The sequence below is a fragment of the Streptomyces sp. NPDC103540 genome, from assembly GCF_055584445.1.
Genome location: NZ_JBVJMA010000006.1, coordinates 286,610 through 401,952 on the forward strand (window position 1 = coordinate 286,610; position 115,343 = coordinate 401,952).

77 protein-coding genes and 1 pseudogene (2 of these 78 running past the window's edge) are annotated in these 115,343 nt (G+C 73.9%); 49 read left to right on the forward strand and 29 right to left on the reverse strand.

What is annotated here, in order from left to right:
* The 3 genes from ACZ6ZI_RS17030 to ACZ6ZI_RS17040 form a co-directional block, all read left to right on the forward strand.
* On the forward strand, nucleotides 1-2,066 hold the 3' portion of the coding sequence (locus tag ACZ6ZI_RS17030) for an alpha-mannosidase (protein WP_469521188.1). Its footprint begins 958 nt before the window's first position; the window shows 2,066 of its 3,024 coding nt (coding positions 959-3,024); its start codon lies beyond the left edge, outside the window; it ends in the stop codon at nucleotides 2,064-2,066.
* Between the two features lie 209 nt (nucleotides 2,067-2,275).
* Entirely contained in the window at nucleotides 2,276-4,306 is a 2,031-nt protein-coding gene (locus ACZ6ZI_RS17035; protein WP_469521191.1) for an oxidoreductase, read from the forward strand.
* A gap of 58 nt (nucleotides 4,307-4,364) precedes the next feature.
* Entirely contained in the window at nucleotides 4,365-4,778 is a 414-nt protein-coding gene (locus ACZ6ZI_RS17040) for a PaaI family thioesterase (RefSeq protein WP_363063404.1), read from the forward strand.
* A 4-nt stretch (nucleotides 4,779-4,782) separates the two neighbouring features.
* On the opposite strand, the gene ACZ6ZI_RS17045 is transcribed toward ACZ6ZI_RS17040, so the two are convergent.
* Nucleotides 4,783-5,709, reverse strand: a complete 927-nt coding sequence (locus ACZ6ZI_RS17045) for an SDR family oxidoreductase (protein WP_469521194.1) — start codon at nucleotides 5,707-5,709, stop codon at nucleotides 4,783-4,785.
* A 113-nt stretch (nucleotides 5,710-5,822) separates the two neighbouring features.
* Here ACZ6ZI_RS17045 and ACZ6ZI_RS17050 point away from each other — a divergent pair, with 113 nt between their 5' ends.
* The gene (locus ACZ6ZI_RS17050; protein WP_469521196.1) at nucleotides 5,823-6,569 is read left to right on the forward strand and encodes a TetR/AcrR family transcriptional regulator; all 747 of its coding nucleotides are present in this window, start codon (nucleotides 5,823-5,825) and stop codon (nucleotides 6,567-6,569) included.
* 71 nt (nucleotides 6,570-6,640) lie between these two features.
* On the opposite strand, the gene ACZ6ZI_RS17055 is transcribed toward ACZ6ZI_RS17050, so the two are convergent.
* The 5 genes from ACZ6ZI_RS17055 to ACZ6ZI_RS17075 all read right to left on the reverse strand — a co-directional run bounded on the left by ACZ6ZI_RS17055 (nucleotide 6,641) and on the right by ACZ6ZI_RS17075 (nucleotide 12,711).
* On the reverse strand, nucleotides 6,641-8,233 hold the full coding sequence (locus ACZ6ZI_RS17055; protein WP_469521198.1) for an alpha/beta hydrolase: 1,593 nt from the start codon (nucleotides 8,231-8,233) through the stop codon (nucleotides 6,641-6,643).
* Nucleotides 8,234-8,417: 184 nt separating this feature from the next.
* A complete protein-coding gene (locus ACZ6ZI_RS17060) occupies nucleotides 8,418-8,858 on the reverse strand; it encodes a hypothetical protein (RefSeq protein WP_469521201.1) in 441 nt (146 codons plus the stop codon).
* Between the two features lie 157 nt (nucleotides 8,859-9,015).
* On the reverse strand, nucleotides 9,016-10,080 hold the full coding sequence (locus tag ACZ6ZI_RS17065) for an SCO0930 family lipoprotein (RefSeq protein WP_469521203.1): 1,065 nt from the start codon (nucleotides 10,078-10,080) through the stop codon (nucleotides 9,016-9,018).
* Between the two features lie 142 nt (nucleotides 10,081-10,222).
* Nucleotides 10,223-11,671, reverse strand: a complete 1,449-nt coding sequence (locus ACZ6ZI_RS17070) for an NADH-ubiquinone oxidoreductase-F iron-sulfur binding region domain-containing protein (protein WP_469521204.1) — start codon at nucleotides 11,669-11,671, stop codon at nucleotides 10,223-10,225.
* The gene (locus ACZ6ZI_RS17075; RefSeq protein WP_469521208.1) at nucleotides 11,668-12,711 is read right to left on the reverse strand and encodes a hypothetical protein; all 1,044 of its coding nucleotides are present in this window, start codon (nucleotides 12,709-12,711) and stop codon (nucleotides 11,668-11,670) included. The genes ACZ6ZI_RS17070 and ACZ6ZI_RS17075 overlap by 4 nt, the downstream gene beginning before the upstream one ends.
* A 452-nt stretch (nucleotides 12,712-13,163) precedes the next feature.
* Here ACZ6ZI_RS17075 and ACZ6ZI_RS17080 point away from each other — a divergent pair, with 452 nt between their 5' ends.
* Nucleotides 13,164-14,441, forward strand: a complete 1,278-nt coding sequence (locus ACZ6ZI_RS17080) for a PucR family transcriptional regulator (protein ID WP_469521211.1) — start codon at nucleotides 13,164-13,166, stop codon at nucleotides 14,439-14,441.
* Nucleotides 14,442-14,522: 81 nt separating this feature from the next.
* Here the strand turns inward: ACZ6ZI_RS17080 and ACZ6ZI_RS17085 are convergent, their stop codons facing one another.
* The 4 genes from ACZ6ZI_RS17085 to ACZ6ZI_RS17100 form a co-directional block, all read right to left on the reverse strand.
* Complete coding sequence (locus ACZ6ZI_RS17085; protein WP_469521213.1) at nucleotides 14,523-15,914, reverse strand: DUF1996 domain-containing protein; 1,392 nt, start codon at nucleotides 15,912-15,914, stop codon at nucleotides 14,523-14,525.
* A 14-nt stretch (nucleotides 15,915-15,928) separates the two neighbouring features.
* Entirely contained in the window at nucleotides 15,929-16,678 is a 750-nt protein-coding gene (locus ACZ6ZI_RS17090) for a DUF4142 domain-containing protein (protein WP_469521216.1), read from the reverse strand.
* A gap of 280 nt (nucleotides 16,679-16,958) precedes the next feature.
* Nucleotides 16,959-18,368 (reverse strand): aldehyde dehydrogenase family protein, encoded by a 1,410-nt coding sequence (locus tag ACZ6ZI_RS17095; protein ID WP_469521217.1) that lies wholly within the window; start codon nucleotides 18,366-18,368, stop codon nucleotides 16,959-16,961.
* Nucleotides 18,365-18,595, reverse strand: coding sequence for an MbtH family protein (locus tag ACZ6ZI_RS17100; protein WP_469521220.1), 231 nt, complete (start codon nucleotides 18,593-18,595; stop codon nucleotides 18,365-18,367). The genes ACZ6ZI_RS17095 and ACZ6ZI_RS17100 overlap by 4 nt, the downstream gene beginning before the upstream one ends.
* A 100-nt stretch (nucleotides 18,596-18,695) precedes the next feature.
* Here ACZ6ZI_RS17100 and ACZ6ZI_RS17105 point away from each other — a divergent pair, with 100 nt between their 5' ends.
* The 23 genes from ACZ6ZI_RS17105 (at nucleotide 18,696) to ACZ6ZI_RS17215 (ending at nucleotide 60,367) form a co-directional block, all read left to right on the forward strand.
* Nucleotides 18,696-19,610, forward strand: a complete 915-nt coding sequence (locus tag ACZ6ZI_RS17105) for a polysaccharide deacetylase family protein (RefSeq protein ID WP_469521223.1) — start codon at nucleotides 18,696-18,698, stop codon at nucleotides 19,608-19,610.
* A gap of 257 nt (nucleotides 19,611-19,867) precedes the next feature.
* Nucleotides 19,868-20,173, forward strand: a complete 306-nt coding sequence (locus ACZ6ZI_RS17110) for a phosphopantetheine-binding protein (RefSeq protein ID WP_469521226.1) — start codon at nucleotides 19,868-19,870, stop codon at nucleotides 20,171-20,173.
* A gap of 42 nt (nucleotides 20,174-20,215) precedes the next feature.
* Nucleotides 20,216-21,130: a fatty acid desaturase family protein gene (locus tag ACZ6ZI_RS17115; RefSeq protein WP_469521229.1), complete on the forward strand. Its 915-nt coding sequence runs from the start codon at nucleotides 20,216-20,218 to the stop codon at nucleotides 21,128-21,130.
* A gap of 103 nt (nucleotides 21,131-21,233) precedes the next feature.
* Nucleotides 21,234-23,513, forward strand: a complete 2,280-nt coding sequence (locus tag ACZ6ZI_RS17120; protein WP_469521232.1) for a M20/M25/M40 family metallo-hydrolase — start codon at nucleotides 21,234-21,236, stop codon at nucleotides 23,511-23,513.
* A gap of 34 nt (nucleotides 23,514-23,547) precedes the next feature.
* The gene (asnB, locus tag ACZ6ZI_RS17125) at nucleotides 23,548-25,413 is read left to right on the forward strand and encodes an asparagine synthase (glutamine-hydrolyzing) (RefSeq protein ID WP_469521235.1); all 1,866 of its coding nucleotides are present in this window, start codon (nucleotides 23,548-23,550) and stop codon (nucleotides 25,411-25,413) included.
* A 47-nt stretch (nucleotides 25,414-25,460) separates the two neighbouring features.
* A complete protein-coding gene (locus tag ACZ6ZI_RS17130; RefSeq protein ID WP_469521238.1) occupies nucleotides 25,461-27,353 on the forward strand; it encodes a non-ribosomal peptide synthetase in 1,893 nt (630 codons plus the stop codon).
* A gap of 1 nt (nucleotide 27,354) precedes the next feature.
* Entirely contained in the window at nucleotides 27,355-29,901 is a 2,547-nt protein-coding gene (locus ACZ6ZI_RS17135) for a condensation domain-containing protein (RefSeq protein WP_469521241.1), read from the forward strand.
* On the forward strand, nucleotides 29,898-34,394 hold the full coding sequence (locus ACZ6ZI_RS17140) for a non-ribosomal peptide synthetase (protein WP_469521244.1): 4,497 nt from the start codon (nucleotides 29,898-29,900) through the stop codon (nucleotides 34,392-34,394). Before ACZ6ZI_RS17135 ends, ACZ6ZI_RS17140 begins: the two co-directional genes overlap by 4 nt.
* Entirely contained in the window at nucleotides 34,391-36,235 is a 1,845-nt protein-coding gene (locus ACZ6ZI_RS17145; RefSeq protein WP_469521246.1) for an ABC transporter ATP-binding protein, read from the forward strand. The genes ACZ6ZI_RS17140 and ACZ6ZI_RS17145 overlap by 4 nt, the downstream gene beginning before the upstream one ends.
* Nucleotides 36,232-38,106 (forward strand): ABC transporter ATP-binding protein, encoded by a 1,875-nt coding sequence (locus tag ACZ6ZI_RS17150; RefSeq protein ID WP_469521250.1) that lies wholly within the window; start codon nucleotides 36,232-36,234, stop codon nucleotides 38,104-38,106. The genes ACZ6ZI_RS17145 and ACZ6ZI_RS17150 overlap by 4 nt, the downstream gene beginning before the upstream one ends.
* Nucleotides 38,090-39,628: a class I adenylate-forming enzyme family protein gene (locus ACZ6ZI_RS17155; RefSeq protein WP_469521253.1), complete on the forward strand. Its 1,539-nt coding sequence runs from the start codon at nucleotides 38,090-38,092 to the stop codon at nucleotides 39,626-39,628. The genes ACZ6ZI_RS17150 and ACZ6ZI_RS17155 overlap by 17 nt, the downstream gene beginning before the upstream one ends.
* Entirely contained in the window at nucleotides 39,625-43,461 is a 3,837-nt protein-coding gene (locus ACZ6ZI_RS17160) for a condensation domain-containing protein (protein ID WP_469521256.1), read from the forward strand. The genes ACZ6ZI_RS17155 and ACZ6ZI_RS17160 overlap by 4 nt, the downstream gene beginning before the upstream one ends.
* Nucleotides 43,458-46,025 carry a lantibiotic dehydratase gene (locus ACZ6ZI_RS17165; RefSeq protein ID WP_469521259.1) on the forward strand — a complete coding sequence of 856 codons (2,568 nt, stop codon included), beginning with the start codon at nucleotides 43,458-43,460 and terminating at the stop codon, nucleotides 46,023-46,025. The genes ACZ6ZI_RS17160 and ACZ6ZI_RS17165 overlap by 4 nt, the downstream gene beginning before the upstream one ends.
* Nucleotides 46,025-49,534 carry an amino acid adenylation domain-containing protein gene (locus ACZ6ZI_RS17170; protein WP_469521262.1) on the forward strand — a complete coding sequence of 1,170 codons (3,510 nt, stop codon included), beginning with the start codon at nucleotides 46,025-46,027 and terminating at the stop codon, nucleotides 49,532-49,534. Before ACZ6ZI_RS17165 ends, ACZ6ZI_RS17170 begins: the two co-directional genes overlap by 1 nt.
* Nucleotides 49,535-49,569: 35 nt before the next feature.
* Nucleotides 49,570-51,069, forward strand: a complete 1,500-nt coding sequence (locus tag ACZ6ZI_RS17175; RefSeq protein ID WP_469521265.1) for an amino acid adenylation domain-containing protein — start codon at nucleotides 49,570-49,572, stop codon at nucleotides 51,067-51,069.
* Between the two features lie 138 nt (nucleotides 51,070-51,207).
* Complete coding sequence (locus tag ACZ6ZI_RS17180; protein WP_469521268.1) at nucleotides 51,208-52,299, forward strand: hypothetical protein; 1,092 nt, start codon at nucleotides 51,208-51,210, stop codon at nucleotides 52,297-52,299.
* A 46-nt stretch (nucleotides 52,300-52,345) separates the two neighbouring features.
* The gene (locus tag ACZ6ZI_RS17185; protein WP_469521270.1) at nucleotides 52,346-53,650 is read left to right on the forward strand and encodes a nucleotide sugar dehydrogenase; all 1,305 of its coding nucleotides are present in this window, start codon (nucleotides 52,346-52,348) and stop codon (nucleotides 53,648-53,650) included.
* On the forward strand, nucleotides 53,643-54,629 hold the full coding sequence (locus ACZ6ZI_RS17190) for an NAD-dependent epimerase/dehydratase family protein (RefSeq protein ID WP_469521273.1): 987 nt from the start codon (nucleotides 53,643-53,645) through the stop codon (nucleotides 54,627-54,629). The genes ACZ6ZI_RS17185 and ACZ6ZI_RS17190 overlap by 8 nt, the downstream gene beginning before the upstream one ends.
* Nucleotides 54,630-54,634: 5 nt before the next feature.
* Nucleotides 54,635-55,714 (forward strand): glycosyltransferase family 4 protein, encoded by a 1,080-nt coding sequence (locus ACZ6ZI_RS17195; RefSeq protein WP_469521648.1) that lies wholly within the window; start codon nucleotides 54,635-54,637, stop codon nucleotides 55,712-55,714.
* Nucleotides 55,711-56,466 (forward strand): nucleotidyltransferase family protein, encoded by a 756-nt coding sequence (locus ACZ6ZI_RS17200; protein WP_469521275.1) that lies wholly within the window; start codon nucleotides 55,711-55,713, stop codon nucleotides 56,464-56,466. Before ACZ6ZI_RS17195 ends, ACZ6ZI_RS17200 begins: the two co-directional genes overlap by 4 nt.
* Complete coding sequence (locus ACZ6ZI_RS17205; RefSeq protein ID WP_469521278.1) at nucleotides 56,463-57,611, forward strand: DegT/DnrJ/EryC1/StrS family aminotransferase; 1,149 nt, start codon at nucleotides 56,463-56,465, stop codon at nucleotides 57,609-57,611. The genes ACZ6ZI_RS17200 and ACZ6ZI_RS17205 overlap by 4 nt, the downstream gene beginning before the upstream one ends.
* A complete protein-coding gene (locus tag ACZ6ZI_RS17210; RefSeq protein ID WP_469521281.1) occupies nucleotides 57,608-59,476 on the forward strand; it encodes a beta-galactosidase trimerization domain-containing protein in 1,869 nt (622 codons plus the stop codon). The genes ACZ6ZI_RS17205 and ACZ6ZI_RS17210 overlap by 4 nt, the downstream gene beginning before the upstream one ends.
* Before the next feature lie 33 nt (nucleotides 59,477-59,509).
* Nucleotides 59,510-60,367 carry an amidohydrolase family protein gene (locus ACZ6ZI_RS17215; protein ID WP_469521283.1) on the forward strand — a complete coding sequence of 286 codons (858 nt, stop codon included), beginning with the start codon at nucleotides 59,510-59,512 and terminating at the stop codon, nucleotides 60,365-60,367.
* Nucleotides 60,368-60,381: 14 nt separating this feature from the next.
* Here the strand turns inward: ACZ6ZI_RS17215 and ACZ6ZI_RS17220 are convergent, their stop codons facing one another.
* Complete coding sequence (locus ACZ6ZI_RS17220; protein WP_469521286.1) at nucleotides 60,382-61,143, reverse strand: thioesterase II family protein; 762 nt, start codon at nucleotides 61,141-61,143, stop codon at nucleotides 60,382-60,384.
* Between the two features lie 133 nt (nucleotides 61,144-61,276).
* Here ACZ6ZI_RS17220 and ACZ6ZI_RS17225 point away from each other — a divergent pair, with 133 nt between their 5' ends.
* Nucleotides 61,277-62,581: an aminotransferase-like domain-containing protein gene (locus tag ACZ6ZI_RS17225; protein ID WP_469521289.1), complete on the forward strand. Its 1,305-nt coding sequence runs from the start codon at nucleotides 61,277-61,279 to the stop codon at nucleotides 62,579-62,581.
* A gap of 115 nt (nucleotides 62,582-62,696) precedes the next feature.
* On the opposite strand, the gene ACZ6ZI_RS17230 is transcribed toward ACZ6ZI_RS17225, so the two are convergent.
* Nucleotides 62,697-63,398, reverse strand: a complete 702-nt coding sequence (locus ACZ6ZI_RS17230; protein ID WP_469521293.1) for an aspartate/glutamate racemase family protein — start codon at nucleotides 63,396-63,398, stop codon at nucleotides 62,697-62,699.
* 218 nt (nucleotides 63,399-63,616) lie between these two features.
* Between ACZ6ZI_RS17230 and ACZ6ZI_RS17235 the strand changes: the two genes are divergently transcribed.
* From ACZ6ZI_RS17235 to ACZ6ZI_RS17260, 6 genes are read left to right on the forward strand one after another with little or no spacing between them, the layout of a single operon-like run.
* Nucleotides 63,617-64,933, forward strand: coding sequence for a condensation domain-containing protein (locus ACZ6ZI_RS17235; RefSeq protein WP_469521296.1), 1,317 nt, complete (start codon nucleotides 63,617-63,619; stop codon nucleotides 64,931-64,933).
* A 5-nt stretch (nucleotides 64,934-64,938) separates the two neighbouring features.
* Nucleotides 64,939-66,339 (forward strand): condensation domain-containing protein, encoded by a 1,401-nt coding sequence (locus ACZ6ZI_RS17240; RefSeq protein ID WP_469521299.1) that lies wholly within the window; start codon nucleotides 64,939-64,941, stop codon nucleotides 66,337-66,339.
* 4 nt (nucleotides 66,340-66,343) lie between these two features.
* Nucleotides 66,344-68,962, forward strand: coding sequence for a condensation domain-containing protein (locus tag ACZ6ZI_RS17245; protein ID WP_469521300.1), 2,619 nt, complete (start codon nucleotides 66,344-66,346; stop codon nucleotides 68,960-68,962).
* Nucleotides 68,959-71,796, forward strand: a complete 2,838-nt coding sequence (uvrA, locus tag ACZ6ZI_RS17250) for an excinuclease ABC subunit UvrA (RefSeq protein WP_469521303.1) — start codon at nucleotides 68,959-68,961, stop codon at nucleotides 71,794-71,796. The genes ACZ6ZI_RS17245 and uvrA overlap by 4 nt, the downstream gene beginning before the upstream one ends.
* Nucleotides 71,793-72,839 (forward strand): alcohol dehydrogenase family protein, encoded by a 1,047-nt coding sequence (locus ACZ6ZI_RS17255; protein ID WP_469521305.1) that lies wholly within the window; start codon nucleotides 71,793-71,795, stop codon nucleotides 72,837-72,839. Before uvrA ends, ACZ6ZI_RS17255 begins: the two co-directional genes overlap by 4 nt.
* A complete protein-coding gene (locus tag ACZ6ZI_RS17260) occupies nucleotides 72,836-76,183 on the forward strand; it encodes an amino acid adenylation domain-containing protein (protein WP_469521308.1) in 3,348 nt (1,115 codons plus the stop codon). Before ACZ6ZI_RS17255 ends, ACZ6ZI_RS17260 begins: the two co-directional genes overlap by 4 nt.
* A 33-nt stretch (nucleotides 76,184-76,216) precedes the next feature.
* Here the strand turns inward: ACZ6ZI_RS17260 and ACZ6ZI_RS17265 are convergent, their stop codons facing one another.
* Nucleotides 76,217-76,984 (reverse strand): DeoR/GlpR family DNA-binding transcription regulator, encoded by a 768-nt coding sequence (locus ACZ6ZI_RS17265; protein ID WP_469521311.1) that lies wholly within the window; start codon nucleotides 76,982-76,984, stop codon nucleotides 76,217-76,219.
* A 184-nt stretch (nucleotides 76,985-77,168) separates the two neighbouring features.
* On the opposite strand from ACZ6ZI_RS17265, the gene ACZ6ZI_RS17270 reads away from it, so the two are divergent.
* Nucleotides 77,169-78,470, forward strand: coding sequence for an MFS transporter (locus tag ACZ6ZI_RS17270; RefSeq protein WP_469521313.1), 1,302 nt, complete (start codon nucleotides 77,169-77,171; stop codon nucleotides 78,468-78,470).
* A gap of 11 nt (nucleotides 78,471-78,481) precedes the next feature.
* Entirely contained in the window at nucleotides 78,482-79,081 is a 600-nt protein-coding gene (locus ACZ6ZI_RS17275; RefSeq protein WP_469521315.1) for an HAD family hydrolase, read from the forward strand.
* A 45-nt stretch (nucleotides 79,082-79,126) separates the two neighbouring features.
* On the opposite strand, the gene ACZ6ZI_RS17280 is transcribed toward ACZ6ZI_RS17275, so the two are convergent.
* The 10 genes from ACZ6ZI_RS17280 to ACZ6ZI_RS17325 form a co-directional block, all read right to left on the reverse strand.
* Nucleotides 79,127-79,834: a 4'-phosphopantetheinyl transferase family protein gene (locus ACZ6ZI_RS17280; protein WP_469521317.1), complete on the reverse strand. Its 708-nt coding sequence runs from the start codon at nucleotides 79,832-79,834 to the stop codon at nucleotides 79,127-79,129.
* A gap of 48 nt (nucleotides 79,835-79,882) precedes the next feature.
* Nucleotides 79,883-81,289, reverse strand: coding sequence for a cytochrome P450 (locus tag ACZ6ZI_RS17285; RefSeq protein WP_469521319.1), 1,407 nt, complete (start codon nucleotides 81,287-81,289; stop codon nucleotides 79,883-79,885).
* Nucleotides 81,290-81,367: 78 nt separating this feature from the next.
* A complete protein-coding gene (locus ACZ6ZI_RS17290) occupies nucleotides 81,368-82,252 on the reverse strand; it encodes an SDR family NAD(P)-dependent oxidoreductase (RefSeq protein ID WP_469521322.1) in 885 nt (294 codons plus the stop codon).
* A gap of 83 nt (nucleotides 82,253-82,335) precedes the next feature.
* Nucleotides 82,336-82,773, reverse strand: coding sequence for an ester cyclase (locus ACZ6ZI_RS17295; protein WP_363059111.1), 438 nt, complete (start codon nucleotides 82,771-82,773; stop codon nucleotides 82,336-82,338).
* Nucleotides 82,774-82,868: 95 nt separating this feature from the next.
* Nucleotides 82,869-85,316 carry a KR domain-containing protein gene (locus tag ACZ6ZI_RS17300; protein ID WP_469521325.1) on the reverse strand — a complete coding sequence of 816 codons (2,448 nt, stop codon included), beginning with the start codon at nucleotides 85,314-85,316 and terminating at the stop codon, nucleotides 82,869-82,871.
* Entirely contained in the window at nucleotides 85,313-91,534 is a 6,222-nt protein-coding gene (locus ACZ6ZI_RS17305) for an SDR family oxidoreductase (protein WP_469521328.1), read from the reverse strand. Before ACZ6ZI_RS17305 ends, ACZ6ZI_RS17300 begins: the two co-directional genes overlap by 4 nt.
* On the reverse strand, nucleotides 91,531-93,456 hold the full coding sequence (locus tag ACZ6ZI_RS17310) for an acyltransferase domain-containing protein (RefSeq protein ID WP_469521330.1): 1,926 nt from the start codon (nucleotides 93,454-93,456) through the stop codon (nucleotides 91,531-91,533). Before ACZ6ZI_RS17310 ends, ACZ6ZI_RS17305 begins: the two co-directional genes overlap by 4 nt.
* A gap of 326 nt (nucleotides 93,457-93,782) precedes the next feature.
* Nucleotides 93,783-95,147, reverse strand: a complete 1,365-nt coding sequence (locus ACZ6ZI_RS17315; RefSeq protein ID WP_469521333.1) for an NAD(P)/FAD-dependent oxidoreductase — start codon at nucleotides 95,145-95,147, stop codon at nucleotides 93,783-93,785.
* 255 nt (nucleotides 95,148-95,402) lie between these two features.
* Complete coding sequence (locus ACZ6ZI_RS17320) at nucleotides 95,403-96,182, reverse strand: helix-turn-helix transcriptional regulator (RefSeq protein WP_469521336.1); 780 nt, start codon at nucleotides 96,180-96,182, stop codon at nucleotides 95,403-95,405.
* Nucleotides 96,183-96,930: 748 nt separating this feature from the next.
* Entirely contained in the window at nucleotides 96,931-97,212 is a 282-nt protein-coding gene (locus ACZ6ZI_RS17325; RefSeq protein WP_469521339.1) for a hypothetical protein, read from the reverse strand.
* 146 nt (nucleotides 97,213-97,358) lie between these two features.
* Between ACZ6ZI_RS17325 and panD the strand changes: the two genes are divergently transcribed.
* From panD to ACZ6ZI_RS17345, 4 genes are all read left to right on the forward strand, one after another.
* The gene (panD, locus tag ACZ6ZI_RS17330) at nucleotides 97,359-97,778 is read left to right on the forward strand and encodes an aspartate 1-decarboxylase (RefSeq protein WP_363059097.1); all 420 of its coding nucleotides are present in this window, start codon (nucleotides 97,359-97,361) and stop codon (nucleotides 97,776-97,778) included.
* 12 nt (nucleotides 97,779-97,790) lie between these two features.
* Nucleotides 97,791-98,132, forward strand: a complete 342-nt coding sequence (locus tag ACZ6ZI_RS17335) for a GNAT family N-acetyltransferase (protein ID WP_469521342.1) — start codon at nucleotides 97,791-97,793, stop codon at nucleotides 98,130-98,132.
* Nucleotides 98,129-98,797 (forward strand): arylsulfatase, encoded by a 669-nt coding sequence (locus ACZ6ZI_RS17340; RefSeq protein WP_469521344.1) that lies wholly within the window; start codon nucleotides 98,129-98,131, stop codon nucleotides 98,795-98,797. Before ACZ6ZI_RS17335 ends, ACZ6ZI_RS17340 begins: the two co-directional genes overlap by 4 nt.
* Nucleotides 98,798-98,902: 105 nt before the next feature.
* Nucleotides 98,903-99,106 carry a hypothetical protein gene (locus tag ACZ6ZI_RS17345; RefSeq protein ID WP_469521347.1) on the forward strand — a complete coding sequence of 68 codons (204 nt, stop codon included), beginning with the start codon at nucleotides 98,903-98,905 and terminating at the stop codon, nucleotides 99,104-99,106.
* 64 nt (nucleotides 99,107-99,170) lie between these two features.
* On the opposite strand, the gene gndA is transcribed toward ACZ6ZI_RS17345, so the two are convergent.
* A complete protein-coding gene (gndA, locus tag ACZ6ZI_RS17350) occupies nucleotides 99,171-100,616 on the reverse strand; it encodes an NADP-dependent phosphogluconate dehydrogenase (RefSeq protein WP_363059089.1) in 1,446 nt (481 codons plus the stop codon).
* A 184-nt stretch (nucleotides 100,617-100,800) separates the two neighbouring features.
* Here gndA and ACZ6ZI_RS17355 point away from each other — a divergent pair, with 184 nt between their 5' ends.
* Nucleotides 100,801-102,210 (forward strand): transglycosylase family protein, encoded by a 1,410-nt coding sequence (locus ACZ6ZI_RS17355; protein ID WP_469521350.1) that lies wholly within the window; start codon nucleotides 100,801-100,803, stop codon nucleotides 102,208-102,210.
* A gap of 111 nt (nucleotides 102,211-102,321) precedes the next feature.
* On the opposite strand, the pseudogene ACZ6ZI_RS17360 reads toward ACZ6ZI_RS17355, so the two are convergent.
* Nucleotides 102,322-103,143, reverse strand: a pseudogene (locus ACZ6ZI_RS17360) (DMT family transporter); the annotation flags it as partial.
* 337 nt (nucleotides 103,144-103,480) lie between these two features.
* On the opposite strand from ACZ6ZI_RS17360, the gene ACZ6ZI_RS17365 reads away from it, so the two are divergent.
* Nucleotides 103,481-104,968: an SDR family NAD(P)-dependent oxidoreductase gene (locus tag ACZ6ZI_RS17365; RefSeq protein WP_363059085.1), complete on the forward strand. Its 1,488-nt coding sequence runs from the start codon at nucleotides 103,481-103,483 to the stop codon at nucleotides 104,966-104,968.
* 167 nt (nucleotides 104,969-105,135) lie between these two features.
* Here the strand turns inward: ACZ6ZI_RS17365 and ACZ6ZI_RS17370 are convergent, their stop codons facing one another.
* A complete protein-coding gene (locus ACZ6ZI_RS17370) occupies nucleotides 105,136-105,474 on the reverse strand; it encodes a hypothetical protein (protein ID WP_469521651.1) in 339 nt (112 codons plus the stop codon).
* Between the two features lie 333 nt (nucleotides 105,475-105,807).
* Here ACZ6ZI_RS17370 and ACZ6ZI_RS17375 point away from each other — a divergent pair, with 333 nt between their 5' ends.
* Both ACZ6ZI_RS17375 and ACZ6ZI_RS17380 read left to right on the forward strand, forming a co-directional pair.
* On the forward strand, nucleotides 105,808-105,978 hold the full coding sequence (locus ACZ6ZI_RS17375; RefSeq protein ID WP_469521686.1) for a hypothetical protein: 171 nt from the start codon (nucleotides 105,808-105,810) through the stop codon (nucleotides 105,976-105,978).
* Nucleotides 105,979-106,202: 224 nt separating this feature from the next.
* Nucleotides 106,203-107,189: an NAD-dependent epimerase/dehydratase family protein gene (locus ACZ6ZI_RS17380; protein WP_469521353.1), complete on the forward strand. Its 987-nt coding sequence runs from the start codon at nucleotides 106,203-106,205 to the stop codon at nucleotides 107,187-107,189.
* Here ACZ6ZI_RS17380 and ACZ6ZI_RS17385 read toward each other — a convergent pair.
* From ACZ6ZI_RS17385 to ACZ6ZI_RS17395, 3 genes are all read right to left on the reverse strand, one after another.
* A complete protein-coding gene (locus tag ACZ6ZI_RS17385) occupies nucleotides 107,172-108,620 on the reverse strand; it encodes a lipase maturation factor family protein (RefSeq protein ID WP_469521357.1) in 1,449 nt (482 codons plus the stop codon). The two genes, ACZ6ZI_RS17380 and ACZ6ZI_RS17385, sit on opposite strands and share 18 nt — an antisense overlap.
* Before the next feature lie 11 nt (nucleotides 108,621-108,631).
* On the reverse strand, nucleotides 108,632-109,171 hold the full coding sequence (locus tag ACZ6ZI_RS17390; protein ID WP_469521359.1) for a DUF1990 family protein: 540 nt from the start codon (nucleotides 109,169-109,171) through the stop codon (nucleotides 108,632-108,634).
* Nucleotides 109,172-109,251: 80 nt separating this feature from the next.
* On the reverse strand, nucleotides 109,252-110,223 hold the full coding sequence (locus ACZ6ZI_RS17395; protein ID WP_469521362.1) for a YndJ family protein: 972 nt from the start codon (nucleotides 110,221-110,223) through the stop codon (nucleotides 109,252-109,254).
* Between the two features lie 182 nt (nucleotides 110,224-110,405).
* Here ACZ6ZI_RS17395 and ACZ6ZI_RS17400 point away from each other — a divergent pair, with 182 nt between their 5' ends.
* The 4 genes from ACZ6ZI_RS17400 to ACZ6ZI_RS17415 form a co-directional block, all read left to right on the forward strand.
* Nucleotides 110,406-112,085, forward strand: a complete 1,680-nt coding sequence (locus ACZ6ZI_RS17400) for a DUF6777 domain-containing protein (RefSeq protein ID WP_469521654.1) — start codon at nucleotides 110,406-110,408, stop codon at nucleotides 112,083-112,085.
* Nucleotides 112,086-112,092: 7 nt separating this feature from the next.
* On the forward strand, nucleotides 112,093-114,156 hold the full coding sequence (locus tag ACZ6ZI_RS17405) for a SpoIIE family protein phosphatase (protein ID WP_469521657.1): 2,064 nt from the start codon (nucleotides 112,093-112,095) through the stop codon (nucleotides 114,154-114,156).
* Between the two features lie 80 nt (nucleotides 114,157-114,236).
* Nucleotides 114,237-115,097 (forward strand): Fpg/Nei family DNA glycosylase, encoded by an 861-nt coding sequence (locus ACZ6ZI_RS17410; protein ID WP_469521367.1) that lies wholly within the window; start codon nucleotides 114,237-114,239, stop codon nucleotides 115,095-115,097.
* A gap of 57 nt (nucleotides 115,098-115,154) precedes the next feature.
* A protein-coding gene (locus ACZ6ZI_RS17415; protein ID WP_469521370.1) for a hypothetical protein crosses the window boundary here: on the forward strand, nucleotides 115,155-115,343 show its start. Its footprint extends 258 nt past the window's final position; only the first 189 of its 447 coding nucleotides appear in the window; its start codon is at nucleotides 115,155-115,157; the stop codon falls past the right edge of the window.

Genomic DNA, 115,343 nt, shown 5'->3' on the forward strand with positions numbered 1-115,343 from the left:
TCGCCGACGGACAGTTCGTCCCGGTGGGCGGCATGTGGGTGGAGTCCGACACCAACATGGTCGGCGGCGAGGCCATGGTCCGCCAGTTCCTCTACGGCAAGAAGTTCTTCCTCGACGAGTTCGGCATCGAGACGAGGAACGTCTGGCTCCCCGACTCCTTCGGCTACACCGCCGCGCTGCCGCAGATCGTGCGGCTCTCCGGCTCCCACTGGTTCCTGACCCAGAAGATCTGTTGGTCCCAGGTCAACGCCTTCCCCCACCACACCTTCTGGTGGGAGGGCATCGACGGCAGCCGGGTCTTCACGCACTTCCCGCCCGTTGATACCTACAACTCCGACCTCGGCGGCGCCCAGATGGCGCACGCCGCCCGCAACTACCGCGAGAAGGGGCGCGGTTCGCGTTCCCTGGTGCCCTTCGGCTGGGGCGACGGCGGCGGCGGCCCCACCCGCGAGCACCTCGCCCGCGCCCACCGGCAGCGGGACCTCGAAGGGGCGCCCCGGGTGGAGATCGAGCGGCCCGACGCCTTCTTCGAGAAGGCCCGCGCCGAATACGAGGACGCGCCCGTGTGGGCCGGGGAGCTCTACCTCGAACTGCACCGGGGCACCTACACCTCCCAGGCCAAGACCAAGCAGGGCAACCGGCGCGCCGAGTCCCTGCTGCGGGAGGCCGAGCTGTGGGCGACGACCGCCGCCGTACGGGCCCCCGGATACGCCTACCCGTACGAGGAACTGGAGCGCCTCTGGAAGACCGTCCTGCTCCACCAGTTCCACGACATCCTGCCCGGCTCCTCCATCGCCTGGGTGCACCGCGAGGCGCGCGACACCTACGCCCGCGTCCACGAGGAGCTGCGCGCGATCACCCAGGCCGCGCAGAGCGCCCTCGCCGGGCCGGGGGAGGAGCGGCTCGTCTTCAACTGTGCCCCGCACGCCCGGCGCGGCGTCCCGGCCGGGGGCGCCGGCCGTCCCGAGGGGGTCGGGGAGCCGGTGACCGTCGGGGAACGCGCGGGGGGCGGGCACGTGCTCGCCAACGGCCGGCTGCGGGTGGAGGTCGACGGGCGCGGGCTGCTCGTCTCGGCGTACGACCTGCGCGGGCGGCGCGAGGCGCTCGCCCCGGAGGCCGCCGCCAACCTGCTCCAGATCCACCCCGACCTGCCGAACATGTGGGACGCCTGGGACGTCGACGCCTTCTACCGCAACAAGGTCACCGACCTCGTCGACGTCGACGCGCTGGAGCTCACCGAGGACGGCCCCGAGTCCGCCACCGTCACCGTCCACCGCTCCTTCGGCTCCTCGACCGTACGCCAGAGCATCACCCTGCGCGCCAGCGCCGCGACCGTGGACATGGTCACGGAGGTGGACTGGCACGAGACCGAGAAGTTCCTGAAGGCGGCCTTCCCCCTGGACGTGAAGGCCGAACGGACCGCTTCCGAGACCCAGTTCGGCCACGTGTACCGGGCCACGCACACCAACACCTCCTGGGAGGCGGCCAAGTTCGAGATCTGTGCCCACCGCTGGATCCACGCCGAGGAACCCGGGTGGGGCGTGGCGCTCCTCAACGACTCCACCTACGGGCACGACGTGACCCGTACGGTGCGGCCCGACGGCGGCCAGACCACCACCGTACGGCTCTCCCTGCTGCGCGCCCCGCGCTACCCGGACCCGGAGACCGACCAGGGCCGCCACACCCTGCGCCACCGCCTCGCGCCCGGCGCGACGATCGGGGACGCGGTGCGCGAGGGGCACGGGCTGAACCTGCCCGAGCGGGAGGTGCGGGGAGCCGGGCCGGTGGCCCCGCTGGTGGCGGTGGACGACGACGCGGTGGTCGTCGAGGCCGTCAAGGCGGCCGAGGACCGCGGGGGCGACGTCGTCGTACGCCTCTACGAATCCCGGGGCGGGCGGGCCCGGGCCGTCCTCACCCCCGGCTTCGCGGTCACGGCGGCGGTGGAGAGCGACCTCCTGGAGCGCCCCCTGGAGGGCGGGGCCGTCGCGGAGCCCGCCGCCGACGGGACGGTGGCCCTGACGTTGCGCCCGTTCCAGATCGTCACGGTCCGCCTGCGCCGGCCCTGACCGACGGGCCGCGCCGGTCGGCCGCGCCCGGCGCCGGACGCGGCGGGCGCGCGGGCCGGCCGTGAACTGTGCCACAGCGGGCGCCGGCGGGGGCCCGTGACACCGGGGTCCGGGGGCGGAAGCCCCCGGACCTGGTTTTGCACCTAGTTGCAAAAACCCGGTCCGCTCGCTAGAACAGGTTCATCACCCCGTGCGAGGAGGCACCCCCGATGAACCAGAGTCCCCAGAGCCGGTACCCGCACCTGCTCAGCCCCCTGGACCTCGGTTTCACCACCCTGCCGAACCGCGTGATCATGGGCTCGATGCACACCGGCCTCGAAGAGCACGAGCGCGGCTTCGAGCGCCTCGCCGCGTTCTACGCCGAGCGGGCCCGCGGCGGAGCCGGCCTCATCGTCACCGGCGGCATCGCCCCCAACGACGCCGGCCGCCCCTTCGAGGGGGGCTCCCGCCTCACCACCGAGGACGAGGCCGCCGAGCACCGGGTGATCACCGAGGCGGTGCACGCCGAGGGCGGGAAGATCGCGATGCAGATCCTCCACTTCGGTCGCTACGCCTACCACAAGGACCTGGTCGCGCCGAGCGCACTCCAGGCCCCCATCAGCCCCTTCCCCCCGAACGAGCTCACCGACATCGAGGTGGAGCGCACGATCGAGGACTTCGTGCGCGCCGCCCGCCTCGCGAAGCTCGCGGGCTACGACGGCGTCGAGATCATGGGCTCCGAGGGCTACCTGATCAACGAGTTCATCGCCGCCGCCACCAACCGGCGCACCGACCGCTGGGGCGGGGCGTACGAGAACCGCGTGCGCTTCCCGCTCGAGATCGTCCGCCGCACCCGCGAGGCCGTGGGCCCCGACTTCATCTTGATCTACCGGCTCTCCATGCTGGACCTGGTGCCCGGCGGCTCCACCCTCGACGAGGTCGTGCGCCTGGCCAAGGAGATCGAGGCCGCCGGCGCGACCATCATCAACACCGGCATCGGCTGGCACGAGGCCCGCATCCCCACCATCGCCACCTCCGTCCCGCGCGGCGCCTACACCTGGGTCACCAAGCGCTTGATGGGCTCGGTCTCCGTCCCTCTCGTCACCAGCAACCGCATCAACACCCCCGAGATCGCCGAGGAGATCCTCGCCGACGGCCGCGCCGACCTGGTCTCGCTCGCCCGCCCCTTCCTCGCCGACCCCGAGTTCGTCTCCAAGGCCGCCGCGGGCCGTTCCGAGACCATCAACACCTGCATCGGCTGCAACCAGGCCTGCCTGGACCACACCTTCAGCGGCAAGATCACCAGCTGCCTGGTCAACCCCCGCGCCTGCCACGAGACCGAACTCGTCCTCTCCCCGACCCGGACCAGGAAGAACGTCGCCGTCGTCGGCGCCGGCCCGGCCGGTCTGGCCTGCGCGGTCTCCGCCGCGGAGCGCGGCCACTCCGTCACCCTCTTCGAGGCCTCCGGGCACATCGGCGGCCAGCTCGACGTGGCCCGCCGGATCCCGGGCAAGGAGGAGTTCGAGGAGACGATCCGCTACTTCGGCAACCAGCTCACCGCCCGGGAGGTCGACGTACGGCTGAACACCCGCGCCGACGTGGAGACCCTCCGGGACTACGACGAGGTCGTCGTCGCCACCGGCGTCACCCCCCGCACCCCCGACATCGAGGGCGTCGACCGGGAGAACGTCGTCAGCTACCTCGACGTCCTGCGCGACGGCGCCCCCGTGGGCGAGCGCGTCGCCGTCGTCGGCGCCGGCGGCATCGGCTTCGACGTCGCCGAGTTCCTCACCGACAGCGGCGAGGGCGCCTCCCAGGACCCGGACGTCTACTTCCGCCACTGGGGCGTGGACACCTCCTACGCGGGCCCCGGCGGCCTCGCCGCCCCCGAGCGCCCCGCCTCCCCCCGCCGGGTCCACCTGCTCCAGCGCAAGACCACCAAGGTCGGCGGCGGCCTCGGCACCACCACCGGATGGATCCACCGCGCGGAGCTCAAGCACCGCGGCGTGGTCTCCGTCGCGGGGGCCACGTACGAGCGCATCGACGACGAGGGCCTGCACATCACCGTCGACGGCGAGGCGCACCTCGTGCCCGCCGACACCGTCGTCCTGTGCACCGGCCAGGAACCGCGCCGGGACCTCTGGGAGGCGCTGCGCGCCGCGGGCGTCGAGGCGCACCTGATCGGCGGCGCCGACGTGGCCGCCGAACTCGACGCCAAGCGGGCCATCAAGCAGGGGACGGAGCTGGCCGCCGGCCTGTGAGCGGGCCCCGCGCGCACGGGAGTTGTGGCGGCCCGTCCCGGGCCGCCACAATCGGCGGGTGACGCTGACTCCCGCCGACGCGGACCGCATCCTCAAGGACAACTTCGCCCCCTGGGTACTCGCCCTGGGCCTCACCGTCGAGGAGACGGGCGAACGGCACGCCGTGCTGCGGCTGCCCTGGTCCGACACCCTCGCCCGGGACGGCGGGGGCCTCAGCGGCCAGGCCCTGATGGCCGCCGCCGACACCGCCACCGTCATCGCGATCTCCGCCGCGCGCGGCGCGTACGGACCGATGACCACCGTCCAGCAGTCGACGAGCTTCCAGCGGCCGGTGACCGGCACCGACGTGCTGGTCGACGTACGGGTCACCAAGCTGGGCCGCCGCATGGCCTTTGCGGACGTCACCCTGACCCCCGAGGGCGCCTCGGAACCGGCCGCGAAGGCCTCCACGGTCTACGCCCTGTTGGGGTGAAGGCCTACGGGGTGGCGACCCGCACTCCGGTCAGGTGCTCGGCCGCCGCCCACAGGCGGGCGTTGGCGGCCGGGTCCAGGGCGCCGCGCGCCAGGCGGGCCGTGGCCGTCGGGCCGATCAGGCCGAAGCGCCGGCCGGGGCCGTAGTAGCCGCCGGCCTCGGCGTCCGGGCTGGTGGCGGCGTAGAGCAACGGTTCGGTGCCCGGCCCGACCTCCTGCTTCGGGATGACGTCCACCATGCTCAGGGCGCGGTGCAGGCGCGAGGGGCGGCCCCGGCCCAGGCTGGCCCCCGCCGTCTGGAGGTTCGTCTTCGTGTACCCGGGGTGCGCGGCGGTGCTGCGCAGCGGCCAGTTCCGTTCGGCCGCGAGCCGGGCGAGGTGGCGGGCCATCATCAGGTCGGCCAGCTTCGACTGGGCGTAGGACAGCATCGGTTGGTAGCGGCGCCGCTCCCACTGGAGGTCGGCGAGGTCGAGGCGGCCGAAGTGGGCGGTGGCGCTGCTCATCGTGGTCACGCGCGGGGCGGGCGCGGCCAGCAGCGCGGGCAGCAGCCGCACGGTCAGGGCGAGCGGGCCGAGGAAGTTGCTGCCCATCTGGAGCTCGAAGCCGTCCGCCGTGGTCATCCGGGTGGGCGGCGCCATCACCCCGGCGTTGTTGACCAGCAGGTCGACCGGGGTGCCGGAGTCGGCGATCCCGTCCGCGAAGGCGGCCACCGACGCGAGGTCGGCCAGGTCGATCCGGCGGACCTCCAGCAGCGCGTGCGGATGGCGGGCCAGGATCTCCGCGCGGGCCGTCTCGCCCTTCTCGGGGGTGCGGACGGCCAGGATCACCCGGGCGCCGGACTCGGCGAGACGGCGCGCGGCCTCCTTGCCGGTGCCACTGTTGGCCCCGGTGACGACGGCGAGCTTCCCGGACTGGTCGGGGATGGCGTACATGGCGTGCTCCTCACGGAGACTCGTAAGAGACCGGCGGTCTCATGTCCTCTCCGCCGAAGCTAGCAGACCACCGGTCTGATAACAACAGACCGCAGGTCTGTACGCTGGGTGTCGTGACCACGCCCCCCGACTTCCAGCGCGCCCGCAGCGACGAGCAGCGAGCCGCTCGCCGCCGGGCGATCCTCGACACCGCCGCCGCGATGCTCGCCGAGATGCCGGTCGCGCAGCTCAGCCTCAACGAGCTCAGCCGCCGCGTGGGCCTCGCCAAATCGAACGTGCTGCGCTACTTCGAATCGCGCGAGGAGATCCTGCTGGAACTCCTCGCCGACGCCACCCGCGCGTTCGTCGACCACCTCGCCGACACCCTGCCCGCGGCCCTCGACGGGGACCCTTCCGACGAGGCCCTCGACGGGGAATCCGACGGGGCCCCGTCCGACGGGCGCGCCGACTCGCGCCCCGACCGGCTCGCCGCCCTCCTCGCGGAGGGCCTCGCCGCCCGCCCCGTGCTGTGCGACCTCCTCAGTGCCCAGGCCGCCGTCCTGGAACGCAACGTCTCCGCCCAGGTCGCCGCCCGCTACAAGAGGGCCGCCATCGACACCGCCGGCGACCTCGGTCGGATCGTCGCCCGCCGGCTGCCCGAACTGGGGGAGTACGACGCCTTCCGGTTCGTCGCGGGGGCCGTCATGGTCGCCGGCGCGGTCTGGACCCACGCCCACCCCTCCGCCGCGATGCTCGCCGCCTACGCCTCCGATCCCGAACTCGCCGTGCTGCGCGTCGACTTCACCGACACCCTGCGCCAGACGCTGGAGGTCCTGCTGTCCGGACTCCTGGCCCGCGCCGGCCGGGAACCGGGTGCGTGAGGACATGACACGACCCGGGTGGTGCCCGCGCGGGCACCACCCGGGTCGTCGTCCCCCGTGGCAGGCGTGGCTCAGAAGCGCCGCGGCGAGACCGGCAGCGGCAACGGGGTCGCGCCCGGCAGCACCTCGCTCCGCTCGGCCCCGCCCGGAGCCGTCCGGCATGCGACGTCCTCGGCGGGCAGCCGGCCCGTGCTCAGGTAGTCGTTGACGGGGGCGTTCGCGCAGGACCGCGGATCGGCCAGGTACACGCCGTGGCCCTCACCGCCCAGGACGGTCACCATCCGCGAGCCCTTCAGGGCCCGGTGCAGGCCCTGACCGCTGACCAGCGGGGTCTGCGAATCCCACTCGTTCTGCACGGTCAGGACGTTCGCCCGGGTCTTCATCGGCGTGGCCGCCTCCACCGGCCGCTGCCAGAACGCGCACGGCTTGATGTTCGAGGCCATGTCCCCGTACAGCGGGTACGCGGCCTTGTCGCGGACGGCGTCGCGCCGGTACCGCTCCGGATCGCGCGGCCAGGCGTCGGTGTCCCCGCAGAGCACCGACCAGAACACGGCGGTGCCGTTGTCGGGGGCCGGGCCCCCGGCCCGCACGGGCTGCGGCGCCGGCTGCCGCCCGAGGGCCGTCCTCAGGTCGGGCACCGCCCGCCCCTGCGGCTGCGGCCCGCCCTCGGCGGCGGCCTTCAGCGCGGCGATCACCGGAGCCGCCTGCTCCGGAGAGAAGAACAGGGGGCGCGCGGTGCGGATGTCGTCGCCCGTCAGCTTCTGCCCCTGGAACTCGATCGGCTCGCGGTCCGCCCGCGCCACCAGGCCCCAGAACGTCCCCGACACGGCCTGCGGGGTGGACCCGAGGCCGTACTCGGCGTCGCGCTCCGCCGTCCAGCGCGTCCACCGGGCGAAGGCCGGCTCGGCCTCCGTCGCCCACATCTGCAGAGCGCCGCGCCAGGCGCGCTGCGGGTCCACACCGCTGTCGAGGACGAAGCGGTCGGTGCGGGAGGGGAACATCTGCGCGTACACCGCGCCGAGGTAGGTCCCGTACGAGTAGCCGACGTAGGACAGTCGGCGCTCGCCCAGCGCCACCCGGATCGCGTCCATGTCGCGGGCGGTGTTGCGGGTGGTGATGTGGGGGAGGACCGCGCCCGCCTTCTGGCGGCACTTGTCGGCGACGGTGCGCGCCCAGGCGACGTCCGAGGCGTAGGTCTCGGGCCGGTAGGCGCGCTCGAAGTTCTCCTCGGCCTGGTTCAGCCCGCAGGTGATGGGGCTGCTGGCGCCCACGCCGCGCGGGTCGAAGCCGATCAGGTCGTAGCGTTCGCGGACCTCCTTCGGCATCGACTCGGCCATCATCAACGGCAGGTCCAGCCCCGAACCGCCCGGGCCGCCCGGGTTCAGCAGCATCACGCCGTGCCGTTTGGCGGGGTTCTCGCTCTTGATCCGCGATATGGCGATGTCGAGGGTCCGCCCGCCGGGGCGGCGGTAGTCCAGCGGCACCTTCACGGTGGCGCACTCGTACGAGGCCGGCTGGTCGGCGCTGCAACGGTGCCAGGAGGGCTTGGCCGGAGCGTACGGCGACGCCGGGTCGGCGGACGCCTGACCGGCCGTCAACAGGGGCAGTGCGGTGGCGAGGAGGCCGCCTGCGGCGAGCAGGGGTGCGAAGCGTCGTGTGCGCACGAGGAGCCGTTCCTTTCGGAGAGGGGCGGATCGCCCCCACCCTGGAGGAGAAGGGTGCGCGGGCGAATCATCCCTCAGGGCGGCCCGTGTGCGTCCTGCGGACGAGTCGGGATCCGGTCAGCCGGCCGACGCGCCGGGCATGCCGGTACGCGGCCCCGTACACCGCCCCGTGCGGCGGCGGCCGTCAGTGGCCGCCGTGCTCCGGGGCGGAGCCGTGCTCGGCGGTGGTCTCGACGCTGCCGCCCAGGCGCCCGCGCACGCCCGTCAGGGCCTGCTCCGAGGGGGCCGTGACGACCCAGCGGTTCCCGACCAGATAGGTGCCGCCGTAGGCCCGGGTCTCCTCCAGCCAGGCCCGCAGGCCCCGTTCGGCGGCGAACGTGGTCACGCGGAAGGCGCCGTCGGCCGTCTCGCAACCGCCCTGGCGCAACTCCTCGGCCTCGACGCTGACCCGTGCGGTGCAGCCGATGGCGCCCGCGATCTCCTCGACGGTGGCGGGCCGGGTGCGGGCCGCCGCGCCGTCGTGCCCGGCCGCCGCCGTACCGCAGCCGCCGCAGGACAGGGCGCCGCACAGGGCGGTGAGCACGAGGAGGACCCGGCGGGGCGTGCGGTGGCTGCGGTACGGCATGGCGACCTCATCGGCTGCTCGGAGACGGGTGGTGTGCGGGCGCGTGCGGGTGGAGGGGGGAGGGACGCGGCCGTGGTGCCCGGCGGGGAGGGGGGCCGGACACCACGGCGGCTCGCGGGTGGGGGGAGGGGGGAGGGGGAGGAGGGGACGAGGCGGCCTAGGAGGCCTTCGCCTTCCCGCCCCGGTCCGTGACGGCGAACCACAGGCCCTGCTTGCCGTGGCCGGTGGTGTCACCGGGGCGCTGGTCGCCGGTGAACGAATAGACCGGCCAGCAGTCGATCGTCAACTGCTCCGAACCGTCCGGCCGTTTCACCGTACCGATCAATTCGGCCGCAACCCCGGAAACCATCGCCTTGTCGACCGGGGAGGCCGGCTTCCAGGTGTCGAGGCAGGAATCGAGGCAGCCGATTCTCATCGGCCAGGCACTGTCCTTGTCGAAGCGGTAAAGCGTCCGGCCGGCGCCGTCCGCGACGATGGTGCCGAGCCGGGGATCCTTCCGGGTGGAAAGCCCCGCCGCGTTTCCGGAGTTCCCGGAGTTCCCGGAGTTCCCGATGTTTCCGTCGTATCCGCCGTTTCCGGTGTCTCCGTAGGCGCCGGTGTCCGGGGCCCCGGGGTCGGCGCCGCTGCCGGCGGAACCGGCGGGGGCCGCCGGCTTCCCGGCGGGCCCCAGCGCGTGCCAGGTGCCGCCGACGCCCTCACCGAGCGTGTCGCCCGCCTTGGTGTCCTTCGCGTAGCGGTAGACGGGCCAGCCCCCGAGCGTCAGCTGCTTCGAGCCGTCCGCCCGGGTGAGCGATCCCAACAGCCCCGCCTCGATGCCCGCACCCGCGGTGACCTCGTCCGCCGACACCACGGGCCAGGCCTTGACGCAGTCGCCCTCGCAGGCGGAAGCCGGGGGCTTGGGCGTGTCCTTGTCGAAGCGGTAGAGGGTGAACCCCTGACCGTCGGTGACCGTCGCGCCGAGGTTCGGGACGTCCCGCACCTTCAGCTCGCCGGCCGGCCCGGCGGCCCCGGCCCCGGCCCCACCGGCCGGCGAGGCCGCGGCGTCGTTTCCGTACGCCGCGTCCGCGCCGGAGCCGTACAGCGAACCGAGCTGCTTTCCGGATCCCGCGGGCCGGACCGCGTCCGATTTCTCCGCGGGTCCGTCGGAGAGACCGCATCCGGCCGTCAGAAGAAGTACCGCGACCGCCGAACCGGCGCATATCCCACGACGCAATTCCCGCACGATCTCTCCCTCGGGTCGGGTTCCACGAATTCCGCTGCTTCGTCCATTCATACGGGCCCCGGCGGACCTTCGGCCCGCATTCCCCGGAATTTGTCAGATCGCGACAGGAATGAACCAGGGACCGGCGCCCACCCGTACGCCGCTATTCCTGGATCCGCAGCGCGAGCGCCGGGCAACGCCGCACCGCCCGCAGCGCCTTGGGCCGCAGCCGCCCGGGGACCGGCATGGACGCCTGGGCCGGGAAACCGTCCGCGTCCAGACGCACCACGTCCGGCAGGACGTCCACGCACAGCCCGTGTCCCTTGCACAGCGTCCAGTCCACCACCAGCCGCTCCGGACTCTCGTCCCGCGGCAGCGGCAGCGCCCCGAGCACCCGCCGGCCGCAGCCGCTGCCCAGCGCGTGGTCGCGGAACTCGTCGGGGAACGCCGTCAGCGCCGAGGCCACGAAGTGCGAGGTGCCGTCGGGATGGCTGCACGCGCCCCGGCCCCGCACCGCCCGCATCCGGGCCTCCACCGCTTCGAGGGCCGGCCGGCCCCCTCCGCGCACGGCGTCCTCCAGTACGTCGGCCAGTCCGGGCAGCCCCCGTACGCAGGGACCGCACTGGCCCGCGGACTCCTTCGCCATCCACCGGGTCACCCGGGCCACCTCGCCGGCCGGGCAGGTGTCCTCCGGCAGCGGCAGCACCGCCCCGGCCCCGAGCACCGCGCCGAAGGCGGCCAGGGACTGCCGGGACACCTCCGCGGACAGCGCCGCCCCCGGATCGAGCCACCTGCCGTGGTAGCCGCCGACCAACACCCCCTGCCCGGGACGGGTCCCGCACAGCTCCAGGATGTACGCCAGCGCGGCGCCCGTCGGCGTCTCGACCACCGTGGACCCGGCCACCGTCAACATCACCGTGCCCGGCTCGGACGGCAGCCCGACCGAGCGGTAGCCCGCCGCTCCGAGCCGCGCGGCGACGGCGAGTTGGGCGTAGGTCTCGGTGTTCGACAACAGGGTGGGCACACCGCCCAGCCCCCGCTCGCTGGTGCGGACCTTCTGCCCGGACGGCAGGGCCGGGCCACCGTTGAGGCCGCCGACCAGCGCGGTCCCCTCCCCGGTCACGAACCGCTCCGGCAGGCGCACCACCCGCACCCGCCGGCCGCCCGGCCCGCGTTCGGCGACCGCCTCGCGCACCGACCGCTCCACGTCGGCCCGGGTCACGGCCACCACGACGTCCTCGGCCGCTATCGCCGACGCGGCCATCAGCGCCCCGTCGAGCACCAGGTGCGGGGCGTGCAGCAGCAGGGCGGTGTCCTTGAGGCAACTGGGTTCCCCCTCGCTGCCGTTGACGACCACCGCCGTCTGCCCGTCGCGTCCGCGCGCCGCCTGGGTGACGGCGCGCAGCTTGCGGGCGAAGGGGAAGCCCGCACCGCCGCGCCCCCGCAGGTCGATGTCGCCGGCCAGGGCGACCAGGTCGTCGGGGTGGTGGCGGGGGAGCGCGCCGTGGGCGGCCAGGTGCGCGGCGCGGTCGAGGCGGGGGGCCCGGTCGAGTCCGGCCAGCAGGCGCGGGGCGCCCACGCAGCCGAGGCCGGGGCGCGGGTCGTCGCTCACGCGGATCCCTCCCGGGCGGCGAACCGGTCGGCGGTACGCGGACCCGGTACGGCTCCGGGCCGCGGTCCGGCCAGGCCGCCGGGCCACGGTGCGGGCGCGGGGCGCGGGGGAGGCGTGGCCGTCACCTCCACCAGGGGGGCTTCGGCGACGGGGTACGGGGCCGGTCGGGGGCCGCGCGCGGCGGTGCCGCCGGCGGGGGAGGCGTAGGGGCCGTCCGGGGGGCCGACCGGACGGGAGGAGGCGCGGGGCGCCGGTCGCGGTGTCGGCCGGGCGGGCCTGCGGCCCGTACGGTCGATCCCGTCGTCGGCGGCGCCGAGCCGGCGTGAGCGGATCCGCAGGGCCAGCACGCCGGCCACCCCGACCAGGCAGAACGCGTACGCCGCCGTGACCCAGGCGTCGGCGGGGCGGCCCGCCTTGAGGCCGTGCACCAGGCAGGCGCCCCATGCCGGGTACGCGCCGATGTGCAGGGCCCGCCACCACAGGGAGCGACTCTTCGTCGCGAAGACACTACGCACCGCACCGGAGATCGCGACGGACACGAAGAGATATCCGGCCACTGTGCCGAGGCCGATGACGACCGGCCGGTCCGGGTCGGTGAAGGGCACCGCCGCGGCCGTCGCCGAGGTCTGGGCCTGCGCGACCTTCACCCCTATGTGCAGGGCGAGGAAGCCCAGGCCCGACACGGCCAGTCCGCGGTGCACGCCCTGGGCCAACAACCGGTGTCCCGACCCGAGTACGACGCGGTCGGTGGCCGCCAGTCCCCACAGGACCGTCCCGGTGAGCGAGACGAGCGCGAGCACGCCCGCCCCGTAGTCGAGGAACTCCCACACCCGGTCGAGCGCGCCCGCGCGGGCCGCCACGAGCAGGGAGACCAGGGCCGCGGCGGCGGCGCAGAGCACGCTCGGCCGCAGCCTGCCGGCGGAGGGCAACAGGGAGGGCCGCCGGACGGCCCGTTTCCCGGCGGCGGGCGCGGCGGCCGCGTGCCGGCTCCCTCGTCGGGCTCGGTGCGAGCGGGGCATGTACGACTGGGACAGGGGCATCCAGATCTCCTGTGCACCCGGGCTCCGAGCACTCCACCTGGCGCTCGGCACCCGGGGGTTGAGGTCGATGGTGGCCGGCAGCGCTTGGATTCCCGCGCCGGCCGAGGGGCTCGGGGCCGGAGTGCAGCAGCATCGTGGAGGCACACGGCATCTCCACGGGATTTATCGAAACGTGATAATTTCTCGCGCGCCGTCTCCGGGCCGTCGGACAACGCCGGAAGATGCCCTTCCAGTGGGGGTTGTGACAGGCCACCGCGCCGCTCGCCGGCTACGCGCCGGTGACGGCAAAAACGAGGCAAAACCGCGGGACCGAAAGTGGCCGAATCCCTCCAGAAGAGGGTGAGGTGACTGCAACTCTCTTGGCACACAAGGTTGTTGGCGAGGCAGGCAACCTCGGTGGGCCCGTCGTGCTTTCGGCGGACAGGCCTCACCCCGGCAAGAACGAGGCAACGATGTGTGAACTTCTGAACCGCATCTGGTCCCGCCCCCGAGGCGAGTGGACCCGCGTCCTGCGCAGGGAACTCCCGGGACTGGCGGCCGAGATAGTGGAGGAGCTTCTGCATGGAATTCCCGGATTTTCCACACTTATCGATGACAACGATGCCACCGGCGACGAGCTCCTCAGACAGAGGGTGGAGGAGGCGCTGCTCACCGTGCTCGGCTATCGCGAGGAAGAGGTCCGGCACGACGGCCGGCAGGAGGGCGGGGACGAAGAGTCCCACGAGGGCGTGAGGGAGGAGCGGGCCTCGGCCCACACGGGTCCCCCCGGCGGCGCGCCCCCGACCGCCGCCACCCCCGCGCACCTCCCCGTGGCCGCATCCGTCCCCCCGCAGGTCCCCCCGCACCTCCCCGCCCCCGCGCAGGTGCCCGTCGCCGCGCACGTGCCCGCGCCCGCCCCCGCGGACCGGGCGCACACCCCCGCCCCGGGCCCCGGCGACCGGGCCCGGCTCGACCTCTTCCGGGCCCTGACCGACGACCGGGCCGCGTCCGAGACCTCCCTCACGGACCTCGCCGAGGCGGCCGGTTGGCCCCTGCCCGACCACGTACGGGCCGTCGCCCTGCTCACCCCCGGCGAGACGCAGCAACTGGCCGCGGTCCTCGACGACGCCCTGCCCGGCATGTTCGGCGGACGTCCCTGCCTGCTCCTGCCGAGCGCCGACCCCGACGACCGCGCCGCCCTGGAGGTCCCGCTGCGCGGTCGCTTCGCCACCGTCGGCCACGCCGTCCCGCTGCGGGACGCCGCCTCCTCGCTGCGCTGGGCGCTGCGCCTGCTGGCCCTGACCCCCTCCCGGGGAAGCCAGGACGCGCGGGCCGTCTTCGTCGACGACCACCTCTCCACCCTGCTGCTGCTCCAGGACGAGCCCCTCGCCCACGCGCTGGCGGCCCGCTGGCTGCGCCCGCTCGCCGACCTGACCCCCCGCCAGAGCGAACGCCTGGAGGTGACCCTGCTCGCCTGGCTGGAGGGCGGCGGCGCTCCGGAGGCCGCGAAGGCCCTGAGCGTGCACCCCCAGACCGTCCGCTACCGGATGCGGCAGCTGGAGAAGCTGTTCGGCCCCAACCTGCGCGACCCGCGCACCCGCTTCGAACTGGAGATGGCCCTGCGCACCCGGCGGTTGATGGCCCAGGTGCGGCGCCGGCACCCGCGCGTCGGCCGCCGGGCCGGCCGGGTCGTCACCGCCGACTTCACCGCTCCCCTGATCGGCCGCATGGCCCGCGTCAACGGACTCTGATCCCCCCTCCACGCCCGCGGCCCGGCCCCGTCCTCGTGACGGGGCCGGGCCGCGGCGCCGTGGTGGCCGGCGCCGAGCGGGTCAGCGGCAGGTGCGACCGGAGTTGATGCAGTCCACCGCACGGGCCATCAGGCCGTCCGACATCACGTTGATGAAGTCGCCGTGGTCGGTGACCGGCTTGTGCAGTTGCTCGGGGAAGCTGTCCACGGCGATCCGCGCGCCGGGCGCGACCCCGTAGGTGATCTTCTGCACGAGCGCCGGTACGGCCGTGAAGCCCCTCTTGCAGCGGCCGTTGCCGTCCGGGAAGGCCATGTGCGTACGGTGGTTGGCGCTGTCGGTGTTGCGCCCGTCCCAGCAGCTCTGGAAGGTGAAGGTGCGCACCACGTCGCTGCCCTTCGGGCAGATCGGGTACTTGTCCTTGAGCTGGCGGTCCTCGAATCCGGTGCAGCTCCAGGAGGCGTTGGCGTTGGCCGTGCCGTTCGCGAAGGCCTTGGCGTCGCCGGTGATCACGCGCAGGAAGCGGGGCATGGCCTTGACCTGTCCCACGGGGCTGCCCTTGAAGGTGGTCGTCACCTGCTTCGGGCGCAGGATGGTGCCGACGTTGGCGTCCAGTCCGCCGCCGGGAGCGCGCGCGTCCCGCTCGTTCTTGCCGTCGCGCAGGCGCAGCACCGGCCAGTAGTAGGTGGACTGGTCGCCGTTGCGGCAGGTGGTGCCGGAGGCCGCGAGGCTGTCGTTGGTGGAGAAGGCGTCGGTGGACTTGTTGCCCACGTAGTCGTGCATGTGGTGCGCGCCGTTCGAGACGCCGGGCGCGACGATCACGTTGTCGGGGTTGAAGTGGCCGTTCTCGTTGCGGCCGCATTCGGAGCTGAAGGTGCCGGAGGTGGCGCCGCGCTGCGGGGACGGCGTACGGACGTTCGGTCGGACCTTGGTGATGTCCACGAAGTCGCTCCGCGCGGGCCCGCCCTTCCCGCCGAAGCCGCGGGCCGATGCCGCCGCGGCCCCCGACCCCTGCTCCTCGGGGCTCTCCTCGGACGGGGCCTCCTTCATCTCGCACCCGCTCAGCGCGTCCAGTCCCTCGGAGCGCCCGCCGGAGCGGCCTATCGCCTCGGACACCCGCCCGATCGTCGCGCCGCGCTGCTGCCGCAATTCGCCCAGCAGCGCGTCGCGCCGCTTCTCCCCGCCGGCGAGCCGCCGGTAGGCGTCGGCGATCTGTACGTCGAGCTGGGCGAGGTTCTCGTCGACCTCGGCCCGGGCGCCGCCCGGCACGTCGGTCAGGCGGTCGCCGACGTCGGGGCAGTCGATGGTGGTCGTCACCCGCCCGGTACGCGAGCCGTCCTGCCCGGCGGAGGCGTTGCCGGCGATGACGGCGACCGCGCCGCCGCCGAGCGCCAGCGCCGAGACCACGGCCAGCAGCGCGCGGGGGATGCGGGGGCGGCGTTCGGGGCCCTGTCGCCTCTGGTCCTGTTGACTCATCGGATCACGTCACTTCACTTCGTCGGTCGGACGCGGGAGGGAGCCGAGGCCCCCTGCCGGTCGGGGGCGGGGGCGGGGGCGGAGTCGGAGAGCGCGTCGAAATCGACGAGTCCGCTCTCCTCCAGCACGGAGATGTGGTCCAGGACCGTGGCGTTGGCCGAGGTCGCGAGGGCCCGCACCATCGAGTTGCGCGTCTGCCCGCGGACCTGCGCCACGAGGGCGAAGACCTTGCCGTGGGCGCGGCGCAGCAACTGGATGAACAACCGCTCGTACTCGATGCCCGGGGCCGCCCGGTCCATCTGCCCCAACCAGTCCTGCTGTTGGGGGGAGGGCTGGTCCGGGAGGTCCATGCCGAGGGCCTGGCCCACCTGGAGCACCTGCCGGTCCAGTTCGGTGTGGCCGTCGACCAGGTGGTCCCCGGCCGTACGGACCGAGGCGCGCGTACCGCGCTGCTGCGCCTGTCGCCCCGCGGGCAGTTCCCACAGTCCGGCGAGGCGCACCTTGCGCACGAAGTCCCGGTCGATGGCGGTCAGCGGCCCGTACGCCGTGCTCATGGTCCCGGCGCCGTCGTCGTCCGCGGCGGCGAGGGCGCCGGCCGGGGCCGCGCTCGCGCTCGTGGCGGACGCGCGTTCTCCGAAGCCGTTCACGGGGATCAGCAGCGCGACGAGTGTGACGGCGAGCGCGGCGATGACGAGACCGCTTCCGATCGTGTATCTGGTCGCCACCGAGATGCCGCCGCCGGATCGTCGCCGGAATGCCAGCACAGTGCCTCCTTGCTCCTGGGGCCGGGAGCTGCGGGACCGCGCGCGTCTTCGCGCCGGGCGGTCGCCCGCACTCCTGAGGTGCCACGGGACGCTAGTGCCCGTTGTGGCACCGCCAGGGAAGGACCATCACCATCGGACAAACATCCGGGCCGACTCCCGGGATCCTGCTATGGTGCCGCGTCGGCGGCCGGGCGGAATCCGCCCGACCGCCGAGGCGATCACGGGTGCCGACGGCCCCGCCGTCGGCGTGCCGCGCGGTGCCCCGCCCGGGGAGGCCGGGTCAGCCCCGGGGACCGCGGACGTTCAGGACCTTCGGGCGGGTGTAGGCGAGCAGGCCCAGGTAGCCGTACTCCACGCCGACCCCGGAGCTCTTCGCCCCGCCGAAGGGGACGTCGTGGCGCAGGTCGCCGTGGGTGTTGATCCAGACCGTGCCGCAGTCGAGGCGCCCGGCGAGGGCGCGCGCCGACGCCTCGTCACCCCACAGGGAGGCGCCGAGGCCGAACTCGGTGGCGTTGGCGCGTGCGAGGGCCTCCTCGACTTCGGTGTACCCGATCACCGGGATCACCGGACCGAACTGTTCCTCCACCTCCAGGGCGGTGCCGGCCGGCAGGTCGGTGACCACGGTGGGCGGGTAGAAGTGCCCGGGGCCCTCGGGCACCTCACCGCCGGTGAGGACGGTGGCGCCCGCCGCCGCGGCCGCCTCGACCAGGGCGGCCACCCGGTCGCGCTGGGGCCGGCTGATCAACGGCCCGAAGTGGGTGGCGGGGTCGGCTCCGTCGCCCACCACCGCCTGTTCGGCGAGTTCCGCCAGCCGCTGCGCCAGGCGCGCGCGCAGCCCTTCCGGTACGTAGATCCGTTTGACCGCGGCGCAGAACTGGCCGCAGTTGGCGAGCGCGGCGCCGAACAGGGCGGGTGCGATGGCGTCCACGTCGGCCCCCGGCAGCACGATCGCCGGGTCGTTCCCGCCGAGTTCGAGGACGACGGGGGTGAAGCGGCCGGCGGCGTGCCGGGCTATCGCGCGTCCGGTCTCGATCGAGCCGGTGAAGGAGACGAGGTCGACACCGGGATGGGTGGTGAGCGCCTCCCCGAGGTCGCCGGCTCCCGAGATCACGTTGAGCACGCCCGGGGGCAGGCACTCCCGGAGGAGCTCGCCGACGCGGAGCGTGGACAGCGGGGTCAGGGGCGAGGGCTTCAGGACGACCGTGTTGCCCGCCAGCAGGGCGGGGGCGACCTTGCACATGGCCAGGATGATCGGGAAGTTGGACGGGGCGATGGCGGCGACCACCCCGTAGGGCTCCCGGGACAGCGTGATGTCCGAGGACGCGTCCCGTACGAGCTCCTCGGTGGTCAGCGACAGCTTCGCGGTATGGCCGAACCACCCCGCGGACAGCTCGACTTCGGCGAGGGCGTCGCGCAGCGGCTTGCCCTGCTCGGTGCTGAGCAGCCGGGCGATCCCGTCCGCCTCCGAGGCGAGCCGGCCGCCGCACTCCACCAGGTGGGCCCGGCGCTCGTCCTGTGTCAGCGCGGCCCAGGCCGGCCCGGCCGCGACGGCCGCGGCGACGGCCTCGTCGAGCCGGTCCGGGCCGCAGTCGGGCGCGTGGGCGAACACGGTGCCGGTGGCCGGGTTCTCCACCGGCAGGAGGTCGGGGGCGTCCACGCCCGCCCCGGCCACGGTCATGCTGATCGTCACGACGAGGACTCCGCCGCCGACTCGCGCTCCATGTGCAGGCGCAGGCTGAGCGGGCGCATGTCCGTCCAGACCGTGTCCACCCAGGCCAGGCACTCCTCCTTGGAGCCCTCCGTGCCGGACTCGCGCCAGCCGGCGGGCACCCGCGCGCCGAGCGGCCAGATCGAGTACTGCTCTTCCTGATTCACGACGACCCGATAGGCCGGTGCGTTCTGATTCTGCTCGCTCATTGCGCTTCTCCCCTTGCCGCGCCGGCCGGCTATAGTGCGCCGGACCGCGGCTTTCAAAACGACAGCTGCGATGGTCAACCGAACTTCGGAGGTACGGTACATGAGTGAAGTGGTGCAGGGCGATGGTGTGTCGGACGCGGAAATCAACGCTTCCCGGGTGCCCGTGGTCGACTGGCCGGAGCGGGCGGAGTCGGGAAACTGGCTGGGTGACGACAAGGCCGTCGTCGTCATTAGTGTCGATGTAGACGCGGAATCTCCGGTTCTGGCCCGGGGCGAGCACTACATCAACCACCTCACGACCATGTCGCACCAGGCATACGGGCCGCGCGTCGGCGTCCCGAGGATTCTGGACCTGTTGGAGCGGATGGACGTTCCCTCGACATTCTTCATACCCGGTGTGACCGCGGAGCGCTGGCCGTCCGTCGTGGAGTCGGTACGCGACCGGGGCCAGGAAATTGGCCTGCACGGATTCACCCACCGCCACCCCGTCCACCTCTCCGAGGGAGAACAGCGGGAGGAGCTGGAGGCCTCCCTCAAGACCTTTGCGCGATTCGGTGTGACCCCGCGCGGATACCGGGCCCCCAACTGGGAGATGACCCGCTACACCCTGGATCTGCTGCCCGAGTACGGGCTGTCGTACGACTCTTCCCTGATGGACGACGACCGGCCGTACGTGGTCCTCGCCGGGGCCGCCCGGAAGCCGATCGCGGAGCTGCCCGTCCACTGGCTGCTGGACGACTGGGAGCAGTACGCCTTCCTTCCCGAGCCCAACATAGGCCAGCTGATCGAGGCCCCCAGCAAGGTGGTTGACCTCTGGACGTCCGAGCTCGACGCCATGCGGGAGCACGGTTCGCTCTGCGTCCTGACGGTCCATCCGTTCCTCACGGGACGCCCCTCGCGGCTGCGCGGCCTGGAGAGTTTCATCCGCTTCGCCCAGGAACGAGGGGATGTCCGCTTCGCGACGGCGGGTGAGGTCGCGGACCTCGTCGTCAAGCCGGATTCCCTCATTCCATAAACCGGATCCCCTCGTTCCAAAAACAAGTACAAACCGGTATGTCCGGATCCCCCGGTGCTTATCGTCCGACTGTCCCGCACTCGTTCGAAGCGATGGCCCGACAAGTCTTGTCTCGAAGATCCACGGTGTGTTTCTATACGGCAACGAGCGGCACCGGGGGCGCGGCCACTCCACAACAGGGGGGTCTGCCGCCTTCTGGGCGCATTCATACAGCTGCACCAAAGGATTCGTGGGTGCAGGTTCTTGAGGGGGTCCTCATGAGCTTCGACCATGCGTTTGACCAGACGCATCTGGAAGAAGTAACCGAAAAAGTCGTCGGTATCTGGGCTGATGTCCTCGAAATCGACCGGACGACAATCGACCCGCAGGAGAGTGACTTCTTCGCGCTGGGTGGATATTCACTCCTCGTTCTCCAGTCGATATCTCGACTGCTGACCGAACAAGGGATAGGGGAGGAGCAGGGGCAGGAACTCGAAGGCCTTCTTCTGAATGAACTCTTCGAAAAGCCCACTGCTGCCGCCCAGGCGGAATGCCTGCTGCGGAACACAGCCGTACAGGCGTAGCGAACATTGGCCAGCCAGGTTGATGACGCTGCGTCGAAGATATTGTGGCAACGGGCCCGTACGACGTCGAAGGACCAATTCGACTTCATCGTAAAACTGGCCGTCGCCCTCGTCCTGATCGTGGTGGGCGTCCTGCTCGCCCTTTCGCCGTACTGGTCGACCCGGATCGCAGGCGTCGTCCTGCTCGGCGCCATGTACACCCACACCGTGGAGTTGCAGCACCAGTGCCTGCACCACTCCGCGTTCCTCGACCCCCGGTGGCACCGGATCGTCGGAATCCCCCTGGGGATACCGCTGTTCGTCGGCTACAGCCACTACCGCATCCGTCACCTCCAGCATCACAAGTACCTGGGCACGCCCCAGGATTCGGAGTTCTTCGGATTCGACACCCGGCAACCCATCACCTGGGGAGCCCTGTTGCGCGAGCTGTTCAACTTCGGCCGCATCCTCGTGGTGCTGGGCGACATGGCGCGCAGCGTGCGCGGCAGCTGGACGTACGACCTGGGGGAGATCCCGGATCGCCGCCGCCGTGAGGTCGTGAACGAGTACCGGATCATGGCCCTGTGCCTGCTCGGTGCCGTGGCCGCCGCCTGCGCGGGCTTCGGTGAGCAGGTGCTGATGCTCTGGGTGCTGCCGCTGCTGGTGGCGGTACCGCTCCACTTCCTCGTGGAGCTCCCCGAGCACATCCTGTGCGACAACTCCAGTACCGACGTGCTGCGCAACACCCGCACCATCACGGGCAGTCGCTTCAGTACCTGGTACACCAACGGCAACAACCTGCACGTCGAGCACCACGCCGCCATGTCGGTGCCGATCAACCGCCTTCCCGAACGCCACTCCGTGGCCTTGGAGTTGGCGGTGCACTCGCACCGCAGCTATCCCGCCTTCTTCCGCCTGATCGCCCGTGAGGCGCAGCGCAACCGGCGGAGCGGCCGCGCGACGGCCTCGAACGAGTAGCACCCCGCCGGGCTCGGCGGTCGTACGTTCCCCTGCACGCACGCACAACGAGCACCACCGATTGGGTACCAACGTGTCACGCACAACTCCCCGGAAAGCAGCGGTGTTCATACTGCTGTTCGTCCTGGCGCTCACCGGGTGGTCGCTGTACACCCTCCAGCCCCCGGCCCCGGCCTCCGCCACGGCACCCGCGCGGGAGTTCTCCGCCGCGCGGGCCATGGAGGACGCCGAGGTCGTCGCCCGCACCGCGCACCCCATGGGCAGCGCCGCCGCCGCCGAGGTGCGCCGGCACCTGGAGCGGCGCCTGACCGCGCTGGGCGGCCGGGTGACCGTGGAGAGCGACACCGTCGCCGTCAACGGAGAGGGCACCGCCAAGGTCGGGGAGATCTCCAACGTCCTCGCCCGCTTCCCGGGCACCGACCCCACCGGCACCGTCCTGCTGGTGGCCCACTACGACTCCGTCCCCGCCGGGCCCGGCGCCGCCGACAACGGCGTCAACGTCGCCGCCGTCCTGGAGGTCGTCCGGGCCCTGCGGGAGGACGGGACGCCCCGCAACGACATCGAGGTCCTCTTCACCGACGGCGAGGAAGCCGGCCTGCTCGGCGCCCACGACCACGTGGCGAAGAAGGCCGCCGACCCCGCGAACACGGTCGTGCTCAACCTGGAGGCGCGCGGCGTCTCCGGCCCCTCGATCATGTTCGAGTCGGGACGCCGCAACAGCGGCGTGCTGCCAGCCCTCGGCGGAGCGGACCGCCCCGTCGCCACCTCCCTGGCCGACGAGATCTACCGACTCATGTCCAACCACACCGACTTCAGCGAGTTCAAGGAAGCCGGCTTCACCGGACTCAACTTCGCCTTCGTCGACGGCTCGGCCCGCTACCACACCACCGGCGACGCCACCGCGAACGTCGACCGGGGCAGTCTCCAGCACCAGGGCGACTCGGTGCTGGCCGTGGCCCGGACGCTCGGCGGGCAGCCGCTGGACGCGCCGGCGGGCGGGGAACACACCTACTTCACCGTCCTCGGGTTCCTCGTCCACTACGCGCGCTCCCTGGTCCTCGTCCTGGCCGGCCTCGCCGTCCTCGGTTACGCGGCCACCGTGTGGTACGCCCGGCGCACCGGGGCACTGCGCGGCGGGACCGTCAAGGGCGCCCTCGGCTTCTTCGGAGCCCTGGTCGCCTCCTGGTTCACCGCCTTCTGCCTCTGGTCCCTCGCCGTCCTGATCCGGCCGCAGTACCAGAACCTGCTGATGGGCGACACCTACCGACCCGGCTGGTACCGGGCCTCCTTCCTCGTCTTCGGCCTCGCCGCCGTGCTCGGCTGGTACGTGCTGCTGCGGCGCCGCGTTCCGGTGCTCGCGCTGACGCTGGGAGCCTGGGGCTGGTTCGCCTTCCTCGCCCTGGTCACCGCCGTCCTCGCGCCGGGCGCCGCGTACCTGTTCACCTGGCCCCTGCTGATCGGCTGCGCCGCCCTGGCCGCCGCCCTGCGCTGGGGCCGGGGGGACGCCGGATGGCACGCGGTGGGCGCGTCGGCCGCGGCCCTGCCCGCGCTGGTGCTGTTCCTGCCCGTGATCACCCTGATCTTCCCCACCCTGGGCATCTCGGCGGCCCCCGTCCCCCTGGTGCTCTGCGCCTTCGTGACCGTCCCGCTCGTGGCGCTGACCGGGGCCCTGCCCCGCCGGGCCCCCGGCCTGACCGCGCTGTTCGCCGTGGCCGCGGCCTCCGCACTGCTGCTGACCGGCATGAAGGTGGACGGCTTCGCACCCGGGCGCCCCGCCCACACCAGCCTCGCCTACCTCTGGGACGCCGACAGCGGCAAGGGCACCTGGGCGAGCTCCGACGCCTCCCCGCCGGCCTGGACCCGCAAGGTCACCGGCCTGGAGCGCGGGCCGGTCGCCGCGGACTTCCCCACCTTCCCGCCCGTCCTGCCCTACGCCGCGCGCGCCACGACCGGCGACGGACCGCGCCCCGCCGCGCCCGAGGCCACCGTCAGCGCGCAGAGCGGCGCCGGAGGGGAACGCACCGTACGGCTGAAGGTCACCCCGGCCCCCGGAACCTCCTACGTCAGCCTGATGGCGGACGTCTCCCGGCACACCGTCGAGGAGGCCACGCTGCTCGGCGTGACCGTGGAGGGCGGCGTCAACCGGCCCTTCGCCGAAGGCCCCTGGAAGTGGGGGTTCGTCCTGTGGAGCGTCCCCGCCGACGGGGTCGAGATCACCTTGAGGGTACGGGGCGACGGCGAGGTCCCGCTCTGGCTGACCGGCTACACGCCAGGACTCCCGCAGACGGCGGGACTGCCGCCGATGCCGTCCCACCTGACCTGGAGCACGCACGGTGACGCGCTGACCGACGTCACCGCCTCCGGGCGCGGCATCCGCGCCTGACGCCCACCCAACGATCAGTAAAGGGGGATCCGCCATGTGCGGAATCACCGGAGCGGTCGCACTCGGTGCGGCGCCCGCCGTCGACGGCCACGTACTCGACACCATGACCGCCACCCTGCTGCACCGCGGCCCCGACTCCGCCGGCCGCTACCTCGACGCGCACGCCGGCCTCGGATTCCGACGCCTGAGCATCGTCGGCGTGCACGCGGGCGACCAGCCCATCCGCAACGAGGACGGATCGCTCGTCCTCGTCTGCAACGGCGAGATCTTCAACCACCGCGAGTTGCGCGCCGAACTGGAGGCCAAGGGCCACCGGTTCACCACGATGTCCGACGTGGAGGTCATCGTGCACCTCTTCGAGGAGCACGGCACCGGCCTCCTGGACCGGCTCAACGGCCAGTTCGCCTTCGCGCTCTACGACCGCGGCCGGCGCAGCCTCATGCTGGCCCGCGACCACATGGGCATCCTGCCCCTCTACTACGCCCACACCGACGAGCACCTCGTCTTCGGCTCCGAGATCAAGGCCGTCCTCGAACACCCCGCCGTCGAGCGGGCCGTGGACCTCACCGGCCTCGACCAGGTCCTCACCTTCCCCGGCGCGGTCAGCCCCCGCACCGTCTTCCGCGGGGTCAGCGCCCTCAAGGGCGGCGAGTACCTGCTCGTCGAGGACGGGAAGGTGCGCACCACCACCTACTGGGACCTCGACTACCCGCCGGACGGCGAGGAGGAGCGGCACGACGACGCGTACTGGATCGAGACGCTGCGCGAGCTGCTGGCCACCTCCGTCCACCGCCGACTCCAGGCGGACGTCCCGGTCGGCTACTACCTCAGCGGCGGACTGGACTCCTCCCTCATCGCCGCGCTGGTCCACCGCGCGCTCCCGGGGGCCCGCCCGAACTCCTTCTCCATCTCCTTCGAGGACCGGGGCATCGACGAGTCCCGCCACCAGCGGACGATGGTGGACCTGCTCGGCCCGCGGCACCACGAGACCCGCTTCGAGGCCGGCGACATCGCCGACGAACTCCAGCGCATGGTGTGGCACGCCGAGACGCCGGTGAAGGAGACCTACAACACCTGCTCGCTGGCCCTGTCCCGCGCCGTGCGCGACTCCGGCACCCGGGTCGTGCTCACCGGCGAGGGCGCGGACGAACTGTTCGGCGGCTACCTCGGCTACCGCTTCGACCAGGCAGGACACCGCGAGACGCACGCCGGCGGCCTGGAGGGGCGCCTGGAGCGCGAGGCACGCCGGACCCTGTGGGGCGATTCCGGGGTGTTCTACGAACGCGACTACCACGCCTGGCGGGAGTCCAAGCTCGACCTGTACGCGCCCGACCTCGTCGACGCCTTCGCGGACTTCGACGCCCTGCGCCACCCCGTGGCCGACGGCTCGATGCTGCGCGGCCGGCACCCGCTGCACCAGCGCTCGTACCTCGACTTCAAACTGCGCCTGACCGACCACCTGCTCACCGACCACGGCGACCGGATGGCCCTCGCGAACTCCGTCGAGGCCCGCTACCCGTTCCTCGACATCGACGTGGTCCGCTTCGCGACCCGCATCCCGCCCCGCCTGAAGGTCCACGGCGGCACCGAGAAGTACGTCCTGAAGCAGGCGGCCCGCGGACTGGTGCCCGACCCGGTCATCCAGCGCGAGAAGTTCGGCTTCCGCGCACCGGGCAGCCCGGCGCTGCTGCGCCGCAACCCCGAATGGGTCGGCGACATGCTCGCCCACGACCGCATCAAGCGACAGGGCTACTTCGACCCCGAGGTGACCGAACTGCTGAAGAAGCAGTACACCGCGCCGGACTACGAGCTCCACCCGCACCTGGGCGACGACCTGCTCCTGATCGTCCTCACGTTCGGCATCCTGCTGGACTCGTTCGGCCTGCCCGACCACTCATGACCCGCCGGGGCGGCACCGCCGGCCCCGACCGATGGAGGAAAAGCACGATGGCGTTCGACCCGATCCACGCCCTGGTGGGGCAGGCCGCAGAACGGTTCCCGGAGCACGTGGCCGTGGAGACCCCGCAAGGCGACCTGACCTACGCCGACCTGACGGCCCGGTCGGACCGCCTGGCGCGCGAGCTGCGGGCCGCCGGCGCGACCCCCGGCGCCCTGGTACCCGTACTGACCGCGGACCGGCGCGAGTTCGCCGTCGCGGTGCTCGGCATCCTGAAGACCGGCGCGGTCTTCGTCCCGTTCGACCTGGCCGGCCCCGCGCTGCGACTGCGCGACACCCTGTCCGGCACCGCCGCCGAATGGGCCGTCGCCGGCTCCGGCGAGAGCGAGCGCGTCGGGGAGCTCCTCGACACCGCCCTGCCGCAGGCCCGCCGCCTCCGCGTGGACCTGGCCCTGCCCGTCCCGGCCGAGGAGCCGCTCGCCGACCCGCACGTCCCCGACCCCGACGACCCGGCGTACATCTTCTTCACCTCCGGCTCCACCGGAACGCCCAAGGCCATCGCCGGCCGGATGCGCGGCATCGACCACTACATCCGCTGGGAGAGCGAGCTGCTCGGCGTCGAACCCGGCTGGCGCGTCAGCCAGTTCGCCTCCGTCGCCTTCGACGCGGTCCTGCGCGACCTCTTCGTCCCGCTGACCACCGGCGGCACCGCCGTGGTCCCGCCGCCCGGCCTGCTCCTGGACGGCGGCGAACTCGGCCGCTGGATCGACGCCCGCGCCCTCGACCTGGTCCACTGCGTGCCCTCCGTCTTCCGGGGACTCGCCGCCGCCACCGAGACCGCCGACAGCCCCGACTTCTCCTCCCTGCGCGCCGTCCTGACCGCCGGCGAACCCCTCGCCCCCGCCGACGCCGGCCGCTGGTTCGCCCGCCACGGCGAGCGCGTCACGCTGGTCAACCTGTACGGGCCGTCCGAGACGACCATGACCAAGACCTTCCACGTGGTCACCCCCGCCGACACCGAGCGCGAGCTGATCCCCGTCGGCAAGCCCATGCCCGGCGCCCGGATCGCCGTCCTCGACGGCCGCGGCCGCCCCAGCCCGCAGGGCACGGTCGGCGAGATCCACATCCGCACGCCCTACATGTCGCTCGGCTACTACCTGCGCCCGGACGCCACCCTGGAGGCGTTCGTGCCCAACCCGCTCGGCGAGGACCCCGACGACATCGTCTACCGCACCGGCGACCACGGCCGCCTGCTGCCCGACGGATCGCTGGAGTTCATCGGCCGCAAGGACCACCAGATCAAGATCGGTGGCGTGCGGATCGAGCTCGGCGAGATCGAGCACCTGCTGCGCGGCCACCCGGCGGTGCGCGAGGCTGCCGTCGTCCCCGTCAAGGACGCCGACGGCGAGGTCGCCCACCTGTGCGCCTTCGTGGAACTCACGCGGGCCGTCGAACCGGAGGAGGTCGGCGCGCACCTGGACGGACGACTGCCCGACGTGGCCGTCCCCCGCGTCTTCGTCCCGCTCGACCGGCTGCCCCGCACCATCAGCGGCAAGGTCGACCGGCGCGCCCTGCCCGCCCCGATCCTCCCCCGGCAGGCGTCCACGACCGAGTACGTCGCCCCGCGCACGTCCACCGAGACCGCCCTCGTCCGGATCTGGACCGAGCTGCTGCCCGTCGAGAACCCCGGCATCCGGCACGACTTCTTCGAGTCCGGCGGCCACTCGCTGCTCGTCATGCGACTGCTGTCGCGTATCGGCGCCGAGTTCGGCGTCGAGATCCCGCTCCATGACTTCCTGGCCGGCCCCCACATCGAAGCGCTCGCCGAGCGGATCGAGTCCGCGATCGTGATCGGCGGGGACTCCCTCGACGACCTCCTCGACTCGCTGGACGACCTGGACGAGGACGAGGCCGAGCGCCTCCTGCAGGGCGGGGGTGCCTGAGATGAGCGAGACCGTGACCACGCCCTCCGCGGACGCGGACCGCGACGCCGCCGGCGCCCCGGCGGATCTGCCGTCGCCCGAGAGCATCCGGCTGATCGAGCGCCAGGTCGAGAGCGCCCTCCTGGAACACCCCGACGTGCTCGACGCGGCCGTCGTCTTCCGCGGCGGCACGCTGGAGGACAACCCGCCGGAGATCTGCGTCCGGTGCGGCATGGACGGCCGCTACCCGGGCCTGGAACTGGACGCCGAGAACGGCGTGTGCAGCCTGTGCGCCATGTACGAGCGGCACCGCGAGGAGATCCACGGCTACTTCGGGGACATCGAGGCGTTCACCGCCCGCATCCGCGAACGCTCCGCCGCCGCCGGCTCCGCCTACGACTGCCTGCTGCTCTTCAGCGGCGGCAAGGACAGCACCTACGTGCTGCACCAGCTGGTCCGCCTCGGACTGCGGGTGATGACCTTCACCTTCGACAACGGGTTCATCTCCCGGACCGCGCTCGAGAACGTCGAGACGACCACCGCCGCCCTGGGCATCGAGCACGTCACCTCCACGCGCGCCGATCAGAACCGGATCTTCGTCCAGAGCCTCAAGGACCACAAGAGCGTCTGCAACGGCTGCTTCCGCTCCCTGCTCGACCTCGCCAACCAGCTGGCCTACGAGCGCGGCATCCCCAGCATCGTCACCGGCCTCTCCCGCGGCCAGATCATCGACGAGCGGCTGCTGTGGTTCTACCGCCAGGGCGACTTCGACGCCGAGCGCATCGAGAAGCAGCTCGCCATCGGCCGGCAGATCTACCACCGGGTGGGCGACCGCGTGGAGTCCGGCTCCGACCGGGCCGTCGACCAGGTCGAGGTCGTCGACTACTACCGGTACTCCGACGTCACCAAGGACGGCATCCGGGCCCTGCTGGCGGAGACCTCCGAGCTGTGGAGCGCGCCGAAGGACACCGGCTTCTGCAGCTCCAACTGCATGATCAACGACGTCGGCGTGTACGTGCACAAGCTGGAACGCGGCTTCCACAACTACGAGTCGCCCACCCGCTGGGAGGTCCGGCTCGGACACCTCGCCCGCGCCGAGGCCGACGCCGAACTGCGCACCCCCGTCAACATCCACCGGGTCAAGTCCATGCTCGCCCGCATCGGTTACACCGACCCCGGGGCCCGGGAGGCGCTCGGCAGCCGGCTGGCCGCCTACTACGTCACCCGCGAGGGCGCGCACACCGACGAGAGCGAGCTGCGGGAGGCCGTCGCGGCGCGGCTGCCGGAGTTCCTGCACCCCGCCTACTGGACGGGCCTGGCCGAGATCCCGCGCTCCCGCGGCGTCGTCAGCCGCCGCGAGCTGCCCGACCCCCTGGCCGACGCGGGCAAGCGGCTCCAGCTGTCCGCCCACGGCAGCGCCGCCGTCGCCGACTCCGACGGCGGTGACGGGAGCGAGCCGGTGACGGCCGCCCAGCGCGCCCTGCTGGACCCCGACCGCACCGCGGCCGCCCGGGCCCTGCTGCTCGACCTGGCCGACCGCCCGTCCCTGAGCGACGTACGCCGCGCCGTCCTGGCCCTCGCACTGCACCACGAGGCCCTGCGCTCGCGCTACGCGCGCCCGGAGCCGGACGGCCCGTGGCGGCGCACCGTCGCCCCCGCCGCCACGGCCGTGCCGGTCGCCTCGGTCGACCTCGCGCGCCGGGCCGAGCGGGACGAACCCGCCCTGCTGCGCGCCCTGGAGCGCCGCCTGCGCGAACGCCTCGACCCGGCCGCCGGCCCGCTGGCCCACGTGGTCCTCGTGGAGCGCGGCGACCGGCCCGCCCGACTGCTGCTCGTCGTCCACGAGCTGGCCGCCGACACCGCCTCCTGGCGCCCGCTCCTGGAGGACCTCGCGACGGCGCTGACCCAGCTGGGCGCCGGCGCGCCGGTCAGCCTGCCGCCGGTGGCCCAGCCGGAGCCCGCGCCCGCCGCGGCCGTGCGGGCGGCCGTCGAGGCCACGCACACCGCCGACCCCGTTCGGCTGCCGGCCGCCGAGGGGCAGCTCGTCCGCATCGCCGGCACCACCCTTCCCGAGGGCTCCGCGCACGCCCTGGCGAGCGCCCCGGGCGCCGCCGTCGCCGCCGTCGCCGAGGCGCTGCGGCAGGAACTGGGCGAGACCTTCGGGGGAGCGGTGCTCGCCCTGACCGTCACCGACCACACCGCGACGACCGGCAGGCCCGAACGCCTCGTCGGCGCCGCGACCGCCCCGCGGACCCTGACCCTGCCGGCCGGCGCCCCCGCGGCGGAGCGGGGCACCGTGGGCCTGACCCACCTCGGGGACACCACCGCACCCGTACCCGAGGGCGCCCCCTTCCGCGTCGCCGAGGTCACCGGGCTCGGCCCGGACCCGGCTCCGGCCGGCGGCGGCCACCCGCTGGAGATCGTCCTGCGCGAGCGGGACGGCGCCCTCGCGATCGACTGGTGGAGCGCCGCACCGCAGGACCACCGCCTGTCCGCGAGCGGGGCACCGCAGCGCGTCGCCGACCGGCTGACGAACCACGTCCAGAACCTCCAGGAGCACACCCCGTGACCCGACCCGCGCCGGACCTGGATCGGCTGCGCCGGCTCTCGCCGGCCAAGTACGCCCTCCTGATGCGCAGACTGCGCGAGCGCGAGGCCGCCGTCCCGGGCACCTCCCCCCGCACGCTGTCCTTCGCGCAGGAACGCCTGTGGTTCCTCGACCAGCTGAACCCCGGCAGCCCCGTCTACAACATGCCGTACGCCATCCGGCTGACCGGCGCCCTCGACGTCCCCGCCGTCCGCCGCGCCTTCGGCGCGGTGGTGCGGCGGCACGAGACCCTGCGCTCCGCCTTCCCCGCCGTCGACGGCCGCCCCCACCAGGTCATCGCCGCGCCCGAGGACCCCGAGGTCCCCGTCACCGACCTGCGCGACCTGCCGGAGGAGGCACGCGACGCCGAGGCGGCCCGGCTGGTGGCCGCCCACGCGGCCACCCCCTTCGACCTGGCCGGCGGCCCCCTGCTGCGCGTCGGCCTGCTCCGGCTCGCCGACGAGGAGTGGGTGGCGGTCCTCAACCTGCACCACATCGTCGGCGACGACTGGTCCATCGGCATCCTCGTCCGCGAGTTCGCCCTCGCCTACGACTCCTTCGCGGCCGGCGGCGCGGACCCACTGCCGCCGCTGCGCGCCCAGTACGGGGACTACGCCCACCGCCAGCGCGAGCGCTACGGCCGCGACGGCGCCCTCACCCGCGAACTCGACTACTGGAGCGAGCGACTGGCCGGCGAGCTCCCCAGCCTGGAGCTGCCCACCGACCGGCCCCGCCCGCCGGTCCAGACCCACGCGGGGGCGCTCCTGGGCACCTCCCTGCCGGCCGCCCTCGCCGACCGGGTCCGCGCCCTGGCCCGCGAGGAGGGCGCCACCCTCTTCATGGCCCTGCTCGCCGCCTACGGGGTGCTGCTGTACCGCCACTCCGGCCGCTCCGAGATGGTCGTCGGCACCAGCTCCGCCAGCCGCCACCACCCCGAGACCGAGCCGCTGATCGGCTTCCTCGTCAACACCCTCCCGCTGCGCCTGCGGTTGGAGGCGGACGCCTCCTTCCGCGGGCTGCTGGCCGACGTCAGGCAGCTGTCCCGGGACGCCTTCGCCCACCAGGACGTGCCCTTCGAGCGGATCGTGGAGAGGGTCCAGCCCGACCGGGACCTCAGCCGCGCCCCGCTCTTCCAGACCATGCTCAACCTGCACAACACGCAGACCGAGGAGCTGCGGCTGCCGGGCCTGGGCATCTCGCGCTACGGCGGGGAGCGCGCCGCGAGCGCCATGTTCGACCTGTCCCTGGACGTCTCCGAGGAGCCGGACGGCGGGCTGCGCTGCGACTGGGAGTACAACACCGACCTCTTCGACGCCGCGACCGTGGCCCGCCTCGCCCGGCACTTCGAGCGGGTGCTGACCGCCGTCACCGCCGACCCCGCCCAGGCCGTCGCCGACGTCCCGCTGCTGTCCGACGAGGAGCGGCACGCCCTGCTCACCGAGGCCAACGAGGTCTCCGTCGAGGTGGCCCCCGACGCGTGCGTGCACCGCCTCTTCGAGGAGCACGCCCGCCGCACCCCCGACGCGGTCGCCGTGGTCGACGGCGACCGGCGCACCACCTACGGGGAACTGGAGCGCGGCGCCGCGCTCGTCGCCCGACGGCTGCGCGCGATGGGCGTCGGGCCGGAGGTCCGCGTGGGTCTGTGCGGCCCCCGCTCCGCCGAGACCATCGCCGCGCTCCTGGGCGTCCTCAAGGCGGGCGGCGCCTACGTGCCGCTCGACCCGAGCAACCCCGTGGACCGGCTGAACTTCGTCGTCGAGGACGCCGAGGTGAAGGTGCTGCTGGCGAACCGGGCCACCCTGGAGGCGGTGCCCGGCCTCGGCGCCGGCGTCCCCGTGGGCCGCTTCGACGAGTGGCTCGCCGCCGGCGAGGAGGACCTGCCGGCCGACCCGCCCGGCGAGGCCCCCCGACCGGTCGCCGCGAACCTCGCCTTCATCGTCTACACCTCCGGCTCCACCGGCCGCGCCAAGGGCGGCATGATCACGCACGGCGCCCTGATGAGCGCCTTTCGCTCCTGGGAGCGGGTCTACGGGCTCGGCACCGTCGTCGAGCGCCACCTCCAGGCCGCCAACCTCGCCTTCGACGTCTTCACCGGCGACCTGGTGCGCGCCCTGTGCTCCGGCGGCTCGCTGGTGCTGTGCGCCCGCGAGGTGCTGCTGGACCCGGCGAAGCTGTACGGGCTGCTCCAGCGCGAGCGGGTCGACTTCGCCGACCTCGTACCGGTCGTCGTCCGGCTGCTGTCGGGACACGTCGCCGAACAGGGCCGCCTGCTCGACAACTTCAAGGTGCTCGCCGTCGGCGCGGACATCTGGTTCATGAAGGACTACTGGGCCCTGCACGCCCTGTGCCCGCCCGGGACCCGCCTGGTCAACTCGTACGGCATCACCGAATCCACCGTGGACAGCGGCCTGTTCGAGACCCCGATGCCCGAGCGGGGCCTGGAGGAGCCGGTCCCGATCGGTCGCCCCCTGCCCAACACCGAGTTCTACGTGCTCGACGAGCGCATGCGGCCGGTGCCGCCCGGGGTCAACGGCACCCTCTACATCGGCGGCCTCGCCCTGGCCCGCGGTTACGTCGGCCGGCCCGGCCTGACCGCCGAGCGGTTCCTGCCGCACCCCTTCGCCACCGAACCCGGCGCCCGCCTGTACAACACCGGCGACCTCGCCCGGGTCCTGCCCACCGGCGACGTCGAGGTGCTCGGCCGCGTCGACCGCCAGATCAAGATCCGCGGCTTCCGGATCGAGCTGGAGGAGATCGAGGCCGTCCTCGGCAAGCACCCCGACGTCCGGGACGCGGCCGTCGTGGTGCGCCTCGACGACCGCGGCGAGAAGCGGCTGGCCGGCTACGCCGTACCCCGGTCGGGGCGGACCGCCGACCCGGTCGCGCTCACCGAGCACCTGCGCCGACAGCTCCCGTACTACATGGTCCCCGGCACGCTGACGGTGCTGGAGCGGATGCCGCTCAACTCCAACGGCAAGCACGACCGAAAGGCGCTGCCCGCGCCCACCGAGGGCGACGGGGCGCCGGCGCGCACCGGCACCCCGCTGGTGGACCCGGTCGAGCTGAGGATCGCCGAGGTCTGGAAGGGCGTCCTCGGCGCCGAGGCGATCACCGCCGAGGACGACTTCTTCGACCTGGGCGGACACTCCCTGCTGATCCCGCGGGTGGCCTTCGAGCTGCGCCGCCTCTTCGGCGCCGACGTCCAACTCGTCGAGCTGTTCGAGGCGACCACCGTTCCGGCCCTCGCCCGACTGGTCGCCGGCGCGGGCCTGCGCGGCGCGGAGGGCGACGAGGCCCTCGACCTCGGCGCCCGCGCCCTCGACCCCTCGATCGAGCTCGCGGCCGGGGCCGCGCGCACCCTGCCGGAGCGTCCGCGCAAGGTGTTGGTCACCGGCGCCACCGGGTACCTCGGCGTCCACCTGCTCGGGGCGCTGCTGCGCGACACCGACGCGGTCGTGCACTGCCTGGTCCGCGCGGACGGCCCGGAGGCGGGGCTCGCGAGGCTGCGGGCCACCGCCGCCGCCCAGGCCGTCGACGACCTCGACGAGAGCCGTGTCGAGATCGTCCTCGGCGACCTCGACGCCCCGCTCCTCGGACTGTCCGAGGAGGGCTTCGACGCCCTCGCCGAGGGGCTCGACGCGGTCTACCACAGCGGAGCCCGCGTCAACTTCGTGCTGCCCTACGCGGCGCTCGCGGACGCCAACGTCCGGGGCACCGAGGAGGTCCTGCGGCTCGCCGCACGGGCGGGCGGCGCCCGCGTCCACCACGTGTCCACCGCCGCGGTCCCCCCGGCCGGGCCCGGACCGGACGAGGAGACGGCCGCCGTGCTCCGGGGCGGCTACAACCAGTCCAAGTGGGTCGCCGAACGGCTCGCGGTCCAGGCCCGCTCGCGCGGCCTGTCCGTGGCGGTGCACCGCCCCGACTACGTCGCCGGGCACAGCGCCTCCGGGCGGGGCAACCCCAAGGACCTGATCTGGGCGATGATCAAGGGCTGCGTCCAGCTGGGCGGTTACCCCGACGTCGAGCTGCCGGTCCGGATGGTCCCCGTCGACCTGGTGGCCGGCGCCCTGGTCCGCACCTCCCTGTCCCCGGACGGCGGCGCGGGCCGTGCCTTCGACCTCGCCCACCCCCGCCCGGTGCCCCTGAACGAGCTGTTCGGCTGGGTGCGCGGCTTCGGCTTCGAGGTGAGCCCCCGGCCGTACGAAGCGTGGATGGCCGAGCTGCTGGAGGCCACCGAGCGGTCCTGGGACAACGCCCTGCACCCCTTCGTCGGAACGCTCGCCGGCGTCGTGGACCAGGACCCCACCGGCGGAGTGCCCTGCTCGGTGACGACCGAGAACGCCTACGAGGCGGCGGCGGTGGCGTGCCCGCCCGTCGACGAGGCTCTGGTGCGCGGGTACCTGGCGCACCTCGTGTACAGCGGCTTCCTGCCCGCGCCCACGCGCGGCGGGAAGCGGAACGAGGAGAACGAATGAGCGCGCAGTCCCCCGAGGACCGCGAAGGCGCCCGGCCCCCGACCGACAGCGTCGGGCGCTGGTTGTGGTCCCACCTGTCCCGGTTCAAGGGACACATCACCCTGCACCTGACCGGGAGCGTGCTGTGGCACCTCCTGTCGGCGGGGATCCCGATCGCGATCGGCGTCGCCATCGACACGGCGCTGCGGCCCGAACCGGACATGGAGCGCTTCACCGGCGTCATCCTGCTCATCCTGGCGATGGTCGTCGTCCGTGGGGTCGCCGGCTTCGCCGGCACCTACAGCCTGGAGGCCTACGCCAGCGGCACCGAGCGCGACGCCCGCGCCGGGCTGTTCTCCGCGCTGCTGCGCAAGGGGCAGACGTTCTACAACCGGCGCCCCGTCGGCGATCTGTCCGCCCGGGTCACCGGCGACGCCGAAGCGCTCAACCTGATGCTGTCGCCCGGCGCCGACATGACGATCGACATGCTGCTGAGCATCCTGGTGCCGGTCGTCACGATCGCCCTGATCGACCCCGAACTGCTGCTGTCGCCCCTCGTGTTCGTCATCGTCTTCGTGCTGGTGCTGCTCGCCCACGGACGGCGCCTGGAGCCCGTGGCCGGACAGGTCCGCGCCTCGTACGGCGACCTGAGCGCCCAGGTGTCGGAGACCCTCTCCGGCATCGAGACCGTCGCCGCCACCGGCAGCGCCGCGACCGCCCGGCGCCGTTTCACCGACCTGGCCCGCTCCTACCGCGACGCCACCGTGCGACAGGCCGACGTACAGTCCCTGTACCTGCCGCCGCTGCTGATCAACCTCGCGGTGGCCGGCGCGCTGCTGCACGGCGCCGTGCTGGTCCGCGAAGGCTCGCTGACCACCGGCGAGTTCATCGCCTACCTCGGCCTGATGGGCGCCCTGCGCGCCCCGACGCAGCTGGCCGCGTTCAGCATCGGCCTGCTCTACTACGGCCTCGCCGGGGCCCGCCGCATCCTGGAGATCGTCACCGACCGCTCGGACGGCGACGAGTCCGAGGGCGGCCACGCCGCGACCGTCGCCGGCGAGGTCCGCTTCGACTCGGTCACCTTCGGGTACGGCGACACCCCCGTGCTCCACGACATCTCCTTCCGCGTCCCCGCGGGAGCGACGGTGGCGCTGGTGGGCCCGACCGGCAGCGGCAAGACGACCCTGCTCCAGCTGCTCAACCGCACCTACGTGCCCGGCTCCGGCCGGGTCCTCGTCGACGGCGTCGACGCGGCCGAGTGGGACCTGGGCTCGCTGCGCGGCCAGATCGCCGTCATCGAACAGGACGTGGTCCTCTTCTCCTCCTCGATCGCCGACAACCTGGCCTTCGGCAGCGCGCCGGGCACCGGCCGCGCCGACCTGGAGCGGGCCGCCAAGGACGCGCGGGCCCACGAGTTCATCATGCGGACCGCCGACGGGTACGACACCCTGGTCGGCGAGCGCGGCGTCACCCTCTCCGGCGGGCAGCGCCAGCGCATCGCCATCGGCAGGGCCCTGCTCGCCGACCCCCGGATCCTGGTGCTCGACGACTCCACCAGCGCGGTGGACAGCGCCACCGAGCAGGAGATCCACCAGGCGGTCCGGCGTGCCTCGGCCGGCCGCACCACCTTCCTCATCACCCCCCGGCTGTCCCGCATCCGCTCCGCCGACCACATCATCGTGCTCGACCGGGGGCGGATCGTCGGCCAGGGGCGCCACGAGGACCTGATCGAGGGCTGCGAGCTCTACCACCGGATCTTCGCGCCCTACCTCGCCACCGCCACCGCCACCGCCACCGCCACCGCCACCGCCACGGCCACGGCCACGGGCGAGGCCGAATCCGCCGAAGGAGGCCGGTCATGAGCGCCCCCATCCTCGAAGGCCTCAACCCCGAGAGCTACGACCGCTCCTACAGCGACGGCGAACTGCTGCGCCGGATCCGGCCGCTGTTCGCGGCGCGCCGCTGGACGGTCGTCCTGATCTCCCTGATGGTGCTCGGCACGGCGGCGGCGGGCGTGGCCCTGCCCGTCCTGCTGTCGCGTGTCGTCGACAGCGCCGACTCCGTCGGCGACAGCGTCGTTCCGCTGGTGCTGGCCGCAGCCGGCTTCGGACTCCTCGGCTGGCTCTTCACGTTCGTCCAGCAGCGCGCGGTCGGTCGGGTGGTCGGCGACGTGGTGCTGGAGATGCGCGACCGGTCCTTCCGCGCCGTGCTCCGCCAGGACCAGGCGTTCTTCGACACCCACACCACCGGCTCGATCGCCAGCCGCGTCACCTCCGACACCCAGGCGTTCGCGACGCTGCTGACCCTGACCCTCAACGTCGTCGGCCAGACCCTGATGGTCGGCATCATGCTGCTGGCGCTGTTCGTCATCAATCCCGGCCTGGCCGTGGTGACCGCACTGGTCGCCGCCGCCGTCATCGGCGTCAGCCTCGCCTTCCGCCGCGTCTCGCGCCGTGCCTCCCGGCAGCAGCAGCGCTCCATGGCCGAGATCCACTCCTACGTGCAGGAGACGCTGCGCGGCATCGCCGTCGCCCGCAACTTCCGCCGGGAGACCTCGACGTACGAGGGCCTGGTCGACGTCAACCGGCGCTGGTTCCGCGCCACCCTGCGCATGAACCGCCTCTTCAGCGGCATCTTCCCGCTGCTCCTGACCCTCACCGGCATCGGTACGGTCGCGGTGGCCTGGCTCGGCGGTCGCAACGCCGCGGCGGGCGGCCTGAGCGCCGGGGAATGGGCGCTGTTCTTCGAGGCGCTGACCATGTTCTGGTTCCCGCTCACCGCCATCGCCTCGTACTGGAGCCAGTTCCAGCAGGGCCTGGCCGCGGCGGAGCGCATCTTCGCCCTGGTCGACCGCACGCCCGGGGTGGTCCAGCGCGAGGAGCTGCCCGTGCCGGAGCTGGCCGGACGGATCGAGTTCGAGGGCGTGACCTTCGGCTACGGCGACGGCGAACCGGTCCTGGAGAAGTGCGACCTGGTCATCGGCCGGGGCGAGACGGTCGCCCTGGTGGGCCACACCGGCGCGGGCAAGTCCAGCGTCGTCCGCCTGATCGGGCGGGCCTACGAGTTCCAGGGCGGCCGGATCCTGATCGACGGCCGGGACATCCGGGAGCTCGACCTGCACCAGTACCGCGGGCACCTCGGCATCGTCGCCCAGACGCCCTACCTGTTCTCCGGCACGGTCGCCGGGAACATCGGTCACGGCCGCGAGGGGGCGAGCGCCGAGGAGATCGTGGCGGCCGCCCGCGCGGTGGCCGGCGGCGACTGGGTCGACATGCTGCCCCAGGGGCTCGACACCCCGACCACCGAGGGCGGCCGGAACCTCTCCACGGGACAGCGCCAGCTGATCGCCCTCGCCCGGGTGGTGCTCCAGGACCCGGCGGTCTTCGTCCTGGACGAGGCCACCGCGAGCGTCGACCCGCTCACCGAGGCGCTGGTCCAGGAGGGTCTGGACAGCCTGTCCGCCGACCGGACCACCATCGTGGTGGCCCACCGGCTGCCGACGGTGCGCAAGGCCGACCGGATCGTCGTCATGGACCGGGGAACGGTCGTGGAACAGGGCGACCACGACACCCTGTTGGAGCGGGGCGGCGCGTACGCGGAGCTGTACGACGCCTACTTCCGCCACCAGCAGCCCGACTTCGACCCCGACGCGGAAGACGACGCGGGCGCCGAAGCGGACACCGACGCCCGGGACGCGACGCGCGCGGAGGTGCTCGATGCCGCCGCACGCTGAGCCGGAGCGCGACCAGCCCTCGCTGTGGTCGCTGATCGACGCGGGCGCGCGGGCCTGGCCGGCGCTGCCCGCCCTGCGCGACGCGCGCACCGCGCACACCTTCCAAAGCCTGCGCGACGCCGTGCTGTCGGGTGCCGCCGGGCTGGCCCGGGCCGGGGTGCGCCCCGGATCGACGCTGGTGCTGCTCTTCGAGAACACCGCCGAGAGCGCCGTCGCCTTCCTGGCGGCCGCCCGGCTCGGGGTGCGGCTGGTCCCGGCCGAGCCGGACTCCACGCCCGCCGCCCTGGCGGCCCTGCGGGAGGGGCTCGACGCAGCGGTCCTGGTGGGCCCCGGCGCCCGCCTCGCCGCGGTCGTCGAGGCCGGGGCCTGGCCCGCCCGACTGACGGCACCCGTCGAGGGAGCCGCGTACGGCCCGGGCGACGGCGACGCGGGCCCGCCTCCGCCGCCGGCCGACGGCGACGAACCGTTCCTGCACCAGTACACCTCCGGGTCGACGGGCGAGCCCAAGGCCGCCGTCCACACCCAGGCGAACCTGGTCCGCGGCGCGCGGATCTACGCCCGCGTCCACGGCTACGGCGAACAGGACCGGGTGCTCCTCGCGGTGCCCCTGCTGCACTCCTTCGGCATGGTCTCCGGCCTGGTCACCTCGCTGCTGAGCGGCGCCTGCCTCACCGTCCTCGGCCGCTTCTCGCCCGCGGTGCTGCTGCGCGAGGTGGCGGACACCCGGGCCACCGTGCTCGTCGCCACCCCGCTCGCCTACGACCTGCTCGCCCGCTCCGCCGCGGGCGAGCCGGGCCGGACCGACTCCGTCCGCCTGTGCCTGTCCTCGGGAGCGGCCCTCGCCGGGGCGACCGCCGAGCGGTTCCGGGCGGCCACCGGTCTGCGGATCCAGCAGGTCTACGGCTCCACCGAGGCCGGGATCATCGCCACCCAGCTCGCGGACGACGAGGCCGCCGACCGCGGCGTCGGCCACCTCGCGCCCGGGGTGCGGATCCGGCTGGTCACGGAGGACGGCGAGCCCGTACCCGAGGGGGAGCCCGGCGCCCTGCTGGTCCGTACCCCCGCCCTGTTCGCCGGCTACCACGGCCGGCCCGAGGCCACCGCCGCGGTCTTCGCCGACGGCTGGTACGTCACCGGCGACGTGGCACGCACCGACGGGGCCGGCCGACTGCACCTGATCGGCCGCAAGGACTCCTTCATCAACGTCGGTGGCAAGAAGGTCAACCCGGTCGAGGTGGAGGCCGTACTGGCCGGCCACCCGCTGGTCGCCGAGGCCGCCGTCTGGGGCGAGCCGCTGCCCGGCGGGGGAGAGCGGGTCCGGGCCACCGTCGTGGCCACGGGCGCGCTCACGGCGGCGGACCTGACCGCCCACTGCCGCGAGCGCCTGCTGCCGCACCAGGTGCCCACGGGCACCGAGTTCGTCGCGGCGCTGCCCCGGACCTCCTCCGGGAAGATCCGGCGCGCCGCACTGCGCAACCCACCTCACAACCACGCGACACCGGCACGGGGGAACGACCGATGAGCGGAACACTGGTACGGCTGCTGCGCGACCGCGCCGACAAACAAGCGACGGACACCGCCTTCCGCTTCCTCGCCGACGAGGGGCCGCAGGCGGTCACCTACGAGGAGCTGGAGTCCGGGGTGCGCGCCGTCGCCGCCCGCCTCCAGCAGCTGGGCACCGCGCCCGGCGACCGGGTGCTGCTCCTGTACCCGCCCGGTCTCGACTACGTCCGCGCCTTCTTCGGCTGCCTGTACGCCGGAGCCGTCCCCGTCCCGGCGTACCCGCCCGGCTCCCTGCGCAACGTCGGACGGCTGGCCGCCGTGGCCCTGGACAGCGGGGCCACGCTCGCCCTCACCACCGCGGACGTCGTCCCGGTGCTGGAGGGAGGCGTCGCCGGCACCCCGCTGGCCGGACTGCGCGCCGTCGCCACCGACGGCCTCGCCCCCGGCCTCGACGCCCACTGGCGGGCCTTCGACCCCGAGCCCGGCGCCACCGCGTTCCTCCAGTACACCTCCGGCTCCACGGCCGCCCCCAAGGGCGTGGTGGTCACCCACGGCAACCTCCTGCACAACATGGACATGATCAGCCGGGCCTTCGGGGTCACCCCCGCGTCGCGCGGGGTGATCTGGCTGCCGCCGTACCACGACATGGGCCTGATCGGCGGGATCCTCACCCCCCTGTACGGCGGCTTCCCGGTCACCCTCATGTCGCCGACGGCCTTCCTCCGCCGCCCCATGGCCTGGCTGAGGGCCATCTCCGACGAGCGGGCCGACGTCAGCGGGGGACCCAACTTCGCCTACGAGATGTGCGTGCGCGCCGTCACCGACGCCGACCGCGAGGGCCTCGACCTCAGCTCCTGGAAGGTCGCCTTCAACGGCGCCGAGCCCATCCGCCCCGAGACCCTGGACTCCTTCGTCGAGGCCTTCGGCGACCACGGGTTCCGCCGCGGCAGCTTCCTGCCCTGCTACGGGCTGGCCGAGGCCACCCTCCTCGTCACCGGCACCGCCGCCCACGACGAACCCGCCGTGCGCGCCGTGGACCCCGTCGCGCTCCAGGCCGGTCGCGCCGACGCCCCCGCCCCGGGCGCTCCCGCCCGCACCCTGGTCGGCTCCGGCCGCGCCTTCGGCGGCCAGGACGTGCGGATCGTCGACCCCGAGACCCTGCGCACCCTCGGGGACGCCGAGGTGGGCGAGATCTGGGTGCGCGGTGCCAGCGTGGCGGCGGGCTACTTCGGCGCCCCCGAGCGGACCGCGGAGGCCTTCGACGCCACCCCGGCCGACGCCACCCCGGCCGGCGCGGGCTTCCTGCGCACCGGCGACCTCGGCTTCCTCGACGCCGGCGAGCTGTACGTCACCGGCCGGCGCAAGGACCTCATCATCGTCCGGGGCCGCAACTTCTACCCCACCGACATCGAGCGGGCGGCCGACCACGCCCACCCCGGCCTGCGCAAGGGCTGCGGAGCGGCCTTCGCGGTCGAGCACGAGGGCGAACAGGTCGTCGTCCTGGTCCAGGAGGTCGACGGGCGGGCCGTGCGCGCGCTCGACGGCGAACGGGCCACCGCCGACATCCGCGCCGCCGTCGCGCGCCACTGCGACCTCGCCCTGCACGACGTGGTCCTCGTCAAGCCCGGCAGCATCCCGAAGACCACCAGCGGCAAGATCCAGCGCCGACTCACCCGGGGGCGCCACACCGCCGGGGAGTTCGAGCGGCTCTGGACCGCCGCCACCGCCGCCACCGGGACCGGCGACGAGCGGGGTCCCGCTCCCGCCGTCGACCGGGCCGCCTTCGCCGCCCTCGACCCGGCCGGCCGCACCGACGCGCTGCGCGTCCTGATCGCCGACCACATCGCCCGCCTGACCGGCCTCCCGGCCGGCGCGGTCGACCACGACCGCCCGCTGAACGCGACCGGCCTGGACTCCCTGGCCGCCGTACGCCTGGCCAACGCGGTCCAGGACGACCTGGGCGTCACCCTCCCGCTGAGCGAGCTCCTCGGCGGCGCCACCCTCGCCGAGGCGACCTCCGCCGCCGGCGCCGCGGACCCCGCGGGCCCCGTCCCCGGCGACGCCCCGCAGGAGCGCGCCGCCGCCCCGCACGGGCCGCGGGCCCCGCTGACGGCGGTCACCCCGGGCCAGCACGCCCTGTGGCAGGCCCACCAGGAGGACCCGGCCGGCGCCGTGTACACCCTCGCGATCCCGCTGCGCCTGCACGGCCCGCTGGACGCCGACGCCCTGGAGGCGGCCCTGGGCCGGCTCGCCGACCGTCACGCGGTCCTGCGCACCGCCTACCCCGTCCGCGACGGCCGCCCGGTCCCCGCCACCGCCGACCGGGGCCAGGTGCCCGTCACCCGGATCGACGCGCGCGACCGGGACGAGCGACAGGTGCGCGAGCTGCTCGCCGAGGCCGTCCACGAGCCCTTCGACCTGGAGCGCGGACCCGTCCTGCGCGCCCTCCTCCTGGCCCGCCCCGACTCCGTCCACCTGCTCCTGTTGACCCTGCACCACATCGCCGGCGACCTGTGGTCCGCCGTGCTGCTCACCGACGAGCTCGGCCGGCTCTACCAGGAGGAGCGGGGCACCCGCGTGCCGCCCGCCCCCGCCACCACCCCCGCGGCCCTCGGCTACGCCGACCACGTCGAGCACCGCGCCGCGCTGCTCGCCGGCCCCGCCGGGGACGGGCTGCGCGCCTACTGGGAGCGGCGCCTGGCCGGCGCGAACCCCGTCCTGGACCTGCCGACCGACGCCCCGTACCCGGCCGTCGCCGGCCACCGGGCGGGCCGGCGCCCCCTCACCCTGGCGCCCGGGTTCGCCGACCGGCTGCGCGCCTTCGCGGCCGAGCGCGGGGTGACCCTCTACAGCCTGCTGCTCGCCGCCTTCCACATCACCCTGCGCCACGCCGGCGGCCAGGACGACCTGATCGTCGGATCCCCGGCGGCCAACCGCGGCCGTCGGGGCGACGAGGACGTCGTCGGCTACTTCGTCAACCCGCTGCCCGTGCGCGCCGTGTTCACGCCCGGCGACACCGCGAGGGACTTCCTGGACCGCCTGCACGCCGACGTCCTGCGCGACCTCGACCACCAGGCCTACCCGCTGCCCCTGATCCTGGAGCACGTGCGGCCGCGCCGCGCCGCCGGTCGCAGCCCCCTCTTCCAGGCCGCGTTCCTCTTCCAGAAGCCGCACACCGGCCAGGAGTCCGCCCCGTTCGTCCTCGGCACCGGCGGCGACACCCTCGCCTGGGGAGGCCTGGAGGCCTCCCCGCTGCCCGTCGAACAGCACACGGCCCCCTACGAGCTGATGCTCACCCTGGTGGACACCGGCGCCGCCCTGCACGGCACCCTGCACCACAGCACCGGGGTGTACGCCGCCGAAACCGCGGAGCGGCTCCTCGCCCAGTACCGACAGACCCTCGCCGACGTCCTGGCCCACCCCGACACCCCGCTCGACGACCTGTGTCCGCCGGACCTGCTCGCCCGGCGCACCGCCGCCCACGCGGCCGCCGACGCCGCGCAGGACGACTGGGTCGCCCCCCGCAACGACACCGAGCGGGCCCTGGCCGGCATCTGGGAGGACATCCTCGGCGTCGAACCCGTCGGCGCCCACGACGACTTCTTCGACCTCGGCGGGCACTCCCTGCTCGCCGCGCAGCTCATCAGCGCCGTACGCGACGCGTTCGGCATCGAGGTACCGGTCAGGGCCGTCATGCAGTCCCGGACCCTGGCCGAGAGCGCGGCCTTCGTCGACGCCCTGGTCTGGGCCCGCGACAGCGCCCGGCCCGAGGACCGCGACGGCGCCCCCGGGCACCGCACCCCCACCGGCCCCGCCACCGGCACGGCCGTACGAGAAGAGGGCGAACTGTGACCGCGACGACCGACCCCGCGGGGCACCTGCTGCCCCTGCCGGGCGCCGGCGCCTGGGACGTGTGGCGCCTGGTGGGCGTACGCGGCGCGGGCTTCCCCGCCGCCCGCGTGCTGCGCCTGGCCGCGCCCGAAGCGGCGGCCGCCGCCGACCGCCTCGCCGCGACCCGCGAGCTGGCCGCCGCCCGCCGCGAGGACGCCCTCGGCGCGCTGCGCGCCGAACTGGACGCGCTGCGCGAGAGCGGCCAGTGGGACGACCTGTCCCGCCGCCGCCCCCTGCTGCGCGCCATCTCGCAGCTCAACAAGGGCCGACTGCCCGGCCCCGACACCGCGGCGCGCCCGGAGTTCACCGCACTCGTCGAGGCGCAGGAGCACGCCGCCGCCGAACGGGACGCCGCCCGCGCCGCCTTCGACGCCGACATCGAGCGGCTCTCCGAAGCGCTGCGGGAGACCGCCGCCGACCCGCGCTTCCAGGAAGCCGTCATCTGGCAGAACCGGGCCGCCTACACCACCGGCATCAGCCGCCTGGCCCGCCCCGGCAACGAACGCCGCAACTCCCGCCGCCGCGAACACGAGGCACTGGCCGCCGGATACCTCCAGCGGTACTGCGTCAAGAACGACTCGATCGGCTTCTTCGGCCCGATCGGCTGGGGATCCTTCACCGCCGACGGCGCGCCCCTGGCGGTCCGCCCCGAGCGCGAGCTGCTAGCCTCCCGCGAGGTCTACTTCGAGCAGTGGTGCCTGGACGCCTTCGCCCGGTCGCTCGGCGACGAACCCGCCGTCCGCCGCTGGATGGCACCGCGCCGGCTGCCCGCCGTACGACTGGAGGGCCGGACCCTGCACCGCGCCTCCGGCCCGGTGACCCTGCCCGAGGCCCAGGTCGCGACCCTGGGCACGATCCTGGCCCTGTGCGACGGGACCCGCACCGCCCTGGAGGTCGGCGCCGAGGCCGCCCGCCTGCTGCCCGGCCTGGGCGGCGGCGAGGAACAGGTGGCCGGCCTGCTCGCCTCGATGCGCGGCAGCGGCCTGATCGCCTGGGACCTGGAGCTGCCCCTCCAGCCCGAGCCGGAGCGGGCCCTGCGCCGTCAGCTGGACCGCGTCGGTGACGCCGCGCTGCGCGCATCCGCCCTCGAAGGGCTGGACCGGCTCGCCGGCGCCCGGGCCGCCGTCCAGGAGGCGGCCGGCAAGCCCGCCGAACTCGAACGCGCCCTGGAGCACCTGGAGTCGACGTTCACCGAACTGACCGGGATGCCCGCGACCCGCGCCCGCGGGGAGACGTACGGCGCCCGCACCCTCGTCTACGAGGACACCCGGCGCGCCGGCACCGTCGAGCTCGGCCCGCGCCTGCGCGAGGAACTCGGCCCCCCGCTCACCCTGATGCTCGACTCGGCCCGCTGGCTGACGCACACCGTCGCCGCCGGCTACCGCGACGTCTTCGACCGGCTCCACCGGGAACTGGCCGCGGAAGGCACCGAGGTGCGCTTCACGGACTTCTGGCAGGCCGTCCAGCCGCTGCTGCTGGGCCGCGTCCAGCAGCCCATCGACGCGGCCGTGGCCGAACTCCAGCGCCGCTGGCAGGAGATCCTCGGCGGACCGTTCGACGAGGGCGTGCGGCACGTCACCCACACCGCCGCCGGACTGCGCGACGCCGTCGCCGAACGGTTCGCCGCCCCCGACGCGGGCTGGCCCTCGGCCCGCCACCAGTGCCCCGACGTCATGCTGGCCGCCGAGAGCCCCGAAGCGGTGGAGGCCGGCGAGTACCAGCTGGTCCTCGGCGAACTGCACGCCGGTGCCAACACCCTGCGCAACCTGCTCTTCGTCAACCAGCACCCCGACCCCGAGGAGCTGTTCGCGGCCATGGCCGCGGACGTCCCCGAGGCCCGCGTGGTGCCCGTCCTGCCGAAGTACTGGCTGTACTCCACCCGCTTCGTGCCCCTGCTGACCTCCGAGAAGGACCACCGGCTGCTGCTCAGCGACGAGGCGTCCTGGTACACCGCCGACGAACGGGCCCTCCCCGTGGGCTCCCTCGTCGTCGAGCGCGCCGCCGACGGCTCCGTCGTCGCACGCGACCTCGACGGGGGAACGGTCTTCGACCTGGTCGAACTCCTCGCCGAGGCGCTCGGCTTCAAGGTGGTCAGCCGCTTCCAGCCGATGGCCCCGACCGCCCACACCCCGCGCATCAGCATCGACCGGCTGGTCGTCAGCCGCGAGACCTGGCGCTTCCACGCCGCAGAACTGCCCTTCGGGGAGACCGAGGACGAGCTGGAGCAGTTCGTGGCCGTCCGGCGCTGGGCCCGCGCGCACGACATGCCGCGCTTCGTCTTCGTCAAGGCCGTCCACGAGACCAAGCCGTTCTACGTCGACTTCGAGAGCCCGGCCTTCACCAAGGCGTTCGCCCACGCCGTCAGGGCGGCCCCCACCCCCGCCCCGGGCGCCCGGCCCGCGTTCACGGTGAGCGAGATGCTCCCCACCGCCGAGCAGACCTGGCTGGCAGACCACCAGGGCAACCGATTCACCAGCGAGTTCCGCATCGTCGCGGTCGACTCCCAGCGAAGGGAACACCCGTAGTGTCAGTGATCGACCTCATGGCACGCCTGCGGACGCTCGACATCCGGCTCCGGGCCGAGGAGGGCAAGCTCCGCTACAACGCCCCCGACGGGGCCCTGACCCCCGAACTGCGCGCCGAGATCGGCGCCGCGAAGGATGACCTGCTCGCCTTCCTCGGCGCCGGCGCCGCCCGGGCCCCGATCGCCCGCCGCGCGGGCTCCGGCCCCGCCCCGCTGTCCGCCGCCCAGCAGCGGCTGTGGCTCCTGGACCGGATGGATCCCGGCAACGCGGCCTACAGCATGCCCGCGGGCGTCCGACTGCGCGGCGCCCTCGACGCGGAACTCCTGCGGCGCTGCGTCCAGGAGATCACCGACCGGCACGACGTGCTGCGCACCACCTTCCGCGCCGTCGAAGGACGCCCCGAACAGCACGTCGCGGACTCCCTCCACGTCCCGCTGGAGGTCCGCGACCTCAGGCACCTGCCCGCTCCCGAGCGCGCGGCGGAGGCGGAGCGCGCCGGCGCCGAGGAGGCCCGCCGCCCGTTCGACCTGGAGACCGGGCCGCTGCTGCGCACCGTGCTGCTGCGCACGGCCGACGACGAACACGTCCTGCTGCTCACGATGCACCACATCGTCTCCGACGGTTGGTCGGTGTCCGTCCTCATCGGCGAACTCGTCGCGCTCTACACGGCCTTCGGGCGCGGCGAGGAATCCCCGCTGGCGCCGCTCGACATCCAGTACGCCGACTACGCGGCCTGGCAGGCCGACCGGCTCGCCGGCGAGGAGCCCGGCCGGCAACTCGCCCACTGGCGCGAGCGCCTCGCCGACGCGCCGGCCGACCTCGCGCTCCCGCTCGACCGGCCGCGTCCCGCCGTCCAGACCTTCCGCGCCGCGAGCACGGAGGGCCGGCTGGACCCGGGGGTCACCGCGGCCCTGCGGCGGCTGAGCCAGGAGGAGGGCGCCACCCTCTTCATGACCATGCTCACCGCCTTCAAGGTGCTCATGGCCCGGCACAGCGGCCAGGACGACCTGGTCGTCGGCATCCCCGAGGCCGGTCGCAACCGCTCGGAGACCGAGCCGCTGATCGGCTTCTTCATCAACACCCTCGCCCTGCGCACCGACCTGTCCGGCGACCCCGCCTTCCGCACCGCCCTGCGGCGGGTGCGCGACACCTCCCTGGACGCCTACGCGCACAGCGAGGTCTCGTTCGAGCAGGTCCTCGGGGAGCTGGGGACGGAGCGCCGGACGGACCGCACCCCGGTCTTCCAGGTCTTCTTCAACATGATCCCGGCCGCCCCGGCCCTCGAACTCCCGTGCCTCGAAGCGGAGATCGTCTCCGTCCCCGAGACCGGCGCCAAGTTCGACCTGACGCTCTACGTCAGCGCCGACGGTGGCGAACTGACCCTCGTCCACAACGCCGACCTGTTCGACGCCGCCCGCGCCGAGGAGCTGTTGGAGCAGTACCGGACCCTGCTCGCCGGCGTGGCGGCGGACGCCGACCTGTCCCTCGCCGCGTACCCGCTGGTGACCGCCGGGGCGCGGCGGCTGCTGCCGGACCCCGAGGCCGCGCTGCTGGCCGGCCGGCACGAGCCGGTGCACGAGGCGTTCGCCCGCCGGGCCGCCGAGACCCCCGACGCGGTCGCGGTACGGGACCCGTGGGAGTCGGTGACGTACGGCGAACTCGCCGGGCGGGCCGGCCGGATCTCCGGCCGGTTGCGCGCCTCGGGCCTGGCCCCGGGCGACCTGGTCGCCGTACACGGCCCGCGCGGGGCGGGCCTGGTGGCGGCCCTGCTCGGCGTCCTCGGCGCGGGGGCGGGATTCGTGGTGCTGGACCCGGCCGAGCCCACCGCCCGGCTCGCCGAGCAGGTGAGCGCCGTCGGCGCGCGCGGCTGGATCACGGTGACGGCTCCGGGCCGGGCCGCGCGGGAGGGCGACGCCGGCGCGTCCGAAGCCGCCCTGGCCGCCTCGATCGTCGTCCGCCTCGCGGTGCCCGACGCCGACGGGGCCGACACGGCCGCCGGCACGGTCGTCGGGACCGGATCGCAGGAGGCCCCGGCCGTCGGCTTCGACACCGTCGCCTACGCCGCGTTCACCTCCGGCTCCACCGGCCGGCCCAAGGCGGTGCTCGGCGCTCACGGCCCGCTCGCCCACTTCGTCGACTGGTACGCGCGCACCTACGGGCTGACCGTCGAGGACCGCTTCGCGCTGCTGTCCGCCCCCGGCCACGACCCCATGCTGCGCGACGTGTTCACCCCGCTCGCCCTCGGCGCGACCCTGTGCGTCCCCGACCACTCCGCCCTCAAGCCCGGGCAGCTGGCCGCCTGGCTCGACGAGGAGCGGATCAGCGTCGCCAACCTCACCCCCGCCACCTTGGACTACGTCCTCGCGGGGGCCGAGGGGATCCGCGGCGTCCACCTGCGCCTGCTGTTCTTCAGCGGCGACCGGCTGCTGGCCGCCCACGTGGAGCGGGCCCGCGCCTTCGCCCCGAACGTCCGCTGCGTGAACTTCTACGGGGCGACCGAGACCCCGCAGGCGATGAGCGCCCACGAGGTGCCCTCGGGCGGCGTCGACGCCGACACGGCCCCGGCCCCGATCGCGGACGGGATCCCCCTGGGCGCCGGCATCGACGGCAGCCAGCTGGTCCTGCGCAACCGGGCCGGCCACCCCACGGGCGTCGGTGAACTCGGCGAGATCCACGTACGCTCCCCCTATCTGGCACTGGGCTACCTCGGCGCCCCGGAGGCGACCGCCGACCGCTTCACGGTCGCGGGCACCCACGGCGAGCGCGAGTACCGCACCGGGGACCTGGGGCGCTACCGCCCCGACGGCACCGTCCAGTTCGTGGGCCGGGCCGACCGGCAGGTGCAGATCCGCGGCTTCCGCGTGGAACCGGGCGAGGTGGAGGCGGCGCTGCGGTCCCACCCGGCCGTCGCTGAGGCCGTCGTCACCGCGACGCCGGACGCCGGCGGGCCGCGCCTGGCCGCGCACGTGGTCCCGATCGAGGGCACCCCGACCACCGCGCTCGATCCGCGCGAGCTGCGCGGCCACGTCCGCGGGCTGCTGCCCGACCACATGGTCCCGGCCGCCTGGTCGGTCCTGGCGGAGCTGCCCCGACTGGCCAACGGCAAGCCGGACCTGCGGGCGCTGCCCGAGCCCTCCCTGCCCGGCTCGACCGAGGGCTACGTGGAGCCGAGCGGCGCCACCGAGGAGGCGCTGGCGGAGATCTGGGCGGAGGTGCTCCAGGTGCCGAGGGTGGGAGCCCGTGACGACTTCTTCGACCTGGGCGGACACTCGCTGCTGGCCACGGTCATCACGCACCGCATCCGCGAGCGCTTCGGCGTGGAGATCGCCATCCGGTCCCTCTTCGAGGCGCCGACCGTGACGGCCCTCGCCCGGCGCCTGGAGGACCCCGGCGCCACCGCGGCCGCGCCCGCCCAACCGGGCATCCAGGCCGTGCGGCGGGCACCCGCCGAGGCCGATCTGGACGACCTGCTCGCCCGGCTCGGCGACATCAGCGGCGGCGCGCGGTGACGCCGCCGGACGCCACCACCGTGAACGGGGGAGACATGACAGCGGTACCCGACGTCATCGAGGCGTTCGAGGCGGTGGTCGCCGAGCGGCCCGACGCTCCGGCGCTCACCTGGGAGGGCCGGACCTGGACCTTCCGCGAGCTGGACGAGGCGGCGCGGCGGGTCGCCGGCAGGCTGCGCGAGGCCGGCATCCGCCGGGACGACCGGGTGGCGGTCCTCGCCGGTCGGACCCCGCAGATGGTCGCCGCCCTGTTCGGCGTGCTGAAGGTCGGCGCGGGATACGTCCCGGTGGACCCCGGCTACCCCCGGGAGCGCTGCGCCCACATGCTCGGCGACTCCGGCGCGGCGGCCCTGCTCACCCACCGCGAGCTGCTCGGCACGGTCCCCTACGAGGGCCCCGTGCTGCTCCTGGAGGAGCTGGAGGGGTGGCCGCTGCCCGCCGCCGGCCCCCGGCCCCGGCCGCTGCGCGACCAGCTCGCGTACGTCATCTTCACCTCGGGTTCCACGGGCCGCCCCAAGGGCGTCATGGTGACGCGCGGCGGGATGTCCGAACTGGTCGCCGCACTGGGGGAGTTGGTAGGGTCGGAACGGCTCGACGGCGTCCTCGCGGCCACCCCGACGTCCTTCGACGTCTCCGTGTACGAGATCTTCGTCCCGCTGTGCGCGGGCGGATCGGTGGTCCTGGCCGGCGACGTCTTCGCCGTCTGCGACGCCGACGCGCCGGTGGAGGCCCGCACCGTCTCCAGCGTGCCCTCGGCGCTGGCGCAGCTGGCGGCGCTCGGCGGCCTGGCCGGCCGGGCCCGTACGGTCTTCTCGGGCGGCGAGGCGCTGCCCGGCCCGCTGGTGCGGGAGATGCTCGACGCCGGCGTGACGGCCGTGTTCAACATGTACGGCCCCACCGAGAACAGCGTCGTGGCCATCGCCGGCAGCGTGACGGGGGAGGGGGGTTCCGTCCCGATCGGCGACGCCCTCCCCGCGGTCGAGGCGTACGTGCTGGACGAGGAGCTGCGGCCGGTACCGGACGGCGAGTCCGGGGAGCTGTACCTCGGCGGCCGGCAGGTCAGCCGCGGCTACCGGTGTCGGCCCGGGCTGACGGCGGAGAAGTTCCTGCCCGACCCGTTCGCCCCGGTGCCCGGGGCCCGGATGTACCGCACCGGGGACCGGGTCCGACGCCGGCCGGACGGCCCGTACGAATTCCTCGGGCGCTGGGACGACCAGGTCAAACTGCGCGGCTTCCGGATCGAACTGGGCGAGGTCGAGCACGCCCTGGCCGCGCACCCCGGCGTGGTGCACGCCGCGGTGATCGTGCGGGACGACGTGCCCGGCGGCCCGCGCATGGTCGCGTACACCACCCCCGACGGTCCCGGCGCCCCGTCGGCGGCCGAGCTGCGCGAGCACGTCCGCCGCACGCTGCCCGAGTACATGGTGCCCAACGTCTTCGTGGCGCTGGACGAACTGCCGCGCACCCCGGCGGGAAAGATCGACCGGAACGCGCTTCCCCGGCCGGCTGCCCGCATCCGCGTCAAAATCCGCTGAAACAAAGCCGGTTGGCAATCGAATTCTCTATTGGTCAACCGCACTTCGCGCGTTATGGTGAACGAGTAATCCGACGATCGAATGGTCGAGTAATCTATGCGTCTCCTGGCCAATGAACGGCATCAATTCGAATTGCGTTTGCTGAGTCTTTTCGGGGACAAGCTGAGGCCCGTCGAGGAATCCTTCGACATCATTCAGGATTTCAAGGACGGTTCGTTCGCCCTGGGGCACCTGGGCCTCATGCTGTACGCGAACGGGTACAACCTCCGGGGCTCCAGCATCGAGTACCGGAACGGCCTGGTGTTCCACGACGGAGAGAACCTCTTCGGGGTCGGCTACTTCAGCAAGGAGGGCCACCTCACCAAGCACCTCCACATCGTGGCGCCCAAGGGCCCGGGCCGCGTCGAGGCCGTGCGGCGCTTCATCGCCGACGTCCGCGACGCCGGCCTGGCCCCCGCCTCCGTCTACGTCCGCCACCTCTCGCCCGAGGACCGCGACCTCTTCCTGGCCTCCGGGTTCGACGGGGTCGACACCGCCCCCTGGCACCCCGACGCCCCGGAGGAGGACGAGACCTACCCCAACCGGGTCTACTACCTGGAAGGACTCTTCGAGGAGCAGCCGGACGGGGAACTGCGGGTCCGCAACCTGGAGGGCGAGGACAACCGCAAGTACAAGTCGAAGAACCGGCTCGCCTTCCGCCGCTTCGAGAACTTCCTCGCGCGCAACGACCACCTGGACTTCCGGATCCGCCCCTACGGCCACACCGCCGAGGAGGCGGCGCAGGCCCGCGGGATCGTCGAGGGCTACTTCCAGGCCCGCCGGGAACAGGGCATGGTCGTCGGCTCCACACCCGAGGACTACATGGCGCTGATCACCCAGAAGCCCGGTGGCGAGAACGAGCGCGACTACTTCGCCTACCTCGGCCGCATGGCCGTCGAGGGGGGCGAGGAGGTGCCGGTCATGTTCTTCGCGGGCGAGCGGACGGCGGAGCGCCGCGCGGCGCTCTACTGCACGATGTCGATGCGCTTCCCCGAACGGCTCACCGACATATTCAAGGACCCCACCGGATTCACCGCGATTCCCCAGTACGTCTGGCTGAACGTCTTCAAGCGGATGTGGGCCCAGGGAATCCGGGAAGTGGACGCGGGCGGCTCCGAGGTCAAGGGCCTCGACGACCAGAAGCGCCAGCTCGGCGGTAGGGCGGAAAAGACCTACTGGGTGGTCGGCTGACCTCCGCCCACCGGACCGATACGTATCACAAAAGGGGGTATGCACAATGGAATCGCGCACACCGTTCCACGAATTCGACGTCTGTGTCGTCGGCATGGGCTACGTCGGCGTCACGCTCACCGCGGCCCTGCTGTCCACGGGCAAGCGGGTCCTCGGCTACGAGGCCAACCCGGTGGTGGCGGGCGAACTGGCCCAGGGCCGGCTCGTACTCGCCGAACCCGGCGTGGAGGACCTGATCCGCGACAGCGCCGCCACGGGCGCCCTGCACGTCACGGCCGACATCGAGGGCCACCGGCTGCCGCCGGTCGTCATCATCTGCGTGGGCACGCCCATCAAGGACGGCAGCACCACTCCGAACCTCGGCCACCTCACCGCCGCCACCGAGTCCATCGCGGCCGGCATCGACGGGGACACCCTCGTCATCGTCCGCAGCACGGTCCCCGTGGGCACCTCGCGGAACCTGGTCCTGCCGGCGCTGCGCGCCCGCGTCCCCGAGCCGCTGCTCGCCTTCGCCCCGGAGCGCACCATCCAGGGCCAGGCGCTCGCCGAGCTGCTGTCGCTGCCGCAGATCGTCGGCGGTCTGGACGAGGCCTCCGCCAAGCTCGCCGCGGACCTCTTCGCCACCGTCACCGACCAGGTCGTCCCCGTCTCCTCCCTGGAGGCCGCGGAGCTGGTCAAGCTCGTGTGCAACTGCCACACCGACCTCATCTACGGCTTCGGCAACGAGGTCGCCCTCATCGCGGAGAAGCTCGGCCTCGACGCCATGGAGGTCATCGGCGCCGCGAACCGCGACTACCCGCGCCCCGACATCCACAAGCCCGGCTTCGTGGGCGGCAGTTGCCTGACCAAGGACCCGTACCTGCTGCGGCACTCGCTGGCCGGCCACGGCCACGTCCCCGAGCTCATCGGCGCGGCCCGCACCCTGAACGAGTCCATGCCGCGCCGGGTCGGCGAGCGGGTCCTCGCCGCGCTGTGGGAGAGCGGCCACGACCCCGCCGAAGCCACCGTCCTGCTCACCGGGTTCGCCTACAAGGGCCGCCCCGAGACCGACGACCTGCGCGGCGCCCCGTACGAGCCGCTGCTGGAACTGCTGCGCGGTCGGGTCCGCGAGATCGTCGGCCACGACTTCGTGGTGCCGGCCGAACGCATCGAGGCGCTCGGGGTCCGCCCCGTCACGATCGAGGAGGGCTTCACCGGCGCGCACGCCGCGCTCGTCCTCAACGACCACCTCGGCTACCGCGACCTGGACGCCGACGACCTGATCTCCAGGATGGCCCAGCCCGCCCTGGTCTACGACACCTGGCGGGTCCTCCCGCTCTCGACGAACGTAATGAGGCTCGGAGTTGCGTAAGAAGGTCCTGATCACCGGCGGCGCGGGCTTCATCGGCCTGCACCTCGCCGAGAAGCTCGCAGCCACCTGCGACGTCACCCTCCTCGACGACTTCAGCCGAGGCCGCTCCGACGACCGGCTCGCCGCCGTGCGCCCGCTCGTCCGGCTCGTCGAACACGACCTCACCACCCCCGTCCCCGAGGGCCTCCTCGACGGGGACTACACCGAGGTGTACCACCTCGCGGCCGTCGTCGGCGTCGTGTACTCCAACGAGGAGCCGCAGCGCGTCCTGCGGACCAACCTCCTGTCCACGATCCACCTCCTCGACTGGTTCACCACGCTGCCCGACGCCACCCTGTGCTTCGCCTCCTCCAGCGAGGCCTACGCCGGCAGCGTCGAGGCGGGCGTCGCGCGGGTACCCACCGCGGAGGACGTGCCGCTGGTCGTCTCCGACCCCACCGTCGCCCGCTCCTCGTACGGGTTCAGCAAGATCGCGGGCGAACTGCTCTGCCGCAACTACGCCCAGGCGCACGGGTTCGCGCTGCGCATGGTGCGCTTCCACAACGTCTACGGCCCCCGCATGGGCTACGAGCACGTCATCCCGCAGTTCATCGAGCGCCTCCTCGGCGGCGCGGACCCGTTCGCGATCTACGGGGCCGACCAGACCCGCGCCTTCTGCTACGTGACCGACGCCGTCGACGCCATCGCCGCCCTGACCGCGCTCCCCACCAAGGAGACCCTGCTGGTCAACATCGGCAACGACCAGGAGGAGATCCTCATCGAGGACCTCGCCCGCAAGGTCTTCGACACGGTCGGCCGCCACCCCGCCACCGACATCCACCCCGCGCCCCCGCTCTCGCCCGCCCGGCGCCTGCCCGACGTGACCCTGCTGCGCGAACTGACCGGCCACGCACCGGCGGTGGACCTCGCCGAGGGCCTGCGCCGCACCCACGAGTGGTACGCACAGGACATCGCCGCCCGCGGCGCGAAGCGGCGGTGACCGCGATGCGCGTGCGCTACGTCCACCGGGGGTACTTCCCGGCGCGCGCGGGAGCGGAACTGATGATGCAGTACCTCGCCGACGGCATGGCCCGGCGCGGCCTCGACGTCCGCCTGCACTCCGGCGAGGTGGACGAGGACTCCGCCCGGTTCATGGCGGGCGCCGGGGTGCGGGTGGAGCCGGTGCCGGCGGAGGCCGGCCCCTGGGACGCCGACCGGCCCGACGTCGTGCACGCCTTCGACGCCTTCCACCCCGAGGACCTGCGGACCGGCCTGGAACTGGCCCGCGCCTGGGACGTCCCCTTCGCCGTCACCCCCGCGTCCGCGCCCGAGGTGTGGCCCGACCGGGAGGCCGTCCTCGACGCGTGCCGCCGGGCGGACGCCGTCTTCGTCCTCACCGGAGCCGAGCGCGACATGCTGGCCGGGCAGGGCGTCCCGCCCGAGGTGCTGCACCTCGTGGCCCAGGGACCGCACCTGCCCGGCACGGCGGACCCCGAGCGGTTCCGCCGCGCGTACGGCATCGACGGACCCATGGTGCTCTTCCTCGGCCGCAAGATGCGCTCCAAGGGCTACACCGTGCTCCTGGAGGCCGCCCGCTCCATCTGGGAACGCCACCCCGAGACCCACCTGGTGTTCCTGGGGCCGCGTTGGGACGAGGACTGCCTGGAGCGGTTCGCGGACCACGCGGACCCCCGCGTCATCGAACTCGGCCTCGTGGACGAGGACGACAAGCACAGCGCCCTGGCCGCCTGCGACATGGTGTGCCTGCCCTCGACCGTCGACCTGTTCCCGCTCGTCTACGCCGAGGCGTGGGCCTGCGGCAAGCCGGTCATCGGCTCCGACTTCGCGGGCAGCGAGGAGGTCGTGCGGCACGGCCGCGACGGACTCCTGGTCCCCGCGACCCCCGGTCCCGTGGCCGACGCCGTGTGCCGGCTCCTCGACGACCCGGCCGAGCGGATCCGCATGGGACGGCAGGGCAACGAAAAGCTCCGACGCGAACTGACCTGGGACGCGGTCACCGACCGGGTCCACCAGGTCTACTCCGCGCTCGTTTCCGCACAGCGCCACAAGGAGGGGGCCCGATGAAAGCAGTCGTACTGGCCGGAGGAGAGGGGCGCCGCCTGCGCCCGGCCACCCTGACCGTCCCCAAGCCTTTGATCCCGGTGGACGGCACACCCATCCTCCACATCATCCTGCGCCAACTGAGGAACGCCGGCTTCACCCACGTCACGCTCTCCCTCGGCTACCGCGCCCACATGATCGAGGACAGCTTCGGCGGCAACCACTGGCAGGGCCTCGAACTCGACTTCCGCCTGGAGAACGAACCGCTGGGCACGGCCGGCCCGCTGGCCCTGCTGGAGCCCTTCGAGGACGCCACCCTCGTGATGAACGCGGACCTGCTCACCGACATCGACTTCGCCGACCTGTGGTCCGCCCACAAGAAGTCGGGTGCCGCCGCCACCATCGCCCTGGCACCGCAGAGCATCGACATCGCCCACGGCGTCGTCCGCATCGACGACGACAGCCGCGTCGTCGACTTCCGCGAGAAGCCCCGGATGGACTTCCTGGTCAGCGGCGGCATCTACGTCCTGGAACCCGCCCTGCTGCGCTTCCTGCCGCCCTCCGGCCGCCACGACATGCCCGCGCTCCTGGAGAGCGCCCGCGCGGCCGGCGAACGCGTCGAGGGCTACGTCTTCGACGGCGAATGGCGCGACATAGGCACCCCCGAGCAGCTCGCACGGGCCGAGCGGGCCTTCCGCGCCGACCGCGCCCGCTACCTCGGCACGAACGAGCACCACACCCACCGCCACACCCGGAAAGAGGCCGTACACGGATGACCGACTGGAAAGTTCCCCTGTACCGACCCGAGATCGGTCCGGTCGAGGCGGAAGCGGTCGCCGAGGTCCTGCGCTCCGGCTGGCTCTCCAACGGCCCCGTCACCCAGGACTTCGAGGCCCGCTACGCGCGGACCCTCGGCGTCGACGGCGCCGTCGCCGTCAGCAACGGGACCGCCGCCCTGCACTTGGCCTTCCTCGCCCTGGGCATCGGTCCCGGAGACGAGGTCGTCATGCCCTCCCTGAGCTTCGTCTCCGCGGCCGCCACCGTCACCCTGTGCGGTGCCACGCCCGTGTTCGCCGACATCACCTCCCGCCACGACCTGTGCGTGGACTCGGCGGACGTCGCCCGCCGGATCACCCCGCGCACCAAAGCCGTCGTGGCCATGCACTACGGCGGCCACGCCGCCGACCTGCCCGCCCTCGCCGAGCTGGCCCGCGCCCGCGGCGTCGCCCTCGTGGAGGACTCCGCGCACGCCCCGGCCACCCGCACCCCGCACGGGTTCCTCGGCACCGTGGGCGACATCGGCTGCTACAGCTTCTTCGCCACGAAGAACCTGGCGACCGGCGAGGGCGGCATGATCGTCGCCCGGGACCCCGCGCTCCTGTCCGAGCTGCGCAGGCTCCGCTCGCACGCCCTCACCGTCAGCGCCCAGGACCGCCACCGCGGCGGCCCGTCCGTCTACGACGTCGACGGCTTCGGCCTCAACTACCGTCCCACCGAGGTCAACAGCGCCATCGGACGGGTACAGCTGGCCGCGCTGCCCGCCGGACAGGCCCGCCGACAGGAGGTGGTCCGCCACTACCGCGACCGCCTGGCCGACCTGCCCGGCATCACGCTGCCCTTCGCGGACCGGCCCCTGGAGGAGAGCGCCCACCACCTGTTCGCGATCCTGCTCCCCGAGGGCACCGACCGGGCGGCGCTCCAGGAGCGGCTGCGCGGCGCCGGCGTCCAGACCGGCGTGCACTACCCGCCCAGCCACCTGTTCACCGCCTACCGCGAACGGTTCGGCACCGGCCGCGGCGACCTCCCCCTCACCGAGGCCGTCACCGACGCCCAGCTGAGCCTGCCGCTCTACGCCGGGATGGGCGTCGAGGAGGCGGAACTGGTCGTGGAGGCGGTGAGGCAGGCATGGACGGCGCCGTGAGCCCGCCCACCCGCGTGAGCCCGCCCACCCGGCTGACCCTCGCCGAGGGAACCCTGCGCCGCGAGGGCCGACCCCACTTCGCCGTCGGCTTCAACTACCACCCCTCGCAGGCCGGTTGTGCCTACTGGCGCACCTGGGACCCCGACGTGCTCGACGCCGACTTCGGGCGGATGGCCGAACTCGGCTTCAACACGGTCCGCTTCTTCGTCTTCTGGGCCGACTTCGAGCCCGAGGAGGGCGTGTACGACGCGGAGAAGACCGACCGCCTGCGCGAACTGGTCGCGATCGCCGAACGGCACGGCCTGTACTGCCTGCCCTCCCTGCTCACCATCTGGATGAACGGCCAGCGCTTCGAGCCCGACTGGCGCGGCGGACGCGACCTGTGGCACGACGCCGACATGGTCGAGCGCCAGCGCGCCTTCGTCGGCCACATCGCGCACGTGTTGCGCGACGCGCCGAACGTCCTCGCGTACGACCTCGGCGACGAGGTCATCCACGTGGACTCCGCCGCCTCCGCCGCCCTCGGCCCCGACGAGGTCCGCCGGTGGTGGGGCCTGCTCGCCGGAGCGGTCCGCGACGCCGACCCCGCCGCGCTCGTGCTCCAGGCCAACGAGGCCTCCGCCGTCACCGGCGGCCACGCCTTCCGCCCCGAACACGCCGAACCCCTCGACCTCGTCGGGCTGCACGGCTTCCCCGTCTGGACGCCGTTCCACATCGAGGCGGTCGACTCCGTCAAGGCCAGCTCGTTCGTCCCCTACCTGGTGCGCCGGGGCCGTGTCGACGCGGCCGTGCTCGTCGACGAACTCGGCAGCTACGGCTGCGACGAGGACACGGCCGCGCGCTACCTGCGCGCGACCTCGCACAGCGCCTTCGCGGCGGGCGCCGCCGGCATCGCCGTCTGGTGCTGGCAGGACTTCACCACCCAGGACAAGCCGTACGCGCTGCGCCCCAACGAGAGGTTCGTCGGACTCGTCGACCCCGACGGCCGGCTCAAGCCCGCCATGCACGCCTACCGGGAGTTCGCCGGACGGGTCACCGGCGAACTCGCCGGCTTCGCCCCCTCGCCGCCCGCCGTCGGGGTCTTCCTGCCCGAGGCGGACCCCGGCGACGCCGCCTACCTGGCCACCGCCGGGACGGGGGAGGCCGCCCCCTTCTACGCCCACCTGCTGCTCCAACGCGCCCACCTGTCCTACGCGTTCGCCCGACCCGCGACCCTGGACCGGCACGCCCTGGTGATCTGCCCCTCCGTGCACCACCTCTCCCTGCCCGACCAGCAGCGCCTGACCGCGTACGTGGCCGGCGGCGGCACCCTGCTGTACACCACCGGCGACCTGCTGCACGCCTTCGGCGGGGAGGAGCTGTTCGGAGTCCGGGTCCACGACTACACCCTCGACCCCGCCGCCGCGGACTCCTTCACCTGGCAGGGCATCCGCTACCCCGTCCACCGCCCACCCGGCCAGATCCCGCTCGTGGAGGCCGCCGGCGCCGACGTCCTCGCCGTCTTCCCCGGCGGTTCCCCCGCCCTGACCCGTCACCGCCATGGCCGGGGCACCGCCTACTACCTCGCCGCACCGCTCGAAGAGGGCCTCAACGCCCCCTACCGGCTCCAGGAGGCGCCCTGGCACCTGCTGTACGCCGCCCTCGCCGAGGCCGCGGGCATCCAGCCGGAGATCACCGCCGACGAGCCGGCCGTCGAGACCACCGTCCTGCGGCGCGGCGACGAACGCTGCGCGGTGGTTGTCAACCACGCCCCCGAGACCGTCCGCACCACCCTGCGGCGGCCGTCCGGGGACGGCGCCCCACGGCTCGCCACCGAGGTCGTCCTGGAACCCAAGGGCGTCCACCTCGTCCGCTGGAACGCCTGACCCGCGTCCCGCACCGAACGGAACAGCACTCACGTGATCATCGATTCCCATGTCCACGCCGGCGAGTACCACCGCCACTACACCGCCGAGTTCGCCGACCAGATGATGGCGACCACCGGGATGCCGCCCCAGGCGCTGTCCGCCCCGGAGGCCAGGCTGATCGCCGAGATGGACGCCGCCGGGGTCGACCGGGCCTTCCTGCTCGCCTTCGAGGTGAGCCGGGTCGAGGGCTTCTCCGTACCGAACGAGTTCGTCGCGGGGATGTGCGCACGCCACCCGGGCCGGTTCGTGGGCTTCGCCTCGGTGGACGCCGGTCGCCCCGGCGCCGCCGCCGACCTGCGCCACGCCGTGACCGACCTCGGACTGCGCGGGCTGAAGACCGCACCCTGCTACCTGCGGATGTCGCCCGCCGACCCCCTCTGGTACGAGGTGTACGAGACGGCCGAGGAACTCGGCGTCCCGGTCCTGGTGCACACCGGGTACACGCCGTCGAAGAAGGCCGACGCCCGCTTCTTCTCCCCGCTGCTGCTGGAGCCGGTCGCCCGGGACTTCCCCGGACTCAAGCTGATCCTCGCCCACCTCGGCACCCCGTGGACCGGCCCCTGCGTCGAGCTCCTGGCCCGCCGGCCCAACCTCTACGCCGACCTGTCGATCTTCGGCTCCTACCGGCCGGCGCCCACCGTCGCGGCGGCGCTCGCGCACGCCCGCCGGGCGGGCGTGTTGGACCGACTGCTGTGGGGCACCGACTACCCCTTCGCCACCATGACGGACTCGGTGGCCCGCATGGCCGACCTCGCCCGCGATCCCGAGCCGTGGCCCGACGGCACCGTGCTGAGCGCCGACGAGCACCGCGCGCTGATGGGCGGCACCGCCGCGGGGCTCATCGGATGACCGGCCCGCCCCGGTCAGGCGCCGCGCTCCGCCCCCACGAGCTGCGTGCCGATCGCGCGGACCAGCTCCGCACGATGCTCGACCAGGTAGAAGTGGCCTCCGGGGAAGGTCGACGCGCGCCAGCCGGCGGTCGTCAGCCCCGCCCATCCGGCGAGGGTGTCGACCGCGCAGGCCGGATCGCTCTCGCCGCCGAACGCGGTCACCGGGGCGGACAGCGGCTCCGGGTCCGCGGGGCGGTACGCGGCGAGGAGGCGGTGGTCGGCGCGCAGCGAGGGCAACACCAGCGGCAGCAGGTCGGGGTCCTCGTAGACGGCGGCGTCCGGTGCGCCGAGCCGACGTACCGAGGCGAGCACCGCGTCCTCGCCCGTGGCCACGGGCGGCACCAGGTGCGGCGCCGTCCGCCCCGAGACGAACAGCCGCTCCAGGACGAGACCGCTGCTCCGTTCGAGCCGCAGGGCCACCTCGTACGCCACCGACGTGCCCATGCTGTGGCCGAAGAAGGCGAGCGGCAGCCCCAGGAACGGGGTCAGGGCCGCCGCGATCCGGTCCGCCAGTTCCTCCATCCGCTCCACACAGGGCTCGCTCAGGCGGTTCTGGCGCCCCGGGTACTGCACCGCCAGCAGATCCACCCCGGGCGGCAGCAGCGGCCCCCATTCCCGGTAGGCGCTCGCCGCGCCGCCGGCGTGCGGGAAGCACACCAGCCGGACGTGCGGATCCCGTGCCGGTTGCCGACGGAACCACCGCTGCGCGTCCTCGCCGCCCCCGTGTGGCACCACGCCCGTCCCCGCTCTCCTCGGTGTCGTTCGAGCCGGATCCTAACCCCGGCCCGGACCATCGCCGGCGGCCCCCTCCATCCGACCGTCCCCGTCCCGCCCCCGGCGGGGCCCCGTAAGACCGGCAGGTGACGCCGTGCCCACCACCACTTCCCTCCGACCGCTGGCCCTGGGCGATCTGCACAGCTCGCTCAGCGATCCGGCCCTGACGTCCATGACCCTGCTCAACGAGGTGACCGGCCGCCACCCCGACGCGGTCAGCTTCGCCGCCGGCCGCCCGTACGAGGGCTTCCACGAACCGGAGTCCCTGCAACGGCGGATCGGCCTCTTCCGCGACCACCTGGAGACGGACCTCGGACAGGGCGCGGAGCAGGTCCGGCGCACCCTCTTCCAGTACGGCCGCACCAAGGGCACGATCACCCACCTCGTCTCCCGCCACCTGGAGATCGACGAGGGCCTGTACGTGGACCCCGAGTCGGTGGTCGTCACCACCGGCTGCCAGGAGGCGATGGTCCTCGTGATGCGCGCGCTGCGCCGGGACCACCGCGACGTCATCCTCGCCCCCACTCCCACCTACGTCGGGTTCATCGGCGCGGCCCGCCTGGTCGACATGCCGGTGTGCCCGGTGCGCGAGGACGAGGGCGGCATCGACCCCGAGGACCTGGTCCGCCGGATCCGCGAGGCCAGGGCCCGGGGGCTGCGCCCGCGCGCCTGCTACGTGGTGCCCGACTTCGCGAACCCGGGCGGGGCGTCCCTGTCCGAGGAGCGCCGCCGGGAGCTGCTGCGCGTGGCCGAGGAGGAGGACGTCCTCCTCCTGGAGGACAACCCCTACTCGATGTTCCGCACCGTCGGCGAGCGGCTTCCGACGATCAAGTCGATGGACGAGCACCGGCGCGTGGTCTACCTGGGTTCGTTCGCCAAGTCCGCCTTCGCCGGCGCCCGGGTCGGGTACGTGGTCGCGGACCAGCCGGTCGAGGGCGGCGGCCTGCTCGCGGACGAGCTGGCCAAGCTCAAGAGCATGCTGACGCTGAACACCTCCACGGTCGCCCAGGCGGTCATCGGCGGTTTCCTGTTGGAGAACGGGTGCAGTGTCGAGCGTGCGGTGGTCCGCGAGGCGCAGGTGTACCGGGAGAACCTCCGGGCCGTGCTGTCCGGGCTGGCCGCCCGATTCCCGGGAGCCACTCCCGCGGAAAGGGGCGGAGTCGACTGGAATGCGCCGAACGGCGGAATGTTCGTGGTCCTGTCCGTTCCGTTCCGGGCGGACGAGGAGGCCCTGGCGATATCCGGGAGGGATTTCGGGGTCGTGTGGACCCCGATGTACCACTTCTACGCCGGCGCCGGGGGATTCCGTCAGATGCGGCTTTCCTTCAGTGTTCTGACGCCCGCTCTGATAAACGAGGGGCTCGACCGCCTCGCCGCATTCGTGGCGCACCGTTCGTGAGCGGGCGCCCGTTCGCCGGGCCGTGCGCGTTCCCCGTCCGGCACCGCCGGACGGGGAACGCACGCGTGGGGGCGGGGGCCGTCCGGGCCGGACGCCCCCCCCCCCCACGCCCGCCTCAGCGGTACAGCTCCGCGACGCAGGCGTCGGCGAGCGCGTCGAGGCTGGAGACCATCCGCTCCGGCGGCAGGCCCGCGGCGGCGTGCGCGAGCGGCAGTTCGGTGCAGGCGGCCAGGATCGGGGCGTCGATCTTCTCGCACAGGATGCGGGCGGCCTCGGCGTACACGGCTCCGGCCGCGACCGTACGACCCGCCTTGATCAGCACGCTGGCCTCGTGGACCAGCTCCTGGACCTCGTCGGACGGCACGAAGAGCGGGTAGTCGAGCTCCTCGGCGCGGCGCTGGTAGAGGCCGCTGAGCACGGTTCCGGTCGTGGCGGCCAGCCAGCCGCCCTCGGGGCCGGCGAGCCGGGCCGCCCGCAGCGTCGCGTCGATGATGTGGACGACGGGCACCGGCAGTTCGGCCCGGAAGCGGTCGACGAAGGCGTGCGCGGTGTTGCACGGCACGGCCAGCAGATCGGCGCCCCATCCGGCGAGGGTGTGCAGGCCGGTGCGCAGGGGCTCCAGCGGGGCCTCGTCGCGCGCGAGGAGCGAGGTGCTGCGGTCGGGTATGCCCGGTTCGGACAGGAGGATGACCCGGGGATGTTCCTGATCGGTGTCCGCCGGTGCTTTCACGGCGAGGACCCGGAGGAATTCGGCAGTTGCGGAAGGGCCCATTCCGCCCAGAACTCCGAGAGTTCTGGCAGGTGTGCGGAGATTCATGAGGATTTCTCTCGAAGATTCTTCACCAGCGAACTCATGGCGGGATCGTACTACACACCCTGCCACTGAATTCACGCTTCCGGAAGTCCAATTGGGAGCTTCATGTGATCCGTCGGATCTCCCTTGCGGACGTGATCACCAGTGTGTTTGGATGGCGGCCCCGATCAAATGAAATTGAATTCGGGGCCGCCCAGGCAAGGAAAGTGAGGTCGCGTCCGGTGACGGAATTGCCGCTGTCCCACGCCCAGCAGGGCATGTGGTTCCTGGAGCGCTTCTCGGGCACCTCGTTCGTCGACCCGATGACCTTCCGCCTGGTGGGCGAGCTGGACCTGCCGGCCCTCCGGTGGAGCCTGGAGGAACTCGTGCGCCGGCACGAGGCACTGCGCACCCGGTTCCCCGTCAGCGGGGGCCGTCCCACGCAGGAGGTCCTCCCCGCGGAGGGCGCGCGGCTTCCGCTGCCGATCACCGACCTCTCCGAACTGCCCCAGCGGTCAAGGGAGTCGGAGCTGCTTCGGCTGCTGCGCCAGGACCAGGACCGCCGCTTCGACCTGGCCCGCGGTCCCGTCGTGCGCGCCGCGCTGTACCGGCTCGGCCCCCGCGAACACGTGGTCCGCCTCACCACGCACCACATCGTCTCGGACGCCGTTTCCTGGTGGTCGGTCCTCTTCCGCGAGCTGGAGCGCCTCTACGCCGCCCACCGCGCCGGACTGCCCTCACCGCTCGAACCCGTGCGCTCCCACTACGCCGCCTTCGTCCGCTGGCAGCGCGAGTGGCTCGAAGGACCCGCCGCCGCGCGTGAACTCGCCTACTGGCGCGCCGAACTGGAGGGCGCGGGCCCGCTCCCGGAGCTCGACCTCGCCCGCCCCGCCGCCGGGCCCGGACCCGGCCGCGGCCGCGCGGGCGAACCGGTCGCCACCCGCTGGCTGACCTTCCCCCGGCCGCTCTACGACGCGCTGCGGGACTTCGCCCGGCGCGAGCGGGTCACCCCGTTCATGGTCCTGCTCGCCGCCACCACGACCCTGCTGCACCGCCACACCGGCAGCCACGACATCCTCGTCGGCACCCGCGCCGGCTTCCGGGGCCGCCCCGAGTTCGACCACACCGTCGGCTTCCTCGTGAACCTCCTCCCGCTGCGCACCCGCGTCCCCGAGGGCGGCGACTTCCACGACCTGCTCCGGGCCGTACGCCGCGCCACGCTCGGCGCCTACGTCCACCGCACCATGCCCTTCGAGCGGCTCGTCGCCGACCTCGGCCTCCAACGCCGCGGCAGCCGACCCGTGGTGAACGTCTGCGTCTCCTTCCAGTCCACCCCGGAGGTGCCCCCCGCCCTCGACGGGCTGGCGGCCACCCTGATCAACCACGACCCGTTCAGCGCCTTCGACCTCGACCTCGGCTTCTACGAGGACGAGGGCACGCTGCGGGCCCTGCTCACCCACGACCCCGCCCAGTACGACGACGAGGCCGCCCGGTGCCTGCTGGAGGAACTCCGGCAGGTGCTCGAAGGCGCCCTGCACCCGACCGCCACAGAGGTGTGACCCCGATGCACGACGGCCAGAGCGATCAGCTCGCACCGCTCTCCCTCACCCAGGAACAGCTGTGGTTCCTCACCCGGCTCGACCCCGCGAGTGCGTTCTACAACACCACCGCGACCTGGACCCTGACCGGCCCGCTCGACACCGACGCGCTGCGCACCGCGCTCGCCCGGACCATGGACCGCCAGCACATGCTGCGCACCGCCGTCACCGAGGTCGACGGGGTGCCCCACCAGGCGGTCGTCGAGGGGGTACCGGTGCCCCTGCGGATCACCGACCTCACCGACCTGCCCGAGGGCGGGCGCGAGGCCGCCGCCGACCGCCTCGTCGCCGAGGAGGTGCACGAACCCTTCGACCTCGGCGCGGCCCCGCTGTTCCGGGTCCGACTGATCCGCACCGCGGCCGACGAGCACGTCATGGTCTTCGTGATGCACCACATCGTCGCCGACGGCTGGTCCCTCCAGGTCCTCGTCCAGGAGGTGGCCGACCTCTACGCCGGCGCCGTCACCGGCGAGGACGTCGAACTCCCGCCCCTGGCCATGCAGTTCACCGACTACGCGCGCGCCCAACGCGAGCGGCTCGCGGGCCCCCGCCGGGACCGGCTGGTCTCCTACTGGAGCGACCGGCTGGCCGGCGCCCCCACCGCACTGGAGCTGCCCACCGACCGGCCGCGCCCGGCGGAGGCGAGCTTCCGCGGCGACCGCCACGCCTTCGTCGTCCCGCAGGAGCTGCACCTGCGCCTCACCGCACTGGGCCGCACCGCCGGCGCCAGTCTCTTCATGACCTGCCTCGCCGGGTTCAACGTGCTGCTCTCCCGCTGGTCGGGCCGCGGCGACATCCTCCTCGGCACCCCCGTGGGCAACCGCGACCGGGCCGAATCGGCCTCGGTGGTCGGCTACTTCGCGGACACCCTCGTCATGCGCACCGAACTCGCCGACGACCCCACGTTCGCCGACCTGCTCACCCGCGTCCGCAAGACCTCCCTGGAGGCCTTCGTCCACCGCGACCTGCCCTTCCGGGTGCTGGTCGAGGAGCTGAAGCCGGAACGCGCCCCGCACCGCAACCCCCTGTTCCAGGTCATGTTCATCCTCCAGAACATCCCGCCGCGCCGACGTCGCGTCGAGTTCGCGGGACTGTCCATGGCCCTGCGGGAGGACGTACGCACCACGTCGATCTTCGACCTGCGCCTGGACCTGTTCCAGTCCGAGCACGAGCTGCGCGGTCAACTGGAGTACAACACCGACCTGTTCGACCGGGCGACCGTCGAGCGACTGGCGGAGCGCTACCTCGCCCTGCTCGCCGACGCCTGCGCCGCCCCCCGGACCCCGGTCTCGGCCCTGTCGCTCGGCGAGGCACCGCCCGCCGACGACTTCGGCGCCGGATTCAACGACGACCTCGAGGAGGCGTAGCAGCGTGGAATGGGCCACGAAGATAGCCGCCCTGTCCCCCCGGGAACGCCGGGGCCTGGAGGAGCTGATCGCCTCCGGAGCGCAGGGCCTCAACCTGTTCCCGCTCTCCTACACCCAGGAGTGGGTGTGGTGGAACGCCCGGCTCAAGCCCGGCACCTCGCTCTACAACGCGCCCATGGCGCTGCGCATCGAGGGCGCCCTGGACACCGGGGTGCTCGACCGCACCCTCCAGGAGCTCATCGCCCGGCACGAGGTGCTGCGCACCAGCTTCCACCACCTCGCCCGCACCGTCGTGCAGGCCGTCGAGCCGGTCCCGCCCCGCTTCGAGCTGCCCCTGGAGGACCTGAGCGACCTGGTCGGGGCGGAGCAGGACCGGGCCGTCGAAGACCTCGCCGTCCGGGAGCGCTCGCGCCCCTTCGACCTCACGCGCGGCCACCTGCTGCGCGGCCGGCTCCTGCGCCTCGGCCCGGACGCGCACGTCCTGCTGCTCACCACCCACCACCTGGTCACGGACGACTGGTCGATGCGGATCCTGCTCGGCGAGATCGTCACCCTCTACGGGGCCTTCAGCGAGGGCAGGCCCTCCCCGCTGCCGCCGCTGCCCGTCCAGTACGCCGACTTCGCCGCCTGGCAGCGCGAGTGGCTGGACGGGGACCGCATGGAGGCCGAGTTCGACTACTGGACCCGGCGCCTGGCCGGCTCCCCGGTCCCCCTGGACCTGCCCACCGACCGCCCGCGCCCGGCGGGCCGCACCTTCGAGGCCCTCGTGCACTGGTTCGACCTGCCCCGGACCCTGTCCGACCAGGTCCGCGAGGTCTCCCGAGCCGCAGGCGTCACCCCCTTCATGACCCTGATGGCCGCGTTCCAGCTGTGGCTCCACCGCACCTGCGGCCACGACCGGTTCGCCACCAGCACCCTCACCGCCTACCGGGACCGCGCCGAAGTCGCCGACGTCATCGGTGACTTCGGCAACCTGGTCGCCGTACCCGCCGATCTGCGCGGCGCCGACCTGACCTTCCGGGAGCTGATCGCCCGGGTGCGGGAGGCGGTTCTGGAGACGCACGAGCACGCCGACGTCCCCGCGCACCGCCTCTCCCTGCGCCTGGCCAAGCGCCGCGAGGACACCCACAACCCGATCTCCCAGGCCATGTTCTTCTCCGTGCACGCCCAGCAGAGCATGGCCGGCCTGGAGCTGCCCGGGCTGCGCTTCGAGCAGATCCACGCCGCCGCCGAACGTCCCTCGACCCCCTTCGACATCGAGCTCCGGCACTTCGAGCAGGTCGACGACATGCGCATGCAACTGCTGTGCAACGCCGACCTCTTCGAGGAGGAGACCGTCACGCGCCTCGCGGAGCGGTTCACCGCCGTCCTCGCCGCCGTGGTCGCCGCTCCCGACGCCCCCGTCGCCGAAGTCGTCCTCACCGACCCCGAGCCGCGGACCTCCACCCCGCACCCGCCGGCGGTGGCGGCGGCGGCGAGCACGCGGGACGCGCGGGACGCGCAGGACGTATGGGACGACGCGTGGCCCGCGCCGCACCCGGAGGTCCCCGCCGCCGCACCCGTCGAGACCGTGCGCGCCCTGGCCGGCACCGACCCCGACCGCCCCGCCGTGCTCACCGCGACCGGCGCCCTGAGCTACGCCGAACTGTGGACGCGCGTGGCGGCCGACCCCACGGCGGCGGCCCTCGTCGCCGCCGTCGACGACCTGGCCGGCCCCGCCGAGAGCGCCGGCCACAGCGCGCCGACCCTCCCCGGGCACACCGAGGACCTGCTCGGACACTGGGCACGGGCCCTGCCCCTGACCGGCGACGACCGCTTCCTGCGCACCGCCCCGCCCGGCGGCCCCACCGCCGCGCTGGAAACCCTGCTCCCGCTGGCCGCCGGAGCGACGCTGTGCCTGACGCCGCACACCGTCGCGCCGCCCGACCCCGCCCGCGTCGGCGCCACCGTCGCGGCCCTGCCCGCCGCGCTGCTGCCCGCGCTCGCGGCGCACCCCGAGGCCCCGCTCGCGGGCCTGCGGGCCGTCATCGCCACGGGGGGCGACCCCGTCCGACTGCCCGACCCGCCGGCGCCGGTCCTCGTACGGGCCCTGGCCGCGACCGGGCGGGCCCCCCTGCCCTTCGCCGACCTCGGCGCGGGCCGCCGCGGCCCCCTCGTCCACGCACCGCGCGACGGCATCCGCCTGTTGGACCCCGCCGGTCGGCAGGTCCCCACGGGCGACGAGGGCGAACTGCACCTGACCGAGCCCGGCCGCACCACGCCGCGGCCCACCGGGCTCGCCGCCCGCCGGCTGCCCGGCGACCGCCTCGAACTGCTCGGCCGCCCCGCGGAACACACCGAACGCGACGGCTACCGCATCCGCCCGTCCGACGTCGCGTGGGCCCTCACGGCCCACCCCGCCGTCCACACGGCCGTGGTGGCCGCCGCACCCGACGGCACGATCACCGCCTACGCTGACGCACCGGAAGCCGACGAGGCCGCGCTGCGCACCCATCTGCGCCGCGTCGTACCGGGCTTCACCATCCCCGACACCATCGTGGTCGGCGGACGGCCGCCGCTGACCCCCGACGGCCGCATCGACCGGGCCTGCGCCCGTCCTTCCGGAGGAGACACCGCACCATGAGCACCGCCGGCATCGAGAACGACCGGGACTGGATGGTTCTCAAGGGCGTGCGCCAGCACAACCTGGACATCGCCGAACTGCACCTGCCCCGCCACGGAGTCACCGTCCTGACCGGCGTCTCCGGCAGCGGCAAGTCCTCCCTCGCCTTCGACACCATCTACGCCGAGGGCTACCGCCAGTACCTGGAGAGCCTGTCCGCCTACGTACGGCGCAAGCTCCCCAAGGTGCCCAAGCCCGCCGTCGACTGGATCAGCGGCCTCAGCCCCACCGTCGCCATCGAACAGAAGACCATCAGCCGCAACCCGCGCTCCAACGTCGGCACCATCACCGAGATCTCCGACCGGCTCCGCCTCCTGTTCGCCCGGGTCGGCCACCACCACTGCCGCGCCTGCGGCGGCGACATCCACCCGCGCGACGCCGCCACCCACATGGACTGGCTGCGCGAGCACGCGCGTGACACCCGACTGGAAGTGGGCAGGCCGCCCGCCGGCGATCGGCCCGGACGCTTCCTCGCGGCCGTCGGCCCGAACCCCGACGCCGCCGCGCTGTCCGCCGTCCGCGAGCACATCGAGTCCGCCCTGCGCACCGACACCCACCTCGTCGTCCTGCGCGGCACCGAGACCGTCCGGCACGTCAAGGAGGGCTTCTTCTGCGCCGACTGCGGCACCGAGGCCCGCGCCACCTCCTCGCAGTGGTTCACGCCCAACTCGCCCGTCGGCATGTGCGAGGGCTGCGAAGGCCTCGGCTTCATCCTCCGCGTGGACCCCGCCCTGCTCGTCGGGGACGAGAACGAGTCGATCCGCTCCGGGGCCCTGACCTTCTTCGGGGACCGCCGCGGCAGCAAGAAGACCTGGTGGCCGGTGCGCGAACTGCCGGACCTCGTCGCCCTGGGCGGCCACAGCCTCGACACGGCCTGGCGCGACCTGCCGCGGGGCCTGCGGGAGGTCGTCCTCCACGGCGCCACCGACCACGCCGTGACACCGGAACTCGCCGAACGACTGCGGCAGCAGCCCTTCGAGGGCTTCGCCGGACACATCGAACGCCTCTTCAGGGAAGCCGACTCCCCGGGACGCAAGCAGTTCTACCAGGTGTTCATGTCGGCCATGACCTGCGAGGGGTGCGCCGGCACCCGACACCACGCCGAGGCCCTCGCCGTCACCCTCGCGGGGATCAACATCGCCCAGGTCAACGCCCTGCCCATCTCCCGCCTCGGAGACTGGCTCACCACCGTACGGGCCGAACTGGAGAGCAGCTTCCTCGCCGAGCTCGCCGAGGAGCTCCTCGAACAGATCGCCGCCCGCATCGAGTTCATGCTCGACGTCGGACTGCACTACCTGTCCCTGGACCGCTCCGCCCCCACCCTCTCGGCCGGCGAGGGCCAGCGGCTGCGGCTGGCCCGCCAGCTCGGCAGCGGGCTCGTCGGCGTCACCTACGTCCTCGACGAACCGTCCATCGGGCTGCACGCCAAGGACAACGGCCGCCTCATCGCGATGCTGCGCCGGCTGGCCGCGGCCGGCAACGCCGTCCTCGTCGTCGAACACGACCGCGAGACGATGGAGGCGGCCGACCACCTCGTCGACCTCGGCCCCGGAGCCGGCACCCGCGGCGGCCGCGTCATGGCCAGCGGTCCCGCCGCCGACGTCATCGCGCACCCCGACTCCCGCACCGGCGCCTACCTGCGCAACGAGGACCAGGTGCGCTCACCGCGCCCGACCCGGCGCGTCCCCGACGACCGCCGGCTCTCGATCCGCGGCGCCCACCTGCACAACCTGCGCGACGTGGACGCGGACTTCCCCGTCGGCCTGCTCACCTGCGTCACCGGCGTCAGCGGCAGCGGCAAGAGCTCCCTGGTGACGCGGACCCTGCAACCCGCCCTGGAGGAGACCCTGCGGTGGCGCCGCCCGGCCGAGGGCCCCTTCCGCGAGCTGACCGGCTGGGAGCACTTCGAGCGGATCGTCACCGTCACCCAGGAGTCCATCGGCGCCTCCTCCCGCTCCACCCCGGCCACCTACATCGGGATCTTCGACGAGATCCGCAAGATGTTCGCCAAGACCGAGGAGGCGGTGCGACGCCGGTACTCCACCTCGAAGTTCAGCTTCAACGCCGAACGCGGCGGCGGCCGCTGCGACCGCTGCCTCGGCAAGGGAACGATCCGCATCGAGATGCTCTTCCTCGCCGACGTGAACGTGGAGTGTCCCTCCTGCCGGGGCCTGCGCTACTCCCCGGAGACCCTGGAGATCCACTGCCGGGGCCTGAACATCGCCGAGACCCTGAACCTGGAGGCCGCGCGGGCGCTGGAACTCTTCCACGACGTGCCCGCCGTCGCCAACCCGCTGCGGGTGCTCTGCGACGTCGGCCTCGGATACCTCAGGCTCGGCCAGGACTCCATGACCCTCAGCGGCGGCGAGGCCCAGCGACTCAAGCTCAGCCGCGAGCTGATGCGCGGCGGGGAGGGCCGGACCCTCTACCTCATCGACGAGCCCACCACCGGCCTGCACTTCTCCGACGTGCAGCTCCTCCTCCAGGTCGTGCACGACCTCGTCGACCGCGGCCACACCGTCGTCGTCATCGAGCACAGCGTCGAGTTCGCGGCCGCCTGTGACTGGATCGTCGACCTCGGACCCGGCGGCGGCACGGACGGCGGCTCCGTCGTCGCCTCGGGCCACCCCGAGACGATCGAGACCCACCCCGACAGCGCGCTGGCCCCCTTCCTGGCCACCCAGCTGGCCCACCTCGCGGCCGCCGGACCGGACCGGGCGCCCGCCGCCCGGTCGAACGGCACACCCACCCCCACACCGACACCGGCGGTCGACCCGATGGAGGAACAGGCATGAAGGCCCTTCAGTGGCACGGCGCGTACCGGGTCGAGGTCGCGCACGACATGGCCGTCCCGGCCCTGGCCGGCCCCGGCGACGCCCTGGTGCGGGTGGTCCGGTCCGCGATCTGTGGCACCGACCTGCACCCCTACCGGGGAGAGATCGCCTCCTTCACCCCCGGCACCGTCACCGGACACGAGTTCACCGGCGTCGTCGAGGAGGTGGGCCCCGACGTGCGCGGGCTGCGCCCCGGCGACCGGGTCCTCGCCTCCGACGTCATCGCCTGCGGCACCTGCTGGAACTGCCGCCGCGGCTGGCACTACCAGTGCGAGCGCGTCGGCCTGTTCGGGTACGACACCGTCGTCGGCGCCACCGCCGTCGCGGGCGGGCACGCCGAGTACGTCCGCGTCCCCTTCGCGGACGTCGTGCTCTCGCCGATACCCGATGACGTCGAGGACGAACGGGCCCTGCTCATCGGCGACGTCCTGTCCACCGGCTACGCCTGCGCCACGGGCGGCGAGGTCCGCCCCGGCGACACCGTGGCCGTCGTCGGCTGCGGCCCCGTCGGCCTGCTCGCGATGAAGGCCGCCGGCGTCCTCGGCGCCGCCACGCTGCTGGCGATCGACCCGCTGCCCGCCCGGCGCGCCCTCGCCGAGGAGCACGGGGCCATCGGCCTGGCCCCCGGTCCCGATCTCGCGGCCCGGGTCCGCGAACTGACCGGCGGACGCGGCGCCGACGTCGTCCTGGAGGCCGTCGGCACGGACGCCTCGCTGCTCAGCGCCCTGGAGATCGTCCGCCCCCGCGGCACCGTGTGCGCCGCCGGCGCGCACGCCTCCGAGGCGATGCCCATGCCCACGGGGCTCGCCTTCGGCAAGGAGCTGACCCTGCGCTTCGCGGTGGGCGACCCCATCAGCGTGCGCGAACCGCTGATGAACCTGGTGCGGACCGGCCGGCTCGACCCCACCTTCGTCATCTCCCACCGCCTGCCGCTCGCCGAGGCCGCCGAGGGCTTCCGCCTGTTCGACGCGGGCACGGCGTCGAAGGTGGTGCTGGTTCCGTGACCGCCACCGCCACCGCCACCGCCTCCGCCTCCGCCTCCGCCTCCGCCTCCGCCACCGCCACCGCGACCCCGACCCGTGCGCGGAGCGCGGCCGGCGCCCGGAGCGCGGCGCCGGTGGTGCCCCCCGTGCCCGGCCTGCACCGGCGGGTCGCCGACCGGGCCCGGCTCACCCCCGACGCCCCCGCCGTGCGCTGCGCGGACCTCGTGCTCGGCTACGGCGAACTCGACCGGCGCGCCGAGGCGATCGTGGCGCTCCTGCGCGGGCTGGGCGTGGGCACGGAGACCCCGGTCGGCATCCACCTGCGGCGCGGTCCGGAGCTGCCGGTCGCCCTGCTCGCCGTACTGAAGGCGGGCGGCTACTGCGTACCCCTGGACCCCGGCTACCCGCGCGAGCGGCTGCGGCTCGTCCTGGAGGAGGTGGCCGCCCCGGTCGTGCTGACGGTGCGGGCCCTGCGCGACGGCCTGCCGGACCGGGGGGCCGTGGTGGTCTGCCTGGACGAGCTCGACGACGCGACCGAGGGGGCCGACGCGGCCCACGCGAGCGTCGCGGTCCCGACCCCGACCCATCCGCAGACCCTGGCCTGGGCCTCCTACACCTCCGGTTCCACCGGCCGCCCCAAGGGGGTGATGCTCTCGCACGGCCCGCTGTCCACCCTCGCCGAGGGCATCGCGGCCCGCCTCGAACTGACCCCCGCCGACCGCGTGTTGCAGTTCGCGTCCATCGGCTTCTCCGTCGCCGCCGAGGAGATCTTCTCCACCTGGTACGCGGGTGCCTGCCTGGTCCTGGACCCGGACGAATCCCTCGCCGACGCCGCCGCCCTGACCGGCGTCATCGAGCGGCAGGGCGTCACCGTCCTCCAACTGACCCCCGCCTACTGGTACGAGTGGCTGCGCGAACTGCCGCGCACCCCGGACGGCGCGCCCGTACCGCCCGCGTCCCTGCGCCTCCTCGTGGTCGGCAGCGAGCAGGTCTCCGCCGACAAGGTGGGGCAGTGGCTCGCGGGCGGCGTGCGCCTGGTCCAGGAGTACGGGGCCACCGAGGGCACCGTCTCGCAACTGCTGTACGAGCCCACGGCGCCGGCCGCCGAGGTGCGTTCCTGGCCCCGGGTGCCGGTCGGCACGCCGCTGCCGGGCGCCGAGGTGCGGATCCTCGACGCCGACCTGCGCGCGGTGGCGGACGGGGAGACGGGCGAGCTCTACGTGGCCGGGGACGCCGTCTCGCGCGGCTACCTGGGCCGCCCGGGCCTGACCGCCGAGCGGTTCCTGCCCGACCCGTACGCGGCCCCGGGCGGGCGCATGTACCGCACCGGTGACCTGGCCCTGCGCCGTCCGGACGGGGCGGTGGAGTTCCTGGGCCGGATCGACCACCAGCTGAAGGTCCACGGCATCAGGATCGAGCCCGGCGAGGTCGAGGCGGCCATCGGGAGCCACCCGGGAGTGGCCCGCAACGCGGTCCTGGCCAGGGAGTCGGCCACCGGGGCGGACCGGCTGGTCGCCTGCGTGGTCTGGGAGGGCGAGCCCGACCCGGCCGGGCTGCGGGCGCACCTGCGCGAGCGGCTGGCCCCCGGGCTCGTCCCGGCCCGGCTGGTCGCCGTGGCGGACCTGCCGCTGAACGCGAACGGCAAGGTCGACCGCCTCGCCCTGCGGGAGCTCCCGTTGGACGAGCGGGCCGCGGGCGCTGCGGCGGGCGGCGGCCGACGGCCGGCCACGGCCGTCGAGGCGGCGCTCGCGGGCATCTGGTCGATGCTGTTGGACGTGCCGACGGTCGGCGCGGACGACGACTTCTTCCTGCTGGGCGGGGACTCGCTGACCGCGACCCGGCTGTCGGCCCACGTCCGGGAGGCACTCGGTACGGACATCCGCCAGCGCATGGTCTTCGAGAACCCGACGGTGGCCGCCCTGGCCGCCCGCATCGAGGCCGCCCGAAGGCAGGCCCCCGCAGCCCGGCCCGAACCCGAGCAGCCGGGTCCGCCGCCCGCCCCAGCCCCCGCCCCCGCGCCCGTCCCCGAACCGGTGGCCCCGGCCGGGTCCGCGGTGGTCACGGCGCCCGCGACCCCCGCGCAGCTGCGGATCTGGCTGGCCCACCGGATGGACCCCGCCGGAGCCGCCTACAACGAACCCCTCGTCCTGCGGCTCACCGGCGCCCTCGACCCCGCGCACCTGCGGGCGGCGGTACGCGCACTGGTGCGGCGGCACGGTGTCCTGCGGACCACGCTGCGCCTGGAGGGGGGGCTGCTGACCCAGTTCGTCGCCCCGCCCGACGCCGCGCAGGCCCACGAGCTCACACCGACCGAGTTCCTCGGCCGCGCGCCGGAGGAACTCGACGCGGCCGTACGGAAACTGGCCTCCGACCCCTTCGACCTGGCGCGCGGTCCGCTGATCCGCACCGCCCTGCTGCGCACGGACGCCTGGGAACACGTCCTCGTCCTCGTGATGCACCACGTCGTCTGCGACGGCTGGTCGCTCGACGTGCTGCACCGGGACCTCTCCCGGCTCTACGCCCGCGCGCTGACCGGCGAACCGGACGGGCTGCCCGCGCTGCCGCTGTCGTACGCCGACCACGCCGGCCCCCGGCACGCGCGGGCCGGCGGACCGGAGGAGTCCGCCCAGCTCGCCTACTGGTCCCGCCGGCTCGCCGGCGCCCCGGAGGTGACGCGCCTGCCCGCCTCCGCCGCGGCGGACCCGACCCGCCGCGGCGGGGTGTCCCGGACGTTCACCGTCGACGCGCGGACCGCGAGCCTGCTGCGCGCCCTGGCGGCGGCCGAGCGGGCCACCCCGTACATGGTCCTCCTGGCCGGCTTCAAGACCCTGCTGCACCGGGCCGCCGGGGTCCGGGACATCGTCGTCGGCAGCCTGTCCGCGGGCCGCGACCGACCCGAACTCGCCGATCTGATGGGGCTGTTCATCAACACCCTCGCCCTGCGTACGGAGGTGCCCGAGCAGGCGACCTTCCGGGAGCTGGTGGGACGGGTCCGCACCACGGTGCAGGAGGCCGTCGCGCACCAGGACGTCCCCTTCGACCGGGTCGCGCGGGAAGTGGGCCCGCGGCGCGGTCGCGGTCACAGCCCCGTGTTCCAGACGATGTTCTCCTTCGGAGGGACCACCGTCCGCACCCCCGAGCTGCCGGGCCTGTCCGCGTCGCCGGTCGCCGTGGACACCGGCTCGGCGAAGTTCGACGCGGCGGTGGTGATCGAGGAGGCCCCGGACGGCTCTCTGACCGGCACCTTCGAGTTCCGCCTGGCCCGCTACGACGAGGCCGACGCGACCCGCTTCACGGAGCAGTACGCGCGGCTCCTGCGGGAACTGGCGGAGAACCCGGACGCGGAGGTGAGCGTCGGCGCCTGAGGCACCTTCACGCCCCCACCGACTCCGAGGTGTTCAGTCCTCCACCGGATGGACCACCTCGACCCCCCGGTCGCGCAGCGCCTCGACCGCGGGGGAGTCGGCGGGGGCGTCCGTCACGACCAGGGTGATCTCCTCCATGGAGCAGATGCGGCCCAGTGCCGTCCGGCCGATCTTGTCGGCGGTCGCGACGAGGATCACGCGCTGCGCCGAGGCGACCGCCGCCCGCTTCACCGCGACGTCGTCGAGGTCGTAGGCGGTCGCGCCCTGGACGGGGTCGACGCCGCAACAGCCCAGGACGAACGTGTCGAAGCACAGGTCCTCGAAGGTCCGCACGGGGGTGTGGCCGTGGAAGGACAGCTCCTCGGGGCGCACCTGCCCGCCCGGCATCACCAGGCGCACGCCCGGGTGCGCGGACAGGGCGAACGCCGCGTGCAACGAGAGCGGTGCGACGGTGAACCGGCGGTCCGCCATGGCCTTCGCGACCGCCACGGCGGTGGTGCCTGTGTCCAGCGCGACGGTCTCCCCGTCGGTGAGGAGCGCGACGGCGGCTTGCGCGAGGCGCTCCTTGGCGTGCGATCCGGACAGGGCCCGGATCGCGTAGGGGGGCTCCAGGCCGCCGGGCAGGTTGCTCACGGCTCCGCCGCGCACCCGGCGCAGGGCGCCCCGGGACTCCAGCACCTCCAGGTCCCGCCGGATGGTCATCTCGGACGCCGCGGTGGCCTCGGCCAGCTCGGCCACCGTCGCGCGGTTCTGCCGCATGAGCAGTTCCACGACGAACTTGTGCCTCTCCCTCACGTTCATGTGTCTGCTTTTAGCACAGATGGTGGCGACGAACGCGCGCGATGTGCGATCCGCACAGCTTCGATGTTGAAACGAACATCCAGGATGCGTACTGTGGGCGAGGCGGTGTGAATATCGGGCCGCTATGAACACTTCATGTGTTCATTTCGTCGTGATCGATGACATGAGAGCGTGAGGGAGGGCCATGACCGCCACCCGCGGGACCGACCCGACGGCAGGGGGCGGGCCGATCCTCACCACCACGGCGATCGTCGCCTCGTGCGGGGCGTTCGTGGCGATCGGCGCCCTCCAGGCGCTCTACGGTCCGGCCATCCCGGCCCTGCGCGAGGCGTACGGCATCGGCCCGGCGACGGCCGGCCTGAGCCTCAGCGCGCACTTCGTCGGCGCCCTTCTCGGGGTGCTCGCCTACCACCTGCTGCGGGGTCGCCTGGACAACCGGACCCTGCTCGGCGGCTCCTACGTCCTCATGGCCGCCGGCGCCGCCGCCTTCGCCCTCTCCCCGAGCTGGACCCCCGCCCTCGCCGGCGCGTTCGTCACCGGCCTGGGCTTCGGCGGCGTCGACTACGGCCTCAACCGGCTCTTCGCCATCGGGTTCGGGCCCCGTCGCGGCGCCGCCATGCTCAACCTGCTGAACGGGCACTTCGGCATCGGCGCGATCGTCGGCCCCGCCCTCGTCGGCCGGCTCGGGGTGGAGAGCCACCCCTGGATCTTCCTCGGCGCCGGGGCGATCGGCCTGCTGGTCCTGCCCACCCTCGGCGGGGTGGCCGCCCGGGAACCCGCACCCGCCGCCCCCGCGGACGGCGCACCGCCGGGCGGCGCCCGGGTCCTGCCGGTCATCGCGGCGTTCATCGGCGTCTACGTCCTGCACGTCGCCATCGAGACCGGCGTCGGCGGCTGGGAGCCCACCCATCTCGAAGCCGCCGGCTACGGCGCCGCCACCGCCGCCACCGCGACCTCCGCCTACTGGGCCGCCCTGACCCTCGGCCGCTTCGTCGCCGCGCCGCTGAGCCTGCGCCGGTCCGCCCCGTCGATCCTCCTCGTCTGCTGCGCCGGCATGGCGGGCTTCCTCCTCCTGGCCACCGTCCCGGTCCTCGCCCCGTACGCGTACCTCGGCGTCGGCCTCGCGATCGCGCCGATCTTCCCGACCTGCCTGCCCTGGCTGAACCGCGCCGTACCCGGCGTGGGCGCCGCCGGCGCCTACGTCATCGCCGCCTCGATGATCGGCGGCGTGGCGTTCCCACCCCTGCTGGGCGCCCTCATCGGCGCGACGCACGTCCGGGCTCTGCCCCTGGTGCTGTTCCTGCTCGCCGTCGCCTGCGGCGCACTCGGCCTGTGGCTGCGCCGGCGCGCCCCCGACCGAGCCGGCGCGCCCGATCCCGGCGGAGCGCCCGATCCCGGCGGAGCGCCCGATCCCGGCGGCGTGCCCGACCTCCGCCCGGCCGGGCGCGCGGACGCCGTCACCCCACCCCGAACCCACCCCACGTGAGGAACCCGCACATGAAAGCCGTCCTCTTCGACCTGTTCGGCGTCATCGCGCACGTGCAGTCACCCGAGGCCAGGACCGCCCTGGAACGCGCGGCCGGCATCGACCCCGAGCGCTTCCACGCGGCGTACTGGGCGCACCGACCCCCCTACGACCGCGGCGAGGTCACGGCTGCCGCCTACTGGCAGGCCGTCTGCCTCCCCTCGGGCCCCCCGCTCGACCGGGCGCGCATCGAGGAACTGATCGCCATCGACCTCGCCGGCTGGAGCGGGACGGACCGGCGCATGGTGGACCTGCTCGGCGGCCTCGCGGACCGGGGCGTCGTCCTCGGCCTCCTCTCCAACATCCCCGAGGAGTTGGCCGCCCACTACGAGAGCACCCACCCCTGGCTGGAGCTGTTCGCGGTCCGCGGCCTGTCCTGCCGGATCGGCAGCGCCAAGCCCGAGTCCGCCGCCTACCTGTGGTGCGTGCGCGCGCTCGGACTGCCGCCCGAGGAGATCCTGTTCGTCGACGACCGGCCCGAGAACGTCCGCGCGGCCCGCCGACTCGGGCTGCGCGGACACGTCTTCACCTCGCCGGAGGACCTGCGGACCGTGCTGGAGCGGACGGGGTGAGCGCGGCCCGCCCCGGACACGGCCCGCCCGGACGCGCCGGCGCCGTCACGACGGGCCTTCGCCGGGGCGGGCCCCCTCCGCGCGCCCCGGCCGGGCGGCGGGCACGGTCACGGCCGTCAGCAGGAGACCGTCCTCGACCAGCCAGCGCCCCGCGAGCCGGTCGACCGTGCGCCCGCCCACCCGGGGTGCGGGGACCATGACCCGCGCCTCGAACCGCCCGCCCTCCGGGGCGGCCTCGATCAGTGCGTCCTGGAAGCTCAACTCCTGGCGGGACAAAGGGAAGAAGGCCTTGAACACGGCCTCCTTCGCGCTGAACAGCAGCCGGTCCCAGCACACCCCGGAACCGCCGCGCGGGCCCGCGTCCGCCCAGCGCCGCTCCTCGGGCCGGGAGACGAGCTCGATCACCCCCGGCGACAACGGCTCGTTGACCTCCGCGTCGATCCCCACGGACACCAGATCGCCCGCGCGCGCGACGGCCGCGGCGCAGTACCCGGGGCAGTGGGTGATGCTGCCGACCACGCCCGGCGGCCAGCGCGGGTCGCCGTCGCGGGTGCGCAGCAGCGGATCGCGGGGCAGACCGAGCCCGACCAGGGCCCGCCGGGCGCACTCCCGGCCCGAACCGAACTCGCGCCGCCGCTTGGGCACCGCCCGCACCAACAGGGCCTCCTCCGCCGGGAGGAGCCCCTCCGCGCCCGGCCCGGCGCCGCGCGTCTCGGCCGATCGGACCGGGGCGGGCAGCAGCCGCTCGATCACCGACCGCCCCCGACCCGGCGCCCGACCCCGCCGCCGGCCCCGCGGGGCTCAGGCACCGCCCACCCCGCTCACGGCCGTCTTCCGGGTACGGCGCGGGGCCGTCCTCGGCACCGGCAGGGCCAGCACCTCCGTCGTCGGACGCAGCGAGATGGAGGAGTCCCCGTAGCGCAGGAAGTTCCCGGGGACGAGGGAGAGCCGGAACCGCTGGTTGATCATCGCGACCATCATCCGCAGCTCCATCAGCGCCATCAGGTTGCCGATGCACATGCGGGCCCCCGCGCCGAACGGGATGTACGCCATCCGCGGCCGGGACTTGATCGCCTCCGGGGTGAACCGCTGCGGGTCGAAGGCCTCGGGGTTGTCCCAGTAGCGCGGGTTGCGGTGCGAGGCGAGCGGGGAGAGCAGCACCGAGGACTTCGCCGGGATGTGGAAGCCGCCGAGCTCGTCGGCCTCCACCGTGTCCCTCGGGTAGATCCAGATCGGCGGGTAGAGCCGCAGCGCCTCGTCGACCACCTTGCTCGTGAAGGGCAGGGACTCCAGGTCGGCCGGGTCGGGGATGCGGCCGCCGAGGGCCTGCTCCAGCTCGGCGTCCAGCTCCTCCTGCACCGAGGGGTTCAGCAGGACGGACACCAGCGTCCAGCACAGGGCCACGGCGGTGGTCTCGTGCCCGGCGAGGTAGAGGGTCAGCAGCTCGTCGCGCACCTGGTCGTCGGTCCAGCTCTCGCCGGTGACCGGGTCCTTCGCCGCCTCGATGAGGGCCATCAGGGCGCCCTGACCGGTGTCGGCGTGCTGCCGTCGGATGTCCTCGACCAGCCGCGTGAAGACCGCTCGGTCCCGCTTGATGAGCCGGTTGCGCTTCGTCGGCACCCAGGACGGCAGCATCTCGGAGAGGGTGCCGTGCTTGAACATCACCTCGATCACGTTGTCCACGACGTCCTTGAGGACCGGCGCCTCGGGCCGCACGTCGTAGCCGAACAGCGAACGGCTGAGGGTGACCAGGGTGAGCCGCAGGGTCTCGGTGACCAGGTCCACCGGCTCGCCCCGGCGGGCCTTCTCCTCCCAGACGTCCAACATCTCCTGCGTGGCCTGCACCACGTTGGGCCCGATCGCGGCGACCGCCCCGCGCAGGAACACCGGCTGCATCGCGCGCCGGTGCGAACGCCAGAACGCGCCGTCGGTGGTCAGCAGGCCGTCGCCCATCACGGTGCGGAACTGCTCGTACAGCGTGCCGCGGACGTAGTTGGCGCTGTTGTCCTTCAGCACCCGTCCCACGGCGTCGGGTTCGGTCACCAGGTGCATCGTCACCGGCCCGAGCTGCACCCGGCTGACCTCGCCGTGGTCGCGCTGGGTCTGCAGGAGGAACTCGGCGGTGCGGGCCTTCCACTGCGGCAGACTGCCCAGCAGCGGTATCCCGCGCGGGCCCGGGGCCCGTCGTCCTTCGGTCGCGGTCGTCATGGTCGTGCCTCTCTCGGATGCGGTGCGATGGCGGGCGGGGCGGGCGGGCGGGCGGGGCGGGCCCACGGGCGTACGGGCCTACGGGACCGGGAACTGGCGGCGGAGGTAGGCGTTGTCGAACACGGAGTCCGGGGCCAGTCGGCGCAGCGCCAGGGTGCTCGCCGCCAGGAAGCCGACCGGGTAGCGGGCCTTGGGACGCCGGGACAGCGCCGCCCGCTCGATCGCCCGGGCCACGTCGTCCGCCTCGACGGCGAAGGTGCCCGCGAGCGTGCGCCGGCCCCGGTCGTAGACGGCGGCGTAGTACTCGGCCGTCCGCCGGTGGAAGCGACGGTAGGCCGGGTGACCCTCGCCCTCGCCGGCCAGGTGGGAGACGAACGTGTCGGCCCAGGCGGTGCGCACCGGCCCCGGCTCGACCAGGCTGACGCGGATGCCGAAGCCGGCCACCTCCAGGCGCAGCGCGTCGCTGAGCCCTTCGAGGGCGTGCTTGCTGGCGTGGTAGAAGCCTCCGCCGGGGGCGGCGTAACGCCCGAAGATCGACGAGACGTTGACCACGGAGCCGCCGCCGCGCTCGCGCATGCCGGGCAGGACCAGCTGGGTCAGGCCGACCACGCCGAAGACGTTGGTCTCGAACTGCGCGCGGACCCGGTCCAGTCCGGTCTCCTCGAACGTGCCGGCCAGACCGAAGCCCGCGTTGTTGACCAGGACGTCCACCCCGCCGGCCGCCCGTGCGACCGCTTCCACGGCCGCCTTCGCCGAGTCGGGGTCGGTGACGTCGAGCGCGAGGACGTCCATGCCCTCGGCGGCCAGGTCGTCCAGCGCCTCCGGACGCCGGGCGGTGGCCCAGACCCGCAGGCCGGCCGCCCGCAGACGGATCGCGGTGGCCCGACCGATCCCGGAGGAACATCCCGTGACGAGTGCGTTGCGCGGTACCGGCACGTCTTCCACTTCCTTCTCCGATTCCAAGGTGGATTCCCTCGCGCCCTGAGCGGCCGGCGGTCCGGGGAGCGCCCCGGACCGCCGGCCGCCGCGGGCCGCCCGGCGCTCGATCAGCCGAAGGCGCCCAGCTGCTTGGCGAGGTCGAAGCCGTCCATGGAGAACCAGCTCTCGACGATCACCCCGTCGGCGAACTCGTCGATGACGATCCCGGGAATGGCGAACGACCGTCCCGCGGCCGGGATCCCGTGGTAGTCCTCACCGGTGTGGGTGCCGCGCGCCGTGAACCGGCTGACGACCTTCTCGCCCTCGATGATCCAGTCGTCCACGGTGACCTTCAGGTCCGGGAAGGAGGCGCGCTGGATCCGCACCCACTCCTTCAGGTGCTCGACGCCCTCCTTGCCGTTCTCCGCCGTCCCGTGGCTGATGTGGGCATCGGTCGCGCCCTCGTAGATGACGTCCAGGTTGCCCTTGTTCAGGCACTCCTCGTAGTAGCGCTCCAGGGTGCGCCGGTTGGCGGCCGCGGTCGGGTTCGTGTTCGTTTCGGTCATTTCCTCATCCCTTCGAAGGGCCGCGGGGCGTTCCCCCGCGGCGTGGTGCGTGAGGTCCGGTCGGTCGTCCGGTCGTCCGGTCGGTCGGGCGTCGGTCAGCCGGACAGGCCCGTGACCACCGCGACGGGTTCGCCCGAGAGGGCGTCGACGGCCCGCCACACGTCGAGCCGGGGATCGCCCGTGATCCGCGTCCGGTCGCCCTCGGTCCCGCGCAGCAGGATCCGCGCCACGTCCAGCCGGCCGGACGAACCGGACCAGGCGACGCCGCGTCCGACCGCCGCGCGCAGGACGTTCTCCAGCACGGTCACCGGTACGGCGCAGGCGGGCGGCCGGGGCACGGCCCACAGGTCCGCGGAGGGCGTGCGCCGCACCTCGGCGACGATCGTCTCGGCGCCCCGCGGCTCCCACCGCGACAGCGGAACCACCAGCCCGCGCCAGTCCGGCGTGGGGGCCGCGCCCCAGACGGTGACCTCCGGGCCGGCCGCCGCGTCGGGCCGCGCCGGCGCGACCGGCGGACCCTGCGCGGGCGGGGTGTCCTCCCCGGCCCCCGCCTCCCGGTACAGCAGGCGCATCCGGGCCGCCGCGCCGCCTCCGGCCGGCCGGAAGGTGACCTCCGCCACCCACCGGCCGTCCTGCTCGAAGCCGATCACCTCCCGGCGCAGCCGCACCCGGCCCCCGGCGCAGCGCAGCAGCTCCAGCGGCACCGACAGCTCCTCCACCGAGAGCAGCACCAGCTCCGGCAGGTGCTCTGGGGTCACCCACTCCGCCCCGCGCACGGCGCTCTCCACCAACAGGCTCACCGGCAGCGCCGGTTCGCCGTGCACGAGGAAGTCGCCGACCGCCGCGAGGTCGTCGCCGGCGAAATCGACCTCCGACACGAAGCCCATGTGCGGCTGGTACTCCAGCACCGTCCCGAGGTGGAAGATCTTCGGGTACGTGGCCTCGTAGCCGGGCAGTCGGGGAACGACCGGGTAGCCGACCGCCTGGGTGGGGGAGAGCGCGCGGCCCAGCGGCCCGACGAAGGAGACCTCGCCCCGGGACCCGGCCAGCAGCTCCGAGCGCCAGTGCGCCAACCCGTCGGCCACGTCCATGGCCGCCATGTACCGCAGGCTGGCACCGAAGTTGGCGACGAGCCCGAGCCGGTCCCAGGTCGGCCACGCCAGCGTCATCACCGGGAAGTCGACCTCGCGCTGCGCCCAGAGCCCGAGCCGGGCCAGTGCCTCGTTGGCGGCGGCGTAGTCGAGCTGGCCCACCATCCCGCCGAGCCGGCCGGTCAGGGAGCCGACGGTGCAGAACACCTTCAGCGGCAGGTCCCGCACCGCGTCCCACAGGTGGAGGAACGAATCCACCTTGGTGGCCACGACCGCGGTGATCTCCGCGTCCGACTTGTTCGGCAGCCGGGTCGGCGTGTCCACCCCGGCGTTGTGGATCACCCCGGTGAGGTCGGGGAACTCCGCCACGAGGCCCCGTACGGACGCCGGGTCGGTGAAGTCGCAGGCCCGGTAGTCCAGCCGCAACCCCTCCGCGCGGGCCGACACGAGGTTCCCGACCAGCTCCCAGGTGGCCTCCGTACGCGTGATCTCGCGCCGGATGTCGGCCACCGGGCGGCCCCGACGGTGCTCGGCCCACAGCTCGTCGCGGCGCCGGCGCAGGGCCTCGGGGGTCAGCTCCGGCCAGCTCTCCTCGGGCGGCAGCGCCGCCCGGCCGGTCACCACCACCCGCAGGCCGAACTCCCGGGTCAGTTCGCGGGCCAGGGCCATCCCGATGCCCCGGCCACCCCCGCTGACGAGCAGGGTGTCCTCGGCCGTCCACCGCAGCTTCGGCGCACCGGCCGGCACGGCCTCGGGCCTGAGGACCCAGCGCCGCCCGTCGCGCCGCCCGATCTCGGTGAGACCGGGCAGGGACAGCTCCTCGGCGACCAGCTCGGGAAGGAGCGCGAGGTCGTCGAGGCCGATGTCGAGGACGCGGGCGGAGCAGTTCGGCAGCTCCCGGTGCAGGCTCTTGGCCAGACCGGCCCACAGCCCGCCCAGGGGCTGGGCGACGTCGTCCTCGGGGTGGTGCCCCATGCCGCCGCCCAGATAGCTGACGGCGAGGTAGGTCAGCCGGTCGGCCGAGGTCTCCGCGCTCCAGTCGTCGTAGCAGTGCCGCAGCACGGTGAACGTGCGCAGCAGGGCCTCCCGCCAGTGACGCCCGCCGGGCGAGGTGACGCGGTCCGCGACGGTGAGGTCCACGACGATGTCCGGGATGTCCGGACCGGCCGCCGGGGCCGTCCCCGGACCCGCGCCCGGGGCTCCGGCGGGCACCTCCACGAGCGCGACTCCGCGCTCGCGCAGCGCCGCCCCGACGCGGGCCGCCGTCTCCGCGTCGCCGCCGATCACCACGGCCCGGCGGCCCCGCAGGGACCGTCCGGTCCGCGGCGGCTCGGCGGGAGCGAGCCGCCACAGCATCCGGCGTACGGGCGCGGTGACCGGCCCGGTGCCGCTCCCGGCGGCGGGGGCGGTGAGGGTTCCGGCCCCCGCCCCGTCGATCACGGTCGCGGTCATGCGGACACCGCCGCCCGCGCGTCGGGCCCGTGCACCACACCGGTGACCGGGTCGAGGTAGCCGATCACGGTCGCGGTCAGGTCCTTCATCTGTGCCACCACGCGCCCACCGGGGGCCGCCGCCACGAAGCGGTTGCCCTCCTCGCGCTCCCCGCCGAAGCCGGGGTTGACCACGTACAGGTCCAACTGCCCGTGCTCGGCCGTCAGTTCCCGGTCGTTGGCCTGTTGGTAGAGGTCCACGCGGCGGATCGACAGCGGGGCCGCCACCGGGATCAGACCGTTGACGGGCGCGAGGACGCCGGTACGGGCCATGGCGTCCAGCAGGACGGTCGGCACCAGGAACGAGGACCACGCCGGCTCGGCCGGGTCGAGTTCGGCCCGGTAGACCGCGCGTGCGCCGCGCGGGCCGCTACGGGTCCCGCCGGTGGCCACGAACGGCCCGGTGAGCCGGACCGGAGCGCCCTCGGCGTGGTACGGGTCGGGTACCGGGACGTCCTCGGAGTCCTCCCACGGCTGCCACAGCGGGGCGGCCGGGAAGCCCTTGCCGACCAGGACGCGGGCCGTGAAGTGCGGCCGGCCGGAGACGAGCTTCACGCCCGAGGGGGAGACCACGTCGTAGCTGACCTCCACCTCGACCGTGGTCAGGTCGCCGACCCGGTCCGTGACGGTGGCCGTGATCCGCTTGGGCCCCTGCGGGATCTCGCGGTGCACCTGGAGGAAGTGGAGGAACCGCACGTCCTCCAGGGCGACGACGTCCCCTCCCGGCACCAGGTGCAGGGCCGCCTCGGAGGCCAGCTCCGTGACGAACGTGCCGGGGAGGGTGGGGATGCCCCGGACCAGGTGGTGTTCGAGGTATCCGTCGGTGTCGAGGTCGAAGGCGCACTCGAAGACCGCCGTGGCGCCCTTCGCGACGGCGACGGCGCCGGCCCCGCCCGCGTCCGGTGCCGTTCCCGTCGCCGGGAGTTCACGCCGGAGGTAGAAGCGCCCGCGCCGCTCCCCGCCCGCGGGCGGGGCTTCCAGATAGCCGGGGTAGAACCGCTCCACGGTGGCCCGCTCCGCCTCGCCCAGGTGGACGACGGAGGCGGTGCCGCGCGGCGCGGCGAGTTCGGCGAGGAAGTGGCGCACGCCCTCCTCGACGGGCATGTGGCTGTAGGAGCCCGCCCGCTTGAAGTAGGCGCGGGTCAACTCGTTCGCGCCCATGCCGACCTCGTCCCACAGGGTCCAGCCGATGACGAACTCGGCCGTGCCGGTGGTGGCCGCCGCGTACCCGGCGGCGCTCGCCAGGTAGTCGTTGCCGGAGGCGTAGTCCGCCTCGCCGCGCTGGCCGAAGAAGCCCAGCAGCGAACCGAAGTCGCACCACAGGCGCGGAGCCCGACCGGACAGGGCCCGGTGCAGGTTGCGGTGGGCGGCGACCTTGAGGTCACGGATCCGGCGGAACTCGCCGAAGTCCTTGTCCCGGATCATCGCCGAACGGTTCAGGCCCGGCGCGTTGATCACCAGGTCGACCCGGCCGTGCTCGGCCACCACCGCGTCCACCGCGGCGCGCACCGAGGCCTCGTCCCGGGCGTCGCAGGTCAGGTACGAGACCCGGCCCTCGCCGCTGTGCCGGGCCATCCGGTCCAGGTTGTGCCGCGCGGTGCGGGCGTCCGTCATCCGGTCGAACCGCCGGCTGATGTCGGCCACCGTCCCCTCGCCGGCGCGCACGCCCGCCGAGATGTACGCGGAACGCGTCGCCGCGAACTCCTCGTCGGAGCCCTCGAAGGTCTCCGGCGGGTAGCCGTCGAGGGCGTTGCTGCCCAGGGCGTAGATCCGCGACCCGTAGCGCTCGGCGAGCGCGGTCAGCAGCTCCGCGGTGATGCCCCGGGCGCCGCCGAGGGCGAGCACGACGCTGTCGCGGTCCAGCGGCGCCCCGTCGGCCCCGGCCGGCTCCCGCGGCGCGGGCGCCTCCTCCAGGGCGGGCACCAGCCTGCTCGTCCCGTCGTGGTGGACCACCGGGAAGGTACGGACGAGGTCCGCCTCCAGGGCCGCGAGCCGGGCGCCGACCGACGCGTCCGCGGTCGCCGTGAGGAAGGCGAAGGAGTCCGCGTCGGCGAGTTCCAGGCGGACGCACTTGACGAGCCCGGTGAACAGTCCGGCCAGCGGGTGCGTGACCCCGCCCGGCATCGCGCCCAGCAGCAGGAACACCACGGACGACGTCGCGTCGCCGAGCTCCTCGTAGCGCTGCTGCACGGTCAGGAACGCCAGGTCGTGCAGGGCGGAGATCCCCTCGACCGCACCGGTGAGCGCCTCCTCGGCGGGCACCGAGCCGGTCAGGTCGGCGACCAGGCGCAGGTGGCGCACCGGGCCGGGGACGGAGGCGAGCGCCTCGCGCACGGCGTCGGCGGTGACCTCGGGCAGGTGGTGCCAGCCGGGTCGGGGCGTCGCGGGCCGGACCGTGCTGAGGACGGTGACCTCGGCGGCCGGCGCGGCGATCCGCGCCACCAGCTCCGGGTCGTCGGTCAGCACCACGGCCCCGGCCGGCAGGAAGTCCGCGGCCGTACGGGCGGACGGGTGCGCTCCGGCGGCGGCGAGCGCCGGCTCCGGCCGCAGGGCCGTCGCGTACCGCCGGACCAGCTGCGGCGGGAGCGCGGCGGTGCCTTCCGGGGCGGCCTCGGCGTCGACGCCGGCCTCCGCGGGGGCGGCGGACCGGCCCGGCGCGGTCACCAGCAGACCGGGCGCCACGTCGCCGCCGCTCTCGCGGCAGCGGATGACGGTCGAGTCGTCACCCTGGCGCAGCGCCCGCAGCAGGGCGAGGCCGCCGGCCGCGCCGAGGTAGCGGGCGTACTCGCCCTCGGCGCCGCATTCGAGCTCGGTGGAGTCCGCGGCCGGTCGGGCCCCGGGGGCGAGTTCGTCGACGAAGGCGAGCACGTCGAGCCCCGCCTCCCGGGCCTTGCTCTCGGTGGTGAGGCCGAACAGGAAGGCGCCCTCGGCCGGATCCACCGACCGCCCGCCGAACACCTCGCTCAGCAGCGGCAGGTACTCGGGGAGGCTGTTGCCGTTGATGCCGCCCGCCAGGACGAAGTCCAGTTCGCCGCTGTGCAGGTAGCGGGCCGCCGTCGAGAAGGCGGACAGCGCCGAACCGAGGCCCGCGTCGACCGTGATGTTCGGGCCGTGCAGGTCGAAGTAGTTGGCGACCCGGGCGGAGATGACGTTCGGCATCATCCCGGGGAAGGAGTCCTCGTTGGACGGGGGAGTCATCGAACGGACCCGCTCGCGGAGCCGGTCCACCACCTCGGCGAGCCGGGGCTCGGCCGCGAGCGAGGCGTCGGACCGCAGGCCGCGCTCGATGTCGTCGAGGTAGCAGCGGTTGGCGTACAGCATGGCGGCCCGGGTCGGTCCCATGTGCCCGACGACGACGCCGGTGCGTTCCGCCTTGGCGTCCCAGAACTCCGAGAGCTGGCCCCGCAGTTCGTGGGCACAGGAGATGATCATGAGCTGGCAGCGGTCGATGGTCCGGACGGTGGCGGGAGGCATGCGCACCTCCTGGAAGGAGGGCGCGGGGAAGGTGTCGCCGAATCCCGCGTCGACGGTGCGGGCGCCGTCCAGCCACTCCTGTACGTCCTGCCGGCCCGAGGTGCCCGGCAGCCTGGCCGACCAGCCGACGACGGCGATCCGCTCGGCGGAGGCGGCGGAGGCGGCGACCGGGGCCCGGTCGGAGACCTTGTGGCCCACGCGGTCCTCGCGGCCCTTCCCGCGCGCGTCCACGGGCCGCCCCGCCGGCTCCTCCGGGCTCTCGGAGACGATCAGGTGGGCGTTGGTGCCGCCGAACCCGAAGCCGGACACCGCCGCCGTGCGGCGGCTGCCCTCCTTCGGCTCCCAGGGGCGCGACTCGCTGGAGATCTCCAGCCGCGTCGAGTCCATCTCGAACAGCTCGGGGGCGGAGCGGTAACGGTACTGGCCGGGGATGGTCCGCTCCTGGATGGCCAGGATCGACTCGATCAGGGAGACCACCCCGGCCGCCCAACCGGTGTGCCCGATCAGGGACTTGTTGGAGGTGACGACACTGGCCCGGTCCTGGCCGTAGTGCCCGCGCAGGGTGGTGAACTCGGCCAGGTCGCCGGCCGGGGTACCCGTGGCGTGGGCGTTGACCCAGTCCACGTCAGCGCCGGTGAGGCCGCCCGCCGTCAGGGCGCGGCGCACCGCGAGGTCCTGACCGGCGGAGCTCGGCGCGTAGATCGCCTTGCCCTTGCCGTCGGAGGAGGAGCCGAAGGCCCGCAGCACGCCGAGGATCCGGTCGCCGTCCGCCCTGGCCCGGCTCATGCGCTTGAGCACCACGACCCCGGCCCCGTCGGCGAAGATCACGCCGTCCGCCTCGGCGTCGAGCGAGTGCACCGATCCGCGCTTCGAGAGCCCCTTCAGCTTGGAGAAGAGGACGGTTCCGCGGGGCGCGAGGGCGAAGGCCCCGCCCGCCACCGCGATGTCGTACCGGCCCGAGAGGAGGCCCTTGACGCCGATGTCGATGGCGTACAGCGAGGAGGAGCACGCCGTGTCGACCATCTGCACGGGCGTCTCGTCCGGCAGCACCCCGGCCATGGCCTCCTGGCCCACCTGGTGCGGCAGGAAGCGCGGGGCGTCCGCCCGCCCCCGGTGGTAGCGGGCCGACAGGGCGCGGTCCACGCCCGACAGCAGCCGGTCGCGTTCCGGGCCGGCGATGTCGAGGTCGGAGGTGATCTCGCCGATGAGGTGGTTGGAGGCGGCGAGGACGCCCGCCTCCTCCAGGTGCTGGCTGCCGTCGGCGGTGTAGCCGACGTGGAAGGAGTGGCGGTCGCCCGGCTCGCGGTGCACCCCGTCCAGGGCCTGGACGAGCGAGTGCCGCAGCCACAGCGTGGTCAGCTCGACGTCGTCCGGGGCGGAGCCGAGCCCCTCCAGGGCGGTGGGCTCCGGTCGGAAGTCCGTGATGAAGACGCAGGTGTCCTGGTAGGACTTGTCCTCGTCGGCCTGGTCGGGCGAGGAGAAGGCGGCCCGCTCCCAGCGGTCCTCCGGCACCTCGATGAACAGTTCGGCTCCGGTGGTGCGCAACTCCCAGAGCTCGGCGGGGCTGTTGGCCCCGCTGACGGCCAGGCCCATGCCCACGACGGCGATCTCGTCGTCGTCCTCGTCCTCGTACGCGTCCTCGGGGGACCCGGCCGGCGCGTGCTCCGGCGCGGCGTGTACGGGCGCCACGGGCTCGGGCGGCGCCACGGTCTGCGGTGCCACGGGCTGCGGTACGACCTCGACGGCGGGCGCGACCTCGGCCGTGACCTTGTCCGCGACCTCGGCCGTGACCTCGACCTCGACGGCGTCCGCGACCTCGGCCGTGTCCTCGGCCGTGACCTCGGGCGCCGGGGCGCCCACGGTCGGGTCCGCGGCCCGGGCCGGTGCCAGCAGGGTGGACCCGAGGGTGAGGCCGCCGTCGGCCAGGATGACCTGGCCGGTGATCCAGCTGGACTCGTCCGAGGCCAGGAACGCCACCAGGCGGGCGAACTCCTCCTGCGTGCCGAGGCGCCCCAACGGCGTGCCGTCGATCACGGCCCGCTGCATCGCGGCGGACTCGGGGAACTTGTCGGCCACCTCGCTCGCCAGCATGGCCGCCGAGGCGATGTTGACGCGGATGTTCCGCGGGGCGAACTCCACCGCCAGGTAGCGGGCGGCGGCCTCGGCCGCCGCCTTCGCCGGTGCGCAGGCCAGGTAGTTGGCCATCACCATCTGCGAGGCGCCGAGCGCCGAGACGGTGACGATCGAACCGCCTCCGGAACGCGCCATCAGCGGCGCGGCCGCCCGGGCGCAGCGCAGACCGCCCTTGAGGTTGGTCTCCAGCGCCCGGTCGAGATCGGCGTCCGTGGTCTCGTCCACGGACAGCAGCGCCCCGTTGGCGGCGTTGTTGACGAGGATGTCGAGCCGACCGACGCGCTGCTCGATTTCCTCGAACATCCGTGTGACCTGCTCGGGGCGGGCCACCGAGGCCCGGAAGATGTCCACGGTCGCGCCCAGGGCGCGCAGCTCGTCGCGGGTCTGCTTGGCCTGCTCGTGGGAGTGGAAGTAGTTGATCAGGACGTGCGCGCCCCGCTCGGCGAGCGTGGTGGCGATGGCCTTGCCGACGTTGCGGGCTCCGCCGGTGACGAGCGCCACCTTGCCCGTGAGGTCGGCCGCCGCGCCGGTGGCGCGGGGGCGGCCCCGGTCGGTCGTGTGGTCGTGGGTCATGCGGCGACACCTGTCGACTGGAGGGCGCGGAGTTCGTCCGCGATCAGGGTGACGATCTTGTCGAGGGTTCCGTAGTCGGCGAGGCGGAAGTCGCTCGCGCGGGTGGGGAGTCCGTAGTGGCGGGAGGCGCGGGCGAGGAGTTCGACCTGCTTGACGGAGTCCACGCCGAGTTCGGCTTCGAGGAGGGCCTCGGGGGTGAAGACCTCCTCGGGGTACTCCAGGGCCTCGGCGTAGATCCCGCGGACGACCGCGAGGATCTCCTCCCGGTCCGGCAGGGCGGCCGCGGCAGGCTGAGGCAGGGCGCTCACGGGAGCGGAGGCGTCGGAGGCGGGCGCGGTCGTGGGCGCGGGCGCGGCCTTGGGCGCCGCCGTGGTCGGCGTGGCCGTGGGCTCCGGACGCCGGGCGCCCAGTTCGTCCGCGATCAGGGTGACGATCTTGTCGAGGGTTCCGTAGTCGGCGAGGCGGAAGTCGCTCGCGCGGGTGGGGAGTCCGTAGTGGCGGGAGGCGCGGGCGAGGAGTTCGACCTGCTTGACGGAGTCCACGCCGAGTTCGGCTTCGAGGAGGGCCTCGGGGGTGAAGACCTCCTCGGGGTACTCCAGGGCCTCGGCGTAGATCCCGCGGACGACCGCGAGCAGCTCCTCCCGACCCGGAACCGCGGCGGCCGCCGCGTCGCCCGTGGCGGCGTCGGCCGCGACGGCCCGGGGCGCGCCGGCGGTCCCGTCCGCTCCCACGGTGGGGGCGCCCGCGTCGAGGAACTCCCGCAGACGGCCGGCCGCGACCTCGGTCAGCTCGGCGCGGTGGGCGTTCCAGAACGCCTCGAACACCTCCTGCGGCGCGTCGGGCACCAGGTGCAGGCGCACCGAGCGCAGCCCGTCCTCGCCACCGCCGGTCAGGCCGGCGGTCCGCAGCGAGCCCAGGGTGGTGGAGAGCTGGAGCGCCCCGCCCTGCCCGGTGGCGAGCGTGGGCAGCGCGGTCGTCAGGGAGCCGTCGGCCGCGTCGAGCGGGCGGACGACCTTCGAGACGAGCGAGGTCAGCACGGCCCGCCCGCCCGCCTCCACGAAGGTGCGGTGGCCGCGGGCGCGCAGTTCGCGCACGGCGGCGGAGAACCGTACGGGCTGGGTGAGGTGTTCGGCCAGGCGCTCGGCGAGCGGCTCCCGGGGCTCGTAGAAGCGCCCCAGGATGGGCGAGTACACCGGGACGGTCAGCGGCCGCCGGTCGAGCGAGCCGAGGAACGAGGCGAAGGCGGGCGCGACGTCGGCCAGCGCGGGGTTGTGGAACGCGAAGGCCGAGTCGAGCTTCAGGGAGCTGATCCGCAGCTGGTCGGCGATGGCCTTGACGCTCGCCACCACCTCGTACGGGCCGCTGAGCACGGTCTGCGTGTCGTGGTTCTCGGTGGCGACGGACAGCAGCGGGTGGCCGATCAGGCCCACCAGGTGGCGGGCCCGGTCCGGGTCGGCGGCCAGCGCCACCATGGCGCCGCCGTTCTCCCCGTCGCCCTCGCTCTCGGCGATGACCATGATGCGACGGGCGACGATGCGGGCGCCGTCCTCGACGGAGAAGGCGCCGGCCGCCACCAGCGCGGTGATCTCGCCCAGGCTGTGCCCGGCCAGGACGGCAGGCCGCAGGCCCTCGTCCTCCAGGATCCGGTACGCGGCCAGGGCGGCCCCGTAGATGGCCAGTTGGGACACCCAGGGCTCGTCCGCGAGGAGCTTGGGGAGTTCGACGTCCGAGGCCTCCAGCAGCAGCGGCGAGAGCCTGCGCGAGAACAGCTCGTCGGCGACCGTGTCGACACGGTCGAAGACGGTCCGGACCTGGTGGTGGCGCTCGTGGGCGCGCCGCAGCGCGGCGCCGTCGAAACCGCCCTGACCGGGGAAGAGGACGACCGGTCCGGTGCCGGTCGTGGTGTCGGTGGATGTACTCATCAGAGGATCTCCATGAAGGGTCTACGGCGTGGACGGGTACGGCCCACGGGCACGCGGCGGGGCCGGCGCGCGGACGGCCGGCGCGTGCGCGGACGGCACGCGGGCCGGCGTCGACGGCGGTGGCGTCGACCGCGGTGCGGGGCGACGAGGCCGTACGCGGCCACGGACCTCGTCGTCCGTGCCGCTCGGCGGTCGTGGGCCGGAGGGCGGCCGGGCCCGGCGTCGTGACACGGGCGACCGGCGTGATGGGGCAGGTGTGAGGGGGCAGGCGTGCTGGATCGGACGTGATGGGGCAGGCGTGCTGGGTCGGGCGGCCGGCGTGAGGGTCAGGCGGTCGGCTCGGGGCTGCGCAGCAGCAGTTCGCCCATCGGGCCGATCTTCGCGGCGATGAGCCGGTCGGCGGTGCTCGACGCCCAGGCCGGACGGCCGGGCACCCCGTCGATCAGCCAGCGCACCAGGCGGGACTTCCACGGCACGTCGGGGCCGGAGCCCAGGTGGCCGAACAGCTCCCGGAAGTTGCCCCGGGTGTAGAACTGGTCCGGGGGCACGATGGTGGCGAACAGGCCGATCATGTCCTGGCCGTGCCGGGGGCTGCGGCTCATCGCCGCGATCAGCGCGCGTTCCTCGGGGGAGTGGTCGGCGACCTTCGCGTAGTCCCGGGTGTAGTCGTAGTGGTCGCCGATGAGCCGGTCGCGGCGGGCCGTGTAGTCGGCCATCGCCTCCGCCATGGGGCGCTTGGACAGGCCCTCGGTGATGGCGTCGGCGAGCAGTTCGGCCCCGAGCAGCGCGTGGGTGATCCCGGAGGCGGTGATGGGGTCCCTGGTGGCGCCCGCGTCCCCGACGAGTGCCCAACCGGGCCCGTGGGAGGTGCGCAGGAAATTGGGGACCGCGCCGGTCAGCCAACGGTCGCCGCGGCGGCCCTGAAGCAGCCTTTCCGCGAATTCCGGATCGGCGTCGGTGAAGGCCTCGATCACGGTCCGGTCGGTCTGGTCGGGATCCCCCGAGGGAAAGGTATCGGCAGGCCAGGCCACACCGACGATGGAAAGTCCGTCATGCGTCGGCCAGCTGAACGGATGGCGCCGGCTCTTCCGGTACGTACGGACCAGCGGTTCCTGTTCCAGTCCTTCCCAGTACGTCCAGGAACTCTTGCTCAGAACCGGCTCGTCACGGTATTTCTCCGCACCGGCCAACTGCGCCACACGGGAATTCTTTCCGTCCGCGCCGACCACGATCGTGGCCTTTTCGTGAATTCTTCCCGAACTCTTCGAGACGCCGCCGACACCGACGACGGTGTCGTTCTCGCGCAGCAGTTCCTGGACCGAGATCCCTTCCCTGAGCTCGGCGCCGGCTTCGACGGCGGCTTCCGCGAGCGCCTGGTCCAGGCTGATCCGGGGCGGGGAGAGGGCGTACCCCACGCCTTCCACGGCCGGCAGCGGTGCCACGAGCCGTACGGAGCCGCTCTGGAGGGAGTAGTGGGTGATCTCCGGAATGATGTGCGACTTCAGCCGGTCGAGCACGCCCCAACGGCGCAGCCTCAGCACTCCGGGCGGGTGGATCAGATTGGTCGACGAACTGGTCGGGCTCGGGAAGGTTATTCGGTCCACGAGCAGGACCCGGTATCCGCGTCCGGCCAGGATCAGCGCCGTCGCGGAACCGGAAATCCTCGCTCCCACAATGATGACGTCGTACATGTTCCCCCGTATCGGTCGCTCCGCCCGTGACTGCTCCGCACCCGATTAGTGCGGCGCGGCGGTCGAGTGCCGCTCAAGCGACGCCCCGACGATTGTCGAGATTAGTCAGGGAGGATGACGACTTTGGTCACTCGCGCATCAACGTGCCATCTTCCGAAATCATTGGCAGGTTGATGCCAGGGACACGCGATCGGGCCCTCCCCGGGGCGGCGCGAGCGCGGCGGAGAGGGCCCGAAGGACGGTGCGGACCCGCGTCTACTCGGTGGCGTCGATGAGTCCGAGCTGAGCCGCCCGCACCCCGGCCTGGAAGCGCGACGTCGCGTCCAGGCGCGTCATGAGCGAGGCGATGTGCCGGCGGTAGGTGCGCAACGACAACCCCAGGTCACGGGAGGCCTTCTCGTCGGTGTGCCCCTGGCTGAGCGTGCGCAGCACGCGCAGGACGTTCTCGTCGTCCGCCCAGTTGCCGCAGACCGAGGCCAGGTCGACGGCGCCGTCCCACACGGCGTCGTGCAGCACCGCCATCGCCCTGGCCGTGTCCAGGTCCCTTACCACGGCCAACCCCTGGTTGCGGCCGCCGGCGCAGTCGACCAGGGCGAGGCTGCCGTCGAAGACGGTGGTGGTGGGGAGTCTGTGCGGGGACAGGCGGATGTCGGCACCGCGGCGCGCCAGTTCGCACAGGTGGGTCAGGGCCTCGTCGTCGCCGAGCAGCCGGCTCGGCAGGATCATGCGGATCTCGGCGCCCCGCGCGAGCAGTTGGGCGTGCAGTCGGTTCAGCAGGAGGTCCTCGAACTCGTGGGGGCCCGCCGCGTAGCTCGACTGCGCGAGGACGACGTGGTGTCCCGCCTGCTGGACGATCCGGGCCGCGACCGCCTCGTCGGTCTCCTCCGGGTCCAGGGGCGCCGCGGGACGGGGTGCGGCGGCCCGCTGCCGTTCGAACAGTCTGGTCGCCATCTCCGCGAGCTGCTGGGCCTGGTCGCGTAAGTCGTCGAGCGTGGGATCGCGGAGATCCGTCACCGGCCCTGCCGTGACGCTCATGAATGCTCCTCGTGTCATGGCCGCGAGTCGAACGGCCGGCGGATCGGACGGGGCCGGGGAGAGCGGTCCGCTCCTCACCCGGCCTCCGGGTACGCGCGTCAGCGCCCGGGGGCGGCGGCGGTGGGGGCGTGCTCGACGCGGCCGGCGTCGTCGCCGGCCTCCGCCCCGCCCCCGTGCCGCGCCGTCGCGCGGGCACGGACCCGTCCGAGTCCTGGTTCACGTGCGGTCGTGGACCGCCCCGTGGCGGTCGAGGGAGTGTCGAGCGCGACTCCTGCGGCGCGGCGGACACTGTCGAACGGCGGCGTGCGAAGGCCGCGGGCGCACGCGTCGACCGCGGCGCGATCACGTTCCGGACATCGTGTCGCATACGTTGCCGGCTCGGATTCCGTTTCCCTGGGATGGGTGAGCTTCTTCATCGACCGGTTCCTCCATCGCCCCCGTGCCGGGCCCACCCGCGGGTCGGCGCCGACCGACCGGCAGCGGACCGGGACGGTGGGCTGGGGCGGGCCCGTCCATCGCCGCCGCCTCATGGAACCGGACGGCGAGCGAGCGCCGTTCACGTCAGTGAGCAGCGACTTTGCCCGACTCTGCCACGCCGTGACCCCGTCGTGTCAATGGCGACCGGCCCCGACCCGCCCCGGATTCCTCGGCCTTGCCGGTTACTTGCCGGGGCTTGACCGATTCGCCGGCGGCGCGCCGGCGAACGGGCCCGCGGGCGCGGACAAACCCCACCCAATCTGACGTTCCGTCACCATGATCCGGTGGCACGGAGCCCCGCCCCCGGACGCCCGCCGCCGATCGCGCTCGTCCTCGTCGGCGCCGCGACCTCGGGGTGGGCCGGTCCGCTCAGGGCCCGTGCCCCGGTGGGCTCCACCCCGTAGGCGTCGCCGCCGTCGCCCGTGACGGCGATCGCTTCGGCTCCGGTCTCCGGCCGTGAGACCGAGGACGGACAGCCGAGTCCCCGCTCGAAGGAGCGCGCCCCCGCCGGCCGGCGGAGGTCTTCCTCGGTGATACCGGGACCGTGTGTCACGGTCCGCATTCCGTCGGATGGGAACCCCCGACGACGTGACGTTGCGCGGAGTGCGACCCTTCGCCGGTCCAGGTCCGCCGGTGTAGTGTGCGGAACGCCCTTGACCTGCAGAAAGCAGGCAGGGAGCCGTCCTCTAGGAGTTCAGCATGCTGCGCACCATGTTCAAGTCCAAGATCCACCGGGCCACCGTGACCCAGGCCGACCTGCACTACGTCGGGTCCGTGACCATCGACGCCGATCTGCTCGACGCCGCCGACCTGCTGCCCGGGGAGCTGGTCCACATCGTGGACATCACCAACGGGGCGCGGCTGGAGACGTACGTCATCGAGGGGGAGCGCGGGTCCGGGGTCATCGGGATCAACGGGGCCGCCGCGCACCTCGTGCACCCCGGTGACCTGGTCATCCTCATCAGCTACGCCCAGGTCGAGGACGCCGAGGCGCGTGCGCTGAAGCCGCGCGTCGTGCACGTGGACGCCGACAACAAGATCATTGAACTGGGCGCGGATCCCTCCGCGCCCGTGCCGGGCACGGACCAGGAGCGCAGTCCGCACGCGGTGGCGGTCTGAGGGGAGTCGAGCATGTCGGTCGCACTGCGGGACGAGCGCGAGGCCGGGCGGCTGCTCGCCGTCGAGGACGGGCAAACGGTCGGCTTCATCGCCTACTTCGTCCTCGACGTCGAGCCCCACGCCCTCGTCGCCGTCCACACGGTGGTCGAGCCGGGCCACGAGGGCCGGGGCATCGCCGGAGAACTGGTCGAGGGGTTCTACGGGATCGCCGCCGCCGAGGGCGTCCCCGTCGTGCCGCTGTGCCCCTACGCGGCGCGCTGGGCCGCCCGCCACCCCGAGCAGGCGCCCCCGGCCCCGGACGGGGTGGTCGAGGCGGCCAAGGCGCGGCTGCGCGCGGACCCCGCGTCGCGGTGACGGCCGGCCCCGCGGCGCTGACGCTGCTGCACACCTCCCCGGCGCACGTCCCGGTCTTCGACGCCCTGCGCGACGCGGACCACCCCGGGGCGGTCCTGCGCCACGTCGTCGCGCCGGGGCTGCTGGAGCGGGCCCGCGCCGAGGGCCCGGCGAGCGTCACCGCCGACCTGCGCGGGCTGCTCGCGGGGGCCGGCACACCGGTACTCGTCACCTGCTCCACCCTGGGCTCGGTCGCCGAGTCGCTCGCGGGCGCCGCCGGTACGCGGGTGCTGCGCGTGGACCGGCCGATGGCCGCCCGGGCCGTGCGCACCGGCCCGCGCGTCGTCGTCCTCGCCACCGTGGAGTCCACCTTCGCCCCCACCGCGGAGCTGCTCGCCGAGGAGGCCGCCGGGCGACCGCTGGAGGTGCGCGGCCTGCTGGTGCCGGGAGCCTGGGAGCGCTTCGAGGCGGGCGACGCCGCCGGCTGCCACGCCGCCGTGGCGCGGGCGGTGGAGGCCGTCACCGACGCGGACGTCGTGGTCCTGGCCCAGGCCTCCATGGCCCCCGCCGAGGCCCTCGCGCGCACCCCGCTGCCGGTCCTGTCCAGCCCGCGCCCCGGCCTGGACGCCGCCCTGCGGCTCACCGGGCACCCGGGACCCTCCTCACCCGGACGGGCCGGCCGCTGACGGGCGGGGCCGCCCCGCGCCCGCCCCGTCGCCGCGGCCGCGCGAGCCGCGAGCGCCGTCGCGCGGGCGGGGCGTAGCGCGCGGGTTCGGGGGAAGGTGGGACGTATGGTGCGAAACCCAGAGCAGACGCAGCCCCCGGTCCCCGAGCCGGACCCGAGGCCGTTCCCGCCGTTGCCCGACCCGGAGCCGATCCCGCGCCCGGTGCCGCCGGTGCCCACGCCGGTGCCCGAGCCCGACCCGGTGCCCCCGCCGCCGGGGCCCGCGCCGATCCCGCAGCCCGGACCCCTCAGCCGCGCCGAGGCAGCCTGAACGGCGCCGTCCTGAACGGATCGACGGGCGGGCCCCGGGCCGCGCGGCCCGGGGCGCTCGTGCGTCAGTCCGTGCGGACCTCGGAACGGTCACCGCTCCAGAGGGTGTGGAACGAGCCCTCCCGGTCGGTGCGCCGGTAGGTGTGGGCCCCGAAGAAGTCGCGCTGACCCTGGGTGAGGGCGGCCGGCAGGCGCTCCGCGCGCAGCGCGTCGTAGTACGCCAGCGAGGCCGCGAACGCCGGCACCGGGATGCCCTGGCGGACCGCCGCGACCAGCACCTCGCGCCAGTCGTCCTGGGCGTCCCCGGTCTCCCGCGCGAAGTGCGCGTCCGCCAGCAGGCTCGGCAGGTCGGGCCGGGCGTCGTAGGCGGCCCGGATGCGGTCGAGGAAGGCCGCGCGGATGATGCAACCGCCGCGCCACAGGGAGGCGACCGCGCCCAGGTCCACGTTCCAGTCGTACTCCGCGCTGCCCGCCTGGATCTGGTGGAAGCCCTGGGTGTACGAGACGATCTTCGAGGCGTACAGGGCCTGCTCGACCTGCGCGGCGAAGGCGTCGGCGGCCTCGCCCGACAGCGGGGCCGCCGTCGGGCCCGCCAGCTCGCGCGCGGCGTCGCGCAGCGCGCCGTGCCCGGAGACGGCGCGCGCGAAGACGGCCTCGGCGATCCCGGAGACGGGCACGCCCAGGTCCAGGGCGATCTGGACGGTCCAGCGGCCGGTGCCCTTCTGCTCCGCCGCGTCCGCCACGACGTCCACGAACGGCCGGCCGGTGGCGGCGTCGGTGTGCGCGAGGACCTCGGCGGTGATCTCGATCAGGTAGGAGTCGAGGCGCCCCTCGTTCCAGGAGCGGAACGTCTCGGCGATCTTCGCGGGGGAGTAGCCGGCGACCTCGCGCAGCAGGTGGTAGGCCTCGCCGATGAGCTGCATGTCGGCGTACTCGATGCCGTTGTGCACCATCTTGACGAAGTGGCCCGCGCCGTCGGGGCCCACGTGCGACACGCACGGGGTGCCGTCGGCGGCCTTGGCGGAGATCTTCTCCAGCAGCGGGCCCAGGGAGGCGTAGGACTCGGCGGGACCGCCCGGCATGATGCTGGGGCCGAGCAACGCGCCCTCCTCGCCGCCCGAGATGCCGGCGCCGACGAAGTGGATGCCCTGCTCGCGCAGCTCGCGCTCGCGGCGGCGGGTGTCCTCGAAGTGGGCGTTGCCGCCGTCGATGATGACGTCGCCCTCCTCCAGCAGCGGGACGAACTCCCGGATCACGGCGTCGGTCGGCTCCCCGGCCTTCACCATGACGATCAGGCGGCGCGGGCGCTCCAGCGCGTCCACGAACTCCTGCGCGGTCTCGGCCGCGACGAAGGAGCCCTCGTGGCCGTGCTCCTCCACCAGGGCCTTCGTCTTCGCTGCGGTGCGGTTGTGGACGGCGACGGTGAAGCCGTTGCGGGCGAAGTTCCGGGCCAGGTTGCTGCCCATCACCGCGAGTCCGGTGACACCGATCTGGGCGGTGCTGCTGCTCATGCGTGCGCTCCTGCGTGCCTCGATGTGCGGGGAGTGCCGACGCTACATCGACACGGATCACAACAGATCCGATGTTCTCGACGTGTCCTCAACTTCGCCTTGAGGGCGGCTGGTTGTCGCCCTTGCCGGCGAAGTGCCGCGGCGTTAGGTTGTGCGGTTCCTGATGTCTTCCAGGGGGGCTCCCATGGGTGTACGGGGCCGGCACCGCCGGTACCAGCCGAGCAGCATCAACCGGGCCTCGCTGGCCGTCACGGCCGGTGGCGCGGGGATCGCCCTCCCCTTCATCGGAACCGGGGTCGCCCAGGCGGCCTCCGTGGACACCTGGAACGACGTCGCGGCCTGCGAGTCGACCGGCAACTGGCGGATCAACACCGGAAACGGCTACTACGGCGGCCTCCAGTTCAGCCAGAGCACCTGGAAGGCCTTCGGCGGCACCACCTACGCGCCGCGCGCCGACCTGGCGACCAAGGAACAGCAGATCGCCGTCGCGGAGAAGGTCCTCAAGGGGCAGGGGCCCAAGGCGTGGCCCTCCTGCGGGCCCCAGGCGGGGCTCAGCCGCAGCGGGCCCGCGCCCGCAGTGAACGTCGCCGCGCCCGGGACGAAGCCCTCGGCCGCGCCCTCCGCGCAGTCGTCCGCGCGGCCTTCCGCCCCGACCTCGCCCGAGCCCTCCGCGAAGCCGTCCGGGACCGCGCAGGCGCCGATGGACGCGCTGCTGCCGACCAAGGCCACCACCCCGGTGCCGGTCACAGCACCCCGTCCGACGGGCACCTCCGTCCTGCCGAACCCGTACGTGGTCGCCCCCGGTGACTCCCTGTCGGCGATCGCCACCGACCAGCGCGTCGAGGGCGGCTGGCAGGCTCTCTACGAGACCAACCGGGCCACGGTGGGCGCCAACCCGAACCTGATCTTCCCGGGGCAGCGGCTCACCCTGCGCGTCACCACCGCCCCGGTCGCCCCGCCCGCGCAGAACCCGGAGAAGCCGCCGCGCACCGCCGAGCCGGTCAAGCCCGTCGAGCCGGCCGCGCCGAAGCCGGAGCAGACCAGGCCCGCGCCCGAGCCGACGCCGGAGCGGACGACGCCCGCGCCCAAGCCGACGCCCGAGGCGAGCAAGCCGGCACAGAAGCCCGCCGAGAAGCCGAAGCCCGAGCAGGCCGCGAAGCCCGCCTCACCGCAGCAGAAGCCCGCCGCGGGAGGGTTCAGCGCCCCCGTCGACGGCGCCATCGGCACCGCCTACCGCGTCGCGGGTTCCTCCTGGTCCAGCGGCTACCACACGGGCGTCGACTTCCCGGTGCCGACCGGGACCAGCGTCAAGGCCGTCGCCTCCGGCACCATCGAGTCGGCCGGCTGGGCCGGGGCCTACGGCTACCAGGTCGTCATCCGGCACACCGACGGCCGCTACTCCCAGTACGCCCACCTGTCCGCGCTCGGGGTCAAGGCCGGACAGCAGGTCTCCGGCGGTCAGCGGATCGGCCGCTCCGGCAACACCGGCAACAGCAGCGGCCCCCACCTGCACTTCGAGATGCGGTCCGGGCCCGGGTACGGCTCCGACATCGACCCCCTGAAGTACCTGCGGGGCAAGGGCGTCTCCATCTGACCCCCGCGCGTGCGGCGGCACGGCCGTGAGCAGGACCAGGCCGGCCGCCGCGAGGGCGCCGCTGGCGAGCGCGGCCACGGTGCCCGCGGCCCCGTACCGGAAGCCCTCGTCGAACAGGGAGATCCCGACCGCCGCCGCGACCACCGGGTTGACCACCGTGACGGTGGCCAGCGGCGCCGTCAGCCCGGCGCCCCGGTAGGCCGCCTGGGACAGCAGCAGCCCGCCGGTCGCCAGCACGGCGATCGCCACCGCGTCCGGGGCGATGGAGGACAGGGCGCCGGCGGACACCGCGCCGGACGAGGCGGCGCCCGCGGACACGGCGCCCGCGGACACGGCTCCCGCCGTGAAGGCCTCCGCCACCGCCTTCGTGAACACCGAGGCCATGCCGAAGGCCGTACCCGCGCCGGCGGCCAGCAGCACGCTGCGCAGCACCGGCCGGTGCGCCCGGTGCGCGGCGAGGAACAGCGCGGCGACCGAGGCCGCGGTCACCGTCAGCAGCAGCCCCCGCTCGCCGCCCTCCAGGGCCTGGCGTCCCCGGCCCTCGCCCCCGGTCAGCGCGAGCAGCCCGGCCAGGCCGACGGTGGCGATCAGCGCCCCGCGCCAGGCGGCGGCCCCCGCCCGGCGCCCCACGAGGACGGCCGCCATCGGGAGCGCGAACACGATGGTCAGCGCGCCCAGCGGCTGCACCAGGCTGAGCGGCCCGTACGCCAGGGCGAGCACGTGGAGCAGGGCCCCGAGACCGTTCAGCCCCACGGCCACCCACCAGGCGACGCGGCGCAGCGGCGCGTAGGCGCGCTCGGGGGAGCTCGCCGCGACGTGCTCCTGGACGATCGCACCGCCCGCGTACGCGACGGCGGACACCAGGCACAGCAGAACCGACAGGCTCAGGGCACTCATGAAATCCACCATGCCCCACGGCGGCGGGCGATTCATCCGCCCGGAGGCTTCTTGATCGGTTCCCGAGTCGCCCTCCAGGAGTACTCCGGCGGGAGCACGGCGGATCCGGCCGGAGTCGATTTCCGGCCGGCTCCCGACCGGTCGCGGACGGGGACCCCACCGACGTCCGCGGCGCGGCGCGACACCAGCGCCTGCGCTGTCGGAACAGGGCACGGAACATCACGAAACGATCCGGATCGTGACAGCGCGCTCGCGGTGGGTGAGGCGTGCGGGGACGGGTTTGATCCCGGGCGTGTCGGCTCCGTACAGTTGCCGTTTTGGGGACTTCCGCAGCAAGCGGACGCGGACGAGTGAACAGGGAACGGCAGCGGCCATGACGGTGACCGAAGACAGCCAGGACCACGGGCACGCCCACGGGCCGGGCATCGACCCCGAGCGGCTGGCCGTGTGCCTCAGCGTGCTCGACGAGCTCGACAAGATCGACGTCGACCACCCGGACGCCATCACCGTACGCCGTGCCACCGCCGGCATCTACCGCACGGTGAAGCAGCGCCGGCGCCAGGAGCGCCGCGCCTCCAAGACCGCCAACGACAAGGCCGTCACCGAGGCCACCGCGACCGGCTCCGCCGAACGCATCGACGACGAGACCGAGGGCATCCTGCCCACCTCCGTCACCGAGGCCGGCCGGATCGCCGGAATACTCCAGCGCCCGCGCTCCTGCTACGTCTGCAAGACGCGGTACGTCGAGGTCGACTACTTCTACCACCAGCTCTGTCCCGCGTGCGCCGTCGTGAACCGGGCCAAGCGGGAGGCCCGCGCCGACCTCACCGGCAAGCGCGCGCTGCTCACCGGCGGCCGGGCCAAGATCGGCATGTACATCGCGCTTCGGCTGCTGCGCGACGGGGCCCACACCACGATCACCACCCGCTTCCCCAAGGACGCCATCCGTCGCTTCAAGGCGATGGAGGACTCGGCGGACTGGATGCACCGCCTGGAGGTCGTCGGCATCGACCTGCGCGACCCGGCCCAGGCCGTGGCCCTCGCCGACCAGCTGGCCGCCGCCGGCCCGCTCGACATCCTCGTCAACAACGCCACGCAGACCGTCCGCCGCCTGCCCACCGCCTACGCGGCCCTGGTCGAGGGCGAGAGCGCCCCGCTCCCCGCCGGCGAGCTGCCCGCCCACCACGTCATCGGCGCCTTCAACTCCGGCGCGGTCGACGGTCTCGCGGCCCTGCCCGTCGGCGTGAGCGGACTGGAGGCCCAGAAGGTCGCCGACCTCGCGCTGGTCGCCGGCAACGCCAGCCTCGAGCGGCACCTCGCCGGCACCGCCATCGACGCGGGCGGCCTGCTGCCCGACGTCGTCGACAGCAACACCTGGGTGCAGACCATCGACCAGATCTCCCCGGTGGAGCTGCTCGAAACCCAGCTGTGCAACTACACCTCGCCGTTCATCCTGATCAGTGCCCTGCGCCCCGCCATGGCCGAGGCCGCGCGCAAGGCGTCCAGCGGGCGGGCGTACGTCGTCAACGTCTCGGCCATGGAGGGCGTCTTCAGCCGCGGCTACAAGGGCGCGGGGCACCCGAACACCAACGCCGCCAAGGCCGCGATGAACATGGTGACGCGGACCAGCGGCCAGGAGATGTTCCAGAGCGACGGCATCCTGATGACCTCCGTCGACACCGGCTGGATCACCGACGAGCGTCCGCACTTCGACAAGCTGCGCCTCGCCGAGGAGGGCTTCCACGCCCCGCTCGACCTGGTCGACGGCGCGGCCCGCGTCTACGACCCGATCGTGCGCGGCGAGGAGGGCGAGGACCTGTACGGCGTCTTCCTCAAGGACTACGCCCCCGCCAACTGGTAGGACGCCTCCCGCGGGCCCGACGGTCCGCACCGGCGATCGGCACCCCGGTCCCGCGAGCCCGGCCCGGCCCTCCACGGCCGCCCCGGCCCGCGGGGCCGTCCGCGTACGGGGCCGCCGTCGGGCCCGGGCGCGCCGCGCCGCTGAATTCACCCGTACGGGTGTGTGGTTCAGCGGTGGTACGCCCCGGCGACGATCAGTTCGAGGACGGGACGCCAGTCCTCCACGAGGCCGGCCTCGGAACCCGTGAGCGCGTCGGTCCGCGCGGCCGTCGACAGGGCCTCCGCGTCCGGGTCGTCGGCCTCCGCGTCACCCGCCCGGAGCAGTCGCGCCACGCGTTCGCCGAGCAGTTCCCGCACGGCTCCGGCGGTGGCCGTGCCGTCGCCCGTCGGCCCGTCGAGGCCCTGGAGCAGCCCCGCGACCTGGAGTTCCTTGTCGAACGGGTGAGAGCGTCGCAGCAGCGCCGCCGTCCGCAGTCCGTGCCCAAGCCGCGCGTGCAGCAGTTCCATCAACTCGTCCACACTGCGGACCAAGGGAACTCCGGAACTCGCCACCCCAACCCCTCCCGTCGTCCGCGCTCGCGCGCCGCCATCGCCGAGCAGATCAGTACCAGCGGACCCACCGGCGTACGCGTTACCGAACTCACGGCGAAAACCAGCGGTCCAGCGCGGATTTTACCGATCCATCGAGCGGAACCCCGCTCATATGTGTACCCTGAGCGGCAAGGAGGCCCCACCCGGGCCCCGCTCCACCATGGCGCCACCGCGTCCGGAAAACCTTCTATATCCCTACTCCGGCGCGCGGACGAGCCCGCCGGGTTACGCGACACAAGGGAGTGCGCGGTGACTGAAATGACCAAGCCCGACCCGACCATGGAGCGCACGGCACCGGGGGCAGGCACCCGGTCCGACGAGCTCGGCAGCCTCGACGTCTGGGCCCGTTCGGCCCCGATCCGACTGGCCGGCTACGAGGACGACCTGGCGGAACCCCACATCCTGCCGAGCGTCGACTAGCCCCGACGCCCGAAGTCCGAGGTTCGCCACCCGAGCATCGGACACCCGGACCTCGGGCACCCCACGCCCGGCGGCCCACCCCCACGGGCCTGAACCGCGCCCCCGCACCCGACGGTGACGGGGGCGTGGCGTGCGCGCGGTTCCCGATCGCGCTACGCCCTCGGCGTCATCGCTCTCGGCGATCAAGGCTGTCGCCCGGGGCCCGCACCGGGCAGGGTCGAGGCATGAGACTGCTGATGCTGGGCGGAACCGAATTCGTCGGACGCGCGATCACCGAGGACGCCCTGGACCGGGGCTGGGAAGTGACGGTCTTCCACCGGGGACACCACGCGCCCCCGCCCGGGACCACCGCGGTCCACGGGGACCGCACCGCCCCCGGCGGCCTGGACGCCCTGGCCGAGGGGGAGTGGGACCTCGTCGTCGACACCTGGAGCGGCGCCCCCCACGTCGTCCGCGACAGCGCCCGCCTGCTCGCGGACCGCGCCGGAGGGTACGCGTACGTCTCCAGCCGCTCCGTGTACATCTACCCCGCGCCGCCGGGCATGGCCGAGGACGGCCCGGTGGTGGAGGGATCGCCCGACGCCGAGGCCGTCGGCTACGCGCAGGACAAGCGCGGCGGTGAACTCGCCGCCGAGGCGGCCTTCGGGGACCGCGCCCTGCTGGTGCGCGCCGGCCTGATCCTCGGCCCGTACGAGAACACCGGCCGGCTGCCCTGGTGGCTCGACCGCGTCGCGCGCGAGGGCCCGTTCCTCGCCCCCGGCCCCCGTGACCTGCCGATCCAGTACATCGACGTACGCGACCTCGCGCGCTGGACCCTCGACGCCCTCGCGGCCGGCCTCGGCGGGGCCTACAACCTGGCCTCCGCCCCCGGCCACGCCACGATGGGGGGATTCCTCGACGCCTGCGTCGCCTCCGCCGGGTCCGTCGCCGAACCCCGCTGGACGGACCCCGCCGCCATCGAGGCGGCCGGCATCGAACCGTGGATCGAGCTGCCGGTGTGGATCCGGGAGGGCGAGCCGCACGACTACATGTTCGCCGGCGACGTCGGCAAGGCCCTGGCGAGCGGTCTGGTGTGCCGCCCCGTCGAGGAGACGGTGGCCGACACCTGGAGCTGGCTGCGTTCGATCGGCGGCGAGGCCCCCCAGCGCCCCGACCGCTCCACCAAGGGGCTGGCGCCCGAGCGGGAGGCCGCGCTACTCGGGCTCGACTGAGCGCCCCCGCGCGAGACGGGTCGGCGGGAGGTACTCGCGCAGCAGCGTGCGGTGCCACCAGGCGCCCGTCTCGCGCCGCTCGCGCCAGGTGGTGAACCGGTAGCGGTAGAGCCTGGCCCGCACGAACCGCGGCGGGGCGTCCGGGAAGGGATTGTGGCGCAGCAGTCGCAGGGTGTCCCGGTCGCCCGCCAACAGCCGCTCCACGAACGGGCCGAACCAGTCCCGCGCGTAGCCCGGCGACAGCGCCGCGAACCACATCAGCCAGTCGAGCCGCAGGTGGTACGGGGCGAACTGGCGCGGGGTCCGGCGGACGTCGCCGGGCTTGCCCTTGAAGCCGTACTCCCGCCACGTGCCGCCCTCCGCCTCCTCGCGCGGGACCCGGTCCGCCGTGCCCTCCACGACCACCTCGTCGCGGATCCGACCGACCGTGCCGAAGGCCCCGTAGGTGTTGACGAGGTGCAGGGAGTCGAAGGAGCGGTTCATCACCTGGCGCCGCGAGACCAGGTTGGCCACCGGATGCCGGCTGAGCACCAGCACGAGCGCCGTGACGGCGCACGCCAGGGCGACGAACCACAGGGGCGCCGGCCGCGAGGCGGCTGCCGGCGGCGGTCCCGCGAGGCCCGTGAAATCGACGGCCGAGAGGGCGAGCGCGATGGTGAGCCAGTTCAGCCACGCGAAGTTCCCCGACAACACCAGCCACGACTGGGTGGCGACCATGATCCCGGCGGCGTACGAGGCGACCGGCTGCGGGGTGAACAGCAGAACGGGAACCAGCAGTTGGGTCACGTGGTTCGCGGCGCACTCCACCCGGTGCAGGGGCCGGGGGAGGCGGTGGAAGAACCAGCTCAGCGGCCCGGGCATCGGCTGCGTCTCGTGATGGTGGTAGAGGCAGGTCAGCGCGCGCCAGCAGGGGTCGCCGCGCATTTTGATCAACCCGGCGCCGAACTCGACCCGGAACAACACCCACCGCAGCAGCCACAGCACCAACACCGGTGGACCGATGGCGGCGTTGCCGAGGAACACGGCCAGGAACCCGACCTCCAGCAGTAGCGACTCCCAGCCGAACGAGTACCAGGTCTGGCCCACGTTGACGATGGACAGGTACAGCAGCCACGGCAGCGCCCACAGCGCCATGGCGACGCCCAAAGGCACCAGGTCGCCCACCCCGGCCGCGAGGGCCGCCGCGACGGCGGCCCCGGACCAGGCGCACACCGCGAAGAGGCGGTCCGAGTAGTGCAGTTGGAACAGGCTCGGGGCGTGCCGGAAGGGGACGTGGCGGACGTAGCGGGGGACGGGCAACATGCCGTGCGCCCCGATCAGGGCCCGGAACTGGAGGGCGGCCCCGACGAAGGCGCAGAGGTACACCCCGGCCAGGGCCCGCTGGAAGACCAGCCGGCCCAACCAGTAGCCGGGCGCCGTGAACCAGTCCATCCCCTCCAGTATCAGGCGGCGCCGGCCTGCGCGCGCAGCCTGCGGCCCAGCCAGGCGGCGTAGCCGCGCTGGAGGACGGGGACGACCGGCCCCGCGAGGCGGGTGTACCAGGCGACCGGTCGGCTGAAGGCCGTCACCGTGAACCAGACGGCGCCCGCGTCGTCGATCTCCACGACGAAGGACTCCTCCCCGCACTCGGGGTGGCCGGGCAGCGTCCCGTAGGCGAACCCGGTGCGGGTGGGCTCGTACGCCGTCCAGATCACCTCGCACGGGACGGAGACGCGCAGCGGGCCCACGCCCAGGCCCACCTCCACGCGGGTGCCCGGCCGCACGGCGCCCGAGTCGGCGCGGACCCGCAGGCCCGAGGCGCGGTGGGCGTCCAAGGTGGTGACGGCCGTGCCGGCGGCCTCGAAGGCGGCCCGCCCCCGGCCGATCCGGGTGCGGTGGTGGAGGTGGTTGTACCCGTCCGGGAGCGGCCGGCGGGCCGTCGCGCCCCGGTGGGGGTAGGTGACGCCGTTCGCCACGGCGGCGGCTGCGGTGAGGCGGGTCATGGGGTGGTCTCCGTTCGGTCGGGGCGGGTGGTGCGGGTGCGGGCGGTGGGGGCGGTGCGGGGGAGAGGAGGGGCGGCGGGTCAGGGGGTGCGCGCGACGGCGGGGGCCGGGCCGGCCTCGGCGATCCGGTCGCCGGTCGTCGGGTCGCCGGTGGTCGGGTCGCCGGTGGGTCCGCCGCTCGGGTCGCCGCTCGGTTCGGGGGCCCGAGCGGTGCTCGTGGCGGCGGCCCGTCGGCGCCAGGCCAGCAGCGCGCACACGGCGAACCCCAGCGCGTTGCCGAGCCCGTGGGTGGCCGCCATCCAGGTCAGGGTCGGGTGGACGATCCCGGTGGCCTCGCCCACCGCCCACCACAGCGCGAGCAGCATCGTGGCCACCAGCACCGCGGCCGAGCCGGCGAGCAGCGCCGCCGTCGTACGGTCGCGTTCCCGCGGGAGCAGCTCCCGCCAGGTCGTCAGGGCCACCGCCCACATCCCGCCGGTCAGCACCGCCGCGCCCAGCAGCTCCGCCCAGTCGTCGACGAAGTAGCCCAGCAGCACCAGCAGCGTCCCGGCCGGGACGCTGTACGCCGCCCCGCGCGCTCCGCGCCGCCCGGGCGCGGCCCGGCACACCAGCCCGGCGATCAGGGCCGCCGCGAAACCGGCGTAGTGGAAGTGCGGCACGGTCAGGGCGAGGATGTCGAGGTCGAAGCCGAACAGCCGGTACCCGGCGCGTTCGGCGACCAGGGCCGCGGCGGCGACCGACGGCGAGAGGAGCGCGGTGAACGCGGCCACCTCCCGCGGCCCCCGCGATCCGCCCCACCGGCCGGCGCGCGCGGCGCGCCACAGCCGGGCGACCGCCACCGCCGCCAGGGCCACCGCCGCCAGGGCGTACGCGCCGGCGAGCGCGGTGGCGGCCCCGCCGCGCGGGAGCCAGAGGCAGACGGCGGCCGGCAGGGCGGCCAGGGGCCACAGCCGGGCCGCGCGGGCGAGCCCGTCCGGGTCGATCAGGCGCAGGCCCACGGGGACCACGTAGAACATCCCCAGGGTGACGATCAGGTTCACGAGTACCGTCACGACCCACTCCTTTGAACGTGTTCAAGTCGTGAGTGCGACCCTACGGGGTTTGTTGAACATGTTCAAGACGCTGTTCGGGGCATCGAGGGGCCCCTTCGCCCCACTCCACTTGCGGGCCCGTGGCGTATGCGGCAGACAAGAGACAACAACTCGGGGCGAAAAGGGAGAAAAGCGTGAACGACATGCATGCCGTGTCCGCACCGACACCCCGTCAGGCGCCACGCCGTCATGTACCGGCCTGCGCGGCCCTCTTCGCCCTGGCCGGCCTGCTCGCCTCGGGCTGCGGCGGATCCGGCCACGAACAGACCAAGGGCGCGGCGGCCGAGAGTCAGGAGGTGCTCCTCCAGCCGGTCGGGGCCCCCGGACCCGACCCGTTCACCCCTTCGACGGCCACCGCCGAATCCGCGCCCGTCCAGCCCCCGGTGCCCAACCGGACCGGCCGGGGCATCCGCACCATCGCCGCCGCCACCCCCGGCCTGTACGGCGGGACCAACCGGCTCGGCAGCTGCGACGTCGAACGCCAGGTCAACCTCCTCACCACGGACGACGCGAAGTCCCGGGCCTTCGCCCAGGCCTCCGGCGTGGGCCAGGAGACCCTCCCGCAGTTCCTGCGCGCACTGACCCCCGTGGTGCTGCGTGCCGACACCCGCGTCACCGACCACGGCTTCCGCGACGGCGGGCCCGCCGGATACCAGGCCGTGCTCCAGGCCGGCACCGCCGTCCTCGTCGACGAGCACGGCATGCCCCGTGTCCGCTGCGCCTGCGGCAACCCGATCGGCGCGCCGCGCGCCGCGAAGGGCGACCCGGTGCTCAAGGGGGACCAGTGGAACGGCTACCAGGCCAACCAGGTCACCGTGATCGAGCCCGCCGCCCAGGTCCTCACCCACCTGCTCATCGTCAACACCGCCGACAACACCTGGATCGAGCGTCGGATCGGCGACGACGGCGCGCAGGACCGCACCCCGAAGGTGGTGCCCCGCTTCGACCCGGCCGAGGGGATCCCGAACGGCCCCCTCACCCCGAACACGCCCTCCTCCTCCGACCCGTGCGCCGGCGGCGCGGCCGGCCGCGGCGGTCCGGAACGCACCGGGCCGCGGGCCGCGCCGCCCGCGCCCCCGGCGGGCCCGCCCGCCGACCTGCCGGAGACGGCCCCGCCGACGGACCCGCCGACGTCGGACGTGCCGTACGAGCAGCTCCCGCCGCTCGGGGCGCCCGGGGAGGCGCCGTCCGACGGGACGGCGGACCCGCTGAACGAGGCACCGAACGACGTACAGGGCGACGTACCGAGCGACGTACAGGGCGACATGCGCAACGGCGTGCCGGGCGAGGCGCAGGTCGCGCCGGCCCCGCGGAGCGGGGTGCCCCACGCGGGTCCGCCGTCCGCCGCGCTCCCGTCCGCCGATCCGCAGGCGGACCCGCTCGCGGACCTGCCCGAGGACGCTCCCGCGGCCCCCTCGTCCGACGTGCCCTACGAGCAGCTCCCGCCGCTCGACGTGCCGCCGGACGGCCCGCTCGACGCCCCGCTCGACGTGCCGCCCGCCGGGCCGCCCGCCGCCGACCCCCCGTCGGCCGCCGCCCCGAGCACGCCGTGCCCCTCCGAGAGCGGCGCCGCCAACGGTCCCGCCACCGCCCCCGGCGTCCCGCCCGCCCCCCAGGCCAACCCGCAGCGGCCCCCGGCGGAGCAGCGGCCGCAGGCGCCCGACGCCCCCTCCGACGTACCGACCGACCTGGCCCCGGAAGCCCCCGACCTGCCCCTTTCCCCCGACGACGGGCTCGTGGACCCCTCGGTCCCGCTGGACCCGGACGGATTCCCGATGGACGAGGAGACCATGGACTCGGGCCAGTACCTGGAGAGCGCCTGAACCCGCGCTGTGTCATGGTGGACCGGTGCCGAGCACCGTATCGCTGCCGGAGGACTGGCCCGCGCACCCGGACCGTTCCCTGTCGCTGAACCGGATGGGCAGTTTCGACTGGGACCTGGTCACCGGGCTCATGCACATGGACGCCGCCGCCCTCGAGGTGTTCGACACGACCGCGCGGGAGTACGACGGACGCCCCGAGTCCCTGGGGCCCCGCGTGCCGCGCGCCGAGTCCGCCCGGCTCGACGCCCTCGTCTCCAGCGCCCTCAAGAGCGGCGTCGACACCTACGGCGCCTACTTCCGCATCCGCTGCCGCGACGGGACCCTGCGCTGGACCCACACCCAGGGCCGGGTCATGCGCGAGGCGGACGGACGCCCGTACCGGATCATCGGCATCGTCCGGGACGCGACGGAGGAGCTCAGCCACTCCGCCGAGCGCCTCGGACTCGACGAGGAACGCCGCCGCCAGACCTCCGTGGTGGAGAGCACCACGGCGGCCCTGGCGCACGCCCGCACCGTCCGGGACGTCATCGACGTCATCGGCGACGCCCACGGACTGGAACGCCTCGGCTCCATGGGCATGGTCATGGGCCTCGTCGAGGCGGGCCGCATCCACCTGGTGGCCGAGGGCCCCGCCGACAGTTTCGTCCCCGGCACCCGCTACACCCGCATCGACGAGCAGTACCCGATGAGCGAGGTCGTCCGCTCCCTCCAGCCCCGTTTCCTCGACTCGGCCGAGGAGTTCGCCGCCGACTACCCCGCCCTGTGGTCGAAGATCTCCTACATGCGGATCTCGGCCGCCGCGTACCTGCCGCTCATCGCCCAGGCCCGCCCGATCGGCGCCATCGGCCTGCTCTACCAGGACAAGGACGGCTTCACTCAGGAGGAGCGCAACCTGCTGGTCGCCCTCGGCAGCAGCATCGCGCAGAGCCTCCAACGGGCGATGCTGCTGGAACAGGAACACGACCTCGCCGAGGGCCTCCAGCAGGCCATGCTGCCGCGGCGGATCCCGGACGTCCCCGGCGGCCGCATCGCCGTGCGCTACCGCTCCGCGCGCATGGGCCGCGACATCGGCGGGGACTGGTACGACGTCATCCCGCTGCCCGGCGGCAGGGTCGGCGCCGTCATCGGCGACGTCCAGGGCCACGACACGCACGCGGCGGCCGTGATGGGTCAGCTGCGCATCGTGCTGCGCGCCTACGCCGCCGAAGGGCACTCACCCGCCACGGTGATGGCCCGCGCCTCCGTCTTCCTCCACGAGCTCGACACCGACCGCTTCGCGACCTGCACGTACGCGGAGGCCGACCTGTCCACCGGCGTCCTGCAACTGGTCCGGGCCGGCCACCTCGACCCCCTCCTGCGCACCCGCGACGGGGACTGCCGGCGCCTGTCGGTGGAGGGCGGGATGCCGCTCGGGCTGTCGGCGGAGTTCGGCCGGCTGGAGTATCCGGTGACCACGGTCGAGCTGGATCCGGGAGAAACGCTCCTGCTCTGCACCGACGGGCTGGTGGAAAGGCCCGGCGCCGACCTCGACGACGGGATACGGGTCCTCACCGAACGGGTGCGCGGCGGCCCCGCGGACCTCCAGCTGCTCGCCGACCGACTGTGCGAGGTCGTCGACGAACGGGGCGGCGACGACGACATGGCCCTGCTGTTGCTGCGCCGCCGGGGGGAGGACGCCCCGCAGGCCGGCGGCAGGCTCCAGCAACACGTGGCCCCCGGCGACCCGGAAGGGCTGGTCTCGGCCCGCCACATGATCGGCGCGGCCGTCCGGGCCTGGGGCGCCCGCGGGCGGGCCGACGAGATCGAGCTCGTCGCGGACGAGCTGATCGTGAACGCCCTGATGCACACCGACGGGCCCGCCATCGTCACCCTGCGCGTCCTGACCGGCCCGCAGCCCCGGCTCCGGGTGGAGGTGGCGGACCGCTCCAGCGCCCTGCCGAGGCGCCGCGAGGCGGGCGACTCCGGGGTCTCGGGCCGCGGCCTGATGCTCGTGGACCGGCTGGCCGACGTGTGGGGCGTGGAGCCCAGGGGCAGCGGCAAGTGCGTGTGGTGCGAGTTCGTGATGACCTGAGCCCGCCCGCCGTCCCCCTCCGCGCGGCGTGCCCCGCGCCCCGGCTCGCGCCGCGCGGGGCGTGGCGGCAGGCTGGGAGGATGCCCGAGCTGCCGGAGGTCGAGGCCCTGCGGGAGTTCCTCGACGCGCGCCTCGCCGGGCGGGTGGTCGCACGCGTCCTCCCGCTCGCCATCAGCGTGCTCAAGACCTACGACCCTCCGCTCACCGCCCTCGAAGGCGGCCGCACCGGGCCCGTCGGCCGGTGCGGCAAGTTCCTCGCGGTGGGCGTCGGCGAGCTGTACCTCGTCACGCACCTGGCCCGGGCCGGCTGGCTGCGCTGGCGGGAGGAACTGCCCGCGCAGCCGCCCCGGCCGGGCAAGGGCCCCCTCGCGCTGCGCCTGGTCCTGGAGGACGGCGCGGGCTTCGACCTCACCGAGGCGGGCACCCGCAAGAGCCTCGCCGTGTACGTCGTGCGCGACCCGCACGAGGTGCCCGGGATCGCCCGCCTGGGCCCCGACCCGCTCGCGGACGCCTTCGGGCGCGACGACCTCGCGGCGCTGCTGGCCGGGGAGCGCCGGCAGATCAAGGGGATGCTGCGCGACCAGGGCGTCCTGGCCGGCATCGGCAACGCCTACAGCGACGAGATCCTCCACAGGGCGAAGGTCTCGCCCTTCAAACCGGCCGCCTCCTTCGACGAGGAAGGGGTCACGCACCTGTACGAGGCGCTGCGCGACACGTTGGCCACGGCCGTCGAGCGGGCCCGGGGACTGGCCGCGGGGGAACTGAAGGCCGAGAAGAAGAGCGGGCTGCGGGTGCACGGTCGCGGCGGGGAGCCGTGCCCGGTGTGCGGGGACACCATCCGTTCGGTGTCCTTCGCCGATTCCTCGCTCCAGTACTGCCCCACCTGCCAGACCGGGGGCAAGCCGCTCGCGGACCGCAGGCTCTCCCGCCTCCTCAAGTAGCCGCAGCGGCGGGAGGGGCGGGAGGGGCCGGGGGAACCCCCTAGACTCCGTGCCACCATGGCCGAGGAGCAGCAGGCGTCGCAGCCCCGACGGGAGGTCGTCACGGGGGTGCCCCGGGGGACCCGCCGTCGGCCGCCCGCGCACACGCCGGCCCGCTCGGAGATCTCCGAGCAGACCACCCTCGGGGAGACCTACGTCCGGGCGCTGATGCGCACTCAGTTGCGTTCCGCCCTGGCCGCGTTGGCC

What these genes read in the sequence shown, in the direction of transcription:
- ACZ6ZI_RS17200 (WP_469521275.1), top strand. Translation starts at nt 55,711, where the DNA reads ATGAAAGCAGTCGTACTGGCCGGAGGAGAGGGGCGCCGCCTGCGCCCG.
- ACZ6ZI_RS17275 (WP_469521315.1), top strand. Translation starts at nt 78,482, where the DNA reads ATGAAAGCCGTCCTCTTCGACCTGTTCGGCGTCATCGCGCACGTGCAG.
- ACZ6ZI_RS17335 (WP_469521342.1), top strand. Translation starts at nt 97,791, where the DNA reads ATGTCGGTCGCACTGCGGGACGAGCGCGAGGCCGGGCGGCTGCTCGCC.
- ACZ6ZI_RS17315 (WP_469521333.1), bottom strand. Translation starts at nt 95,147, where the DNA reads ATGTACGACGTCATCATTGTGGGAGCGAGGATTTCCGGTTCCGCGACG.
- ACZ6ZI_RS17230 (WP_469521293.1), bottom strand. Translation starts at nt 63,398, where the DNA reads ATGAATCTCCGCACACCTGCCAGAACTCTCGGAGTTCTGGGCGGAATG.
- gndA (WP_363059089.1), bottom strand. Translation starts at nt 100,616, where the DNA reads ATGAGCAGCAGCACCGCCCAGATCGGTGTCACCGGACTCGCGGTGATG.
- ACZ6ZI_RS17160 (WP_469521256.1), top strand. Translation starts at nt 39,625, where the DNA reads ATGAGCGGAACACTGGTACGGCTGCTGCGCGACCGCGCCGACAAACAA.
- ACZ6ZI_RS17100 (WP_469521220.1), bottom strand. Translation starts at nt 18,595, where the DNA reads ATGAGCGAGCAGAATCAGAACGCACCGGCCTATCGGGTCGTCGTGAAT.
- ACZ6ZI_RS17385 (WP_469521357.1), bottom strand. Translation starts at nt 108,620, where the DNA reads ATGGACTGGTTCACGGCGCCCGGCTACTGGTTGGGCCGGCTGGTCTTC.
- ACZ6ZI_RS17075 (WP_469521208.1), bottom strand. Translation starts at nt 12,711, where the DNA reads ATGCCCCTGTCCCAGTCGTACATGCCCCGCTCGCACCGAGCCCGACGA.
- ACZ6ZI_RS17155 (WP_469521253.1), top strand. Translation starts at nt 38,090, where the DNA reads ATGCCGCCGCACGCTGAGCCGGAGCGCGACCAGCCCTCGCTGTGGTCG.
- ACZ6ZI_RS17145 (WP_469521246.1), top strand. Translation starts at nt 34,391, where the DNA reads ATGAGCGCGCAGTCCCCCGAGGACCGCGAAGGCGCCCGGCCCCCGACC.
- ACZ6ZI_RS17345 (WP_469521347.1), top strand. Translation starts at nt 98,903, where the DNA reads ATGGTGCGAAACCCAGAGCAGACGCAGCCCCCGGTCCCCGAGCCGGAC.
- ACZ6ZI_RS17035 (WP_469521191.1), top strand. Translation starts at nt 2,276, where the DNA reads ATGAACCAGAGTCCCCAGAGCCGGTACCCGCACCTGCTCAGCCCCCTG.
- ACZ6ZI_RS17080 (WP_469521211.1), top strand. Translation starts at nt 13,164, where the DNA reads ATGTGTGAACTTCTGAACCGCATCTGGTCCCGCCCCCGAGGCGAGTGG.
- asnB (WP_469521235.1), top strand. Translation starts at nt 23,548, where the DNA reads ATGTGCGGAATCACCGGAGCGGTCGCACTCGGTGCGGCGCCCGCCGTC.
- ACZ6ZI_RS17195 (WP_469521648.1), top strand. Translation starts at nt 54,635, where the DNA reads ATGCGCGTGCGCTACGTCCACCGGGGGTACTTCCCGGCGCGCGCGGGA.
- ACZ6ZI_RS17205 (WP_469521278.1), top strand. Translation starts at nt 56,463, where the DNA reads ATGACCGACTGGAAAGTTCCCCTGTACCGACCCGAGATCGGTCCGGTC.
- ACZ6ZI_RS17300 (WP_469521325.1), bottom strand. Translation starts at nt 85,316, where the DNA reads ATGACCGCGACCGTGATCGACGGGGCGGGGGCCGGAACCCTCACCGCC.
- ACZ6ZI_RS17285 (WP_469521319.1), bottom strand. Translation starts at nt 81,289, where the DNA reads ATGACGACCGCGACCGAAGGACGACGGGCCCCGGGCCCGCGCGGGATA.
- ACZ6ZI_RS17400 (WP_469521654.1), top strand. Translation starts at nt 110,406, where the DNA reads ATGCATGCCGTGTCCGCACCGACACCCCGTCAGGCGCCACGCCGTCAT.
- ACZ6ZI_RS17105 (WP_469521223.1), top strand. Translation starts at nt 18,696, where the DNA reads ATGAGTGAAGTGGTGCAGGGCGATGGTGTGTCGGACGCGGAAATCAAC.
- ACZ6ZI_RS17370 (WP_469521651.1), bottom strand. Translation starts at nt 105,474, where the DNA reads ATGGAACTGCTGCACGCGCGGCTTGGGCACGGACTGCGGACGGCGGCG.
- ACZ6ZI_RS17060 (WP_469521201.1), bottom strand. Translation starts at nt 8,858, where the DNA reads ATGCCGTACCGCAGCCACCGCACGCCCCGCCGGGTCCTCCTCGTGCTC.
- ACZ6ZI_RS17410 (WP_469521367.1), top strand. Translation starts at nt 114,237, where the DNA reads ATGCCCGAGCTGCCGGAGGTCGAGGCCCTGCGGGAGTTCCTCGACGCG.
- ACZ6ZI_RS17270 (WP_469521313.1), top strand. Translation starts at nt 77,169, where the DNA reads ATGACCGCCACCCGCGGGACCGACCCGACGGCAGGGGGCGGGCCGATC.
- ACZ6ZI_RS17150 (WP_469521250.1), top strand. Translation starts at nt 36,232, where the DNA reads ATGAGCGCCCCCATCCTCGAAGGCCTCAACCCCGAGAGCTACGACCGC.
- ACZ6ZI_RS17305 (WP_469521328.1), bottom strand. Translation starts at nt 91,534, where the DNA reads ATGACCCACGACCACACGACCGACCGGGGCCGCCCCCGCGCCACCGGC.
- ACZ6ZI_RS17135 (WP_469521241.1), top strand. Translation starts at nt 27,355, where the DNA reads ATGAGCGAGACCGTGACCACGCCCTCCGCGGACGCGGACCGCGACGCC.
- ACZ6ZI_RS17380 (WP_469521353.1), top strand. Translation starts at nt 106,203, where the DNA reads ATGAGACTGCTGATGCTGGGCGGAACCGAATTCGTCGGACGCGCGATC.
- ACZ6ZI_RS17175 (WP_469521265.1), top strand. Translation starts at nt 49,570, where the DNA reads ATGACAGCGGTACCCGACGTCATCGAGGCGTTCGAGGCGGTGGTCGCC.
- ACZ6ZI_RS17365 (WP_363059085.1), top strand. Translation starts at nt 103,481, where the DNA reads ATGACGGTGACCGAAGACAGCCAGGACCACGGGCACGCCCACGGGCCG.
- ACZ6ZI_RS17045 (WP_469521194.1), bottom strand. Translation starts at nt 5,709, where the DNA reads ATGTACGCCATCCCCGACCAGTCCGGGAAGCTCGCCGTCGTCACCGGG.
- ACZ6ZI_RS17255 (WP_469521305.1), top strand. Translation starts at nt 71,793, where the DNA reads ATGAAGGCCCTTCAGTGGCACGGCGCGTACCGGGTCGAGGTCGCGCAC.
- ACZ6ZI_RS17085 (WP_469521213.1), bottom strand. Translation starts at nt 15,914, where the DNA reads ATGAGTCAACAGGACCAGAGGCGACAGGGCCCCGAACGCCGCCCCCGC.
- ACZ6ZI_RS17130 (WP_469521238.1), top strand. Translation starts at nt 25,461, where the DNA reads ATGGCGTTCGACCCGATCCACGCCCTGGTGGGGCAGGCCGCAGAACGG.
- ACZ6ZI_RS17320 (WP_469521336.1), bottom strand. Translation starts at nt 96,182, where the DNA reads ATGAGCGTCACGGCAGGGCCGGTGACGGATCTCCGCGATCCCACGCTC.
- ACZ6ZI_RS17185 (WP_469521270.1), top strand. Translation starts at nt 52,346, where the DNA reads ATGGAATCGCGCACACCGTTCCACGAATTCGACGTCTGTGTCGTCGGC.
- ACZ6ZI_RS17310 (WP_469521330.1), bottom strand. Translation starts at nt 93,456, where the DNA reads ATGAGTACATCCACCGACACCACGACCGGCACCGGACCGGTCGTCCTC.
- panD (WP_363059097.1), top strand. Translation starts at nt 97,359, where the DNA reads ATGCTGCGCACCATGTTCAAGTCCAAGATCCACCGGGCCACCGTGACC.
- ACZ6ZI_RS17390 (WP_469521359.1), bottom strand. Translation starts at nt 109,171, where the DNA reads ATGACCCGCCTCACCGCAGCCGCCGCCGTGGCGAACGGCGTCACCTAC.
- ACZ6ZI_RS17240 (WP_469521299.1), top strand. Translation starts at nt 64,939, where the DNA reads ATGCACGACGGCCAGAGCGATCAGCTCGCACCGCTCTCCCTCACCCAG.
- ACZ6ZI_RS17110 (WP_469521226.1), top strand. Translation starts at nt 19,868, where the DNA reads ATGAGCTTCGACCATGCGTTTGACCAGACGCATCTGGAAGAAGTAACC.
- ACZ6ZI_RS17295 (WP_363059111.1), bottom strand. Translation starts at nt 82,773, where the DNA reads ATGACCGAAACGAACACGAACCCGACCGCGGCCGCCAACCGGCGCACC.
- ACZ6ZI_RS17355 (WP_469521350.1), top strand. Translation starts at nt 100,801, where the DNA reads ATGGGTGTACGGGGCCGGCACCGCCGGTACCAGCCGAGCAGCATCAAC.
- uvrA (WP_469521303.1), top strand. Translation starts at nt 68,959, where the DNA reads ATGAGCACCGCCGGCATCGAGAACGACCGGGACTGGATGGTTCTCAAG.
- ACZ6ZI_RS17265 (WP_469521311.1), bottom strand. Translation starts at nt 76,984, where the DNA reads ATGAACGTGAGGGAGAGGCACAAGTTCGTCGTGGAACTGCTCATGCGG.